The 115,343-nt window shown below is 33.3% G+C and carries 120 protein-coding genes and 15 pseudogenes (2 of these 135 cut by a window edge); 97 read left to right on the top strand and 38 right to left on the bottom strand.

What is annotated here, in order from left to right; genetic code table 11:
- Positions 1–773, bottom strand: a pseudogene (locus ACHZK0_RS13410) (type II CAAX prenyl endopeptidase Rce1 family protein) (it extends 93 nt beyond the left edge of the window).
- Between the two features lie 353 nt (positions 774–1,126).
- Between ACHZK0_RS13410 and ACHZK0_RS13405 the strand changes: the two are divergent.
- From ACHZK0_RS13405 to ACHZK0_RS13365, 9 genes and pseudogenes are all read left to right on the top strand, one after another.
- A complete protein-coding gene (locus ACHZK0_RS13405) occupies positions 1,127–3,202 on the top strand; it encodes a HelD family protein (protein WP_395760474.1) in 2,076 nt (691 codons plus the stop codon).
- A gap of 81 nt (positions 3,203–3,283) precedes the next feature.
- A complete protein-coding gene (locus ACHZK0_RS13400; protein ID WP_270344123.1) occupies positions 3,284–3,616 on the top strand; it encodes a DUF952 domain-containing protein in 333 nt (110 codons plus the stop codon).
- A gap of 169 nt (positions 3,617–3,785) precedes the next feature.
- Entirely contained in the window at positions 3,786–4,133 is a 348-nt protein-coding gene (locus ACHZK0_RS13395; RefSeq protein ID WP_262742561.1) for a PadR family transcriptional regulator, read from the top strand.
- Entirely contained in the window at positions 4,120–5,121 is a 1,002-nt protein-coding gene (locus tag ACHZK0_RS13390) for an HAAS signaling domain-containing protein (protein WP_270344124.1), read from the top strand. The genes ACHZK0_RS13395 and ACHZK0_RS13390 overlap by 14 nt, the downstream gene beginning before the upstream one ends.
- 43 nt (positions 5,122–5,164) lie before the next feature.
- Positions 5,165–5,677 carry a GNAT family N-acetyltransferase gene (locus tag ACHZK0_RS13385; RefSeq protein ID WP_270608027.1) on the top strand — a complete coding sequence of 171 codons (513 nt, stop codon included), beginning with the start codon at positions 5,165–5,167 and terminating at the stop codon, positions 5,675–5,677.
- A gap of 133 nt (positions 5,678–5,810) precedes the next feature.
- Positions 5,811–6,585: pseudogene (locus tag ACHZK0_RS13380) on the top strand (serine hydrolase).
- The gene (locus ACHZK0_RS13375; RefSeq protein WP_262742556.1) at positions 6,586–6,957 is read left to right on the top strand and encodes a hypothetical protein; all 372 of its coding nucleotides are present in this window, start codon (positions 6,586–6,588) and stop codon (positions 6,955–6,957) included.
- 32 nt (positions 6,958–6,989) lie between these two features.
- Positions 6,990–7,406 carry a GNAT family N-acetyltransferase gene (locus ACHZK0_RS13370; protein WP_262742555.1) on the top strand — a complete coding sequence of 139 codons (417 nt, stop codon included), beginning with the start codon at positions 6,990–6,992 and terminating at the stop codon, positions 7,404–7,406.
- Positions 7,407–7,691: 285 nt separating this feature from the next.
- Positions 7,692–8,498, top strand: coding sequence for a GH25 family lysozyme (locus tag ACHZK0_RS13365; RefSeq protein WP_395760473.1), 807 nt, complete (start codon positions 7,692–7,694; stop codon positions 8,496–8,498).
- A 65-nt stretch (positions 8,499–8,563) separates the two neighbouring features.
- Here the strand turns inward: ACHZK0_RS13365 and ACHZK0_RS13360 are convergent, their stop codons facing one another.
- Together ACHZK0_RS13360 and ACHZK0_RS13355 are read right to left on the bottom strand one after the other, a co-directional pair.
- On the bottom strand, positions 8,564–8,776 hold the full coding sequence (locus ACHZK0_RS13360) for a DUF3006 domain-containing protein (protein ID WP_262742552.1): 213 nt from the start codon (positions 8,774–8,776) through the stop codon (positions 8,564–8,566).
- Positions 8,777–8,778: 2 nt separating this feature from the next.
- A complete protein-coding gene (locus ACHZK0_RS13355; RefSeq protein WP_395760472.1) occupies positions 8,779–10,164 on the bottom strand; it encodes an S-layer homology domain-containing protein in 1,386 nt (461 codons plus the stop codon).
- A 298-nt stretch (positions 10,165–10,462) separates the two neighbouring features.
- Here ACHZK0_RS13355 and ACHZK0_RS13350 point away from each other — a divergent pair, with 298 nt between their 5' ends.
- From ACHZK0_RS13350 to ACHZK0_RS13315, 8 genes are all read left to right on the top strand, one after another.
- Positions 10,463–10,867 (top strand): GNAT family N-acetyltransferase, encoded by a 405-nt coding sequence (locus ACHZK0_RS13350; protein ID WP_262742549.1) that lies wholly within the window; start codon positions 10,463–10,465, stop codon positions 10,865–10,867.
- Positions 10,868–10,882: 15 nt separating this feature from the next.
- Complete coding sequence (locus ACHZK0_RS13345) at positions 10,883–11,236, top strand: MmcQ/YjbR family DNA-binding protein (RefSeq protein WP_098239057.1); 354 nt, start codon at positions 10,883–10,885, stop codon at positions 11,234–11,236.
- A gap of 21 nt (positions 11,237–11,257) precedes the next feature.
- Positions 11,258–11,965 (top strand): class I SAM-dependent methyltransferase, encoded by a 708-nt coding sequence (locus tag ACHZK0_RS13340; RefSeq protein ID WP_262742547.1) that lies wholly within the window; start codon positions 11,258–11,260, stop codon positions 11,963–11,965.
- Positions 11,966–12,030: 65 nt separating this feature from the next.
- Positions 12,031–12,417, top strand: a complete 387-nt coding sequence (locus tag ACHZK0_RS13335) for a DUF2809 domain-containing protein (RefSeq protein WP_262742545.1) — start codon at positions 12,031–12,033, stop codon at positions 12,415–12,417.
- A gap of 21 nt (positions 12,418–12,438) precedes the next feature.
- Positions 12,439–12,957 carry a DNA topology modulation protein gene (locus ACHZK0_RS13330; RefSeq protein ID WP_395760471.1) on the top strand — a complete coding sequence of 173 codons (519 nt, stop codon included), beginning with the start codon at positions 12,439–12,441 and terminating at the stop codon, positions 12,955–12,957.
- A 32-nt stretch (positions 12,958–12,989) separates the two neighbouring features.
- Positions 12,990–13,694 carry a formylglycine-generating enzyme family protein gene (locus ACHZK0_RS13325; RefSeq protein WP_395760470.1) on the top strand — a complete coding sequence of 235 codons (705 nt, stop codon included), beginning with the start codon at positions 12,990–12,992 and terminating at the stop codon, positions 13,692–13,694.
- A gap of 85 nt (positions 13,695–13,779) precedes the next feature.
- Complete coding sequence (locus ACHZK0_RS13320; RefSeq protein ID WP_395761684.1) at positions 13,780–14,973, top strand: macrolide family glycosyltransferase; 1,194 nt, start codon at positions 13,780–13,782, stop codon at positions 14,971–14,973.
- A gap of 357 nt (positions 14,974–15,330) precedes the next feature.
- Positions 15,331–16,698, top strand: a complete 1,368-nt coding sequence (locus ACHZK0_RS13315; protein WP_270344212.1) for a lytic polysaccharide monooxygenase — start codon at positions 15,331–15,333, stop codon at positions 16,696–16,698.
- Positions 16,699–16,827: 129 nt separating this feature from the next.
- Here ACHZK0_RS13315 and ACHZK0_RS13310 read toward each other — a convergent pair whose 3' ends face one another.
- The 3 genes from ACHZK0_RS13310 to ACHZK0_RS13300 form a co-directional block, all read right to left on the bottom strand.
- The gene (locus ACHZK0_RS13310) at positions 16,828–17,262 is read right to left on the bottom strand and encodes a GNAT family N-acetyltransferase (RefSeq protein WP_098585388.1); all 435 of its coding nucleotides are present in this window, start codon (positions 17,260–17,262) and stop codon (positions 16,828–16,830) included.
- 106 nt (positions 17,263–17,368) lie between these two features.
- The gene (rpiA, locus tag ACHZK0_RS13305; RefSeq protein WP_395761714.1) at positions 17,369–18,031 is read right to left on the bottom strand and encodes a ribose 5-phosphate isomerase A; all 663 of its coding nucleotides are present in this window, start codon (positions 18,029–18,031) and stop codon (positions 17,369–17,371) included.
- A 4-nt stretch (positions 18,032–18,035) separates the two neighbouring features.
- Entirely contained in the window at positions 18,036–18,356 is a 321-nt protein-coding gene (locus ACHZK0_RS13300; protein WP_063263086.1) for a 2Fe-2S iron-sulfur cluster-binding protein, read from the bottom strand.
- A gap of 143 nt (positions 18,357–18,499) precedes the next feature.
- On the opposite strand from ACHZK0_RS13300, the gene ACHZK0_RS13295 reads away from it, so the two are divergent.
- Together ACHZK0_RS13295 and clpP are read left to right on the top strand one after the other, a co-directional pair.
- The gene (locus ACHZK0_RS13295) at positions 18,500–19,186 is read left to right on the top strand and encodes an RNA polymerase subunit sigma-70 (RefSeq protein ID WP_262742539.1); all 687 of its coding nucleotides are present in this window, start codon (positions 18,500–18,502) and stop codon (positions 19,184–19,186) included.
- Between the two features lie 21 nt (positions 19,187–19,207).
- On the top strand, positions 19,208–19,789 hold the full coding sequence (gene clpP, locus ACHZK0_RS13290) for an ATP-dependent Clp endopeptidase proteolytic subunit ClpP (protein ID WP_262742538.1): 582 nt from the start codon (positions 19,208–19,210) through the stop codon (positions 19,787–19,789).
- A gap of 45 nt (positions 19,790–19,834) precedes the next feature.
- Here the strand turns inward: clpP and ACHZK0_RS13285 are convergent, their stop codons facing one another.
- Positions 19,835–20,692 carry a glycine betaine ABC transporter substrate-binding protein gene (locus ACHZK0_RS13285; protein ID WP_262742537.1) on the bottom strand — a complete coding sequence of 286 codons (858 nt, stop codon included), beginning with the start codon at positions 20,690–20,692 and terminating at the stop codon, positions 19,835–19,837.
- A gap of 171 nt (positions 20,693–20,863) precedes the next feature.
- On the opposite strand from ACHZK0_RS13285, the gene ACHZK0_RS13280 reads away from it, so the two are divergent.
- Together ACHZK0_RS13280 and ACHZK0_RS13275 are read left to right on the top strand one after the other, a co-directional pair.
- Positions 20,864–22,069, top strand: coding sequence for a quaternary amine ABC transporter ATP-binding protein (locus ACHZK0_RS13280; RefSeq protein ID WP_073515293.1), 1,206 nt, complete (start codon positions 20,864–20,866; stop codon positions 22,067–22,069).
- On the top strand, positions 22,062–22,898 hold the full coding sequence (locus ACHZK0_RS13275) for an ABC transporter permease (protein WP_073515292.1): 837 nt from the start codon (positions 22,062–22,064) through the stop codon (positions 22,896–22,898). Before ACHZK0_RS13280 ends, ACHZK0_RS13275 begins: the two co-directional genes overlap by 8 nt.
- Positions 22,899–22,946: 48 nt before the next feature.
- Here ACHZK0_RS13275 and ACHZK0_RS13270 read toward each other — a convergent pair.
- A pseudogene (locus ACHZK0_RS13270) lies at positions 22,947–23,182 on the bottom strand (hypothetical protein).
- Positions 23,183–23,397: 215 nt separating this feature from the next.
- Here ACHZK0_RS13270 and ACHZK0_RS13265 point away from each other — a divergent pair.
- The 6 genes and pseudogenes from ACHZK0_RS13265 (at position 23,398) to ACHZK0_RS13240 (ending at position 26,263) form a co-directional block, all read left to right on the top strand.
- Positions 23,398–23,565, top strand: a complete 168-nt coding sequence (locus ACHZK0_RS13265; RefSeq protein WP_270344207.1) for a septum formation initiator — start codon at positions 23,398–23,400, stop codon at positions 23,563–23,565.
- A 113-nt stretch (positions 23,566–23,678) separates the two neighbouring features.
- On the top strand, positions 23,679–24,158 hold the full coding sequence (locus ACHZK0_RS13260; RefSeq protein WP_395761683.1) for an HIT family protein: 480 nt from the start codon (positions 23,679–23,681) through the stop codon (positions 24,156–24,158).
- Entirely contained in the window at positions 24,142–24,978 is an 837-nt protein-coding gene (locus tag ACHZK0_RS13255) for a PP2C family serine/threonine-protein phosphatase (RefSeq protein WP_395761682.1), read from the top strand. The genes ACHZK0_RS13260 and ACHZK0_RS13255 overlap by 17 nt, the downstream gene beginning before the upstream one ends.
- Before the next feature lie 20 nt (positions 24,979–24,998).
- Positions 24,999–25,361 (top strand): DUF4181 domain-containing protein, encoded by a 363-nt coding sequence (locus ACHZK0_RS13250; RefSeq protein ID WP_395761681.1) that lies wholly within the window; start codon positions 24,999–25,001, stop codon positions 25,359–25,361.
- A gap of 61 nt (positions 25,362–25,422) precedes the next feature.
- Positions 25,423–25,862 (top strand): annotated as a pseudogene (locus ACHZK0_RS13245) (NUDIX domain-containing protein).
- 20 nt (positions 25,863–25,882) lie between these two features.
- Positions 25,883–26,263: a DUF4181 domain-containing protein gene (locus tag ACHZK0_RS13240; protein WP_395761680.1), complete on the top strand. Its 381-nt coding sequence runs from the start codon at positions 25,883–25,885 to the stop codon at positions 26,261–26,263.
- A gap of 72 nt (positions 26,264–26,335) precedes the next feature.
- On the opposite strand, the gene ACHZK0_RS13235 is transcribed toward ACHZK0_RS13240, so the two are convergent.
- A complete protein-coding gene (locus ACHZK0_RS13235; protein WP_270344295.1) occupies positions 26,336–26,854 on the bottom strand; it encodes a GrpB family protein in 519 nt (172 codons plus the stop codon).
- 39 nt (positions 26,855–26,893) lie between these two features.
- The gene (locus ACHZK0_RS13230; RefSeq protein WP_270344294.1) at positions 26,894–27,739 is read right to left on the bottom strand and encodes an oxidoreductase; all 846 of its coding nucleotides are present in this window, start codon (positions 27,737–27,739) and stop codon (positions 26,894–26,896) included.
- A gap of 188 nt (positions 27,740–27,927) precedes the next feature.
- On the opposite strand from ACHZK0_RS13230, the gene ACHZK0_RS13225 reads away from it, so the two are divergent.
- The 5 genes from ACHZK0_RS13225 to lpdA all read left to right on the top strand — a co-directional run bounded on the left by ACHZK0_RS13225 (position 27,928) and on the right by lpdA (position 33,249).
- The gene (locus tag ACHZK0_RS13225; RefSeq protein ID WP_270344293.1) at positions 27,928–28,407 is read left to right on the top strand and encodes a DinB family protein; all 480 of its coding nucleotides are present in this window, start codon (positions 27,928–27,930) and stop codon (positions 28,405–28,407) included.
- A gap of 169 nt (positions 28,408–28,576) precedes the next feature.
- Positions 28,577–29,575: an acetoin:2,6-dichlorophenolindophenol oxidoreductase subunit alpha gene (gene acoA / locus ACHZK0_RS13220; RefSeq protein ID WP_270344292.1), complete on the top strand. Its 999-nt coding sequence runs from the start codon at positions 28,577–28,579 to the stop codon at positions 29,573–29,575.
- Positions 29,576–29,592: 17 nt separating this feature from the next.
- Complete coding sequence (acoB, locus tag ACHZK0_RS13215; protein ID WP_098597357.1) at positions 29,593–30,627, top strand: acetoin:2,6-dichlorophenolindophenol oxidoreductase subunit beta; 1,035 nt, start codon at positions 29,593–29,595, stop codon at positions 30,625–30,627.
- Between the two features lie 27 nt (positions 30,628–30,654).
- A complete protein-coding gene (locus ACHZK0_RS13210) occupies positions 30,655–31,854 on the top strand; it encodes a dihydrolipoamide acetyltransferase family protein (protein WP_395761679.1) in 1,200 nt (399 codons plus the stop codon).
- A 15-nt stretch (positions 31,855–31,869) separates the two neighbouring features.
- Positions 31,870–33,249, top strand: coding sequence for a dihydrolipoyl dehydrogenase (gene lpdA / locus ACHZK0_RS13205; RefSeq protein WP_395761678.1), 1,380 nt, complete (start codon positions 31,870–31,872; stop codon positions 33,247–33,249).
- Positions 33,250–33,331: 82 nt separating this feature from the next.
- Here the strand turns inward: lpdA and ACHZK0_RS13200 are convergent, their stop codons facing one another.
- Complete coding sequence (locus ACHZK0_RS13200; protein ID WP_061679771.1) at positions 33,332–33,928, bottom strand: hypothetical protein; 597 nt, start codon at positions 33,926–33,928, stop codon at positions 33,332–33,334.
- A gap of 221 nt (positions 33,929–34,149) precedes the next feature.
- On the opposite strand from ACHZK0_RS13200, the pseudogene ACHZK0_RS13195 reads away from it, so the two are divergent.
- Positions 34,150–34,806 (top strand): annotated as a pseudogene (locus tag ACHZK0_RS13195) (DUF4085 family protein).
- A gap of 49 nt (positions 34,807–34,855) precedes the next feature.
- On the opposite strand, the gene ACHZK0_RS13190 reads toward ACHZK0_RS13195, so the two are convergent.
- Entirely contained in the window at positions 34,856–35,347 is a 492-nt protein-coding gene (locus tag ACHZK0_RS13190; RefSeq protein ID WP_395761677.1) for a hypothetical protein, read from the bottom strand.
- Positions 35,348–35,596: 249 nt separating this feature from the next.
- On the opposite strand from ACHZK0_RS13190, the gene ACHZK0_RS13185 reads away from it, so the two are divergent.
- The 8 genes and pseudogenes from ACHZK0_RS13185 (at position 35,597) to ACHZK0_RS13150 (ending at position 42,432) form a co-directional block, all read left to right on the top strand.
- Complete coding sequence (locus tag ACHZK0_RS13185; protein WP_262743235.1) at positions 35,597–36,367, top strand: DeoR/GlpR family DNA-binding transcription regulator; 771 nt, start codon at positions 35,597–35,599, stop codon at positions 36,365–36,367.
- A 12-nt stretch (positions 36,368–36,379) separates the two neighbouring features.
- The gene (locus ACHZK0_RS13180; protein ID WP_262743236.1) at positions 36,380–36,976 is read left to right on the top strand and encodes a GNAT family N-acetyltransferase; all 597 of its coding nucleotides are present in this window, start codon (positions 36,380–36,382) and stop codon (positions 36,974–36,976) included.
- Positions 36,949–37,287 carry an NIPSNAP family protein gene (locus ACHZK0_RS13175; protein ID WP_262743237.1) on the top strand — a complete coding sequence of 113 codons (339 nt, stop codon included), beginning with the start codon at positions 36,949–36,951 and terminating at the stop codon, positions 37,285–37,287. Before ACHZK0_RS13180 ends, ACHZK0_RS13175 begins: the two co-directional genes overlap by 28 nt.
- Positions 37,288–37,601: 314 nt before the next feature.
- Complete coding sequence (locus ACHZK0_RS13170) at positions 37,602–39,452, top strand: sigma-54-dependent Fis family transcriptional regulator (protein WP_395761676.1); 1,851 nt, start codon at positions 37,602–37,604, stop codon at positions 39,450–39,452.
- A gap of 112 nt (positions 39,453–39,564) precedes the next feature.
- Complete coding sequence (locus ACHZK0_RS13165) at positions 39,565–39,822, top strand: DUF3977 family protein (protein ID WP_262743239.1); 258 nt, start codon at positions 39,565–39,567, stop codon at positions 39,820–39,822.
- Between the two features lie 578 nt (positions 39,823–40,400).
- Positions 40,401–41,498: an L-dopachrome tautomerase-related protein gene (locus ACHZK0_RS13160; RefSeq protein ID WP_395761675.1), complete on the top strand. Its 1,098-nt coding sequence runs from the start codon at positions 40,401–40,403 to the stop codon at positions 41,496–41,498.
- Between the two features lie 236 nt (positions 41,499–41,734).
- Positions 41,735–42,055 carry a hypothetical protein gene (locus ACHZK0_RS13155; protein ID WP_395761674.1) on the top strand — a complete coding sequence of 107 codons (321 nt, stop codon included), beginning with the start codon at positions 41,735–41,737 and terminating at the stop codon, positions 42,053–42,055.
- Positions 42,036–42,432: pseudogene (locus ACHZK0_RS13150) on the top strand (NUDIX domain-containing protein). Before ACHZK0_RS13155 ends, ACHZK0_RS13150 begins: the two are co-directional and overlap by 20 nt.
- A gap of 62 nt (positions 42,433–42,494) precedes the next feature.
- On the opposite strand, the gene ACHZK0_RS13145 reads toward ACHZK0_RS13150, so the two are convergent.
- A complete protein-coding gene (locus ACHZK0_RS13145) occupies positions 42,495–43,106 on the bottom strand; it encodes a TetR/AcrR family transcriptional regulator (RefSeq protein WP_262742736.1) in 612 nt (203 codons plus the stop codon).
- 159 nt (positions 43,107–43,265) lie between these two features.
- Here ACHZK0_RS13145 and kynU point away from each other — a divergent pair, with 159 nt between their 5' ends.
- The 5 genes from kynU to ACHZK0_RS13120 all read left to right on the top strand — a co-directional run bounded on the left by kynU (position 43,266) and on the right by ACHZK0_RS13120 (position 47,731).
- On the top strand, positions 43,266–44,552 hold the full coding sequence (gene kynU, locus ACHZK0_RS13140) for a kynureninase (RefSeq protein ID WP_395761673.1): 1,287 nt from the start codon (positions 43,266–43,268) through the stop codon (positions 44,550–44,552).
- A 2-nt stretch (positions 44,553–44,554) separates the two neighbouring features.
- Positions 44,555–45,184: an arylformamidase gene (gene kynB, locus ACHZK0_RS13135; RefSeq protein ID WP_395761672.1), complete on the top strand. Its 630-nt coding sequence runs from the start codon at positions 44,555–44,557 to the stop codon at positions 45,182–45,184.
- A 32-nt stretch (positions 45,185–45,216) separates the two neighbouring features.
- Entirely contained in the window at positions 45,217–46,056 is an 840-nt protein-coding gene (gene kynA / locus ACHZK0_RS13130; protein WP_270344215.1) for a tryptophan 2,3-dioxygenase, read from the top strand.
- Positions 46,057–46,173: 117 nt separating this feature from the next.
- Positions 46,174–47,091 carry a serine hydrolase domain-containing protein gene (locus tag ACHZK0_RS13125; protein ID WP_262742730.1) on the top strand — a complete coding sequence of 306 codons (918 nt, stop codon included), beginning with the start codon at positions 46,174–46,176 and terminating at the stop codon, positions 47,089–47,091.
- 16 nt (positions 47,092–47,107) lie between these two features.
- Positions 47,108–47,731: a Pr6Pr family membrane protein gene (locus tag ACHZK0_RS13120; protein ID WP_270344097.1), complete on the top strand. Its 624-nt coding sequence runs from the start codon at positions 47,108–47,110 to the stop codon at positions 47,729–47,731.
- A 147-nt stretch (positions 47,732–47,878) separates the two neighbouring features.
- Here the strand turns inward: ACHZK0_RS13120 and ACHZK0_RS13115 are convergent, their stop codons facing one another.
- Positions 47,879–48,208 carry a YqzG/YhdC family protein gene (locus ACHZK0_RS13115; protein ID WP_262742728.1) on the bottom strand — a complete coding sequence of 110 codons (330 nt, stop codon included), beginning with the start codon at positions 48,206–48,208 and terminating at the stop codon, positions 47,879–47,881.
- Positions 48,209–48,352: 144 nt separating this feature from the next.
- Here ACHZK0_RS13115 and sleB point away from each other — a divergent pair, with 144 nt between their 5' ends.
- The 7 genes from sleB (at position 48,353) to ACHZK0_RS13080 (ending at position 53,442) form a co-directional block, all read left to right on the top strand.
- The gene (sleB, locus tag ACHZK0_RS13110) at positions 48,353–49,132 is read left to right on the top strand and encodes a spore cortex-lytic enzyme (protein WP_071723354.1); all 780 of its coding nucleotides are present in this window, start codon (positions 48,353–48,355) and stop codon (positions 49,130–49,132) included.
- Between the two features lie 15 nt (positions 49,133–49,147).
- Complete coding sequence (gene ypeB / locus ACHZK0_RS13105) at positions 49,148–50,488, top strand: germination protein YpeB (protein ID WP_270344095.1); 1,341 nt, start codon at positions 49,148–49,150, stop codon at positions 50,486–50,488.
- Positions 50,489–50,514: 26 nt separating this feature from the next.
- Positions 50,515–51,111 carry a YhcN/YlaJ family sporulation lipoprotein gene (locus ACHZK0_RS13100; RefSeq protein WP_395761671.1) on the top strand — a complete coding sequence of 199 codons (597 nt, stop codon included), beginning with the start codon at positions 50,515–50,517 and terminating at the stop codon, positions 51,109–51,111.
- Positions 51,112–51,218: 107 nt separating this feature from the next.
- The gene (locus ACHZK0_RS13095; RefSeq protein ID WP_262742724.1) at positions 51,219–51,575 is read left to right on the top strand and encodes a hypothetical protein; all 357 of its coding nucleotides are present in this window, start codon (positions 51,219–51,221) and stop codon (positions 51,573–51,575) included.
- A gap of 26 nt (positions 51,576–51,601) precedes the next feature.
- Positions 51,602–52,099, top strand: coding sequence for a GNAT family N-acetyltransferase (locus ACHZK0_RS13090; protein ID WP_270344094.1), 498 nt, complete (start codon positions 51,602–51,604; stop codon positions 52,097–52,099).
- 194 nt (positions 52,100–52,293) lie between these two features.
- The gene (locus tag ACHZK0_RS13085; RefSeq protein ID WP_262742721.1) at positions 52,294–52,752 is read left to right on the top strand and encodes a GNAT family N-acetyltransferase; all 459 of its coding nucleotides are present in this window, start codon (positions 52,294–52,296) and stop codon (positions 52,750–52,752) included.
- A 153-nt stretch (positions 52,753–52,905) separates the two neighbouring features.
- Complete coding sequence (locus ACHZK0_RS13080) at positions 52,906–53,442, top strand: DUF1697 domain-containing protein (protein WP_262742719.1); 537 nt, start codon at positions 52,906–52,908, stop codon at positions 53,440–53,442.
- Between the two features lie 42 nt (positions 53,443–53,484).
- Here ACHZK0_RS13080 and ACHZK0_RS13075 read toward each other — a convergent pair whose 3' ends face one another.
- A complete protein-coding gene (locus ACHZK0_RS13075) occupies positions 53,485–53,886 on the bottom strand; it encodes a hypothetical protein (RefSeq protein WP_262742717.1) in 402 nt (133 codons plus the stop codon).
- 209 nt (positions 53,887–54,095) lie between these two features.
- Here ACHZK0_RS13075 and ACHZK0_RS13070 point away from each other — a divergent pair, with 209 nt between their 5' ends.
- Together ACHZK0_RS13070 and ACHZK0_RS13065 are read left to right on the top strand one after the other, a co-directional pair.
- Positions 54,096–55,265 carry a ParM/StbA family protein gene (locus ACHZK0_RS13070; protein ID WP_061679805.1) on the top strand — a complete coding sequence of 390 codons (1,170 nt, stop codon included), beginning with the start codon at positions 54,096–54,098 and terminating at the stop codon, positions 55,263–55,265.
- An 11-nt stretch (positions 55,266–55,276) separates the two neighbouring features.
- Positions 55,277–55,612 carry a hypothetical protein gene (locus ACHZK0_RS13065; protein WP_262742715.1) on the top strand — a complete coding sequence of 112 codons (336 nt, stop codon included), beginning with the start codon at positions 55,277–55,279 and terminating at the stop codon, positions 55,610–55,612.
- Between the two features lie 462 nt (positions 55,613–56,074).
- Here ACHZK0_RS13065 and ACHZK0_RS13060 read toward each other — a convergent pair whose 3' ends face one another.
- Entirely contained in the window at positions 56,075–56,929 is an 855-nt protein-coding gene (locus tag ACHZK0_RS13060; RefSeq protein WP_395761670.1) for an alpha/beta fold hydrolase, read from the bottom strand.
- A 196-nt stretch (positions 56,930–57,125) separates the two neighbouring features.
- Between ACHZK0_RS13060 and ACHZK0_RS13055 the strand changes: the two genes are divergently transcribed.
- Complete coding sequence (locus tag ACHZK0_RS13055; protein ID WP_270344092.1) at positions 57,126–58,055, top strand: NADP-dependent oxidoreductase; 930 nt, start codon at positions 57,126–57,128, stop codon at positions 58,053–58,055.
- 99 nt (positions 58,056–58,154) lie between these two features.
- On the opposite strand, the gene ACHZK0_RS13050 is transcribed toward ACHZK0_RS13055, so the two are convergent.
- Positions 58,155–59,585, bottom strand: coding sequence for a PLP-dependent aminotransferase family protein (locus tag ACHZK0_RS13050; protein WP_395761669.1), 1,431 nt, complete (start codon positions 59,583–59,585; stop codon positions 58,155–58,157).
- A 146-nt stretch (positions 59,586–59,731) separates the two neighbouring features.
- Between ACHZK0_RS13050 and ACHZK0_RS13045 the strand changes: the two genes are divergently transcribed.
- Both ACHZK0_RS13045 and ACHZK0_RS13040 read left to right on the top strand, forming a co-directional pair.
- Positions 59,732–60,649, top strand: coding sequence for a DMT family transporter (locus ACHZK0_RS13045; protein WP_395761668.1), 918 nt, complete (start codon positions 59,732–59,734; stop codon positions 60,647–60,649).
- A 134-nt stretch (positions 60,650–60,783) separates the two neighbouring features.
- The gene (locus ACHZK0_RS13040; protein ID WP_262742709.1) at positions 60,784–61,821 is read left to right on the top strand and encodes a DnaA N-terminal domain-containing protein; all 1,038 of its coding nucleotides are present in this window, start codon (positions 60,784–60,786) and stop codon (positions 61,819–61,821) included.
- A gap of 17 nt (positions 61,822–61,838) precedes the next feature.
- On the opposite strand, the gene secY is transcribed toward ACHZK0_RS13040, so the two are convergent.
- Complete coding sequence (gene secY, locus ACHZK0_RS13035) at positions 61,839–63,143, bottom strand: preprotein translocase subunit SecY (protein WP_000490104.1); 1,305 nt, start codon at positions 63,141–63,143, stop codon at positions 61,839–61,841.
- A gap of 491 nt (positions 63,144–63,634) precedes the next feature.
- On the opposite strand from secY, the gene ACHZK0_RS13030 reads away from it, so the two are divergent.
- Positions 63,635–64,657 carry a phosphotransferase enzyme family protein gene (locus ACHZK0_RS13030; protein WP_262742708.1) on the top strand — a complete coding sequence of 341 codons (1,023 nt, stop codon included), beginning with the start codon at positions 63,635–63,637 and terminating at the stop codon, positions 64,655–64,657.
- A 116-nt stretch (positions 64,658–64,773) separates the two neighbouring features.
- On the opposite strand, the pseudogene ACHZK0_RS13025 reads toward ACHZK0_RS13030, so the two are convergent.
- A pseudogene (locus tag ACHZK0_RS13025) lies at positions 64,774–64,985 on the bottom strand (fosfomycin resistance protein); the annotation flags it as partial.
- On the opposite strand from ACHZK0_RS13025, the pseudogene ACHZK0_RS13020 reads away from it, so the two are divergent.
- From ACHZK0_RS13020 to ACHZK0_RS12995, 6 genes and pseudogenes are all read left to right on the top strand, one after another.
- Positions 64,985–65,330 (top strand): annotated as a pseudogene (locus ACHZK0_RS13020) (GyrI-like domain-containing protein); the annotation flags it as partial. The pseudogenes ACHZK0_RS13025 and ACHZK0_RS13020 overlap by 1 nt on opposite strands.
- Positions 65,331–65,667: 337 nt before the next feature.
- Positions 65,668–67,371, top strand: coding sequence for a M4 family metallopeptidase (locus ACHZK0_RS13015; protein ID WP_262742706.1), 1,704 nt, complete (start codon positions 65,668–65,670; stop codon positions 67,369–67,371).
- A 494-nt stretch (positions 67,372–67,865) separates the two neighbouring features.
- Positions 67,866–70,436: a type I pullulanase gene (pulA, locus tag ACHZK0_RS13010; protein ID WP_395761667.1), complete on the top strand. Its 2,571-nt coding sequence runs from the start codon at positions 67,866–67,868 to the stop codon at positions 70,434–70,436.
- A 101-nt stretch (positions 70,437–70,537) separates the two neighbouring features.
- Positions 70,538–70,951, top strand: a pseudogene (locus ACHZK0_RS13005) (undecaprenyl-diphosphatase); the annotation flags it as partial.
- A 482-nt stretch (positions 70,952–71,433) separates the two neighbouring features.
- On the top strand, positions 71,434–72,861 hold the full coding sequence (locus tag ACHZK0_RS13000) for an ABC transporter permease (protein ID WP_270344306.1): 1,428 nt from the start codon (positions 71,434–71,436) through the stop codon (positions 72,859–72,861).
- Positions 72,862–72,872: 11 nt separating this feature from the next.
- Positions 72,873–73,550 carry an ABC transporter ATP-binding protein gene (locus tag ACHZK0_RS12995; RefSeq protein ID WP_270344305.1) on the top strand — a complete coding sequence of 226 codons (678 nt, stop codon included), beginning with the start codon at positions 72,873–72,875 and terminating at the stop codon, positions 73,548–73,550.
- A gap of 242 nt (positions 73,551–73,792) precedes the next feature.
- On the opposite strand, the gene ACHZK0_RS12990 is transcribed toward ACHZK0_RS12995, so the two are convergent.
- Positions 73,793–73,975, bottom strand: a complete 183-nt coding sequence (locus ACHZK0_RS12990; RefSeq protein WP_002172101.1) for a hypothetical protein — start codon at positions 73,973–73,975, stop codon at positions 73,793–73,795.
- A 217-nt stretch (positions 73,976–74,192) separates the two neighbouring features.
- Here ACHZK0_RS12990 and ACHZK0_RS12985 point away from each other — a divergent pair, with 217 nt between their 5' ends.
- From ACHZK0_RS12985 to ACHZK0_RS12975, 3 genes are read left to right on the top strand one after another with little or no spacing between them, the layout of a single operon-like run.
- On the top strand, positions 74,193–75,272 hold the full coding sequence (locus tag ACHZK0_RS12985) for an endospore germination permease (RefSeq protein ID WP_395761666.1): 1,080 nt from the start codon (positions 74,193–74,195) through the stop codon (positions 75,270–75,272).
- A 56-nt stretch (positions 75,273–75,328) separates the two neighbouring features.
- The gene (locus ACHZK0_RS12980; RefSeq protein WP_270343985.1) at positions 75,329–76,807 is read left to right on the top strand and encodes a spore germination protein; all 1,479 of its coding nucleotides are present in this window, start codon (positions 75,329–75,331) and stop codon (positions 76,805–76,807) included.
- Positions 76,794–77,954, top strand: coding sequence for a Ger(x)C family spore germination protein (locus ACHZK0_RS12975; protein WP_270608229.1), 1,161 nt, complete (start codon positions 76,794–76,796; stop codon positions 77,952–77,954). The genes ACHZK0_RS12980 and ACHZK0_RS12975 overlap by 14 nt, the downstream gene beginning before the upstream one ends.
- A gap of 236 nt (positions 77,955–78,190) precedes the next feature.
- On the opposite strand, the gene bla is transcribed toward ACHZK0_RS12975, so the two are convergent.
- From bla to ACHZK0_RS12960, 3 genes are all read right to left on the bottom strand, one after another.
- Positions 78,191–79,129: a class A beta-lactamase gene (bla, locus tag ACHZK0_RS12970; RefSeq protein WP_395761665.1), complete on the bottom strand. Its 939-nt coding sequence runs from the start codon at positions 79,127–79,129 to the stop codon at positions 78,191–78,193.
- A gap of 468 nt (positions 79,130–79,597) precedes the next feature.
- Positions 79,598–81,070, bottom strand: coding sequence for a sensor histidine kinase (locus tag ACHZK0_RS12965; protein ID WP_395761664.1), 1,473 nt, complete (start codon positions 81,068–81,070; stop codon positions 79,598–79,600).
- Positions 81,063–81,728 (bottom strand): response regulator transcription factor, encoded by a 666-nt coding sequence (locus ACHZK0_RS12960; RefSeq protein ID WP_087956180.1) that lies wholly within the window; start codon positions 81,726–81,728, stop codon positions 81,063–81,065. The genes ACHZK0_RS12965 and ACHZK0_RS12960 overlap by 8 nt, the downstream gene beginning before the upstream one ends.
- Positions 81,729–82,176: 448 nt before the next feature.
- On the opposite strand from ACHZK0_RS12960, the gene ACHZK0_RS12955 reads away from it, so the two are divergent.
- From ACHZK0_RS12955 to ACHZK0_RS12925, 7 genes and pseudogenes are all read left to right on the top strand, one after another.
- Positions 82,177–82,869 carry an HAD family hydrolase gene (locus tag ACHZK0_RS12955; protein WP_395761663.1) on the top strand — a complete coding sequence of 231 codons (693 nt, stop codon included), beginning with the start codon at positions 82,177–82,179 and terminating at the stop codon, positions 82,867–82,869.
- Positions 82,870–83,040: 171 nt separating this feature from the next.
- Positions 83,041–83,412, top strand: a complete 372-nt coding sequence (locus ACHZK0_RS12950; protein ID WP_395761662.1) for a DUF4180 domain-containing protein — start codon at positions 83,041–83,043, stop codon at positions 83,410–83,412.
- A 104-nt stretch (positions 83,413–83,516) separates the two neighbouring features.
- A complete protein-coding gene (locus tag ACHZK0_RS12945) occupies positions 83,517–84,020 on the top strand; it encodes a MepB family protein (RefSeq protein WP_270343991.1) in 504 nt (167 codons plus the stop codon).
- Between the two features lie 180 nt (positions 84,021–84,200).
- A complete protein-coding gene (locus tag ACHZK0_RS12940; RefSeq protein ID WP_395761661.1) occupies positions 84,201–84,971 on the top strand; it encodes an arylamine N-acetyltransferase family protein in 771 nt (256 codons plus the stop codon).
- A gap of 156 nt (positions 84,972–85,127) precedes the next feature.
- Positions 85,128–85,781 (top strand): YdeI/OmpD-associated family protein, encoded by a 654-nt coding sequence (locus ACHZK0_RS12935; protein WP_242250613.1) that lies wholly within the window; start codon positions 85,128–85,130, stop codon positions 85,779–85,781.
- Positions 85,782–85,907: 126 nt separating this feature from the next.
- Positions 85,908–87,023, top strand: coding sequence for an NAD(P)/FAD-dependent oxidoreductase (locus ACHZK0_RS12930; RefSeq protein ID WP_395761660.1), 1,116 nt, complete (start codon positions 85,908–85,910; stop codon positions 87,021–87,023).
- Positions 87,024–87,170: 147 nt separating this feature from the next.
- Positions 87,171–87,248 (top strand): annotated as a pseudogene (locus ACHZK0_RS12925) (NUDIX pyrophosphatase); the annotation flags it as partial.
- A 48-nt stretch (positions 87,249–87,296) separates the two neighbouring features.
- On the opposite strand, the pseudogene ACHZK0_RS12920 reads toward ACHZK0_RS12925, so the two are convergent.
- Positions 87,297–87,473 (bottom strand): annotated as a pseudogene (locus tag ACHZK0_RS12920) (recombinase family protein); the annotation flags it as partial.
- A gap of 246 nt (positions 87,474–87,719) precedes the next feature.
- On the opposite strand from ACHZK0_RS12920, the gene ACHZK0_RS12915 reads away from it, so the two are divergent.
- The 6 genes and pseudogenes from ACHZK0_RS12915 (at position 87,720) to ACHZK0_RS12890 (ending at position 92,179) form a co-directional block, all read left to right on the top strand.
- Positions 87,720–88,532 carry an alpha/beta fold hydrolase gene (locus ACHZK0_RS12915; protein ID WP_395761659.1) on the top strand — a complete coding sequence of 271 codons (813 nt, stop codon included), beginning with the start codon at positions 87,720–87,722 and terminating at the stop codon, positions 88,530–88,532.
- 157 nt (positions 88,533–88,689) lie between these two features.
- Positions 88,690–89,124: a YciI family protein gene (locus ACHZK0_RS12910; protein ID WP_395761658.1), complete on the top strand. Its 435-nt coding sequence runs from the start codon at positions 88,690–88,692 to the stop codon at positions 89,122–89,124.
- The gene (locus ACHZK0_RS12905) at positions 89,121–90,386 is read left to right on the top strand and encodes an RNA polymerase sigma factor (RefSeq protein WP_395761657.1); all 1,266 of its coding nucleotides are present in this window, start codon (positions 89,121–89,123) and stop codon (positions 90,384–90,386) included. Before ACHZK0_RS12910 ends, ACHZK0_RS12905 begins: the two co-directional genes overlap by 4 nt.
- Before the next feature lie 117 nt (positions 90,387–90,503).
- Positions 90,504–90,938: a YciI family protein gene (locus ACHZK0_RS12900; protein WP_395761656.1), complete on the top strand. Its 435-nt coding sequence runs from the start codon at positions 90,504–90,506 to the stop codon at positions 90,936–90,938.
- Positions 90,939–91,024: 86 nt separating this feature from the next.
- Positions 91,025–91,420: a VOC family protein gene (locus ACHZK0_RS12895; protein ID WP_395761655.1), complete on the top strand. Its 396-nt coding sequence runs from the start codon at positions 91,025–91,027 to the stop codon at positions 91,418–91,420.
- 199 nt (positions 91,421–91,619) lie between these two features.
- Positions 91,620–92,179: pseudogene (locus tag ACHZK0_RS12890) on the top strand (serine/threonine protein kinase).
- A gap of 121 nt (positions 92,180–92,300) precedes the next feature.
- Here ACHZK0_RS12890 and ACHZK0_RS12885 read toward each other — a convergent pair.
- Both ACHZK0_RS12885 and ACHZK0_RS12880 read right to left on the bottom strand, forming a co-directional pair.
- Positions 92,301–92,480: a hypothetical protein gene (locus ACHZK0_RS12885; RefSeq protein ID WP_395761654.1), complete on the bottom strand. Its 180-nt coding sequence runs from the start codon at positions 92,478–92,480 to the stop codon at positions 92,301–92,303.
- Between the two features lie 90 nt (positions 92,481–92,570).
- Positions 92,571–92,828 (bottom strand): hypothetical protein, encoded by a 258-nt coding sequence (locus ACHZK0_RS12880; RefSeq protein ID WP_395761653.1) that lies wholly within the window; start codon positions 92,826–92,828, stop codon positions 92,571–92,573.
- A 203-nt stretch (positions 92,829–93,031) separates the two neighbouring features.
- On the opposite strand from ACHZK0_RS12880, the gene ACHZK0_RS12875 reads away from it, so the two are divergent.
- The 4 genes from ACHZK0_RS12875 (at position 93,032) to ACHZK0_RS12860 (ending at position 96,170) form a co-directional block, all read left to right on the top strand.
- On the top strand, positions 93,032–94,462 hold the full coding sequence (locus ACHZK0_RS12875) for a PQQ-dependent sugar dehydrogenase (protein WP_395761652.1): 1,431 nt from the start codon (positions 93,032–93,034) through the stop codon (positions 94,460–94,462).
- A gap of 74 nt (positions 94,463–94,536) precedes the next feature.
- Entirely contained in the window at positions 94,537–95,109 is a 573-nt protein-coding gene (locus ACHZK0_RS12870) for a hypothetical protein (RefSeq protein ID WP_395761651.1), read from the top strand.
- A gap of 39 nt (positions 95,110–95,148) precedes the next feature.
- A complete protein-coding gene (locus tag ACHZK0_RS12865; RefSeq protein WP_270608212.1) occupies positions 95,149–95,712 on the top strand; it encodes a GNAT family N-acetyltransferase in 564 nt (187 codons plus the stop codon).
- 77 nt (positions 95,713–95,789) lie between these two features.
- Entirely contained in the window at positions 95,790–96,170 is a 381-nt protein-coding gene (locus tag ACHZK0_RS12860) for a nucleotide excision repair endonuclease (RefSeq protein ID WP_061679041.1), read from the top strand.
- 51 nt (positions 96,171–96,221) lie between these two features.
- Here ACHZK0_RS12860 and ACHZK0_RS12855 read toward each other — a convergent pair.
- A pseudogene (locus ACHZK0_RS12855) lies at positions 96,222–96,428 on the bottom strand (hypothetical protein).
- 132 nt (positions 96,429–96,560) lie between these two features.
- On the opposite strand from ACHZK0_RS12855, the gene ACHZK0_RS12850 reads away from it, so the two are divergent.
- The 5 genes and pseudogenes from ACHZK0_RS12850 to ACHZK0_RS12830 all read left to right on the top strand — a co-directional run.
- Complete coding sequence (locus ACHZK0_RS12850) at positions 96,561–97,340, top strand: undecaprenyl-diphosphate phosphatase (RefSeq protein WP_262743079.1); 780 nt, start codon at positions 96,561–96,563, stop codon at positions 97,338–97,340.
- A 71-nt stretch (positions 97,341–97,411) separates the two neighbouring features.
- A complete protein-coding gene (locus ACHZK0_RS12845) occupies positions 97,412–98,734 on the top strand; it encodes an FAD-dependent oxidoreductase (RefSeq protein WP_395761650.1) in 1,323 nt (440 codons plus the stop codon).
- A gap of 63 nt (positions 98,735–98,797) precedes the next feature.
- Entirely contained in the window at positions 98,798–99,325 is a 528-nt protein-coding gene (locus tag ACHZK0_RS12840) for a GNAT family N-acetyltransferase (protein WP_262743077.1), read from the top strand.
- A gap of 16 nt (positions 99,326–99,341) precedes the next feature.
- A complete protein-coding gene (locus ACHZK0_RS12835; protein ID WP_262743076.1) occupies positions 99,342–99,863 on the top strand; it encodes a YfiT family bacillithiol transferase in 522 nt (173 codons plus the stop codon).
- 1 nt (position 99,864) lies between these two features.
- A pseudogene (locus ACHZK0_RS12830) lies at positions 99,865–100,338 on the top strand (GNAT family N-acetyltransferase); the annotation flags it as partial.
- A 121-nt stretch (positions 100,339–100,459) separates the two neighbouring features.
- On the opposite strand, the gene ACHZK0_RS12825 reads toward ACHZK0_RS12830, so the two are convergent.
- Positions 100,460–100,837: a PH domain-containing protein gene (locus ACHZK0_RS12825; RefSeq protein WP_000522465.1), complete on the bottom strand. Its 378-nt coding sequence runs from the start codon at positions 100,835–100,837 to the stop codon at positions 100,460–100,462.
- A 180-nt stretch (positions 100,838–101,017) separates the two neighbouring features.
- Here ACHZK0_RS12825 and ACHZK0_RS12820 point away from each other — a divergent pair, with 180 nt between their 5' ends.
- The 6 genes from ACHZK0_RS12820 (at position 101,018) to ACHZK0_RS12795 (ending at position 105,479) form a co-directional block, all read left to right on the top strand.
- Positions 101,018–101,869: a patatin-like phospholipase family protein gene (locus tag ACHZK0_RS12820; RefSeq protein WP_262743075.1), complete on the top strand. Its 852-nt coding sequence runs from the start codon at positions 101,018–101,020 to the stop codon at positions 101,867–101,869.
- A 12-nt stretch (positions 101,870–101,881) separates the two neighbouring features.
- Positions 101,882–102,253 (top strand): YxiJ-like family protein, encoded by a 372-nt coding sequence (locus ACHZK0_RS12815; RefSeq protein WP_270344001.1) that lies wholly within the window; start codon positions 101,882–101,884, stop codon positions 102,251–102,253.
- 261 nt (positions 102,254–102,514) lie between these two features.
- Positions 102,515–102,880, top strand: coding sequence for a hypothetical protein (locus tag ACHZK0_RS12810; RefSeq protein ID WP_395761649.1), 366 nt, complete (start codon positions 102,515–102,517; stop codon positions 102,878–102,880).
- A 79-nt stretch (positions 102,881–102,959) separates the two neighbouring features.
- Complete coding sequence (locus tag ACHZK0_RS12805; protein ID WP_395761648.1) at positions 102,960–104,156, top strand: alpha/beta hydrolase; 1,197 nt, start codon at positions 102,960–102,962, stop codon at positions 104,154–104,156.
- 21 nt (positions 104,157–104,177) lie between these two features.
- A complete protein-coding gene (locus tag ACHZK0_RS12800; RefSeq protein WP_262743071.1) occupies positions 104,178–104,585 on the top strand; it encodes a DUF1992 domain-containing protein in 408 nt (135 codons plus the stop codon).
- Positions 104,586–104,663: 78 nt separating this feature from the next.
- A complete protein-coding gene (locus tag ACHZK0_RS12795; protein ID WP_395761647.1) occupies positions 104,664–105,479 on the top strand; it encodes a YwqG family protein in 816 nt (271 codons plus the stop codon).
- 724 nt (positions 105,480–106,203) lie between these two features.
- Here the strand turns inward: ACHZK0_RS12795 and ACHZK0_RS12790 are convergent.
- The 3 genes from ACHZK0_RS12790 to ACHZK0_RS12780 all read right to left on the bottom strand — a co-directional run bounded on the left by ACHZK0_RS12790 (position 106,204) and on the right by ACHZK0_RS12780 (position 108,931).
- Complete coding sequence (locus ACHZK0_RS12790; protein ID WP_395761646.1) at positions 106,204–106,599, bottom strand: RidA family protein; 396 nt, start codon at positions 106,597–106,599, stop codon at positions 106,204–106,206.
- 136 nt (positions 106,600–106,735) lie between these two features.
- Positions 106,736–107,818, bottom strand: a complete 1,083-nt coding sequence (locus ACHZK0_RS12785; protein WP_395761645.1) for a hypothetical protein — start codon at positions 107,816–107,818, stop codon at positions 106,736–106,738.
- A gap of 138 nt (positions 107,819–107,956) precedes the next feature.
- The gene (locus ACHZK0_RS12780; protein ID WP_395761644.1) at positions 107,957–108,931 is read right to left on the bottom strand and encodes an LAGLIDADG family homing endonuclease; all 975 of its coding nucleotides are present in this window, start codon (positions 108,929–108,931) and stop codon (positions 107,957–107,959) included.
- Between the two features lie 296 nt (positions 108,932–109,227).
- Here ACHZK0_RS12780 and ACHZK0_RS12775 point away from each other — a divergent pair, with 296 nt between their 5' ends.
- Positions 109,228–110,190, top strand: a complete 963-nt coding sequence (locus tag ACHZK0_RS12775) for an MBL fold metallo-hydrolase (RefSeq protein WP_262742668.1) — start codon at positions 109,228–109,230, stop codon at positions 110,188–110,190.
- Between the two features lie 88 nt (positions 110,191–110,278).
- Here ACHZK0_RS12775 and ACHZK0_RS12770 read toward each other — a convergent pair.
- From ACHZK0_RS12770 to ACHZK0_RS12740, 7 genes and pseudogenes are all read right to left on the bottom strand, one after another.
- Positions 110,279–110,734, bottom strand: a pseudogene (locus tag ACHZK0_RS12770) (NUDIX hydrolase); the annotation flags it as partial.
- A gap of 3 nt (positions 110,735–110,737) precedes the next feature.
- A complete protein-coding gene (gene dnaN / locus ACHZK0_RS12765) occupies positions 110,738–111,868 on the bottom strand; it encodes a DNA polymerase III subunit beta (RefSeq protein WP_395761643.1) in 1,131 nt (376 codons plus the stop codon).
- A gap of 30 nt (positions 111,869–111,898) precedes the next feature.
- Positions 111,899–112,342, bottom strand: coding sequence for an NUDIX hydrolase (locus ACHZK0_RS12760; protein ID WP_262742671.1), 444 nt, complete (start codon positions 112,340–112,342; stop codon positions 111,899–111,901).
- A gap of 236 nt (positions 112,343–112,578) precedes the next feature.
- Positions 112,579–113,094, bottom strand: coding sequence for a DinB family protein (locus ACHZK0_RS12755; RefSeq protein ID WP_262742672.1), 516 nt, complete (start codon positions 113,092–113,094; stop codon positions 112,579–112,581).
- Positions 113,095–113,264: 170 nt separating this feature from the next.
- Positions 113,265–114,473: an OFA family MFS transporter gene (locus ACHZK0_RS12750; protein ID WP_262742674.1), complete on the bottom strand. Its 1,209-nt coding sequence runs from the start codon at positions 114,471–114,473 to the stop codon at positions 113,265–113,267.
- Between the two features lie 283 nt (positions 114,474–114,756).
- A complete protein-coding gene (locus ACHZK0_RS12745) occupies positions 114,757–114,900 on the bottom strand; it encodes a hypothetical protein (protein WP_000653369.1) in 144 nt (47 codons plus the stop codon).
- 30 nt (positions 114,901–114,930) lie between these two features.
- Positions 114,931–115,343, bottom strand: the end of a protein-coding gene (locus ACHZK0_RS12740) for a serine hydrolase domain-containing protein (RefSeq protein WP_395761642.1). The gene runs 604 nt beyond the window's last position; only the last 413 of its 1,017 coding nucleotides appear in the window; its start codon lies off the right edge, out of view; its stop codon occupies positions 114,931–114,933.

Here is a 115,343-nt window from a genome sequence, read left to right as displayed (position 1 = left end):
ACAGTGGCAACGAAACCATTAATAGGATTTAACCAAAAATCACTACTATTTGTAAGCGTAATAATACCGGTTATAGTTATTAAAACAGTAGGAACGGCATCTTCAATTGCATGCATGATAACACATGGCCATACTGACTTTGTAAGTCTATATATTTCAACATACATAATAGACCAAGAAACCATAAGTATGCATCCTGATAAAAGCATATTTAACCTAGAAATAGATTCAAAATATTCATTTGGTAAAAAAACTAAATAATAAGCGGCATGCCAAAGAGCCCAAATTAAACCAGAAATAATATAAATAAACCAATCGTTTAACTTTAGTTCAATCAGTTTTGGAGTTAAATAACCGCGCCAAGAGAACTCTTCGAAAATATTTTTAATAAAATTACCTATAGTAGACATGAGTATGAGAGAACATAATGAGGACATCTCAAAGTTAGATATGTTAACGACTCCGAAAAATAGAGCTAAGCATATAGTTATTAGTGTAACGAATGGATAAATAAGTATTGCTACGAAATACCATTTAAAGTTTCCTTTTAAATTTGGTTTGATACCAAAATCATTCCAATCTCGACCAATAATTCTAAGTAAGATACTTGCGAGAAAGGGTAATATTAGCCATAATCCCATACCTAAAGAGTTTCCTTCAGGCTGATCTATTAGAAGAGAATCAAGAAATACACCAATCCAGCCACTTGCTAGCACAATTAACACAAAAATAATTAAATGTAACTTTAGAGGGTTTCTTTTAATGGCAGTTATTTTTTATACACTCCTTTACTTTTTTTTTTGAATTTTGTAGTCTTGTTTATTTTATATATGAAATAATAGATAACTAGAAATGAAGTTGGAGAGCATGTAAGAGAAACTTAGTTAGATAGTATATAGTTCTTTAAATGAATAGAAAATGGCAGCTTTTGTATGAATCACTATATTATATGTGTAGTAGAATGATTTAGATGTTGTATATTGTTATCATTTGAATTTTAAAATAAGAAAGCTAAAAAGTGGTTTTTTTCAGAAAAATTAAATTGAAAGTCTTGACTTTATAAATGGATTTTTACTACAATTGTATTTCGACTGAAAAATTAGAACGGACAGGAGGGAATCATCAAATGAACAACATTTTTGAAGAAGAGTTACAAAGGATGAAAGAAATATTACATACGATGGATGATCAATTAGAACAGCTCGAAAACATTCCGGTTTATTATGGAGAAGATTTTAAAGAACAAATTCTAGAAAGTATGAGAGAATCTAATAGGCAAAATTTACGTATCGGTGTACAAGAACCGTACTTCGGAAGATTAGATTTTCAAGAGGACGGCAAGGAAGATGTTATGCCGATCTACATCGGTAAAGTAGGTGTTTCACATAAAGACACAATGAAACCAATTGTAATTGATTGGCGGGCACCTGTTGCAAGTATGTTTTATTCATTTACCGGTGGGGAGGAATTAGCGTTTTATCAATCACCAGACGGATTAGTAGAAGGTGATGTGTATTTAAAGCGAAACATCTCTATTCGAAAAAGAGAACTAGAACGTGTTGTTGATACATATGTAAAAGGAAATGAAGATGTCTCGCATGCCGATGATTTTCTTCTATATCGATTAGGTGAGAATAAAGATAATAAACTAAAGGATATTGTTTCGACGATACAATCGGAGCAAAATGATATTATTCGTGCGGAAAGAAACTTACCACTACTTATTCAAGGGGTTGCAGGGAGCGGAAAAACAACGATCGCTTTACATCGCCTTGCTTTTTTAATTTATGAATACCGTGAGCAATTAGAAGCTGAGAGAATGATTGTATTCGCTCCGAATAGTCTGTTTTTAGACTATATTTCGAGTGTGCTTCCGGAATTAGGTGTAGGAAACATTAGTCAAACAACATTTGCAGATTGGGCATTACGTACGTTAGATGATTCGGTGAAATTAAAGCAAACAGAAGAAAAGTTGAAAGAAGCATTTTCTATTAATCGTGATGAAGAAAACGTTATGCTCGGTAAATTGAAAGGCACGCTGGAATTTAAGTCCTTTATTGAAGAGAGAATGGTCCAATTTGAAAAAGAATTCATACCAACAAACGATTTTGAAGCATGGGACAAAGCAATTATTCCAGTAGAAGACATAAAAAAATGGATGCAAGTTGAATATAAACATTATCCATTAAAGAAAAGAAGAGAAAGATTAGTCGGCCGAATGAAGCGCTGGATTGAAATTGAACTGAAAAAGTATGGAGAAACAAACGAGAAGAAATTACTAAAAAAAGAAGCGACAAAGAGATTGAACACATATATGAAGTTTTGGCCGAAAATGAGCGCACTTTCACTATATAGTTCAATATTGAAAAGTAAAGAAATACTCGAAGTATTACCTGAAGAACTTGTGAAAGAAACTGAAAAGAATTGTCGTAAAAAAGAAGTGTATGTAGAAGATTTACCAGCTTTAATTTACATACATCACCGCATAACAGGTATTGAAATTGGACAGAAATTCCATCACGTTGTTATTGATGAAGCACAAGATTTCTCGCCATTCCAAGTGTATGTATTAAAAGAAATTACACTAGGTAATTCTTTCACTATATTAGGTGACTTATCTCAAGCAATTTATGATTATCAAGGGATTGAAGATTGGAGTGCTTTTAAGGAAGTATTTCAAGAAACAGGTTATTATGAACTAACGAAAAGTTATCGCTCTACAAAAGAAATTATTGAATTTGCGAATGAGATTATTAAAAATGCAGAGATTCCAGTTGGGCTCGCAACACCAGTTTTTCGTAGTGGTGAAGATGTTAAAGTAATCCATGTAGAGGATCAATTTAATGAGATTATGAAGACGTTAAAACATCTACAAAATGAAGATGTGAAAACAATTGCGGTAATAGGAAGAACAGACGATGAATGCCGCGATATTTATGAGAAATTAACAACTGCAGGATTAGCTGTAAACGTCATTGAAGCAGATCAAAGTAAATATGAAGGTGGTATTTCAGTAGTACCTGTATACTTGGCGAAAGGGCTAGAATTTGATGCCGTTCTATTAATCGACGTTGATGAAGAACATTATAAAAATACAAAACACGATGCGAAGTTATTATATGTTGGATGTACAAGGTCGCTTCATGATTTATGGATTTTCCATAGCGGAGAAGCATCGCCTTTAATAAAAGGATTAAAATAAATATAAAAACAAGAGGATTTTCTAGTAACAAAAAGAAGAACCTCTTGTTTTTCTATATAAAGAGATGGAGAGAAACTAACTATGATTACAAAGGTAATAACAAAAAGAAATTGGGAAATTGCAAAGATAAATGGAGAAATTAATGAAATTTCACTAAAAGAAGAGGGATTTATTCATTGTTCATTTTTAAAACAAGCTTTAGAAGTTGCTGAAAAACATTTTAGTCATGAAGAAGATGTTTTAATACTGACAATTGATCCATCCTTAATAAAAGCAGAAATAAAATATGAACTCGCTTCTAACGGTCAAGAATATCCGCATGTATATGGAGTAATTCATATTGAGGCAATTGTAGATGTTATCCCATTTATTAAAGAAAGTGGAGAGTTTATATTACAAGAGGTACAAAATTAAGATTGTTATAAGCATTTAAATAGCCAGAAAAGCACAAATTATATAGTTTGTGCTTTTTTATTATCTATTTTTTGGTAAATTAGTATTGTTTTTATCACCACAATACTGTACGATACATAGTATAAAACACATACTGTATGACATATAGTAATGAAAATGAGGTGAGTGAATGGATGCTTTATTAAATTCGTTAATTACTGAATTAAGAAGAGGTACATTAACATTAGCGGTTTTAAGCCAGTTAAGAACGCCGCAGTATGGGTATTCACTTGTCCAATTATTGGAACAATCAGGGATTACAATCGATCAAAGTACGTTATATCCACTACTTCGCCGATTAGAAAAGCAGGAGCTAGTAACGAGTAGCTGGGATAAAACGGAGAGTAGACCTCGTAAGTATTACGTTTTAAGTGAATACGGATTAGAGATATTTTTGCAGCTGAAAAAGGAATGGATAAAGGATTCGAAAGAACTGTATAACCTATTAAAGGAGGAGGACATAAATGAACTTGATTGATATTTATGTTGAAGAAGTTGCGAAGAGATTACCTGAAAAAAATCGTGAAGATATTATTCTTGAACTACGGTCAACAATCGAAGATATGTTACCTGTTAATTATAGTGAAAACGATGAAAAAAGGGTTCTTGAAAAATTGGGAAGTCCAGTTTCATTGGCGAATGGGTATTTGGATAGACCGATGCATTTAATTGGACCACGTTATTTTGATGTATATACGACGTTATTAAAAATGATTATACCAATTGCAGCTGTTATTGCACTCATTGCAATGGTTGCAGAAAATTTTGTAGGATATAATGGTGAGCAAGCGGTATTAAATGTTATTTTAAATTTGATAGGTAAAGGTATTGGGGAAATTATCGAAGTAGGCCTCCATGTATTCTTCTGGTTGACACTTGTATTTGCAATTTTAGAAAGAACAGATAAAGCCAAAGGTACCCAACCGTTGACGACAAGTTTAAAAAAATGGACGCCTGATGATTTGAAAAGTACTTCGTATGTTCCAAAGAAAAAGTCGATCTCAAAGTTCGAAGTATTTGGCGGGTTAATGTGGACAGCAATATGGGCAACACTTTATTTTTATGCGAATCATCTTGTAGGTGTATATCATGGTACAGAAAACGGACTGAAGTTTGTCGCGCCAACTTTTAATCAAGATGTGTTACTTCAGTATTGGCCAATCGTTGTAATTATGATTGTTTTTGAAATAGGTATATCTCTTTATAAGTTAGTACAGGGACAATGGACGAAAAAGTTGGCAATTGGGAATGCTTTTCTTCAAATAGCCGGAACAATAGTATTCATTGTAATTGTAGTAAATCCACATTTATTTAACGAAGGATTTATTACGTATGTGGCAAATGTGTTTACTACTTCTCCAGAGGAATTTAAAAAGTGGTTAATTGGTGGAGGTATTATCATTTACATTTTATCTGCTGTCTTAAATATATTTGATGGTTTCCGAAAAGCTCGTATTCGTATGTAGGATTGAAACTAAGGAAGATATACTTTATGAAAGGAAGAAAGCAATGATAAGGGAAGCAACGAGACAAGATGTAACATACATGTTAGATATTTATAATGATGCCATACTGTATACAACGGCCGTATATACGTATAAACCTGTAACCCTTGAAAATAGAATAGACTGGTATGAACAAAAAATGGCTGGAGGTTACCCAATTTTAGTATACGAATTAGATAATAAAGTAGTAGGGTTTGCGACATTCGGGCCGTTTAGATCTTGGCCTGCCTATAAATATTCAATTGAGCATTCTGTGTATGTTCATAAGGAATATAGAAAAAATGGGATAGGAACTTCTTTAATGAAAGCATTGATCACAGTTGCAAAGGCGAGGGGATATATGACCTTAATTGCTGGAATTGATGCAGAAAATGAGAAAAGCATTGCCTTACATGAAAACTATGGATTTGTTCATGCGGGGACAATTAAGAAGGCTGGTTATAAGTTTAATAGGTGGTTAGATTTAGCTTTTTATCAATTGGAGCTTAGTGGTCCTAAAAAGCCTACTGAAGAGTAAATGTTTACGTAATATTTATTTTAGAAAGATAGCATGGGGAAATTTCATGCTATCTTTTTTATTGAAAAAGGTTTTTTATATTCCATATCGAATTTTGAGAAGAAGATAAAACAATATAAAAAGAGGTATGAATATGCAGACAGTCATAGAAAAAATGAAAGAAATACAATCTGGTCAACTTAGAGTGGTTGTGTACGCAACAAAATATGATAATATAATTGCCTCCTATAATAATGAACTATATGTTCCTTTAGCATCAGCAGCAAAAGTAGTAATTGGATTTGCTGTAACAAATATGGTAAAAGACAAACAAATTAGTTGGGATGATATACTTCACCAAATTAAATTTAATCCAAAAGAGGATAGCGCACAATTATATCCACATTTACAAGGAAGAGATACATTGTTACTTAGTAAAGCTGTTGAGGTGATGATAGCGTGTCATGATAGTTATATTGCACAGTCAGTTGTAATGCACTGCGGAGGATGGGGGGGTTATTAGAAAGTATGTTTCAACGTATTTTTCCAAGATACACGTCCAAAAAAGCCCTAGAGATGAACAGAATGTTGGAGAGTTAAATCAAGTACATTCACTTTTAGTACATATTTTTAAATGTTATAAAAGTGATCCAGAATTATGGGAACCAATAATAAATGGAATGGTAAGGAAGCAAGGAGAATATGAGGGGATACCGTATTATCATATAGCCCATATGACAGGTGGATTGCCCACAGCAATAATAAATGTTGGTATAATGGGAAAGTTCCATGAATTTCCGTTTCTTTATGTTATTGGAGGGACAGATTTGCCTAATCGATTTGATAATAAAGAAACCGATGAAACTATTGCATTAGCTATGAAGTACATATACGACATATATAGTGAGGGCATACTAGGGGGCAACTAATTGAAACGAAACTTAAAAACTTCAACAATAATCATATTAATCTTAACAATTATTGCTTTGGAAGTTGGAATCGCGATTTACGATCATACTCTGTCATTAGATACGATTTACTTTGCAGCAATCCTTATTTGTATTGTATTGCTTTTTGGCACACGTGTTTCTGAAGAGAAAGAAAGTACATCGAAAGAGAGACGAAGAAAAACAGCTCTTATATTTTGGCCATCTATTTTATTGTCTATCGCTTGTTTTGCCGTTATTAGTTATATAAGAATAGGTTATGTCTCTGTACCAGGGATAATTGGTTTTTCATGCGTTGTTACTTATGGTGGATTCGTGTTTATTAGTATTTTAAAAAGGAAAAGTAAAAATTAAAGGTAGCTTATTAAGTTGGAAGGAAAAAATATATGAAACACATTGAAAATGGTACTCGCGCTGAAGGAGAATACATTAAAAACAAATTAATTCAATATAACATGTCTATTTTAACAGATGAAGCAAAACAGCCGATGGAACAAGTGAGTTTCGTAGTGAAAGATGAGGATGGGAAAATATTTGGTGGGGTAACAGGAACGATGTATTTTTATCATCTTCATATAGATTTTTTATGGGTTGATGAAACAGTTCGTCATGATGGTTATGGTAGTCAACTGTTACATAAAATCGAAGACATTGCGAAGGACAAAGGTTGTAGATTAATATTATTAGATTCATTTAGTTTTCAAGCACCAGACTTTTATAAAAAGCACGGCTACCGAGAATACGGTGTTGTTGAAGATCACCCTAAAGGACATAGTCAACACTTTTTAGAGAAGAGGTTATAGGTATCGTATTCGTGCTCTAGAAGCAAAGTGGATATTAAAAGCATCACCAATAAGGTGATGCTTTTTTCTTTTGTTTATAGCAATTACTCAAGCTGATGCACTGTTGGGAACAAATAGTACGATTCGAATAACTATGATTTTCTTTTTTATTGGAAATGAGTTACTGTCTTTGTAGAAGACACTTGTAGTATAGGTTTTTTTCTAACAAGAGCTGTTGAATTCATAGGAGCAGAAGAGCAATAAGACGAGCTTTGAATACAATAATAAAAAAGGAGGTGTTAAGCAATGGGTTATATTGTAGATGTTTCAAAATGGAACGGTAACATTAACTGGGATGTAGCCGCTCCACAACTAGATTTCGTAATTGCTAGGGTACAAGATGGATCAAATTATGTAGATCCTTTATATAAAAATTATGTCCAAGCAATGAAAACTAGAAATATTCCTTTTGGTAACTATGCATTCTGTCGCTTTATTTCAATTGCTGATGCGAAGAAGGAAGCACAAGATTTTTGGAATCGCGGTGATAAGAGCGCTACAGTTTGGGTGGCTGACGTAGAAGTGAAAACAATGGATGACATGAGAGCTGGTACGCAAGCCTTTATCGATGAGTTACGCCGACTAGGTGCTAAGAAAATTGGCATATATGTTGGGCATCATGTATATGAGCCTTTCGGTATGGCGAACGTAAAAAGTGATTTTGTATGGATTCCTAGGTATGGTGGTAACAAGCCAGCATATCCTTGTGACATTTGGCAATACACTGAGACTGGTAATGTACCTGGTATCGGTAAATGTGATTTAAATCAATTGATAGGAAATAAGCCGCTTTCCTGGTTTACTGGATCAGTGTCTATACAAGAAAATGTCCAAGCACAAGTTTCTAAACAAAACATCATTCAATCAGGTGCTTTTTCACCATATGAGGCTCCTGAAGCTATGAAGGCTTTAACATCGGTAAAAATGACTGCGACCTTCATTTTACAATCAGATGGCTTAACGTATTTTATTTCCGATCCAACTAGCGATGCGCAATTAAACGGTATGAAAGGTTGGCTTGATAGGAAGGGTTGGTGGTATGAAGTTAAATAATAAAAAATAACAAGCTATTATTTGAATAGAAAAAAAGAGCCATCCTTTTGGAGGGCTCTTTTTTTCTATTCAAATAGCTTATTCATTAAATCTTGGATTTCACATCTTCTTTTATCTGTTTCGTTCTTATCAATTGTATACTTATCATTCTCGATTATAAGTACATCACCTTCTTTTGCAGTGGAAGGGAGTTTGGATTTAGGTACATCAATTGTTACGTTATTCACTTCAATAACTGCTAGTTCACCTTCAAAACGGTCAATAATACCTTTTTTCATAATTATCTCTCCGTTCTTACAGAAATATTTGAACCATCACTATTAATAACTACAGTACCATTTAAATCTGTTCTATATACCTTAACAGACATTGAATTTAACTTTGCTAAAGTTTCCTGCGTAGGATGGCCATAGCGGTTACCTGCACCTGCACTAATCACAGCGATACTTGGTTTCACTGCATCTAAAAACGGCTGAGAAGAAGAAGTCTTACTTCCGTGATGACCTGGTTTTAATACATCTGATTTTAGGTTAGAACCATGTGTTGCAACCATATCTTTCTCACTTTTAGATTCAGCATCACCTGTGAATAAGAAGGATTTGCTACCGTATGTTACTTTTAATACAGCACTCCACTCATTTAGATCGTTACCGTATTCTTTAACGGGAGCTAAAAATTGTGAGTTTAAACCGTTAATTGGTAAAGTTACACCAGATTTCGCTTCTTTAATTGTTAATCCTTTGTTTGCTACTGCAGTTAGGAAGTCTTTAAACGTTTGTGTCGTATGACTTACTTTAGGAGCGTAAACGTTTTTTACATTCATAGAATACAGGACTTCATCTAATCCACCTACATGATCAGCATCAGGATGCGTAGCAATCATGTAATCAATAGTTTGGAATCCTAATCCTTTTAAATAATTTGCTACTACTTTACCTTTTCCGTTGTTACCAGCGTCAATAAGGATAGTTTCTCCACTTGGGGATTTAATAAAAGTAGCATCACCTTGTCCGACATCAATATAATGAACCTCTAAATTACCTTTAGGCTTAGGAAGAGTTGGACGGAAATTTGGTTCTAATACACGAGCCAAGAATGCAGCGAATTGCTCACGAGTTACTTTTACATCTGGACCAAATGTACCATCAGGAAATCCAGCGGTGATATTATTTTGAGCTAAAATTTTGACATAATTGTAACCCCAGTGATTAGATGGAACATCAGGGAAATTGACGTCGGCACCTGTAGGTTTCAAATCAAAGGTTTTAACAAGAACTACAGCCATTTCTGCACGAGATAATGAGCGATCTGGGAAATAGTTTTTTTCACGTTGTACAATGTTATTGTGTGCTAGCTTATGTACAGAATCGTAATAATAGATACCTTTAGTTACATCTGAAAAAATATGATTATAACTAGATGGCTTTTCTAATTTTAAGGATAAATCTAGCATTAAGGCCATTTGTCCACGCGTTACATGATCGCTAGGCTTAAAATATCCTTCTGGAGTACCATTAATAATACCTTTATCCGATAAATAGTTAATTTCTTTAATTGCCCAATGATTAGATTGGACATCTGGGAAAGCTTTAGCACTTGTAAAACTAGGGATGCATAACGATAAGATTATGACAAATGCTGTTAGTAATAAACTAAACTTTTTCAAGAAATCGCCTCACTTTATGTATTTTTTACCTAATTAACTTTACCAGTTCTTGAAAGAAATTCAAGGTTTAATAGTTAAATATAATATGAGAAATGCTTTTGGGACTATATTCACTGGTTTTTCTTATTCTGTATATTCAATATAAGGAATGTTAAAAGGAGGGTAACGATTGCAATTGTAAAATCAATATTATAAATTAATCTTATGTAGGTGTTCATAACAAGCTGGATTCTATAGTTTTTTATTGAAGAAAGTAAGACAAAATAAATATAATGAGCAGTTTGATGGGAGAAAGAAAATGTACACGTATAAATTGCAACATGAACAGCCAATCTGCGTAGGCAAAATAAAAAAACTTTATGACTCTGTCGGTTGGTGGCCAGAAAGAAAAGAAATCGATATTCAAAATATGTTAAAGAATAGTATAGCGATTGGAGTATGGGACGAAAAGGAATTAATCGGATTTGCTAGAGTTGTTTCTGATGGTGTTTTTCGAGCATACATAGAAGATGTTGTTGTGCATGAGAGTGTAAGAAATAAAGGTGTTGGGGAGAAGATGTTAACAATATTACTTCAGGAGATTTCTCATGTTCATATTGTTAGTCTATTTTGCGGAGAGAAATTAATTAAGTTTTATGGTGAACAGCAATTTCAAGCGACGAAACAAATTGTAATGCATCGTAATCAAATTGTTAAAGAATAAGAGGTGCAAATGAGAATGAATGCAACTAGAACATATTGTTTATCAAAAAGAAAAGCGACAGAAGATTCTCCAGATGGTTGGAATGCAACATGTATGAGGCTTAATAATAAAATATTTGCGATAATAAACCATGAAGAAGGAGAAAAAGCTGCGATTACATTAAAATGTGATCCAGAACTTGCACTAAGATTAAGAGAAGAGTATCCAGAAGCAATCATTCCGGGGTATCATATGAATAAAAAACATTGGAATACAGTGTATATACATAAAGATGTAGAGCAGGAGCAAATTAATAAGATGATTGATTGGTCATATAATTTAGTTCTACAATCATTTTCAAAGAAAAAGCAGCAAGAGTTATTAGATTAGTATGTATAAGGGGTGGGCGTATTGAAAGACACGATCAAAGGTACATATGATAAATTAGCGAGTACATATAAAGAAAATCTAGACTCGGCAAATCCATATAACAGTTATTATGAAAGGCCAGCGATGATAGAGATGATTCCAAAGAATTTAGAAGGGAAGAGCATACTAGATGCTGGATGTGCAGCTGGATGGTATACTTCCCAATTTATAGAAAGAGGAGCAAACGTTACTGCAATTGACGTAAGTTCTGAAATGGTAAAAGCTGCAAAGGAAAGTATGGGTGATAATGCAACGTTTCTTTGTCATGACTTGCAAGAAGTATTACCATTTGCAGATAATACATTTGATATTATTGTAAGTTCGTTAACGCTTCATTACTTAGAAAATTGGAATAAAGTATTTAAGGAGTTTCGCCGAGTATTGAAGCCTGGTGGAGAATTTATATACTCCATTCATCATCCTTTTATGGATTTTACAAAGTTTACTAGTGAAAATTATTTCGAAAAACAATTATTAGTAGATACTTGGGTTAAACCAAATATTACAATAGAAGTTAGCTTTTTTAGAAGGGCACTTCAAGACATAATTAATGAAACAACAAATTATTTCGTGTTAGAAAAAATGGTGGAACCGAGGCCGGTTGAAAAGATGAGAGAAGTAAATGAAAAATCATATCATTATCTAAATACAAATCCACATTTTCTTATTATGAAAGCCATTAAAAAATAGGTAGTAAAATAATTATATTTTACTACCTATTTACAATTTTAAATTACATATTAGGAGATCTTGAAATGAAAACGAAGCGAAATAGACTATTGTATGCACTGTTTACTATCGTTGTAATTATTTTAGGTCTTAGCTCAAGAAAGTTAGCTTTTGCGTTACCTCATCTATTAAACGAGTACTTAGGCGATGCTTTATGGGCATTGATGATTTTTACTGGATTCGGATTTTTATTTCCTAAAATAGAAACGAAGAAATTGGCTTTTATTAGTTTGCTATTTTGCTACGGGATTGAAGTGAGCCAATTGTATCATGCTGAATGGATAGATAACATTCGTGCAACGACTTTAGGTGGACTTGTATTAGGTTACGGATTTTTGTGGAGTGATTTAGTTGCTTATACAATTGGTGTTGGAGTAGGATTTATTTTTGAGTTTATATTACGGGAGAAATAAGAGATGTAAAAAGGGGTATTTATGAAAAAAATAATATTAATAGGTTCTGGTGGTTCAGGAAAATCTACATTAGCTAGGCAGTTAGGTAATAAATTAAATATTAAAGTGCATCATCTTGATGCGTTATTTTGGAAACCGAATTGGGAAGGTGTACCGAAAGAGGAGCAAAGAAAGGTTCAAAATGAATTAGTTAAAGAGGATGAGTGGATTATTGATGGGAATTATGGCGGGACAATGGACATAAGAATGCACGCAGCTGATACAATTATCTTTCTTGATATTCATAGAACTATATGTGTTTATCGTGCTTTTAAAAGAGTTATACAATATAGGAATAAAACAAGACCGGATATGGGTGCTGGATGTGAAGAAAGGTTTGACTTACAATTTTTCAAATGGATATGGGAATATCCTAAAACGAAACGACCTTCAATTTTAAAGCGGCTAAATCAATTGAGTAAAGATAAAGAAGTTATTATTTTAAAATCTTCAAATGAAGTAAGACTATTTTTAGAGAAGTACGATACTATAAATAGTTAGATTATAAAAAGAAATAACATGGGGGGATAGGATTGAATAGATTCATTGGCCCAGTGGATTCAAATATGGTGAAAATTCCAGAAGGAAAAGTAGTATTAAGAGATGATCGAATTAAAAAAGAATGGCAAGTCCAAGTTAAACCATTTCTTCTAGCAAAGTATGTTGTAACGATGGAATTATATGATGCGATTGCGAATAATAAACCAAATTTATTCAATGATAAAAATAAACCAAATTTATTCAATGATAAAAATAAACCAGTTGTAAATATTTCTTGGAATGATGCCATTTTATTTTGTAATTTACTTTCAAAAAAAGCAGGATTAAAAGAATATTATTCTATTAGTGATGATGGTCTAATTGTTAGTTGTAATTTAGATTCAATTGGCTACCGATTACCTTTTGAAGCAGAGTGGCAATATGCATGTAAAGCGGGAACTACTGGATACATATATGGAGATCTGAAAGGAATTGCTTGGTATAATGAAAATTCAGATGGACGTATTCATGAGGTTGGAAAAAAAGAGCCGAATGCATGGGGCTTGTATGATATGTTAGGAAACGTTTGGGAATGGTGCTATGATTTGTATGATGAAAATGTATATGGATCGTACCGAATTTTCCGAGGCGGTAGCTGGGCTGAAGCAGCTAGGGGTTGCGGTGCAACTTGTCGTCGCCGTAGTCATCCTACATTTCATATAGATGACCTTGGATTTAGGCTTGCAAGGTCAATTTAATAAAATTATGGTATATAACAAAGTGTTTGGAGAGTATTTATATTCTTAACATAATTGACAAGATTTGACGTAAGGGGTGTTCATAATGGCACGTGTTTTATTCATTAATAGTGGATCAGAAGGACATATTAATCCAACATTGCAAGTTGTAGAAGAATTAGTCTCACGTGGGGAAGAGGTAGTTTATTTTTCAATAGAATCTTTTAGAGAACGTATTGAAAAGACAGGTGCTACTGTACGAACAATTGACGAGCAAAAGTTTATAAAAGCTTTTCTTTCCGGTGGTCGAAATTATTTATTAGAGAGAATAAATGGTCTTTTACATACGGCAGATGTTGTAATACCAAGTGTTCTTGAACAAATTGAAGGCGAACATTTTGATTACATCATTCATGATTCGATGTTTGGTTGTGGACGTATAATTGCTCAAATTTTAAAGCTTCCAGCAATAAATTCTTGTACATCTTTTGCACAGGATGAAAAAGCATTTGAACAAATGTTAGCTCACTTGTCTAAAAATATCCCAGTGGAAGTTCAAGATAGGATACATAATGATTTTGAAAGCTTAACTAAAGGAATTGTGGAAAAATACGGTATTAAAATAAACTCGCCGTATGAAGTTTTCTGTAATCCAGCGCCACTTACTATTGTGTATACAATAAAGGAGTTCCAACCTTTTGGAGATAGGTTTGATGAAACATTTAAGTTTGTAGGTCCATCTATCTCTACACAAGTAAAAAATGAAGAGTTTGATTTTCCTGTAATTGAAGAAAAAAGCCTGATTTACATTTCACTAGGTACTGTTTTTAATGAAGCGCTTGATTTTTATAAACTATGTTTGAAGGCGTTCGAGAATAGTAATCATTCTATTGTGATGTCTATTGGTAATAAAACGAAAATAAGTGATTTAGGTGAAATTCCTAAAAACTTCATGGTGAAAAATTATGTACCACAAACGAAACTACTTACATATACAAAGCTATTTATTACACATGGCGGGATGAACAGTACACATGAAGGATTATATAAAGGGATTCCACTCATTGTAATTCCGCAAAGCGCAGATCAGCCAATTATCGCAAAGCAAGTGGAGAATCTCGGAGCTGGGGTTCAGTTGTCGATGAAAGAATTAACTGAGGAACAACTACGTGAAAATGTAGAACTCGTATTAAATAATCCTTCATTTAAAGAAGCTGCTTTGAATTTAAAGGAGTCTCTTCGGAAATCTGGTGGGTATAAGGAAGCTGTTGATGAGATTTTTACATTTATAGGTCAGTAATAAATACAAAATTTCACATGAGAAGAGTGTTTATATGAAATGATATAGACACTCTTCTTTTATATGAAGCGGAGAATGCGTTGTTTTGAAATGTTAAATATTCTGTTTTGTAAATTCGGACCATAGTTTTACGTGTTACTAATGCTTTCATCATTTCTGCACAACTTCTGCACATACTTTGATGATTTTTATGTCATGATATATTCATCAAGTGAAATATTTCACAAGAAATGAAATGTATTTTCACTGCGTTGTATGCGTAATTAACACATACAACGATACAAGATTGCCTCTCGTTATTCTTTTACATCGAAGCCCACATTACACTACGAAGTATAACAAGAAGGGGACAGGAACATGAATAATCGATTTTTAAAACAACTACAAAATATGAAAATGAACAAAAAAAGTCTAGGAGTTGTTGCATTAACAGCCGGAATTATTGGCTCGACACTTATTCCTCAAAATGCATACGCGCACGGTTTTGTTGAAAAGCCTGGCAGCCGATCTGCTTTATGTAGTCCAACTTATGGCGCACTAAATGTAAACTGCGGAAGTGTTATGTATGAACCGCAAAGCTTAGAAGCACCAAAAGGATTCCCGCAAGGTGGCCCAGTTGATGGACAAATCGCTTCTGCAGGCGGAAAATTTGGCGGTATTTTAGATCAGCAAACTGAAAATCGTTGGTTTAAAAATACAATCACAGGCGGAGAAAATAGTTTTACTTGGAAATATACAGCGCCGCACTTAACGAGTAAATGGCATTACTATATTACCAAAAAAGGATGGAACCCAAATAAATCGCTTACAAGAGCAGATTTTGAACCGATTGGAACTGTACAACATGATGGTTCTGCAGCCTCAAATCATTTAACTCACAAAGTTAATGTACCTACTGATAGAAGTGGATACCATGTGATTTTAGCAGTATGGGATGTAGCTGATACAGCAAATGCATTCTATAATGTAATTGATGTTAATCTTATCAATGATGTGAAACCAGATATAGAAGCTCCAAGTAGTCCAAATGGAATTCAGGCACAAAAAGTAACAGCGAATAGTATAGAACTAACATGGAACCCTTCTACGGATAATGTAGGGGTAAAAGGGTATCAAATCTTCCGTAACGGAGAGATGATTGACACAGTACCAGGAACTCATTTTATTGATAAAAAATTAAAACCAAGTACAGAATATTCGTATACTGTAAAAGCAATTGACGCAGCTGGAAATGTTTCGAAAGAAAGTACAGCACTTACAGTGAAAACAACAGTTGAGGCTCCTGATACAGAAGCACCAACACAACCAAAAGGATTACATAGTATGGGAACGACAGTGTCAAGTGTAGACTTAATGTGGAGTCCATCTGACGATAATATTGGTGTAGACCATTACGATATTTATAGAGAAATAGAAGGATCAATGAAAAAGATTGCAACATCCAATACTACTTCTTATATGGATAAAAATTTACTCTCCAATACTACTTATAAATATGTAGTGAAAGCAGTTGATGTAGCTGGAAATGAATCTGTACAGAGTGATATTTTCACAATCACTACTAAAAATGAAAGCGTTTCATATGAAGAGTGGGATGCGAAGAAAGCATACGAAAAGGGAGATAGAGTACTACACGAAGGAAAAGTATATGAAGCAGTCCAGGGTTATCAAGGAAATGGGGATCCAAACTGGATTTATGCCTTATCATTATGGAAAACAGTGTAAGCTTTATCTAGGTATAAACTAAGAGATGTTGGGCTTTGATGCAAAAGGAAATCTTGAGAATTCACTTTTCTATAATTAAAAAGGGTAATATATGAATTCGTAAAATAGTTTCATATACTACCCTTTTTATTATGATAATACTTTCGTCATGAGAACGTGCGGAATACCATCTTCCATAAATACATCAGAAGAAGTTTGATAACCTAATTTTTTATAAAATCCTTCAGCATGTGTTTGACCGTGTAGTTTTACTTTTGTAGCTTCTTTGTCACGAGCAATTTCTTCTAAAGCCTTAATTATTACTTTTCCTAATCCGTATTTACGATAGTCTTTTAATATACAAATACGTTCTAATTTTCCTGCGCCGTCAACAAATCGTATACGACCTGTACCTACAGGAAGCTCGTTATAATAAACTAAAATATGTTTACATTCCTCACCGATTTCATCGAATGTATCGAATTCATCCTCCAGAGGGACATTTTGTTCTTTTACAAATACTTCTTTTCGAATATGAAAGGCAGTTTCTAAATCTGTGAGTTCTGTTATGAGTTTGGAGTGCAATTTGTTCAGCCCTTTCTAATGTGATGTGCGTTTGTTTTCATAGTATATCATAATGCTACGCTATAAAGAGAAAATATAAAAAGCTGACTGTAAGAGTCAGCCTTCATTATAATTGCTTTATTCCATTTTTTGTTCCAATAATCGCCTTACTAGTCATATTAACAAATAACCCTGTTTCAACTACGCCTGTAATCATTTTTAATTGAGTATGTAAGTTGGCAGGATTAGATATGTCATGAGGGAATACACAATCAATAATCAAGTTATTGTTATCGGTAATAAACGTTTCATTATTTTTTAAACGTAACGTTGTTTGACAACCTAAAACTTGAATTTTACTTTCCGTTTGTTTCCATGAAAAAGGTGTAATTTCAACAGGTAATGGGAAAGTACCTAAATGCGTTACAAGTTTTGATTCATCAGCAATGATAATTAGTTCTTTAGAGGAGGAGGCAACGATTTTTTCGCGAAGTAATGCGCCGCCACCACCTTTTATTAATTGTAAATTTGAATCAATTTCATCTGCACCATCGATTGTGAGATCGAGTATACCCATTTCATTTAAGGGGATTAATGGAATAGATAACTGTTTAGCTAATACTTCCGTTTCTTTTGAAGTTGGTACAGCTTGAATTGATAATCCTTCCTTTACACGCTCACCTAATTTTTGTATCAACCAATATACAGTAGAACCTGTACCAAGTCCAACTTTCATCCCATCTTTTACAAAGTTAGCAGCATATTCACCAGCAAGCTGTTTTAAATTCATCATATTATTCTGCTGGACGCGGGCCTGCATCAAGACCTGAATTTTCTACTGTAAGTATAGGGCGAACGACTATATCTTTATGTACGTGCATTTGGCATGATAAACGTAAGTGATCTTCAATTCCTTTTTCCGTAATCGCATTTTTTTCATTAGAATTCGCTTCACAAAACTCACCTGCTATAATTTCTACTCTACAAGTTGTGCAGCGGGCTTTCCCGCCGCAGCGATGGAGAATGTGTACACCGTTATCTTCAATCGCTAATACTAACTTTGTGCCTTCTTTTACATCAAAAGTTCCCGCACCTTCAATTGTTAATTTTGGCAAATTTGTTCCTCCTCACGTAATATTGTACATAACATATTTATGACCGCGAATTATTAAACATAAACATAATTTTTTTATATGCCCCGTAACTTTTTTATTTGTTGAATCGTTAATTAAGTAAGCGCTGAAAAGGAGTGGTTATTTTGTGCACAAAAGTAACTCATATTTTTAAAAATCATATCGATATGAATCATTCAAATATAAATTTTTTAATTGAGCAATACGGAGAATTAAAAAGGTACTGTACATTTTTAACGAAAAACAAATGGGACGGCGAAGACCTTGCCCAAGAAACTGTTTGTAAAGTTCTTCAAAAATATAGTAATAAAGATATTTGTATGACACTTGTATATAAAATAGCTCGCAATCGCTGGATAGATCAGATGAAATCAAAATCAGTTCATGAAAAAATAAAGGGACAAATTACTTTTGAAGAACCACAAGAGAACATTGCAGATTTGCATGAAATGGTAGGAAAAGTATTATCGTCACTCAATGTACAACAATCCGCAATTTTATTATTAAAGGATGTTTTTCAATATAGTATCGCTGATATTGCTAAAGTATGTTCCATATCGGAAGGTGCAGTAAAAGCTTCTTTATTTCGGAGTAGAAATAGGCTGAAAACTGTAAGTGAAGAAGGGATTGAGATAGTCGAATTTACAGATGATATTGAAGTTGTAGTAACGTCTATTCGTGAGGAAAAGCCGGAATTGTTAACAAAGCTTCTTCCGACAATAGATTTTACTAAATTACCATATAAACAGCCAGTCTTATTATTTAATGCAAAAAAACCTTCTTCCTACAGTTGTATGCTTTGCGCGGCATAACAATTATTGGAGGGATTAAAAATGAATGCAATTCCATATGTAGTAGAACAAACGAAATTAGGAGAACGTTCCTATGATATATATTCAAGGTTATTAAAAGACCGCATTATTATTATCGGTTCAGAAATAAATGATCAAGTAGCAAGTAGTGTCGTAGCTCAATTATTATTTTTAGAAGCGGAAGATGCCGAGAAAGATATATTTTTATACATTAACAGCCCAGGCGGCTCAACGACAGCAGGTTTTGCCATATTAGATACGATGAATCTCATTAAACCAGATGTACAAACGCTATGCATGGGATTTGCAGCATCATTTGGTGCATTGTTATTATTATCAGGTGCAAAAGGGAAACGGTTTGCACTCCCTAATAGTGAAATTATGATTCATCAGCCACTAGGTGGAGCGCAAGGGCAAGCAACGGAAATTGAAATCACAGCAAAAAGGATATTGAAGTTAAAGCATGATATTAATAAAATGATTGCAGAAAAAACGGGGCAACCGATTGAAAGAGTAGCACATGATACAGAAAGAGATTATTTTATGACTGCAGAAGAAGCGAAGTCATATGGGATAGTAGATAATGTTGTTACGAAAAAATAAGACGAAAACAGGCTAGAGGATATGTTAATCCTCTAGCCTGTTTTATTAATCTTTTACCCATTCATCAACTAGCGCTTGATTCTTTTTTATCCATTTTCGCGCTGCTTCTTCAGGGTCTTTCGTTTTATTTAACTCGACCATTAATGTACCAAGCTGTTCATCGTTCATTTTCCATTTGTCAAAGTATTTTATGATATCCGGATGATCTTTTTCGAAACCTTTACGAACAGAGTAATAAATGTCATCTTTTTCACCATATACTTTCTTAGGGTCTTTTAAATATTTTAAGTCAAATTCCGAAAAGCCCCAATGCGGATTCCAAAGCGTAACAGCGATTGGTTTCTTTTTCGTATATGCTTTCTTTAGTTCACTCATCATCGCAGCTTCAGAAGATTGGACAAGTTTTAATTTAATATCATATTCCTTCATTGCTTTGTTCGTTAAATTCATAAGACTACTACCGGGTTCGATGCCGACAATTTTGTTATCTAGCTCATCTTTATGTGCATTTAAATCCTCAATATTGTTAATGTTTTTCATATAAGAAGGGACGACGAGGCCAAGTCCAGTACCTTCATACCATTTGGATTTTAAGACAATATCATCTTTATAACGAGCATTTAACGGTTTATCCGTAACGGGTAGCCACACTTCTAAATTAGCATCAACATCACCACGAGCGACACCAGTCCAAATTGCCGCTTTTTCTAAATACATGAGTTCAACCTTGTAGCCCTTTTGTTCTAATAAAACTTTCCACATGTTTGCCGTGGCGATGTTTTCTTTCCAACTTGTTACACCAAGTTTAATTTTTCCTTTCGAATTTGCATTTGTTGCATTACATGAAGAGAAAATCATAGTAATAAATAACGAAAGGCACATAAGCCATATTTTCTTTCTCATTGAAAACCTCCTAAGAAACGTTTGCCTTTTTAAATAAATGTATAAGTAAGCATTCTTATTATGAACGGAAACAAGAATTTTAAAGAAATCTTATGAATGTCATTTTTATGTAATATTTCTTTGTAAAATCGCAACACTATGTGAATAGATGGGTAGAAAAGGAGTAGTGACATGGATAATACAAAGGTGCGTGTTGAAAACGTAACAAAAGTATTTGGGAAACACCCGCAAAGAGCGCTTACCTTATTAAAAGAAGGAAAAAGCAAATCGGAAATTTTGAAAGAGACAGGAATGAACGTTGGTGTGAAAAAGGCAACGTTTGAAGTTTATACGGGAGAAATTTTCGTAATTATGGGGCTGTCTGGTAGCGGGAAATCTACGTTAGTTCGTATGTTAAACCAATTAATTAAGCCAACTGCAGGACATATATACATAGATGGGGAAGATATCGCAACGATGGGAAAAGAAGAGTTGCGAAGAGTGAGAAGAACGAAGATGAGCATGGTTTTTCAAAAGTTTGCTTTATTTCCGCATCGTACAGTGATACAAAATGTTGCGTACGGATTAGAAATTCAAGGCGTTCCAGTAGAGGAACGAGAGCATAAAGCATTAGAATCGCTACAGTTAGTAGGACTTGATCATCATAAAGATAATTATCCAAGTCAACTTAGTGGCGGTATGCAACAGCGCGTTGGAATCGCAAGGGCATTAACAAATAATCCCGATGTATTGTTAATGGATGAGTCATTTAGTGCATTAGATCCACTTATTCGAAAAGAAATGCAAGATGAGCTGTTAGAATTACAAGATAAAATGGAAAAAACAATTATATTTATTACACATGATTTAGACGAAGCGCTTCGAATTGGAGATCGGATTGCATTAATGAAAGATGGGGAGATTGTTCAAATTGGAACGCCAGAAGAAATTATGATGAGCCCTGCCAATGAATTTGTCGAGAAGTTCGTGGCGGACGTGAATTTAGGAAAAGTCATTACGGCGGAATCTATTTTAAAACGACCAGAGACATTATTGATTGATCGTGGACCACGTGTAGCACTTCAAATTATGAGGAACGCTGGTGTATCAACTGTATATGTTGTTAACAAAAAATATGAATTTTTAGGTATATTAACTGCGGACGATGCGAGTAAAGCCGTTCAAAAACAGTGGCCAATTGCGGATTTATTACTTAACGATATCCCGCACGTGTATGTAGATACTTTGCTTGAGGAAACATATGCAAAAATGGCGGAGATGAAATATCCGTTGCCAGTAATTGATGAGAAGAAAAGGCTAAGAGGAATTATTAAACGTGAAAGTGTCATTCAAGCTCTTGCGGGTAATATTGAGGAAGAGGTGAAAGACGATGAGTAGTATACCACGTATTCCATTAGGCGAATGGGTCGATTCATTTGTGGCAAGTTTATATGAGCACTTTGAAGGCTTATTCCGAGGGTTCTCTTATATTATCGGCGGATTCGTTGATTTACTCACTAATTTTTTAACAATAATACCAGCCATATTGATGATTATTATCCTTTGTTTCCTCATTTGGTACACAACGCGAAAAGTATCTTTAGTTATTTTCACACTGATCGGTTTATTATTTATTTTAAATATTAACTACTGGGCACAAACGATGCAAACATTAGCACTCGTACTTACATCTGTTATTATTTCAATCATTGTAGGAATCCCAATCGGAATTTTAGCTTCTCAAAATGAACGCTTCTCAAAATTTTTAAAACCGACATTAGATTTTATGCAAACAATGCCGGCTTTCGTATATCTTATTCCTGCGATTACATTTTTCGGAGTAGGAGTAGTACCTGGGATTATTGCATCCGTAATCTTTGCAATGCCCCCGACAATTCGGTTTACTGACTTAGGAATTAGACAAGTTCCAGAAGATTTAATAGAAGCAGCGAATGCGTTTGGCTCTACCGCATCACAAAAATTATTTAAAGTACAATTACCACTAGCAACTGGGACAATCATGGCTGGTGTGAACCAAAGCATTATGCTTTCTTTATCGATGGTAGTAACAGCATCTCTTGTAGGAGCACCAGGTCTTGGGGTTGATGTATACCGCTCTGTAACACAAGTAAATATCGGAATGGGATTTGAAGCCGGACTAGCTATTGTTGTCATTGCGATTATATTAGACCGTATTACACAAGGTTTTCATCAAAAAAGAAGATAAACAAAAAACACACTTTATTATACAAAGTGTGTTTTTTGTTCGAAAAAATTACATACGAACGATAACAGAACCACCAGCTGGTGCACAAACTTGGTTTTGTTGCTGTTCCATTGATTTAATTAAATGATTATTTTCTTCGATTAATGAGATTAATTTCGCTAATTGGCTTTCAAGACTTGCGATACGCTGCATCATATATTGCGAATCATGATGCAAGGTATTCCTTACGGGATGGGGGAATACACATATTGTTGATTTATATTTGGATTCCAATGAGGATGCATTTGAATCGTTCCTCCTTAAATAAATTACTGGTCTTTCTTATAGTAAATGCCTATATATATTCAATGGTTACTTGAATTTTTTCATTATAAAAGGAGTATGTACAGAAAATGGAAAATATTAAATGTGAAGTTAAAGTACATTTTTTAGAAATATTCAAGTGAAACAGTGAATATTTAATACATTCAAGTAAATGTATGTTATTTAGGGAGAAATGATGAGAGGAGATGCAATTGTGGCTAAAAATAATAAAAGGAATGATGCATTGGCAATCGGTGTCAGTATAGGGGTTGTAATCGGTGTATTTCAAGGATTCTTTACTAATAATTTAGTAATCGGAATTGTGATTGGAATAGTAATAGGAATTGCGTTTTTGAAGAAATAGTAAGTTTTAAATTTATTTCAAAAAATGCCTAATTAAAAGAATGAATTTTCGGAATATAAATCCTGTTTTTCCTTTTTTTATGATATTATTAATAAAAAAGGATGGTGAAGGATATGTCAACAAACAATCAAGTAGAACAAAAATGCTTTATTTGCGAAAAACATAGAGGAAACATTACAGTTCCAGGTGGAGCTATTTACGAAGATGAACTCGTTTACGTGGGACATGTCCACTGGGATAGGGAAGAAACATACCTTGGTTATGTAATGATAGATATAAAAAGACACGTACCTGGCCTTGCCGAACTAACAGATGAAGAAGCAAAAACGTTCGGACTTATAACAAGTAGAGTAAGTAAAGCGCTAAAAGAAAGTGAAGGTGCAGAACATATTTACACTTTTGTTTCAGGGAATGGTGTACCACATATGCATATGCACATCATACCGCGTTATCCAAATACACCTAAAGAGTTTTGGTCACCAACTGAAGTAGCGAAATGGACTGGTGCGCCATATGGTGACGCAAAGAAAATCAAAAAGCTATGCGAAAGAATACGAAAGTATATGGTGAGTGAATATGCATACAACAAATAATAGACAATATTCATGGGTTGGAAATAAGAAGATGTGTTTAGACGAAGTTTCAGTAAAACAATATGGTGATATCGTACTTGGTACATATGGCGGTAATATAAACGCTGGAGCAAAAAAGAATGAAGATGGTGCGTTAGTTTGGTCGAATAGTGATTGGGAATTTACAGCTATTTTAGATGGACATAATAGTGCGGAAAGTGTTGATTTAGTAGTAAATACAATCCAAAAGGAATATGAAAATATAAAAGTAATGATGAATGAATCGATTGATACAGTATTTCGATCTGTTGAAAATCATCTACTTACAATCTTTAAATCCTCTTCATTTAAGGAAAAGTGCCAAAAAATTAAAGGTGAAACAGCTTGCTTATTATGTGTAAGAAAAGAAAATTATATATGGTGGTTGTCTATTGGTGATTGTTTAGTGTATGTATTTCATGAAGAGCTACATAAGTTAGGACAATATGCATTAAATCAACGTCAGTTTTACGAATGGATAGGAAATGTAAACACATTTAATTTACCAGTCCCTTGCTACTCAACAGGCATTCGTGAATTACGTACTGGAAAGAATCGAATTGTCATGGTTACAGATGGGGTATTAGAATGCGGGGAAAGACACTATGAAACACCATTAAATCTGTATAACGATATGAACAGAAATACAATAGACCTTGAAGAAAGTGTTCATCATGTATTAGAGCACGTTCATCATCAATTCGGACGAGATAGTGCGACAATTATTAGTTGGGACGTAGAGAACAAAATGAGTAGTACGTATCCGAGTGATCAGCCGGATAAAATCCAGACGATAAGATAAAGGAGGTGATCTCTCTAATAATGCATGTGAAAGTAATTGTATTAGTTTTATGGATCATATTATTATTTGTTTTAGAAAATATAGTGAGAAAAAGGCTACATATACCGAAACAAAAAGGATGGAATCATAAATATGTAAATAAGCTGCATAAATGGGGAAACAGGACCATTATTTTTTCGTATATAGTGGTTATAATTATATGCTCTTCTCTTTCGAACTCTCTATACATGGGCTTCCTACCCTTTCTGCTTTTAATTACGTTGTATAGTTTCGAATCGTATATGGAATGGAAATATGATAGAGAATCAAGGGAGTTTTTGATGTCCTTAGGCGGAGTTGTATCACTATTGATAACGGGGATAATTCTATATTTCTTTATTTAATACGTATTGATTAAGACACTCTGGGAATATCATAAAATGAGCAATTATAGGGAGAGAAGAAATGAAAAGTCCTCAATTACGTGCTGAAGTAATGATTTTAAATGAAGATCATTCTAAAGTACTTGTACAATGTGATTTAAATGAAACATTTTATCGTTTCCAGGCGGTTCTATTGAATTTGGTGAAACAGCAAAAGAAGCAATAGTAAGAGAATTAATGGAAGAATCCGATTTGAAGATTGATGTTCAAGAATTAGCCGTTGTAAATGAGCATATTTTCGAGTAGAACAACGAAAAAGGACATCATTGCACATTGATACATTGGGGAACTGTTCAAGAGAGAATTACAAATGAAATAAGGCATAAAGAATATGATGATATTATATTAATTTGGAAAAGTCTAGACGAATTAAAGGAGAAATCAACGTATCCTGAAGGAATTGTAAGTTATTTAGAAGAGAATAACCAAAATATAGTCTACTTTATTTCTAAAAATAAATAAAGTAATAGGCGGGGATTACAATGGGTACCTCTACAATCTTGATTATTATTATTGGACTGGGGATAGGTGGTTACTTTTTAGAACAGTTTTTAAGAAGGAAATTAAATATGGAGAAAAGAGGCTTCTTTGGATATAAGCATGTGAATAGTTTACATGTAAAATTAGAAGTAGGACTTATTATTATTTATGTAATAGGTAGTTGTTATTATATGTTTAAATTTGAAAACGCTAAAATGGTTTATGTCATGTTCACTTATTTAGGGATATCATGTACTTTAAGAGCATGGATGGAATGGAAATATGATAGAGAATCAAAAGAATATATACTTTCGATAACGGGAATGGTTGCATTTATATTGATGATCTCAATACTAGTGTATTTCGTTCCACCTGCTGCATAATAAGGTGATTATTGATGGTACAAATAGTGAAATAACTAATAAATAAGAAACCATTTACTATTAAATGGTTTCTTATTTAAATTCATCATTTATTTTGGCTAATATGGATGTAACGAAATTTGTTTTATCTTCTGCATATTGATGTTTATCATTTGGATTAGCTTGTGAAAGTAGAATCTTTAACTGCTCATACTGTATACGAGAAGTTTTGTTGTTTATTAAGTAATCTCTGAATTGCAATTGTTCTATTAAATATGTATTGCCTTGTTCATACATATGAATTTGATGAGTTCGTGGTTCTCCTTTATTAAAATAATATCGTTCAGGCAGTACATCTTTTCTGTATTTATAGTTTAGCAGTTCTAATTTATTAATACATTTTAAACCGTCCTTATAATCATTTAGTTCGATTGCAATATCAATAACTGGCTTTGCACTTAGATGTGGAATAGAGGTACTACCAATATGGTGTATCGCTAAAATATGTTCGCCAATTTGTTCCTCAATGAATTGTTTCTCTTTTATAAACTCAATTTCCCATTCTTCAGTCCACGGAACTAAAAATACTTTCCCATACGGTAAACCTAACATTTGATTAGCACCTCTTTCAAAATGGTTTTCAAAAGTCTATTACATTTTCTTAAAAGTTCTCAAAACAAGGTATTCCCACAATCTCCATGGAAGAATCTTCTTCGCAAAGATCATAAATTTTACACCTTTGCCAATCGGATATCGTAAATTCGCACGCTTAGATTCAGCGATTTCTACGATTTTATTAGCAACATCTATCGGATTACCAAATGTATCACTACCGCTATTAATATGTTTTTGTATTTTATCCATATATTCTTTGTAAGGAGAAGATGTATCAGATTGGTTTGTAGCTAGTTGTTTACCAACTTCCCAAATATTTGTGTTATAAGAACCTGGTTCCACTAAAGCAACATCTATTCCGAACGGTTTTACTTCTAAACGAAGAGATTCACTCCAGCCTTCTAATGCATATTTTGAAGAAACGTAAGGAGATAGACCAGGGAATCCAACTTGACCACTAATGCTACTTATATTAATGATTTTCCCACTTTTTTGTACTCTCATAAATGGTAAAACAAGCTGAGTGATTGAAATAGCGCCAAAAAGGTTCGTATCAAATTGTTTACGGTATTCTTCTACTGGAATTTCTTCTACAAAGCCCCCATTTGCATATCCTGCATTATTAATAAGGAGGTCTACTCTGTTTATTTCTTTTAAAAATAATTGAAAGTTATGTAAAGAGCTTTGATTGGTTACATCTAATTGTTGAATTTTAATGTTTTGCTGCAAGTTGAGTTGAGTAGCTTGGGATATTAAGTTCACTTGTTTTTTTAGGTTCCTCATTGTAGCGATAACTAAATAATCTTTTTTTGCGAGTTCGAGTGTAGTTAATAGCCCAAATCCACTTGAAGCCCCGGTTATAACTGCGATTTTTTTATTCATTTCCCGCCAGCTTTCTTTTTCTTTTATCATAACGAGTTATGATAAGAAAATCTATTATTGTTATATTCTCTTTGAGAGCAATTCCCTTTAATTCTATATTCTATGAGATTTTTAAAAGAGGGAATCATACGGACTTAGCGTATATAGAGAAGTGAGTGTGAATACGTTAATGAAATGAGGGAAGAAAAATGACCCATGTGAAAGATGTATTAGCAGATCAATTATTAGCGAATGCGAATGATCCTAGTTGGTATATGCCATTTTCAGATGCAGTGAAAGATCTATCTGAGAGAGAAGCTTTCTGGAAACCGAATGAAGAGAGTAATAGTATAGCTGAGATTGTACAACATTTATTGTATTGGAACTCAACGTGGCAAACTAGGTATAAAGAATCGAATGTAAATGCCGTACCCGCGATTGGTGATAATAACAAAAGTTTTATGCTTTCAGATAATCAATCATTCGATGAGTTAAGAGAAAAACTACTAGAGAAACTGTTACAATGGCAAAAGCTTATAAATGAAGAGAAGGTTGAAAGCGATGTAGTTGGATTTCCCGTAAATGCGAAGTGGTGGGAAGTGCTTAGTAATGTAACGACTCATAATGCTTATCATATTGGTCAAATTATTTACATCAGAAAATTACAGAAAAGTTTTGATAATGAATAAGATCGTAATTCTCAAATTAGGTGAACAAAAGTGGACAAAACGAGACATAAGTCTCATTTTGTCCACTTTTTTATTTTGAAAGGAAAGAGAAAAGCCATGAAATCAATGATTAGAATTTGGCACAGTACTTGCAATATAAAAGATGAACAAGAAAATAGGAGGGCTGGACATGTTAAAAACAACTGAAAGTAAAGGGAATGAAATTACGAAAGAACAAGCTCGTTGGATGTATGAAAAAATGTTAGAAATTCGTAAGTTTGAAGATAAGGTACATGAATTATTCGCGCAAGGCGTTCTGCCAGGTTTCGTTCATTTATACGCAGGTGAAGAAGCGGTAGCAGTTGGTGTATGTGCCCACTTAACAGATAGTGACAGTATTACAAGTACGCATAGAGGGCATGGACATTGTATCGCAAAAGGCTGTGATTTAAACGGGATGATGGCTGAACTTTTTGGGAAAGCGACAGGGTTGTGTAAAGGTAAAGGCGGTTCCATGCATATTGCCGATTTAAATAAAGGAATGCTTGGTGCGAACGGGATTGTAGGCGGAGGTTTTCCACTTGCTTGTGGCTCAGCATTAACAGCTAAATATAAAGGAACGAAAGATGTAAGTGTTTGTTTCTTCGGTGACGGAGCAAATAATGAAGGGACATTCCATGAAGGGGTTAACTTAGCAGCAATTTGGAAGTTACCAGTTATTTTTATCGCAGAGAATAACGGTTACGGTGAGGCGACAACATTTGAATATGCTTCAAGCTGTAATTCAATTGCAGATCGCGCGAAAGCTTACAATATTCCAGGTGTCCAAGTAGATGGAAAAGATTTACTTGCAGTGTATAAAGCAGCGGAAGAAGCGGTGGAGCGCGCACGTAATGGCGATGGTCCAACAATAATTGAATGTATGACATATCGGAATTACGGTCATTTCGAAGGTGAAGCGCAAACATATAAAACTTCAGAGGAAAAAGAAGAACATTTAAATGAAAAAGATGCGATTGTGAATTTCCGTAAGCATTTAATTCATGAAGCTTTATTAACTGAATCTGAACTTGTGGATATGGAAAAGGCAGTAGATGAAGCAGTACAAAGATCAATTGAATTTAGTGAAAATAGTCCATATCCAGAGGATGAAGAATTATTAAAAGATGTATACGTTTCTTATAAATAAGAGGAGGGTGAAAAATAATGACTAGAACAGTAAGTATGTCAACTGCAATCAATGAAGCGATGAAAATATCAATGCGTCGTGATGAGAACGTAATTTTAATAGGAGAAGATGTTGCAGGCGGTGCACAAGTGGATCACTTACAAGATGATGAAGCATGGGGCGGTGTACTCGGCGTTACGAAAGGGCTTGTACAGGAATTTGGCCGGAATCGTATTTTAGATACTCCAATTTCTGAAGCTGGTTATATGGGAGCAGCAATGGCAGCTGCGGCAACGGGATTACGTCCGATTGCTGAATTAATGTTTAATGATTTCATCGGAAGTTGTCTTGATCAAGTATTAAACCAAGGTGCAAAATTCCGCTATATGTTCGGTGGTAAAGCGAAAGTACCAGTTACAGTACGTACGATGCACGGCGCTGGTTTTAGCGCAGCAGCGCAGCACTCACAAAGTTTATACGCATTATTTACGAGCATTCCAGGTATTAAAGTTGTCGTTCCTTCCACTCCATATGACGCAAAAGGCTTATTATTAGCGGCAATTGAAGATGATGATCCAGTAATCTTCTTTGAAGATAAAACACTCTACAATATGAAAGGTGAAGTGCCGGAAGGGTACTATACAATTCCTTTAGGGAAAGCAGATATTAAACGCGAAGGTTCTGATGTAACAATCGTCGCAATTGGAAAACAAGTTCATACAGCACTTGCAGCTGCTGAGCAATTATCGAAAAAAGGACTTGAAGTAGAAGTAATCGATCCACGTTCTTTATCACCGCTTGATGAAGATACAATTTTAGCATCTGTTGAAAAAACGAATCGCTTAATTGTTATTGACGAAGCAAATCCAAGATGTAGTATTGCAACAGATATTGCGGCAATTGTAGCAGATAAAGGATTCGATTTGTTAGATGCACCTATTAAACGAATTACAGCACCACATACACCAGTTCCGTTCTCACCACCACTTGAAAAGTTATATTTACCAACGCCGGAGAAAGTAATTGAAATTGTATCTGAAATGATCGGAGACCAATCTTTATTACATGTGTAATGAAACGATGAGAAGGGAGAGAGAAACATGGCTGTAGAAGTTGTAATGCCGAAGTTAGGTATGGCGATGAAAGAAGGTATTATTACGAGCTGGAATATTAAAGCGGGTGATCATGTAGCAAAAGGTGAACTAATTGCTAGTATTAACTCGGAAAAAATCGAAACTGAAATAGAGGCACCAGCAGATGGAACTGTTCTTGATATAGCTGTAAGTGAAGATGAGGGAGTTCCACCTGGCACTGTAATTTGCTACATCGGTAAGCAGAATGAAAAAGTAGAAGTTCATGAAAGTACACATGTTGTAGAAGAAAAAATACCTAATTTAGAATCTGAAAATGTACAACATCCAGAACCATATGCGAAAGAAGTAGCAAAGCAAAGAATTAAAATTTCACCTGTAGCGAAGAAAATTGCAAAGTCTGAAAATCTGGATATAAAGGTAATGGTTGGTACAGGTCCTGGCGGAAGAATTACAAAGGTAGATGTATTAAAGGCGCTTGAAGAAAGAGTGCTGATTCCAGAAGTATTTGAACAAGAAGAAAGTAAAGTCATTCCTGTTACTGGTATGCGGAAAGCAATCGCAAACCGTATGCATGCAAGTATACAAAATAGTGCGCAATTAACATTAACGATGAAAGTAGATGTGACAGATTTAGTGGCTTTACATAAAGACATAGCGGAAGCTGTACAAAAACGATACGATAACAAATTAACCATTACGGATTTTGTTTCTCGTGCTGTAGTATTAGCGCTTGGAGAGCACAAAGAAATGAACAGCGCGTATATAGATGACGCAATTCATCAATTTGAACATGTTCATTTAGGCATGGCAGTCGCGTTAGAAAAAGGATTAGTTGTCCCAGCTATTCGCTTTGCTAATAATCTATCTGTAGTAGAGTTATCTAAAGAGATTAAGAATGTGGCACAAAAAGCACGAGCAGGCAGTTTAAGTAGTGATGATATGCAAGGAACAACATTTACAATTAGTAATTTAGGTAGCTTCGGTATTGAATATTTTACGCCGGTATTAAATACACCTGAAACTGGTATTTTAGGTGTAGGTGCAATTGAACATGTTCCTGTATATAAAGGGAAAAAATTAAGAAAAGGCAGTATGTTACCTTTAAGTTTAACATTCGATCATCGTGTATTAGATGGTGCACCAGCAGCTGCATTTTTACGCACAATTAAACGTTATTTAGAAGAACCTGTAACAATTCTTTTATAAAGAGAAGGTGAGAGAATGAGTAAATTAGTTGTTATTGGGGGCGGTCCTGCTGGCTATGTAGCAGCAATTACCGCCGCTCAAAACGGAAAAGACGTCACTCTTATTGATGAAGCTGACCTTGGCGGGACTTGTTTAAATGTTGGTTGTATGCCTACAAAATCATTGCTAGAAAGTGCAGAAGTGCATGACATTGTGAGAAAAGCGAACTATTATGGAATTGCTCTTAATGAAGGAAGTATTTCAGTAGATTGGAAGCAAATACAGGTGCGGAAATCACAAATCGTAACGCAACTCGTGCAAGGAATTCAATATTTAATGAAGAAAAATAAAATACAAGTTATACAAGGTAAAGCGAGATTTGAAACAGATCATCGAGTGAGAGTTACACATGGTGATAAAGAAACTGTAGTAGTTGGAGAACAATTCATTATAGCCGCAGGTTCAGAATCAACTGAATTACCTTTTGCTCCATTTGATGGGAAGTGGATTTTAAATAGTAGCCATGCAATGTCCCTAGAAAAAATACCAAAATCATTATTAATCGTTGGCGGTGGTGTAATAGGTTGTGAGTTTGCAAGTATTTATAGTCGTCTTGGAACAAAAGTTACGATTGTTGAAATGGCACCGCAATTATTACCTGGTGAAGATGGAGATATCGCACAAATATTAAAAGCGAAACTAGAAAATGATGGCGTAGAAATATTTACTGGAGCAGCTTTAAAAGGATTAAACAATTATAAGAAACAAGCTTCATTTGAATATGAAGGAAATATCCAAGAAGCCAATCCGGAATATGTACTTGTTTCTGTCGGCCGAAAACCACGTGTACAAAACTTAGATTTAGAAAAAGCAGGCATTCAATTTTCAAATAAAGGGATTGCTGTGAATGAACATATGCAAACAAATGTATCACATATTTACGCAGCAGGTGATGTGATTGGTGGAATCCAGCTTGCTCACGTTGCTTTCCATGAAGGAACGACAGCAGCATTACATGCGAGTGGAGAAGATGTGAAAGTAAACTATCATGCTGTACCTCGATGTATATACACATCCCCAGAAATCGCAAGTGTCGGTTTAAATGAAAAAGATACAAGAGAGCAGTACGGTGACATACAAATTGGAGAATTTCCTTTTACAGCAAACGGAAAAGCGCTTATTATTGGTGAACAAACGGGGAAAGTAAAAGTTATTGTGGAACCTAAATATCAAGAAATTATAGGGATTTCAATTATCGGTCCTCGTGCAACCGAACTGATCGGACAAGGAACTGTAATGATTCATACAGAAGTTACCGCTGATATAATGAGAGATTATATTGCAGCGCATCCAACTTTATCTGAAGCGATTCATGAAGCATTATTGCAAGCGATAGGACATGCTGTACATGCTTAAATGAAAATATAATAAACCACTATTCTCTAAATGAATAAGAGAATAGTGGTTTGGATTTTCACAGAAAAAATTGAATATCCTATTATTTTTTTACGTCAATCGCTGAAGTAATATCGTTCCAATCAGCAGCTAAATTAGCAGTTTTACCGTACCAATCAGCATGTTTAAATACAACACCTTTTCCATATCCTTGTGTAGAAGTATGCTCCCAAAGTGTCGTTGAATAACTTGCTGAAGGCGATGCTGTACTTACAGAAGAAATTCTATCATTCCAGCTAGAAGGTAGGTTTTTAAAACCGCTGCTCCAGTAAATATATTGGCCACCTTTATCTTTATGTTCATAAAAATCAGTACTACCAGCACCGCTACCTAAAGGATTAATTTTATTTTTAAGTGCTTTTTTATCCTTTTCAATATAAGCATCTAATGTTTCACGGCTAGTAAAACCATAAGCTAGCCAATCTCCATTTTCATTTTGCTCTGGTAATACCATTGTAATTTGGATGTTTTTCTTATCCTGATCACTTAATTTTGCAAATGAATTAACATTCTGTTCATCCACTTTTAAATAGTCAAATGACTTAATTGTGTTACTTTTTTCTTCAGCACTTACTGCACCTAATCCTCCAGTTAATGCAAATCCCGCTACTAATGTCCCTGCTACTAATTTCTTCAACATATAACCATCCCTTTTTGTTTAGATTTTTGTACAGGTGAATCTTTGTACTAGTAAAATGTATTCCAATCGAGAACTATTGTAAATATTCTGAAGTTTTAGAAATAAAAGGCGGAATATTTACATTTTTGCATTTTTTCTTTAGAAAAAATAGTTATTGGAATGATATAATAAATAGATATATCGCTTTTGTTGGATGTTAAAATGTTTTAGGAGGGAAGCTATTGAAGTATTTCAATAAAGATTGGTATAAAGAAATGCAAGTATTTAGATTTTTAATTTTCCCAGAAACAGTAGAAGAATGGGAAGAGATTTTGCGAGAGAGCGAAAAAGTAGGAATGGATTATAAGCAAAGTTTAAGAGAAGACGTGGAAGAAAAGAAAGAAGATCTATTAAAGTTTCTCCCTAAGTCATTACATCCATACATTCATGACAATACCATTAATTCAGAATACCCATCGAAACAATTAAAGAAACTTATGCTTGAGTGGACAGTAGATTATGAGAAAAGAATGAATGATTTAGAACAAGCTTGTATAGATAATTATAATAGTATAAAAGAAAAGCTCTCGCAGAATGTCGTTCAACTACATGATTACTCACTACATGATAGTGTAGTCAAATCAGTAGAGAGAAGATCAAAAGATACGCTAATTATTACTTTAGATTGCATTGGTACTTTCAGTGAATTTGATATACTGCAAGTAACTTTTACAGGCGTAACGAAGTGTTCAATTCCGGAAAATTTTGAAGGTGCTTGATGGTTAAGTCATGAAATAGATCTTACTAATGAAGGGTTCGAATTAGGTGTTTTATTTGATTGCCCATTTGAAGAAGTGACGATTTGTGCAAAAGACGTATTGCTTGAGATAGGTAACTAGTAAACTTTATAAATTTACAAACAAAAAAACAGTCTTATAAGACTGTTTTTTACTTAGATGCTAAATTATCAAGTTTCCAAAATGTATCTGTTAACGGTGCAGCTTTACTATCTATGTATAAATACATAGAATTTAAATCTTTTGGTGAAGTTTTCATATTAAATACAATGTTGCTAGTTAAAGAAAACTCAGAAGGAACCTTTTTAGCATTTTCATTTTGTATAACTTCACCTTCGTATTTTTTACCCGTTTTTTCATCTTTTATGAAATATTTTATTTCTGAAAGATCTATCGTTTGTCCGTCAGTACGAGCATTATTTAAAGTAACGCGAGCTGTGAGACGCCACACTTTGTCTATTTTCTCGAATTTAGCATTTTCAACAGTTGCTCTATAGTATTCGTTTTTAAATATTTCCCCATAGTGCATTGCATTCTTTTCAAAAGCGCTCTTTTCTTGTTTTGGTGCAGTATTACCATTGCATCCTGCCATTAGACCTGTAAATAATAATGCTGTACAAGTTACTTTAATTATAGATTTCATAGTAATTCCTTTCTGTGTTAAAAAGTAAAACATAGGAATAATTTTACATCAATAGGAAGATAAATGGAAGTGTATTTGTGAAATATGCAAATATGCATTTATTTCGTTGTTCAGTTAACGGAATAGAAAGAGGGAAAAAGCTGAATAAAACGGAGTGAATAAGAATTGAAAATATTGTAAAACGGAAGAGACATGCATATAATTAAAATAAGGATGAGATTTCAGAATCTTCAATAACGGCGGTGGGACATGTTTACTGAAGAGCGTAGAGAGAAAATTTTAGAGTTACTTAAGAAAGATGGAAGGGTAATCGCAAAGAATCTTGCGGAAAGTTTCGATATGTCTATCGATTCTATAAGAAGAGATTTGTCTATTATGGAGAAGGATGGCTTGTTAAAAAGAACACATGGAGGTGCAATTGAACTTGCTAGAGTAAGGAATTTAGCCGCCGAGCCATTTGAGCGTTATCATAATGGTTCTATATATGAAGACGCAATTGCAAAAAGCGCAGCTTCTTATATACAAGAAGGAGATTCCGTTTTTGTTGGCGGAGCATCTATTCATTATGCGATGTTAAAGTATTTACCTGAAACATCATTTACAGTGGTTACGAATGCTTTAAAAATTGCTAGTACGTTATGTGAATATAAGAACATTGATACGTACTTAATTGGTGGAATGGTGAAACTATCAGGAAATATGACAGATACACTAGCATCAGAGTTGATAAGTAGATTTTCTATTGATCTTAATTTCTCCACAGGTGGTGGCATTTCATTGAATGGTATAAGTACTGCAACGCCAGAAGTTGCTCATTTTAGTAAAACAGTAAGTAAGATTGCTAGAAGAAATATTTGTTTAGCTCCTCATAATAAACTTGGAATAGACTGCTTTATAAAAGGAGAGGAACTGATTGAAATTGACCTTATCATAACAGATGAAGAGGCTAGTAAAGAAACGATTCAACAATTTGAGAAACAAGGTAAAGAAATTGTAATAGCGTCAATAGACCTCATTTAAAAGGAGTTTAAAATGATTATAAAAGAACAAGAGTTTCATATAAATGGATTAACTTATACAATTCGTTCTGCAGCTGAAACGGATGCTGAGCAATTATCGGAAATTAGAGTTCAGATCGATGGCGAAACTGAAAATATGGATAGAGAAGCTGGAGAGGGATTTATAGATAAGAGAGGATTTCAAAACATAATAAAAACAGATAATGAAGAGACGAAAAATCTCTTTTTAGTTGCAGAAGTGCACAATCGAATCGTTGGATTTTCAAGATGCGAAGGATCAAATTTGAAGAAATTATCTCATAAAGTAGAATTTGGCGTTTGTATTTTAAAAGAGTTTTGGGGATATGGAATGGGTAAGAGTTTACTGCAACAATCTATTCAGTGGGCTGATGAAAATGAAGTAAAAAAGATATCATTACAAGTGTTAGAGACAAATGAAAAAGCCATTCATATTTATAAAAAATTAGGCTTTGAAGTGGAAGGTATTTTGAGAAATGATAAAAGACTGTCGGATGGGAAGTATTATAATACAGTTGTAATGGGAAGGTTTATTCATACATTTCATAAAAAGGGTGTAGTGGAATGTTTTACAGAAGAAAGTACTATATAGTAAAGAATGAATTTATAGAAATATTTAATGAGCATTTTACTAACTCGAACTTACCTAATCAATTGAAGCATGGTTCTAGACTAATAGGACGCTGGATGAAAGATAATAAGAATGGTACGACTGAAGTGTTTGCCATATGGGAATATGATAGTTATGAACAGTATAAAGAAATTGAATTGAAAATTAGAAGTGACGAGAAGCATACTAGAAGAATACATGAATGGTATGAAAAACATGGCGGAAGAGAATATGTTTTACAGAAGTACATATTAGAGTTAAAAAATGAAGAGTTAGTATGTACTGTAAAGTGATAGAGGAGTGAGGAATGATGAAAATTAAAACAAAATTATATTTTAGTTTAGCATCTACCATATTATTTTCAATAGCGGTCATAATTTTCTTTATAAATGATACTCCACAAAAGTGGTTTTGGTTATGTATTTTCTTTGCGTCCATTATACAAAATATAGTTTTACTAAAAAAGAATAAAGAAGTTAATTAATATATGCTAATTGTTAACATTTTTGTGTCGTCTTTCTAGTTTTATTGAAAACGCTTTTATTCAGTTTTATAATATAACTATGTTTTTACAGATCTCCAAAACAATGAATAGGGAGATGATACAATGTTAGCTTCACCGTTTTACTTACATACATGGAAAAAGTTTGTTGATGAAGGTGTCCTTGATTCGAACCGTATGAACGAAAGAATTTCAGAGTCATGGCATCGATGTAAACAAGCAAATGTGAATCCTCATATGAATAAAGGTCAGAAAATTTTGTCTTCTCATATTTTTCGAGAACAAAAGAAAAAGAGTGAAATTTTCCTTGATATAGCACTACCTCAAATACAAAATATGAGAAAAACCATTGATGAACTACAAATGATGGCATTATTAATCGATCCAGATGGCTATGTTCTATCCTTAAGTGGAAATCAACAAACGTTAAAGCGAGCGAAACATATTAATTTTATTGAAGGTGTAAAATGGACGGAAGCAGCTGTTGGCACAAATGCGATAGGAACCGCGTTACAGATTGAAGAGGCTATTATGATAAGTGGTACAGAGCATTATTCTGTCGCTTCTCATAGCTGGAGTTGTGCGGCCGCTCCCATTCATAATGATGATGGGAAATTAATTGGAGTTCTAGATTTCTCGTGTCCAATTGAATTTTCACATCCATATATGCTCGGTATGGTAACTTCGCTTGCACATGCGATTGAACGTGAATGTAGTATTCGAGTACATCAAAATGAGTTACACTTAATCCATCGTTTTTTAGATGTAATTGACAGTGATGAACAAGTTGTAATTTGTAATCATCGTGATGTTATCGTTTCTGCGAGCAAGAGTGTTCGGGAACGAGTATGCAATTGGTCACGAATGAAACTTGAAGATTTAATGCAAAATGGATTGAAACCTAAATTAGAAGTACCGGTATATGGTAATGGTGGAATGATCGGGAAATGTATTTATGTAAAGGAAAATAAACAAGGGAATGTATTTTCAACGTCCACATTTATAAGCGGAATCACTTTCCATGGCGTTATTGGGACAAGCAATGCATTTCAACATACTTTAGAAGAAATTAAGCTTGTATCTCCAACTGACGCTAGTGTATATGTTTGTGGTGAAACAGGTGTAGGGAAAGAATATGTAGCGAGAGCAATTCATGAAAATAGTCCAAGAAAAAATGGTCCTTTTATAGCTGTTAATTGCGGTTCATTGCCGAAAGAATTAATGGAAAGTGAATTATTCGGTTATGCTGAAGGAGCGTTTACAGGTGCGCGGCGCCAAGGATATAAAGGGAAATTCGAACAAGCAGACGGAGGAACAATATTTTTAGATGAGATTGGTGAAGTACCGCCAGAGATGCAAGTAGCATTGTTGCGTGTTTTACAAGAACGAACAGTAACCCCAATTGGCAGTTCAAAAGAGGTACCGGTAAATATTCGTATTATTACTGCGACACATAAAGACTTACTGAGATTAGTAGAAGAAAGGAAATTCCGTCAAGATTTATATTATCGTTTACATGTGTATCCGCTATATGTTCCATCGTTAATGGAAAGAAAAGAGGATATTCCGTACTTCATAAAACATTTTTGTGAACGAAAAGATTGGAATGTGGAATTTCCAACGAGTATTTGTAATCAATTTTCACAACATGTATGGCCCGGAAATATTCGAGAGTTATTAAATGTATTAGAACGTATTTACATTTTGTCGCAAGGTCGGGAAATATGCGAAAAACAACTCGCTTTTTTATTACAAACAATAATGGGAAATCAACATCAACGGGCATTGCAAGTTGAAAATAAAACGGAGCATACATTAAATTTCCGTGAAAAAATACAGCGTGATAGCATGATTGAAGCGCTAGAAAAGACGAACGGAAATGTATCATTAGCTGCAAAACTGTTAGATGTACCTCGAAGTACATTTTATAAACGAATGCAAAAATATAAGTTATAAAGTAGATTTTTGTAATTTACTTTTTCTTTGTGGGCTCATGTTCTGTCGGAATGTGCGCTTACCGGGGAAATAATAGAATAGTTAGAAATTAATTTCCGAAAGGGGGACTTTTGTGAAGTATATTGAAATTGGCATCGGAAATAGATGGTTCGTTCGAACGGAAACTGAAAATATAGATGGAACTGAATTTGAGGAACGAGGAATGATCAAACCTATTTATTTTGAGTCTTTATATGTACGAATTTGGTTTCGGAAAACGTGTTTTATTTTTGATACAAAAGAAGGGTTTAAAAAAACTAAGAAGAGGAGGATTGAATATAAATTTATAGTTGGAATTGTAAGTAGAATAAATAAAGAAAAAGTGTGCTGATATACGTTATTATATTGACCAGGAAATTCTTTGGACTTATATCAAATTCATAAAAAGCAATTTTACTAAATATAAATTGTTAATAAAACCACTATAAATTATTATCAAGACCTAAAAGCTAAAAATCCTAAAAAAATAAAGGTGAGCGCATATTAGTCATGTATAATATGTACTCACCTTTATTTTCTTGTTCAAAGCACCCGTTAGTCACTCATGGAACATGGAATAAAGTGTGGTATTGATTTAAAATAAAGTTTGATAATTTATAAAAAAGATTGATAAAACCCTGTATTAATAGTACATTTTTTCACAAATTTAAATGGGGAAATTTCCCCATTTTTTATACCAGCTTAACGTTGATTCGGGAATATTGAACTTCGTTACCTGCTAATTGAATTCTACTTCATCTGGAGACCTTTAAATTAAAAGGTTTCCTTTCTTCTGACAGACTTATTAAATTTCGAAAACAATCAATTCAATCATCTTTTCGTATAGAAAAACTTATTAAGAAACATGCACTAGAAAAAATATAAATCATATATAGGAGATATCCCGTTTGAATGCTTGAGGAGGATATTATGAAACCTATGTTACCTAGTGAAAAATATTTCGGTAATTTAGAACTAGTTTATGCATTTTATGGGGCTATGCCTACAGGTGTTACTGTTTCAGAAACCGGTCGTATTTTCATTTGCTTTCCGAAATGGGGAGACGATGTTAAATTTACGGTGGCGGAAATTTTTGAGGATAAATTGCAGCCTTATCCTAATTTACAAACCAATTTGGTTAACCCCGAGAATATCCCAATGTCTTTCATCAGTGTCCAAAGTGTAGTTGCTGATGGAAGGGGAACGCTTTGGATATTAGATACAGCGGCACCCCATTTTTCTGAACCTATTAAAGGGGGGGCAAAATTAGTCGCTGTTGATTTAGAAACTAATACAATAAGAAAAGTATATACCTTTACAGAAGATGTTGTCCTGCCTACAACTTATCTGAATGATGTCCGTTTTGATTTTCGTGTTGGAAAAGCAGGTTATGCCTATATAACGGATTCTTCTTCAAGAGGACCAGGAGCTATTATCGTCGTAGATTTATCAAATGGAAACGCGTTTAGACGGTTAAATGGAGCAAATTCAACTTCACCCGATCCCTATTTTTTACCGAAAGTAGAAGGTCAAATTTTAATGAATCGAAACAAAGACGGTTCAACTTCTCCATTTAGGTTGGCGTCTGATAGTCTTGCGATTTCTCCCGATGGAAAGATATTATTTTTTGCTCCACTAACCAGTCGGCATTTGTTTTCGATCTCAACAGAAGCCCTGAGAGACAGAACGATACCGGACATGAATTTACCTTATCATGTGGAGTATTGGGGAGAAAAAGGTGCGTCTGATGGAATGATCACCGATGCAAAGGGAACTGTTTATGCTGGAGATTATGAAAACAACAGTATCCGTAAGATATTGCCAAATGGCATAATGGAAACTATCGCACATGATCCGAGAATTTTGTGGCCGGATACTTTTTCAATTGGTCCGGATCAATATTTGTATGTCATTGTGAACCAATTACATCGACAGCCTAGATTTCATTATGGAAAAGACTTACGACAGAAACCTTATAGTTTACTTCGTATCAAAATTGATGAATTTCCTGCTCCGACCTTTTCATAATAAAAATAGTCAATTAATTGTTTTCATTGATAGAAAATGATCAAACTTTTTTATAAAACCAAAACATAAACCTGCTGGATAAGAATCCATTTTGATCAATCTTTTTCAAAATGGATTCTTTTTATTTACCATAGAATACGGGTTAACACGATATTTTTAATCAAACTTTATTTTAAAATTACGAAGAAACTCATGAATGTTTTAAAAAATATGGTGAAGTAGTAATACCCAAACTTATGAGTGAAATTAATGAAAAGTTAAAATGGGATGTTGTTAGTTATGTAGATCATAAGGAGTATGCTTTATGGCCACTACTAAAATATTTTAAAAAGATAATTAAACAAGATTCACAAGAATGGAAAAAGCGAGGTTTAGAACTGTATAAATTATCTAGTGTAGCAGATATAAAGGGGAGTAATAAAGCCTCGTTCGATATACAAAAAGAAATTGCAACTGCTGTAGTAAAAAGTGGGAGTAATGATATATGGCAAGTTAGACAACATGATGAAGAATTTCGTTTCTCGTTAAATTTAATATATAATCAATTTAGGCCATGAACTAATTCTAATACCGAGTGTAGCTGCAGTTATTAAAAATGAGCAGGGAGAAATCTTATTTCAATATCCTGGAGGAGAATACTGGAGCTTGCCAGCTGGAGCAATTGAACCTGGAGAAACTCCAGAAAACTCGGTAGTTCGGGAAGTGTGGGAAGAAACGGGTTTGAAAGTGCAAGTGAAAAAAACAAAAAGGAGTATTTGGAGGAAAAGAGTACCGCCATACATATCCTAATGGTGATGAAGTAGAATATATTGTTGTTGTTGTTGTTGTTGTTGTATTTGAGTGTGAAGTTACTAGTGGCGAGCTAAGATCAATAGATGGTGAATCCTTAAAACTACAATATTTCTCTTTATCTGAAAAGCCACCATTATCGTGACCATACCCAGATAAAATATTTTTATAGAGGTAAAATAGCACACATTACTTATTGAAGGTGTGCTATTTATATAACCCAGTCGTATACATTTCCGTCAATGTATGTACTATCTCTTCTAACTCTAATTTTCTATCATTTTTCACAATCGTCCAAAGAAACATCTCATTCATCGCGAACCAAGCACGTGCTACAATTTCTTTATTTAATTCAGGCTGTGCTAATCCACTTTCTTGAGAGTACTTAATATCCTGCGTAATATTGTTTATAAAGCGTTCCCGTATCTCGTCCCATTTTTGACGTATCTCTTTTGATAATCCAATCGCTTCTTCTACAATTTGTAAAATAGGTCGTTCTTTCTCTGCTAATTGTAGGAATGCTCTAACTTGATTTTGAATCATTATACGTGCTTCTTCTTTTGTTTGGGGCGAAAAGGAGCGTTCAGCAATATCATAAAATTGAATCATGACATCTTCCATTAAAACAATGAGGAGATCATCTTTGTTTTTAAAGTATACATATGCCGTTCCATAACCGGTTTCTGCATGTTTAATAATTTGTGTAATTGTTGTTTTTTGAAATCCGTTATGTATAAAAATAGTGTAACCAGCGTGTAATAGTTTCTTCTTTGTCTCTATGGAGCGGTGTTTTCTTGATGAAAGAGTATTGTTTTTCAAAGAACCACCTCTTTATACTGAAATATCTGAAAATATAACTGTATTGTAAAAGAAATGCATATATAAAGTCAACTGACATAATATCATTGACGTTATATCAACTAAGGTGATATATTTCAATTAGTTAGAATAAAAAGAAAATTAAAAGAAGGTGACACCATGTATAAAGAACCATTTCAACCAACTTATGAATATGCGCTTGAATGTGATAAACATGATGAACTGAAAGATTTTCAAACTGAATTCTATAAAAAAGAAGGAACAATATATCTAGATGGAAACTCATTAGGACTACTTTCAAAAAGAGCAGAAAAATCGTTACTTACGTTACTAGATTCATGGAAGGAGTATGGTATTGACGGTTGGACAGAGGGTGAGCATCCATGGTTTTTCCTTTCGGAGAAATTAGGTGAATTGACAGCACCGCTTATTGGGGCTTTACCAGAAGAAACTATTGTAACCGGTTCCACGACAACGAATATTCATCAAGTAATCGCAACTTTCTATGAGCCGAAAGGAATACGCACAAAAATTCTTGCAGATGAGTTAACATTCCCGTCAGATATATATGCACTTCAAAGTCAAATTCGTTTAAAAGGATTAGATCCAGATGAGCATTTAATACGAGTGAAGAGCCGAGATGGTAGAACACTTTCTGAAGATGATATTATTCACGCAATGACAGATGATATCGCGTTAATTTTATTGCCTTCTGTACTATATAGAAGTGGCCAAATACTTGATATGAAACGTTTAACAGCGGAAGCACATAAGCGTGATATTCATATCGGATTCGATTTATGTCACTCAATCGGTTCTATTCCGCATCATTTCAAAGAATGGGATGTTGATTTCGCTATTTGGTGTAATTATAAATACTTAAACGCAGGACCTGGTGGCGTTGCCGGTCTTTATGTAAATAAAAAGCATTTTAATAGACTTCCAGGATTATCAGGTTGGTTTAGTTCTAGAAAAGATAAGCAATTTGATATGGAACATACATTAACAGCTGCTGATCATGCAGGTGCTTATCAAATTGGTACACCGCACGTATTAAGTACTGCACCGTTAATCGGCTCTCTTGAAATCTTTAAAGATGCTGGTATAGAACGTTTACGTGAAAAATCGCTACATATTACAAGATACATGCTTAATTTAATTGATCATGAATTAAAAGACTTTGGATTTACAATTGGAAATCCATTAGAGGATGAAATACGAGGCGGACACATTTATTTAGAGCATGCTGAAGCAGCGCGCATTTGTAAAGCGCTAAAAGCAAATGGAGTTATCCCTGATTTCCGTGCACCTAATGGCGTAAGACTTGCACCGGTCGCTTTATATAACACATACGAAGAAGTGTGGAAATCTGTACAAATATTAAAGAAAATCATGAAAGATGAAGAGTATAAACAGTTTGAAAATAAGCGAGAGGTTGTGGCATAAACATGAAATCATCAGAGTGGATTGATATTTCACAACCGCTAAATAATGATATTGCCACTTGGCCAGGGGATACACCGTTCTCATATGAAGTTTCATGGTCAAAAGAAGAGAGTGGATCAGTAAATGTCGGAAAGTTAACGATGAGTATTCATACAGGTACTCATATTGATGCACCTTTTCATTTTGATAATGATGGAAAAAAAGTAATAGATTTAGACGTTCAAGTTTATGTCGGCCCAGCGCGCATCATAGATGTTTCTAATCTAGAAAGCATTGGGAAAAAGGAATTAGAAAGCTTTCATTTAGAAGGCGTAGAACGATTGTTGTTACGCACATCTTCACATGGTAAAGCGAATGAATTCCCAGAGGTAATCCCGCATTTACGTGCGGATATAGCACCGTTTCTTTCAGAGAAAGGTATACGTTTAATCGGGGTAGATGTACCGTCAGTTGATCCATTAGATGATAAAGAATTAGAAGCGCATCATCAATTGTTTAAACATGGCATACACATTTTAGAAAATGTCGCACTAGATCATGTAGCAGACGGCGATTATGAATTGATCGCATTACCACTTGCCTTAACAGATGCAGATGGAAGTCCAGTTCGAGCAGTTATTAGACCAATATAAGTAGAAATATATAAAAGGGGCGTTTGGCTAATATGAAAGAAAATGAAAAGGTAATTATGGAAAAAGGAATTCATACAGACTTTAAAGAGAATATGACGTACGGGGAGTATTTACAATTAGATAGTTTACTATCTTCTCAAAAGAGATTATCAGACCATCATGATGAAATGTTATTCATCGTGATTCACCAAGCAAGTGAACTTTGGATGAAGCTTATTTTACATGAGTTAAACGCAGCAATCGAATCAATTAAAAATGATAAATTACAACCAGCTTTTAAAATGTTAGCACGTGTATCAAAAATTCAGTCGCAAATTATTCAATCTTGGGATATTCTTGCGACATTAACGCCATCAGAGTACATTGAGTTTCGTGATTCACTCGGTCAAGCTTCAGGCTTTCAATCGTATCAATATCGTATGATTGAGTATGCGCTTGGCTATAAAACGCCGCATGCATTAAAAATTTATGAAAAAGATCCGGAATTACACGCTCGACTTCATACAGCGCTACATACACCCAGTTTGTATGATGTCGCAATTCAAGCTCTTGTAAAAGAAGGATTCCCGATCCATCAAGATGTGTTAAACCGTGATATTACGCAGCCTTATGAAGAAGATGCAACAGTAGAAGCAGCTTGGATTGAAGTGTATGCGGATGTGAAAAAATATTGGGATTTATATCAACTTGCTGAAAAATTAATCGATATTGAAGATTGGTTACAACAATGGCGTTTCCGTCATATGAAAACGGTAGAACGTATTATTGGACATAAAATGGGAACAGGCGGCTCTTCTGGTGTATCTTATTTAAAACGAGTACTTGATCAACAATTCTTCCCAGAACTTTGGAATGTTCGTACAAAATTATAAAAAACAAACCTGTCAGTTCATAACTGGCAGGTTTGTTTTTTATTTGAACGCAACTATGTTTTAATGAAAGCTACAAGTTATAATAAATCAAGTAACAATCTAATTGGAGGTAAAGTTTTGGATTTTAAGCAACTAGAAAATAAATTTGAAAAGAAAAAAGTAAATACATTTCTTGTTTATCAAAAAGGTGAGTTAACAACTGAGTATTATAAAACGTTAGAATGTGAAAATAATCTATTTAAAATAAATTCGATTACAAAAAGCATCGTATCTATATTAATTGGTATTGCAATAGATAAAGACTATATAAATGATATACATACACCGATTACAGCGTGGATTGAAAATGTATCTGTTGAAAAGCAGAAATTGACTCTGTATCATTTATTAACGATGACTACAGGTGAGGATTGGAAAGAGTTTGGAAATGGAGTAGTGTTCCCAAATGATTTTGTAGAATCGGAAAACTGGGTCCAGTATGTATTAGAAAAACCAATTATTGAAAAACCAGCTACAAAAATGAATTATAACTCAGGTTCTTCGCATTTGCTTAGCTACATTATCCAAAAAGCTACTGGAATGTCGACAGAACAGTTTGCGCAAAGGTACTTATTTGAACCGTTAGAAATTACTGAATATGAGTGGCAACAAGATCCCAAAGGTATACACGTCGGCGGGTTCGGCATGAAAATGAAATCTAAAGATTTATTAAAACTCGGAATATTATGTTTGCAGAATGGATATTGGCAGGGAAATGAAATTGTATCATCGAAATGGTTAGAAGAATCAAGTACAGCTCTATTTGAAACGTATGAACATGTCGGGGCGTATGGATATCACTGGTGGGTTTTGAATAACGAAAGATTTCACATACCGTATTGTATATATTTTGCTATGGGATACGGCGGACAATACATCGTTATCATTCCGCAGTTAGAGCTTGTTGCTGTCATAAGTAGTCATATGCCAAAACGAGGACTCGTTCCATTGAAGTTATTTATGGAGCATGTACAGGAGAATAATAAGTTTATATAAGAAGAGGAGAGAATGTATGAAAGGTGTAAAAACATTATCTTTATTTAGACTATGTTTAAGTCTTTTAGCATGTAGCGCGATTATTACGCAATTTATAATAAGAGCACAAGTGAAACCATTCAATCCAGTTAATTTTTTTAGTTTTTTCACGATTGAAAGTAACATCTTAGTAGCAGTTATTCTCCTTCTTAGTAGTATTGGAACAACTACATTTGGTCGATCAGAGCAGTTTGGTATACTTCGTGGTGCGGCAACGGCATATATACTTACTACAGGACTCATTTATTTTTTACTATTAAGAGGATTAGAAGAATCACTTCAAACTGCAATACCATGGGTAAATACGGTGCTGCATTATATCATGCCAATTGCCATGCTTTTAGATTGGATTTTAAATCCACCAAGTAAGAAGATTACTTGGAAACAAGCTGCAAGTTGGCTCTTATTCCCGTCTTTTTACGTTGTATATAGCTTAATTCGTGGTTCAATCGTAAATTGGTATCCATATCCTTTTTTAGATCCGAGAATAGGAGGATATGGTAGAGTGCTTTTATACAGTATAGGGATAGCAGTTGTAATTGGCGCTATTTGTATATTGGTAAGGTTTTTAGGGAATCGAAACTTTAGGAAAGAATTTTAGAAATGAAAGAAACCGACTGTTTAAAATATAAACAGTCGGTTTCTTTCATTTTATCCCGCATTAACGGGCAGTAAGACCCCATCTCAAAATTCAGCGAAAGCAAAGAAGTTAGGTGGGGGATCAACTGCCCGTAAAAGCCCGATTGGTTCAACTCGTCTTCTGAAACGACATTTTTATAAATTTATCTGTCTTCGTTTCAAATTCTACATCAACAAAAACACCATATTCTTTTCCCTCTTCACGTAGCCACAATTTAAATTTTTCGACTGTTATTTGAACGGTTTTTGGTTTTCTACCTATATGAAGGTAATCAATAATCTCAGCTTTTGGGTATTGTTCTTTCGTCTTTTCTACAGCAAGTTTACCCCATTTGGCATAAGGAGGCTGTGCATGAACAATTGATGGAACGGTATATATGTTTGAACATGTTGTTATGAACAGGATGACGAGTGCGATTCGTTTTAACAATTTCTTCATAATAAACTCCTTTTATCTTTTTCTTTATTGTTTACATATTTTTTTAACGATATGAGTTTGGATTTTTTTGTCTTCTTTACATAAAAGCGAGTCTTTTACAAAACATAACCAAGAAATCATTTCTGTAATCAAGGAGGGAAAATTATGCGTCAAAAAGCTATTTTTAAAATAGCAATTTTACTTGCGTTCATCGGACTATCTTTGATGGTAAGTAGTATACAACTAAAAAATGTAGAAGCTTTTTCTAATCAAGTCATTCAAAGAGGAGCATCTGGTGAAGATGTAATTGAACTGCAATCTCGTTTGAAATATAACGGATTTTATACGGGAAAAGTGGATGGGGTTTTCGGATGGGGTACATACTGGGCACTTCGAAATTTTCAAGAGAAATTCGGATTACCCGTTGATGGTTTAGCTGGAGCTAAAACGAAGCAGATGCTTGTGAAGGCAACGAAGTATGACAAGTCGACTGCTAATAAAGGAACAACAACGAATAAAGGAAATAGTGGTGGTACTGCACAAGAAAATAAACCATCTCAAAATAAAGGGACAAATGTTCCGAATGGTTATTCTCAAAATGACATTCAGCTCATGGCAAACGCAGTATATGGAGAATCTCGTGGTGAGCCGTACTTAGGGCAAGTTGCAGTAGCTGCGGTTATTATAAACCGAGTTACAAGTGCATCATTTCCAAATACTGTTTCAGGAGTAATATTTGAACCGAGAGCCTTTACGGCGGTTGCGGATGGACAAATATATTTAACACCAAATGAAACAGCGAAAAAAGCTGTATTAGATGCACTAAATGGATGGGATCCAACAGGAAACGCATTGTATTATTTCAATCCAGATACAGCGACAAGCAAATGGATTTGGACTCGTCCACAAATTAAAAAGATCGGAAAACATATTTTCTGTAAATAGAGCGGAGGTGGAACTATGTTACGAGGTATTATGATCGTATTATTAACAGTCGGTGTAGTTGGAACGGGTTACTGGGGTTATAAAGAGCACCAAGAGAAGAATGCAGTATTAATTCGAGCAGAAAATAGCTATCAACGGGCATTTCATGATTTAGCGTACGAGGTAGATTTATTGCACGATAAAATTGGAACAACGCTTGCAATGAATTCACGTGCATCTTTATCACCTGCATTAGCAGACGTATGGAGATTAACATCTGAAGCACGTTCGGATGTAGGGCAATTACCATTAACGTTAATGCCATTTAATAAAACGGAAGAATTTTTAGCGAATATCGGTGATTTTAGTTATCGTGCAGCCATTCGTGATTTAGAAAAAGAGCCGTTAAATGATCAAGAATACAAAACGTTGGAAACTTTATATTCAAATGCAGGAAATATACAAGATGAGTTACGAAAAGTACAACACCTAGTTTTGAAAAATAATTTACGCTGGATGGATGTTGAGATGGCACTCGCATCAAATCGTGACCCTGCAGACAATACAATTATTGACGGTTTAAAAACAGTAGAGAAAAACGTAACATCCTATTCATCTACAAACTTCGGACCTACCTTTACTAGTGCACAAAAAAATAAAAAAGGCGGATTTGAAGCAGAAGGGAAAGCAATTTCTAAAGATGAAGCAGCGAAAATTGCAAAATCGTTTTTGAACTTAAAAGGAAATGAAAAAGTAGATGTTGAGAAAAGTGGAAAAGGTGCGAAAGAATCTTTCTATAGTGTGAAAATAAAAGATCCAGTAGCGAATAATGAGTTTTATATGGATATTACCGGAAAAGGCGGATATCCAATTTGGGTTATGAATAATCGGGAAATTAAAGAACAAAAAATTAGTTTAAATGATGCAGGAAGTAAAGGTTTAACATTTTTAAAAGACCATAAATTTAACAATATGGAGCTTTATGATAGCTCGCAATATGATAATGTTGGTGTATTTACGTATGTAGTAAATGAGAATGGCATACGAATTTATCCAGAAGCAATCCAAATGAAAATTGCATTAGATGACGGTTCGATCGTTGGATTCTCCGCAAAAGAATATTTGGCATCACATCAAAAACGAACAGTTCCATCAGCAAAGCTAACTGCAGCAGAAGCAAGAAAGAAAATCAATCCAGATGTTAAAGTTATGGAAGAACGAAAAGCTGTCGTAGTAAATGATTTGCATAATGAAGTACTCTGCTATGAGTTTATAGGCACTTTAGGAAAAGATACGTACCAAATTTTCATTAATGCAAATAGCGGTGCAGAGGAAAAAGTGAAGAAAATGCAAGCTGTTGAAAAAATTTATGATTAAATTTTAATAGTAAAGTGGTGAGAATAATGAAGAGCCTAATATATATGTTGATGCTTTGCTTTTTAATAACTGGATGTAGTATTGGAAAAAAGGACAATCCAAACGAAAAACCAGAGCAAAAAAATGTTTCGACGAAAAATGTTAATTACACGAACAAACCAAATAAGCCAAATGAAAAAGCAGCGGACCATTTAGCTTCTTTAGCCGCTAGTGTGCCAGGTGTGAATGATGCAACTGCCGTAGTAGTCGGCAAATATGCAATTGTAGGTATTGATGTAAAAGCAAAACTTGATCGAACTCGCGTTGAGTCTATTAAATACTCTGTTGCAGAAAGTTTAAAAAACGATCCTGATGGTGCTAATGCAGTCGTTGTAGCAGATGTTGATACGTATGAACGACTGAAACAAATTGGAAAGCAAATTAAAAAAGGAAAAACAGGTGAAGGTATACTTGATGAGTTAGCTGGAATCGTTGGCCGCGTAATGCCGCAAGTTCCAAATGACATGATTGAAAATCGAGAAACGAATCCAATTAAAGATAATGATAAACAATTACCAAAAGAGGAAGAACAAGAACTAAGAAAAGAACAGAATGACCAATCAAATAATCATTTGAATAAATAAAATTAACCCCGTACTTAATTGTACGGGGATTTTTCAATATAATATTTAATATTCAGTTTATTTTTAAGGGAATATATGGTTTAATGATGATGGGAGGGACAACTGTTATGATGAAAAAAAGCGCATTAATAGTATGTAGTTTATGCTTAGGTTTCAGTATGACAGCGTGTGAACAGAAGAAAGAAGTGAAAAAACGAACAGCGACTTCTTCTACTGTGTTGGAAAGTGCGAAGAAAGAATCTATCAATATAAATCATTTCTCGAACATAAATGAAGGAATGACTTATACAGAAGTGAAAGATTTAATTGGCTTTGATGGTAATTTACTTATAGAAGAAGGTGTAGAAGATTCTACACAAATTAAACAAATTTTTTCTTGGAAGGGAAGCGACCCAACTTCATTAGTTGAAATTACTTTTTTAGATGGAAAAGTGCATTCAAAAGCACAGCAAGGTTTAAGTTAATATGTTGAAAAGTGGGAGAGTTTAGCATGAACATACATACAGGGGAAATTCAATTAGTTCCGTATAAGGAGAAATATAAAGAAGTTATACAAACTTTTACTTTACCAAGTGAACAAGTTCAATTCACATCTGATCCAGGTAAATTATTGGAGAAAGCAAAAAGTGATCGAACAAAAAATGTGATTGTTATTTTAGATTACAATGGGATACCTGTTGGTCTTTTCGCATTGCAAACAGGAGATAGAGTACAGGAGTTCACAGACAATCAAGATGCTTTACTTTTAACATCGTTTTCTATAAATCACAATAGACAAAGAAAAGGATATGCTAAAAAGTCATTGGCACTATTACAAGAGTTTGTAAAACGTTATTTCCCGATAAAAAATGAGGTTGTACTTGCTGTAAATGAAAAAAATATTCCTGCACAAAATTTATATGAAAAAGTCGGCTTCCAAGATAAAGGCTTTAGGAGAATGGGACCAATCGGTCAACAAATTATAATGCATTTACCTATCATGAAATAATGAGAAGAAAAACTTACTCTTGCATAATAAAGTAGTAAGTTTTTTTATGTAGACAATAAGAGAGTACATATTAATAGGCTATATTTAAGAGTAATGAAATCATAGATAGTTCCACAAAAAATAAAGTTACTTGAAATACATTTATTGTTATAGTGCGACAATCAATAATTAATACTTTTGGGAGGCGTAGCTTTATGGAAATCATTCAATTACTAAAGAACGATGACTTATTTAATAAGGCAATAGATGTTTTTTGGAAAGAATGGGGTGAGGAAGGTGGGCGTGCATTCTATAAAGATTGCATGACTAATGCTTTAACCAATCCAAATAACATACCAAGTTTTTATATTGTAAAAATAGATAATGAGATCATCGGAACGTATGCATTAATTCTCAATGATTTAAATAGTCGTCAGGATTTGAGCCCATGGCTAGCATGTTTGTTTGTAGATGAAAAATTTAGGGGTAACTCTATTGGTGAAAAATTGTTGAATCATGGACTGCTAGAAGCTGCAAAAAGAGGATACCATTTTCTTTATCTTACTTCAGATCTTAACGGCTATTATGAAAAATATGGATGGGATAAAATTGGAGTTGCTTATGGGCCTAGTGGAGGGTGCATACCTTTGTTTAAAAAGTCAACGGCTCTATAACGAAAGCACTTTTTATTCAACAAACAGATGCTTTCGTTGAATAAAATTTAACCACTACAAGAACCTTACTATAATAAAATGTAGTAAGGTTCTTATAGCGTATTAAATATCTTTACATCAACTTTGAAACACATTTAAATGAGGAGAAATGATATGACAATTTATATTGCATTACTAAGAGGAATCAATGTAGGCGGGCATAAGGTAATTAAAATGGCTGATTTAAAACAAATGTTTGAATCCATAGGGTTAAAACAAGTAAAAACATATATTCAAAGCGGTAATATCGTGTTCGAATCTGAAAAAGATATTGATTTTCTAAATAAACGAATACAATCGGAAATTAAAAACGTTTTTGATTTTGATGTTCCAGTCATGTTAAGAACACGTGATGAATTTATAAATACGATAAAAAGGTGTCCTTATGAAGTCGATTCATTGCTTGAGGGGGAAAGTATACATGTTGCCTTCTTAGCAAATGAACTTTCTGAAAAAGAAAAGGATCAGCTATTTATGCAAAAAAATGAGACAGAAGATTGTTTTATACATGAAAAAGTTGTGTATTTATTTTTCAAAAATAGTATTCGAAATTCTAAATTAATGAGTCAATTTCAGAAGCTACATACAGCAGCTACAGTAAGAAATTGGCGGACAGTGAATAAATTAAAAGCGATAGTTGAGGGTATATAAATAAAAAGGTGAGATTTTCTGTATATAGAAAATCTCACCTTTTTATTTATATTGTTTTGCGACTATAAGTTCGACAATAGGATAAATAAAGAAAGAAGAACAAAGAGCGATAAAAAGAGGAAGATTCTTTATTTCATCGAGTAATAGGAATGCAAATCCTTCTGATGCTATTAAAATAAAAAACATAAGGCATATTAGTACAAAATAAGAAATTTTAAAGCTTTTATATTTAATTTGTTGTCCCATTTCATCTTGGCTTTCTTTCGATACTCCGTTTGGATCTCCCCAAGTAATTTGATTAATTAAATTACCAAGTATTAACGAAAAAGCGAATATTGTCCCTCCAAAAATCGAACCTTCTGTTACATATTTATATGCGCCATATATAAGGACTCCGATTAAAGATAAAACGATAATGATGAAAATAAACTTTTTATGATTCAATTTAGAAATGACACCTCCTATCATGTAAAAAACTCTTTACATCTATAGTATAAAATTGGAAAAGTTTTATGTCAAATACTTTTTACATGAAGGGACAAGAATATGATATTTTGTTTTTACGATAAACAAAAAATTACATTACATTTGAATGTAAAAGAATGAGCTCGCATATATTTGGAAGGGATGTCAGATTAATTTAGGGGGTAGTTATGTCTATTCTATTAAAAGCTGGTGCTGATGCAGGAAATAACGGTTTGAAGTTAATGGTGAAAGGGCAAGACCCTATTTTTATTCCGAGTATATATTCTTTATATATAGGAGAGCCTACAGGATTGTTAGATGAGGGGGATGTTTCATTATCTGAATTAGAAAATCACATTGACGTGACCATTAGTTCTCCATCACTAATGTTAAATAACGTGCGGTATATTGTTGGAGAAAAAGTCATTCAAGATCAATTAAAAGGTACTGAGGTTGAGAAGAAATCGAATAAGTCAACTGATGAGTTAATGGTTATTACAATTCTATCTGGTTTAGCGGTAAGTGCTATGCGTCAAAGTCCAACTTCTAGTCATATTAATATTCGTTACGATTTATCTGTTGCTCTTCCTATGCAGCTTATTACACAAGAAATAGCTGCGGAAAATGCGAAACGCTATATGGGTAATCATAAAGTTGTGTTCCATTATCCAAACGGACGTGATGTTACGATTAATGTATCTATCGAGTTTTGTAAATGCCTACCTGAAGGTGCTTCTGGGACGTGGGGCATTGTATATGATGAAGAAGGAAATGTTGTAAAACATAAAATAGAATGTGAACAAAATCAAGTTTCAGAAATTGATTTTGTTGATAAAACACTATTATCTTTTGATATTGGTGCAGGGACGACAGAAGAAGTAGTTTCACTTGGCGTCAACTTTAGGCCACAACTAAGTAAGGGCTTATCATATGGTGTGAAAGAAACGTTGCTACAGATTATTACGAGATGGAACCGGAAGTATCCAACAAAAACGATTGATAGCATTACAGAATTTAACCAAATTTATTTACATGAAAAGCACCCGCGAAATGCGTTATTAGTTGAAGAATCACAGCCGGCATTATTAGGTTTAGCAGCGCGTGTCGCAACGGATATCATAAATAAAATTGATGATATGAAAGATGATCCATACGTATTTATTTATGGCGGGGGCGCAGTAATTATTAAAAACAGTTTGAAAATGATTTTAAAGCAAAAAGGACGATTAACAAATGTAATTTTTGTAGATAATCCGTTATTTACAAATGCACGTGGATTATTAGTATACACTTGTTCACCAAAATATAGAGAGCATAAGCAAAAAGAGTTAGGGTTTACAAACTTAACGATAAGTTAGTTGGTGGAAGTATGCGATCTAGGCGATATAAACGTGGTGATCGGGTAAAAATCAATATTCATAAGTCGGTATCACCTGAAATGCTTGCATGGCTAAATAAACAATCGAACCCAACGAATTTCTTTTTCTTTGCAGCGCAGCAACTTTTTAAACAAGTAGGAGATATTGATGTGTCAAAAGCTATACCTAGTAGCCATGTTTTCTCATTATACGTAGAGCCATCTTCCATATTAAAAGTTGAAGTAAACCCTTTTAAAAACGTACCACTAGAAGCTAATAAATCCACCGAAAATATAAAAAAAAAATCATGGGAAGCTGTTGATCAATTAGATTGTCCGTTTTTTTAACGAATTTCCCGAAAGAATTCTCCTTCCTGGGGCGTGTGAAGGGCGTAGCCCAACGATAGGTGGGAGATGAATTTCGGTTTGTCGGTAGTCAAAAAATTCTGATAAAGCATCTATATGAGGTTCTTTGATAACTTGATATAGAAGGTTGCAGGAAGAAAATAGCGTGCGAAAACCAAGCCATTCGGTTCCTGCGTAAAATATCAACCGTATAAAGGGAACTTCCAAGCGTTGGTCATCTAGGGATGGAACGCCCCGAAGTAACGCTCAGGGAGACGAAAGGTTGCTTTCGTCGTGGAACTGAGAAGCTCCCACTTCAAGCTTTGCTAAGTGGTGAGTAGTTCACACATAGAAAAATATAAGTATTGCCTATCACTATACATACAGATACAGTGATGGTTTTTTTTACATGTAACGAATAAAAGGGGCGCACCATAATTTGTGCCCCTTTTATTCGTTATTTATTCATATTTTAGCTGTATGTTCAGTAACAGCATGAATTATGTCTTTCCAGTCATCAGGATGATTCTCATGTCCTGCGCCTTCGAGGGTTAATAGGACTGAGTTAGGAATTTCATCAATAAGTGCGAGAGCATGTTCAAAAGGGAGTGCGGTATCGTCTGTTCCGTGAATGACTAATGTAGGTGCTTGTAGGGAGTGAAGCACACCTTCATATGTATCATCTCCTCGTAGTAGAGCGTGGTTAAACATACTTAATAAATTGTTAGCTCGTTCTATTTCTTGTTTTACCTGTTTATAGACTCTTTTTTCATCTAATGTTCGTTTTGATCCACATAAAAGCCGAGATCCTGAAATTAAATATTCTGCTATAACTTTATCATTTGTCCAATCTAAATGCGTGCCATTTGCGTGATGTGTTAAAATCCTTTCATCCATCGGAGGTAAATCGCGCGTGTTATCGTCAGAGCCTATTACACTTGTAGCTAGTAATGTTAACGACAATATTCTTTCAGGATGTATTACAGCAGCAATTTGAGCTATCATACCACCTAATGACATGCCAAATAGATGTGCTTGATCAATATGATAAGCATCAAGTACTCCAATTGCATCTTCTGCCATATTTGTAACTGTATAATTGGAAGTACCGGGTTCATATGCAACAGAGCGCCCTACATCACGGTTATCAAAACGAATAACAAATTTCCCGGTGTTAGCCAACTGTTCACAAAATTCTTCATCCCAATAAACCATTGAACACGTAGCGCCCATAATTAATAAAATAGCTGGATTTTTAGGGTTCCCAAAGCTTTCTGTACATATATCAATCCCGTTTATTTTAAATATCTTTTCAGTCATAAAGTTTTCCCCATTTCTTTTTTAATGTAATTAAAAATGCAGTTTCGAATGATTCTAATGTGTGTGTAAGATTCATTTTGGAATTCATAATGTTTCTTACGTAATTACCTCCAAAAATAAGTTTATGATAATTCAAGGCAAAAAATTTTGAGAAATATTTGTATGTTATTAAAATAAACAGCAAGGAGGAATGGAAATGAAAGCAATTGTAATAGATCAATTTGGGAGTGTTGAAGAATTAAAAGAAAGACAAGTTTTAAAACCGGTTGTTAAAGATAATGAGGTATTAATACGTATTCTCGCAACATCTGTTAATCCTGTTGATTGGAAAATAAGAAAAGGAGACTTGCAACAACAGTTACGATTTTCATTTCCAATTATTTTAGGGTTAGATGTAGCTGGAATTATTGAAGAAGTTGGGGAAGAGGTAGAGTGTTTCAAAATAGGAGATAAGGTGTATACGAAACCTGAAAATATAGGACAGGGCTCTTATGCTGAATTCATTACAGTAAAATCAGATTTAGTTTCCTATATGCCTACAAATCTAAGTTTCGAAGAGGCAGCTTCAATTCCTCTTGCAGGACTTACAGCGTGGCAAAGTCTTGTAGATTACGCAAAAATAAAAGAACATGACCGAGTACTTATTCATGCTGGAGCTGGTGGAGTTGGAAGTTTAGCAATCCAAATCGCAAAATCATTTGGGGCTTTTGTTGCGACAACTGCAAGTAGTAAGAATGAAGAGTTTTTAAAGTCATTAGGAGCGGATCTTGTTATTGATTATAAAAAAGATAAATTTGAAGAACTACTATCAGATTTTGATATTGTGTTAGATACAATTGGTGGCGAAGTACAGGAAAAAAGTTTTCAAATTATAAAACCTGGTGGTGTGTTAGTTTCAATTGTTCATGAGCCAATTCAAAAAGTAAAAGGGATAAAATCAGGTTTTTTATGGCTAAAACCAAATGGAAAGCAACTAGAAGAATTATCAGATTTAATTGTACATGGAAAAATAAAACCAATCATAAGTAAAGTTGTTCCGTTTAATGAAGCAGGGGTTAGAGAAGCTCATATTTTGAGTGAAGGTCAACATGTTAGAGGTAAGATTGTAATGAAAGTCGGAAGATAATATTTGAACCACGAAAAAACTCAGAAACAAATACTATCCCAAAAGTCACATTTTCATTTTGGGATAGTATTTCTTATTGGATATGTAATGTTATCTCTATCATATACAGTTTCGTATTGTATCATATAATCTCTCTAAACCAATTAACATATCTTTTTCATTTAACAGAGAATAGCTAATCCTTAATTGGTGATTATTGATTTCGGGATTTAATAGACAAGCTGTTCCTGGTAAAAAAGAGACATCTACTTCATTTGCTTTTTGTAATAAGGTAAAGGGATCTATCGGATCAGGAAGTGTAATCCATAAATTAAAGCCACCATTTGGTATTTCAAATCTTATTTCTTTAAGTGGTGATAACAAATCAATCGTTATATCACGTCTAATTTGTAAAGCCGTACGCAATTTTTCTAAATGGTTTTTCATACGTTCTGCACGCAGGAAAGGTAGAAGTGCTTTTTGTGTTAATAAAGGGCTACCAATATCCATTGAACCTTTTACAGCATATAACCATTCGAAAATAGGTCCATCTGCAATAAGTGCTGCGATACGCAGTCCGGGTGCTAACGTTTTACTAAATCCTTTTATATATATTACGTGGCCATTCCTATCAAATTTTTTGATAGGAGGGGGAACAGTCGCACCCTCAAAATATATTTCTCCGAACGAATCATCTTCAATTATAAAAAATTTATATAGCTCTGCTAGTTCTATTAGTTCCATTCTTCGTTCTTTACTCATTACTGCACCTGTTGGGTTCTGAAAAGTCGGATTCGTATACAATAATACGGGATTTTTACTTTGACAAATATCATCGACTAAGTCAGATCGAATTCCATGATTATCAAGAGAAACTGGAATGATTTGAGCGCCTTTATTGATAAAAATATCAAGTGCGGCACTGTAACACGGACTTTCCACTAATACAATATCACCAGGTTTTAATAATGTTTGAGCAATTAAATCAATTCCTTGTTGAGCGCCGCTTGTAATTAATAATTGAGAGGGGTCTGTCACTAATTGCTGGTGTTCTTTTAAGTAACTTGCTATTTCAACTCGCAGTTCATAATCGCCTTGAACTGGACCATACGTTGCTAGGAGCATTTGGTCTTTATTCAGTATTTTATGCATTTCATCAGCTAAGAATGGATTTGGTAATAAGCGAGGATATAAAATCGCTTGTGAAAAATCGTAATATTTCCGGTGCTGATTCATTGTATATTGAGATCGCATAACATTAATCGTTTTCGTTTGTTGCCATTTATACGGAATTGGTTTGAAATCTTTCTTTCCATGTTTATGTATATAAGCACCTTTTCCTTGCTCAATGCGTATATATTCTTTCTTTTCTAACTGCTTATATGCTTTACGAACTGTTAATAGGCTAATCTGTAAATCTTCGGCCATAGTGCGTAAAGATGGAAGTACGTCACCATGTGAAAGCATGCCACTTTGTACTCTTTCAACGATTTGCATATATATTTGCTTGTAATACGGTATGTTGGATTCTTTACGAAGAACAATCTTCATGGTTTCACCTTCTTCGTTTTTATTTAATTAAAGCGAAAAATATATAGAGAATCAACTACAATTTTAGGCAACTGTTATATACATAGTTACACTGTTATACACTATCCCTTCTATACTCATGTTAAGAGTAAAAAGGAGGAAGAAAAATGGTCATTTTCAATTATATTTTAGTATGTATTATTTTCGGAACAACATTTTTAACGATAAAAATCGGAATTGAAGCAGGAGCACCTCCATTGTTTTCAGCAGGCATTCGTTTCTTTTTAGCAGGAGTAATTCTAATGATTATATTTAAGTTAAAAAGGAAAGAAATTATGCCACATGTATTTTCGAAACGTATTATGTATGCTGGTTTTTGTTTAACATTTATGACATTCGCATCACTGTACTGGGCAGAACAATTTATTTCTTCGGGATTAGCTGCTGTGCTTTCTGCAACGGGACCGATGATGATTTTGTTATTACAGGCAAGGAGAAATAAGACAAAATTACAAAAGGAGCAATTTTTCGCATTAATTATAGCACTAATAGGCGTTGTTTTTGTTTCTTTACCAGGCATGCACCAAGAAGTAAGTTTCATATGGAGTATTGCTTGTGTTGTTTTAATAATAGGAGAGTTATTTTACGGAATAGGCTCTATTCGATCAAAAGAAATACTTTCGGATTTACAAAGTGTATCACCATTTCTCATTAATGGTATTCAAATGTTTTATGGAGGAGTTTTACTATTAATCGTGTCTGCCGTAGTAGAACAACCGAATGTATCTGTATTAGCCTCTTGGAGTGTACAGTGGCCTATTTTATATCTAATCTTTATCGGATCAATTGGTGGGCACGGATTATATTATTGGCTCTTATCAAAAACAAATCCTGTATTCCCGTCAACGTGGTTATATGTCTCACCGTTAATTGCTATTATAGTAGGCTATATCATATTAGGAGAACCTTTAAACCCCACAATGGGAATAGGTGCATGTTTCATTTTGGTTGGTGTATTTTTAGCTAATCAATCCACACTCCGTACTTATTTCAAACAAGGGAGATTATTTGAGAAGGAAATGTAGTTGTATAAAGAAGCAGCCCTGTATAAAATAGGGCTGCTTTAATTTTATTAAAGATACGGATTGACTTTATTTATTGGAAAGTCGTAATATTATTAAGCTATATGAAAGAGAACTATAAAAGAGGGGGAGTTATTATGAAAATAAATTGGACTGAAGTAAAGCAAAAAATTCGACCGCAAATTTCAAAACCATCATATGAAACTTGGTTTACTAATACAACTGCTTATTTAGAGGATGATATATTAACGATTTATGCTCCAAATGAATTTGCACGTGACTGGTTAGAATCTCATTACAAAGAGTTAGTATTTCATACATTAAGAGAAATGTTTAATACGACGTTTGAAATTCAGTTTGATCTATGTAATGGCGAACCATCTAAGTTGAAAGATATTCAAAAAGTAAGGCTTAGTAGCTGGGATGAAGTAAAGAAAGCATTAAGGCCAAAATTAGCAGAGAAAACATTTATGAAATGGATTAGAAATACAAATGCTACGATAAAAGATAATACATTAATAATCTTTTGTGAAGATGCGTTTCATCGTGATTTGCTTGAAGGAGAGTATAAAAATATAATTTCAAGTACCGTACAGAATCTTACAAATGAAGAATATCAAATTTGGTTCGAAATAGAATCAAAAACCACTTCTATAGCACAGATTCTTAACATGCAAAATCATCCACTCACTTCTGGACAAGAGGAATCCAACACGATTTGGGATGAAATAAAAGATAAAATCCAATTAACAATTTCAAGACCTTCATATGAAACGTGGGTTAAAGAAACGACAGCCAGAATAAATGAAGATTCATTGATCATTTATTTTGAAAACGAATTCCAACAAGGTTGGGTTGAAAAGTCTTATAAAGATTTAATTTCAAAAATAGCTAAAAAGTTAACTGGAATTACATATGAACTTCAATTTGAATTAGAATCAAATAAAGAAGCAGACATTAATGATGAAAAATCAAAATTACCTACTGAAAATACTATTTTCGAATTATGGGAGCAGTTCAAATCGTCCAATGATGAGTTAAAATATAATAATGTAGTGGATAGCGAAAAACGCATCCAAGCATTAGAAGAAAAAATAGTGAACTTAGAAAAAGTGATTGATACATTAGTGGGGAAATTAGAGGTAGCAGAATCAAAAACACAGTTGAAAAAATAACCAACTGTGTTTTTTACTTAATTTACTTTTTTTATAAACCCTTTATAATGACGTTTCACAAGCTGACTTTCTAACGTCTTCATTGTTTCAAGTGCAACACCGACGATAATAAGTAAACTTGTACCACCAATTTGTGCAGAAGGTGGTAACGTAGCAATTTTTGTGAATACGAGCGGCAAAATGGAAATTGCACCTAAGAAAATTGCGCCAATAAATGTTAATCGATATAAAATTTTCGTTACATATTGTTCTGTTGATTTACCAGGGCGAATACCAGGCACATATCCATTTTGCTTTTTCAAATTCTCAGCCATTTGTTCAGGATTTACTTGAATAAATGCGTAGAAGTATGTGAAAGCAACGATTAGACCGACATAAAGTGTCATTCCAAATGGATGTGCAAAATCAAGATTTGCAACGATCCATTTTGACACGCTTGAATCAGGGAAGAGCTGCGCAATCGTACGCGGCGTCATTAAAAATGCAGAAGCAAAGATTACTGGAATTACACCAGCACTATTTACTTTAAGAGGTAAATGAGTGTTTTTTGCTCCTTGATATTGATTGTTTCCTGAAACAGCTTTTGCATATTGAATCGGTATTTTACGCACGGCTTGTTGTATGTAAATAACGCCAACAACTATCGCTAAAATTACGAGACCAATTAAAACCATCTTTATGATGTGCATGAATAATTGATCGCCTGCATTTTGGAATTGCTGCAAATAAATTTGGTTCGCAACATTTGGAATTGCTGCTACAAGTCCTGCGAAGATAATCATCGAAATACCATTACCAACTCCGTTAGCGGTAATTTGTTCACCTAACCAAAGTAAAAATGCAGTACCTGCAGTTAAAACTGTCGCAATAAATAAGTATGTAGTCCAGCTTTGATCTGTTATTAATTGTCCACCTGCTATATTATTAAAGCCATAAGACATTCCAATGGCTTGTATGAATGCGAGAATGATTGTAAAGTATCGAGTGAATTGAGCTGATTTCTTACGGCCCATTTCTCCTTGCTTTGCCCATTCCGAAAATTTAGGTATAACGTCCATTTGTAGTAATTGTACTATGATGGAAGCTGTAATATAAGGTGTAATACCTACAGCAAAGATTGAGAAGTGTTGTAGTGCCCCTCCGCCAAATACGTTTAGCATACCTAAAACGTTAGCTTGATCTTGTACTTTTAATACCTCTGCGTTAGTATGAGGAACTGGAATAAACGTGCCAATTCGAAAAACGATTAGCATTGCTAGTGTAAAAAGAATTTTGTTTCTTATCTCAGCTACTCTCATGAAATTTGAAATCGTACGAAACATTATGTCGCCTCCTATATTTTTATCAGTTCAAAACTGATGATTATATCCCGATGAAGTAACCACAAACCTCCTTCCGCATTAAATTCATTTGACAAATGGAATTTTATACATTTTGTAGTTTTCTCGGATATAAAATATAAGGTGTTTTTTAGCGACCAATAAGCTTTTCGTAATCATTCAATACACATAATATATCGAATAAATTAACAAATGTACATACATACGCATGAAAAATGAATGAAGAATGTTATTTTTCACATTAATTTAATGTTTAATTGATAGGATACGTTTTAATTGTTATAATTTTCTTAATAATTAAAAGGAGGTGAGTAGATCGGATGGAGACTTTAAAAAAGAAACATGTGGAAATACATCTAGATCTTTCTCACGTAATTGATGGTGTATATATTAATAGGTAATAAATAACATTTTATACATCATACATAAAGTACATTTCCACATTGTTTTAAAAACAAGATGAGGTGGATTGTATGATGAAATTAAGTAGAATGCTAAAAGTCGTCGCAACTGTTGACGGAAATTGGAGAAGTTCGTTTGCCGAACAAATTTTAATGAACTGGGAACATGATGAAGACTCTCTTTATTACATTCGTGCTAGTGCAAATTTTGTGTTTGTTTTTCAAAACAATGGTGAGCGTTATTACCTTAGATTTGTAGAAAGAGAGGAAAAAAATATAGAAACTATTCAAGCTGAAATTCATATTTTGCAGTATTTATCGAGCTGTTCATTACAATTAAATGCTCCGGTAATATCGAAAAATCAGCGTTATATTGAGGAGATTCATACAGAATTAGGAATTTTTTATGCGGTTGTATTGAAAGGCTTAAAAGGAAAACATTATGCAATAGAAGACTTAACTAAAGATCAATTCTATTTATGGGGTAAACAATTAGGGCGTCTACATGCAGCTTTTAAAACAATGCCAGAAGAATTGACAAAAGATAGAATAACATGGCGGGAACATTTAGCGTATATTGAAAACTCAATACCTCAAGAAGAATTCGTTTTACGAAAAGAGCTTGAGAGAATTGAAGAATGGATCCATACATTGCCGATTACAGATGAGAATTTCGGATTCATTCACTATGATTTTGAATTAGATAATTTATGTATAGATGGAGACATCATTGGAATTATAGATTTTGACGATTGCGCTCATTATTGGTATATAGCTGATATTGCATATGCTTTACGGGATATTTGTAATGAAAAACTAGAACTAAACCCTCTTTATTTTGAAGCGTTTTTACAAGGGTATAGACAGGAAACAACTATTGATCATGCGATGTTAAAAGATATACAGTGGTTTTTACGAATGCATCGTTTAATGATGTATGCGAGATTGACTCGGACTGTTGATATTCCGGATTCAGAAGATTATCCATTATGGATAAGGGATTTAAGAGGTAAACTATTTTATTATATAGAAGATATTAAGCAGCAAGTCAAAAACGTTACACTGTATGAGGGTAGCACAATAAATAATAATTAAATAATAAAAAATGCAGTTCAATTGTTAGACAAAAATAACAGTTGAACTGCATTTCGTTTTTATTCGATTTTATAAATAACTATTATTTATTCAAACGTGCTAGTTAATAGTTCCTCCTAATCTTTGAAAGATACATTATCAGTTATATGCTTTAATGCATTAGTTCTAAGCTATTACCATCCGAATCGATAAAATAAACAGATGCATTACCTTAATGTGGGCGGACAAAGGGTTCAATGGATGAATTATTTCCAAATGGAACTGCATTAATTTTGAGTGATTGTAACCAATTTAACGATTCCTTTAAATCTTCATATGACACCCGAAAGTCATAAGTGTCGGCACGATGCGTGTGTTACGATTCCTGAAAGCTTTGATAAAGAAAGACATCATGAGGTGCAATTTTAAAAGTTTTGATGTAGGTCTATACGCTCTATACCAGTTCTATGATGGGCCTCATAAATTAAGTGTAGCGTATCAAAACATGTACGCAGATTGGCTACCAAATAGTGAGTATGATGCAGATTACGATAGAGAGAATTTAGAGTTTTGCTTAAATAATGTAGCGGAAAATCTAGAAGGTAAGCTAAAGGTTGATTTATTTGTACCAATAAAAAAAGAACCAATAAACAGAAATTTAAATAAGTATGTATGTATCTTGAATTATATATAACTATATCTTATATTTACTAATCAAATAGTAACGGAGGATGCCAATCTATTAGATGATGCATTTTTAAAAGGGTATTGTGCAGAGAAATTACCAAATAAACAAATGGATGAGACAATGCATATATGTTTATAATCGCATTTAAAGAGCGCCTTAGGGAGCTCTTTTTTCATTGAAATTAATGCACTTTTATGAGTTGTTCTTTATTTATATTTTCGACCTTACATTATGTAATTTTGCATAATGTTACATAAATTGTGTATTTTCCCTTTTTTTCGATAGAAACAAAAAGTATACTTTGTACAAGCTTTCTATTTTAAAAATTATACGAGGTGAAAAAATGAAAAACAAAAAGACATTAACTAAGGTAGCATTAACAACAGGATTAGCTTTAACAGCTGTAGCACCATACGGAGTAGGTCATGCAGAGGAAACAGACCAATTACAAGTTCAAATTCAGGAAGAATCGTTCCGTTCGGGTGAACTTACACAACCGTCACAAAAGGCACCAGAGAATGTAGTAAAAGATGCTCTTAAGGAGAAAACAGAACAAGCTCTTTCTCCAAAGCAAGTCAATGGGGAAACAGGAGTAGATTATAAAGTTCTTCAAAAACGTGGTTCATATGATGGGACTACACTTGTACGTATACAGCAAACATACGAAGGAAAAGAAATATATGGTCATCAATTAACTGCACACGTAGATAATAACGGTGTTATTAAAAGTATTTCAGGTGATAGCGCGCAAAATTTAAAACAAGAAGAATTGAAAAAACCTATCAAACTATCAAAAGATGAAGCAACACAATATATTTATACGAAGTACGGGAACGATATCAATTTTATTACTGAGCCAGAAGTTAAAGAAGTTATTTTTGTTGATGAAAATAATGGACAAGCTAGCAATGCATACCAGGTTACATTTGAAGCTGCAACACCAAACTATGTTTCTGGAACTTATTTAGTAAATGCACAAAATGGTGATATGTTAAAAAATATGGTACAAGAATCTAACTTAAAAGCAAGTGAAAAACTAGTTGGAGCATTAAAGAAAAGTAAAAAAAGCAATCTTACATCATTAACTGGAACAGGAAAAGATGATTTAGGTATATCACGTACATTTGGTATCTCTAAACAAAGTAATGGCAAATATGCTCTTGCTGATTATACAAGAGGGCAAGGAATTGAAACATACGATGTGAATTATAGAGATATTACTAAAGAAGAAAGCTATTATCCTGGTACATTAGCAACTAGTACTTCGGCAACATTTAACGATCCAAAAGCAGTAAGTGCTCATTACTTAGCAACAAAAGTATTTGATTTTTACAAAGATAAATACAAGCGTAATAGCTTTGATAACAAGGGACAAAAGGTAGTTTCAGTTGTACATGCTTGGGATTCCGGAGATACGAATGATCCGAAAAATTGGCAGAATGCTTTAAGTGCGAATAATGGAAGTATGCTTGTATATGGAGATCCTATCGTCAAAGCTTATGACGTAGCTGGCCATGAATTTACACATGCTGTTACTTCTAGCGAATCTAATCTTGAATACTACGGTGAATCTGGTGCGATTAATGAGGCGCTATCTGATATTATGGGAACATCTATTGAGAAATACGTAAATAATGGAAGCTTTAACTGGACGATGGGAGAACAAACTGGATCTGTTTTCCGTGATATGGAAAACCCGGCTTCTGTTCCATCTTCACTTGGTGTACCTTATCCAGATGATTACAGTGAATTTAATGATTTTAACGGATGGGATCAAGGTGGCGTTCATTTTAATTCAAGTATTATTAATAAAGTTGCGTATCTCATTGCAAAAGGTGGAACTCATAACGGTGTAACTGTTAAAGGGATTGGTGAAGATAAAATGTTTGATATCTTCTATTATGCAAATACAGATGAGTTAAATATGACTTCTAATTTCAAAGAATTGAGATCAGCATGTATTCGAGTGGCAACGAATAAATATGGAGCGAATACAGCTGAAGTTCAAGCAGTTCAAAAGGCATTTGATGCAGCAAAAATTAAGTAAGATTAAGTAAGTTAGAAATATAGTTTTCATTCATATATTATTACATTATGAAAAACAGCTACTGTCATTTTAAAGATAGTAGCTGTTTTTTTATGCAGCAATGTATGAGTAAAATAAACTTACTAAGTGATAATGAGGCTGTCTATTTTCAATAAGTTGTGACAAATATATAAGGATTAAAATTAAAAAACTGAAAATTAATAATATATTGACCTATTGCTAGGGAGTACTATAGAATGAAAGCGATAACAAACGATTGCTTTAAAATAATTTCCCTGATCTTTTAGTAATTACGAATATATGTAGACGTAATCAAATCTATTTTTTTAACAATTAATGCAAACGTTTTCGTAATGAAAAAGATCATTGAAATACATATGTGAAAATAGCCAATATGGGGGTGAAGTAAAAGAGATTTCTAGATTAATTTAACTAGTGTAATTTAGTACGAGCATAATAAATTGTGCCTACTATTTAAAGAAAGGGTGTATGTGGTGCAAATGGTAAAAAGATTAGTTAACAAATCAGTTTTATTACTTACTATAATCGTAATGTTATCATCTGTTTTCTCTTTTCAAAGTGTAAAGGCAGTTTCAAATTCGAAAACAACTGAAGTTATCATTCATTACAAAGAGCAATCTGGAAATATAAAGAACTGGAACCTTTGGACATGGGGAGAAAACGCAAATGGTAAATCATATGAATTTACCGGTGAAGATGAATTTGGAAAGTACGCTAAGATTAATATAGATGGTGAATATAATCGTGTAGGATTTATCATTCGTACAAATGAATGGGAAAAAGATGGTGGCGATCGTTGGATTGAAAATATAAAGGACGGTCGTGCTGAAGTGTGGATTCTTTCTGGTGATGATAAAGTATATAACTCTAAGCCTTCTTCGGATCTATCAATTCAAAAAGCAACTATTGATAGTTTCAATGAGATTACTGTAACGACTAATGTCCCGTTTCATGTTAAGGAACGGAAAATTGAAATTGAAGGCATTAAAATAAAGAATATTAGTCCTTATGATAGAAAAAGTGGAAATGTTACAAATAAGTTTAAAATAATTACGGAGCAGAAAATTGATTTAAAACAATCATACAAAGTGAAAATCGAAAACGTAGCTGATGCGTATACGGAAATCGGTAAAGTAATTCGTAGTGCGGAATTTGATCATTCATTTTATTATGGTGGTAACGATTTAGGTAATATATATACGCCGCAACATACGAAGTTCCGTGTATGGGCTCCTACTGCGAGTGAGGCGAAGTTAGTTACATATAAAAAATGGAACGATAAAATAGGTACTGAAATAAACATGCAACAAGGTGAAAAAGGCACTTGGAAAGTAGAACTTAAAGGGAACCAAAAAGGTATCTTTTATACGTATAAAGTGAAAATTGGTGATAAGTGGACTGAAGCAGTTGATCCGTATGCACGCGCTGCTTCTGTAAATGGAGATAAAGGGGCAGTTGTTGATTTAAAAGAAACAAACCCTAAAAAATGGAAAGTGGACAAAAAGCCAAAATTTAAAAACCCGGAAGACGCAATTATTTATGAATTGCATGTACGTGATCTTTCAATTCAGCCCGAAAGTGGCATTAAGCAGAAAGGGAAATATTTAGGCGTAACAGAAAAAGGAACAAAAGGGCCTGAAGGTGTGAAAACAGGACTTGATCATATAAAGGATCTTGGTGTTACGCACGTACAGCTTTTACCGATATTTGATTATGCATCAGTAAATGAAGAGAATTTAAACGAACCACAATATAACTGGGGATATGACCCGAAAAACTTCAACGTTCCAGAGGGATCCTATTCTACAAATCCATATGAGCCTACTGTACGAATAACTGAATTAAAGCAAGTAATTCAAACACTACATGATAATAATCTTCGTGTTGTGATGGATGTAGTATATAACCATATGTATAATGCTACTGAATCTAATTTTCATAAGTTAGTTCCAGGTTATTATTATCGTTACAATGAAGACGGAACATTTGCAAATGGAACTGGAGTAGGAAATGATACAGCTTCAGAACGAAAAATGATGAGAAAATTTATGGTGGATTCGGTCACATACTGGGCAAAAGAATATAATTTAGACGGATTCCGTTTTGATTTAATGGGTATTCATGATTATGAAACAATGAATGAAATACGTAAAGCTATTAATCAAATTGACCCTACTATTATATTGCATGGAGAAGGTTGGGATTTAAATACACCTCTTGCAGCTGAGTTGAAAGCAAATCAAAAAAATGCAGAGAAAATGAAAGGGATCGCTCATTTTAACGATAATATACGTGATGGATTGAAAGGTAGTGTATTTGAAGAGAAAGAAAATGGCTTTGTAAATGGGAAGGAAAACATGGAAGACCGTATTAAAAAAGGGATTACAGCAGGCATTGACTACGATATCAATTCGTCTACTTATCAAGATCCGGAGCAGGTGCTAACGTATGTGGAAGCACATGATAATCATACATTATGGGACAAACTTGAGTTGACTAATCCAGGTGACAGTGAAGAAGTGCGAAAACAAATGCACAAATTATCTTCTTCGATTTTATTAACATCACAAGGTATTCCATTCTTACATGCAGGACAAGAGTTTATGCGCACGAAATATGGTGATCATAACAGTTACAAATCCCCTGATACAATTAACCAAATGGACTGGTTGCGCCGTGCAGCATTTAATAATGAAGTAGATTATATGAAGGGCTTAATAGAATTACGCAAAAAGTACCCAGCTTTTCGAATGACATCTGCAGAGCAGATTAAAAAGCATATAACTTTTATCCATGTTCCAAAAAATGTTGTAGCTTATACAATAGATGGAAAGGGAAGTGGGAATAAAAGCGAATACTTTATGGTGGCTCACAATGCAAATAAGGAAGACATTGACATAACGCTTCCATCGAAAGGTCCTTGGAAAGTACTTGTGGACGGTAAAAAAGCAGGTAGTAAAACACTTTACGTTGTTCATGATAATAAAATTAAAATTCCTGCGTTAAGTTCATTAGTTTTAAAAACAGAGAAAACGATTAAATAATTACAAAAAGCGGAGTGAAGATTGTTTTCACTTCGCTTTTAAAGTTAAAGTAATATAATTTCACGTACTGTAATTTTATTACAATTCAATGAAAAACATAAGTAAATTTTGTAATTGCTGAGGTGATTGGAAAAATAGCAGGGAAATTCCATCTAAATTATCAACCGTTTGCAATATTGCCTGATGTGAATAAACTTGTCGACCATACTGTAGATAATTCATTTCCTAGTGACCATACGATTCTCTTTTTTTCAATTTGTTTTTCGTTTTGGCTTGTTCGTAAGAAAGTTGGTTGGTTATGGCTTATACTTGCATTTTGTGTAGGAATCTCTCGTATTTGGGTAGGAGTTCATTATCCTTTTGATGTTGCAATAGGGGCTTTAATAGGATGTGTTTCAGCATTGTTTTCTTATTTGTTAGTACCGAAATTTTCTTTTATCAAGAAATTGCTTACGATATATGAAAGAGTAGAGAAACATGTTTTACCATCCAAAAATAATTCAAAGGGATTTTGAGTATAGAAGTATAAAAAAGACTTTATCGATATTGCAAAATATTAGATTGATAGTGATGTATCGGGACTCTATAGTTAAATATAAGTTTCTTCAACTCTATCCAACCATTCAAAATAGCTTATTTTTTATTAAAGGATGCACCTTTTAAAATGACGTGATTTCTATATAGAAACATTAAAAGATATCTATATATCTTCCTCTATATTTATTGCATAGAAATTACACAATAAATATATTTTTCATCTTACATACATTAAATTAAGCCCAACTTTCTTCTTTTTCTATAAGTCCTTTAAATGGACAAACTTCTTACCAATATTCAAAACCGCTTACGCTTTTAGACTGTTTTTTCGGTTTTTCTTGATTAGGTCAATGAATAACTACACATAAACTCCTTATATCTATAGATAAACTACCGATTAGCTCCATATAGACTCTAGATAACATATATAGAATACAAGTTATCAAGGAGGTAAGAAAAAATGAATTTTATGAAACGCGCAATTCTCAGTATGAAAAAAAGGATAGGAACATCATTAATTTTGATGGCAGTATTTCTAATTGTTACAAATTTGGTTCTTTCAGGATTCACAATCCAAAATGCATCAAAAAAGGCAGCTGATGCTGCAAGAAAAAAACTAGGTGCAGATGTTACTTTAGGTCTTGATTTTGACAAATTAGTTCAAAAATCTAGAGAAACTGGAGAAATGCCAAAACCGCCGCAGCTCAATGTAAAAGAAACAGATCAATTAGCGAAGTCAAAATATGTAAAAGACTATAATTACATAACTAACACTTTCGGAATTTCTGATGGACTTAAACTAGTAGGAGCCTCAGATGAAGAAGAAGGGAAAGGTAAAGTGGGAATGGCGGCTGTACGAGGCGGTTCAAGCTCAGGAACAGAAATAGATATGAATGCATCTTTTACGATTGAGGGAGTTCGCAAGACAGCATTACAAGAAAGTTTTAAAAACGGAAAAAGTAAAATCATTGAGGGAAAACCAATTACAGAACAGATGAAAGATCAGAATGTAGCTTTAATGGAAAAACGATTAGCAGAATTAAATAATTTGAAAGTAGGAGACAAAGTAAAAGTGCAATCAGGGGATAAGAAGGAAACCCTCGAGATTGAAATTATCGGTATTTACGAAACGAATGAACAAGCAATGGGTCAACAGGCCCCTCCTATAATGGATCCAGCTAATAAACTATATATGCCGCATTCAACTATGAAAAAATTAGAAGTAGATCAAGGTATAAATAATGTTCAAGTCGTGTATTTCTTGAATGATCCACAATACATTGATGCATTTAAAAAAGAAGCAAAAAAATCTGATATTGATTTTAATTATTTTAAATTAGATGCACATGATTCATTGTACAAACAAATGATTGGTCCTATCGAAAATATCTCTTCTACTTCTCAAATGATTATTTATATTGTATCGATTGCAGGTGCGATTATATTAGGGTTAATCATTATGCTATCAATTAAAGGCCGCCGTAAGGAAATGGGGATTCTGTTATCTATTGGAGAGAAAAAGTGGAAACTGATGGCGCAGTTCGTAATAGAAGTAGTATGTATCGCTATTTTGGCATTTGGATTATCCCTAACAACAGGAGCCAAAGTTTCTCAATATATAGGGGATAATTTACTTTCGAGTGAAATCGCTATAGCAAGCGAAGAAACAGCCCCCACGCAAAATGGAACTGTAATGGTGTCTGGACCTGGTGGCACGCTACAAAATCAAAAAGAAGATCCGATTGATAAAATTGATGTAAGTGTAACAGGAGAAGATGTAGGGAAAATGGGAGGGATTGGACTAACTATTGCTATAATAGCAACGCTTCTTCCGGCATTATCTATTCTACGTTTAAACCCAAAACAAATTCTTTTAAAAGATGAATAAGGAGGCTTAACATGGAAACGATTTTACAATTTAAAAATTTGGATTATTATTATGAAAGTAATGGGAAAAATGTAGCGATACTAGACAATGTTAACTTTTCTTTTCAAAAAGGGCATTTCTACACGATTTTAGGACCATCTGGGTCTGGTAAAACTACAACTCTAAGCTTAGGTTGTGGACTGGATGTCCCTAAAAATGGTTATGTACTGTATAATGGCAAAGATATTCGAAAAATTGGTTTGGATCGATATCGTAATAAAAATGTATCTGTAATTTTCCAATCTTATAATTTGATTACTTATATGACTGCTCTTCAAAATGTCCTAACAGCGATGGAAATTACAGGTGTCAAAGTGAAAAATAAGACGGTAAGGGCATTAGAATTATTAGAGAAAGTAGGACTCACAGAAGTAGAAGCGAAACGAAACGTCTTGCAACTAAGTGGCGGGCAACAACAACGTGTAGCAATCGCTCGAGCATTATCTTGCAATGTTGATTTACTTATTGCAGATGAGCCGACGGGAAACCTCGACGAAGAAACGGCAATGGATATTATAGAACTGTTTCAAGAACTTGCACATAAAGAGAATAAATGTATTATTGTTGTAACGCATTCACAGGAAGTTGCAAAAAAATCCGATCGTGCAGTGTATTTAAGTAAGAAGAAGTTGGTCGTAAACCAAATCTAATACAAATATCTTAGTTTTTTAATTCACATAATTTTCAAAAACTAACTATTTCAAAAGCTTATATTTGATATATAGTAAAATTAAACCATAATCAAAATGGTCTCCCTGTATTGAATGTGAAGATAGTTTTTTGTTTCCTTTTTAACAATATTTGAAAAAGAACTTGTAGGATATTCTACAGGTTCTTTTTGTTATGATTAGTTACCTATATTATTGTCCCGTTTAACTGTTTATCAACATAGTTATTGAAGAATTAAACCTACTATCATAATTAAACTAAATACAATCATCCAGCCAAATGCACAATAGCCGAAGATTCTAATCCATTTAGGTAATTGATTCATGTTAACTTTATTTGTGGGAACTCCTTGCATAGAAAACATCATTTTTTGGTCTCTATCCCTATTATTTTGTTGTTCATACATAACATCATCACCTTTCTAGAACTATTGTGTTTATTGTATATCTGCCTGAAGAAATTATGTACAGAATAGAAGGTGCTAGCTTATATCTAATGTGAAAAATTTTATAAATAAAGAAGTTTAATTATCCATGTCTCTATGCGCTAACCATTTGGAATAAAGAAGTGATGTATCAGTTATACTATGTAATATTTCTTCATTACTAAATATGGTGGTAAATATGACTAAGCAAACAATTACTTTATTTCAAGTTTCTATGATACTCATTGGTAGTATTGGGATAATTAATCATGTCATTATGATTCCTATGTTATTAGATACATCAGGTAGAGATTCATGGATTTCTATCATATTAGTAAGCATCCTATACTTGCTTTGGATTTCAATAATATTCATCATATATAAAAACATAAAAAATGAACATTTGTTTTTGTGGCTAAAAAATAATTTCGGGAAATTCAGTGTATATCCAATCATATTCATAGTTGCACTTTATTTAATAACGATTGGTGTCGTTGCACTAAAAGAAACCTTAACCTTTTTCTCTTTTTATTTACCAGAAACACCTCACTTTGTATTAGGAATACTTTTTTCGTTGATTTGTCTCTATAATGCTACAAAAGGAATTCAATCTATTGCACTTACAACAGGTGTTTTGTTACCAATTGTATTTTTACTTGGTTTTTTTGTAATGTTTGCAAATGTTCCACATAAAGATTATTCTTTACTTCAGCCAATGATGGAAAATGGAATGAATCCAATATTTAGGGGAATGGTTTATCCTGCAGCAGGATTTCTAGAATTAATTTTTATTCTTTTTTTACAACATCATATTTGTTCAAAAATAAAATTATATCAATTGATTGCTTTAGGTATTGTTATTATTGGTATCACAATAGGCCCAGTTATGGCAGCTATTATAGAATTTGGTCCTTTCGCAGCAGCAAACCAACGATATCCAGCATTTGAAGAATGGAGACTTGTGTCAATAGGTAGGTACATTGAAAATTTAGACTTTCTCTCCGTGTATCAGTGGCTTGTAGGAATCTTTATTCGTCTATCGCTTGTTGTTTTTCTCATTCCAGATTTGTTATCAATTACAAATCGGAAAACAAGAAATGGGGTTATGTTTGTAATACTTTCATGTATTTTAGTAATAAGTATATTACCCATCAGTGACTCTAGTTTCTATTGGTTTGTATCTCAAATTGTTTTGCCAGTTTCAGCATTAGGACTATTTTTGTTTTCTATATTACTAATGGTGTTTGTGTGGGTTGTTAAATTTAAGAAAAGCTCTTGAAAGAGTATGAGAATGTATTTTATATAAGGTTGCTGAGTTTGAAGGAGACAATGTAGATGAACAAACGAGTAGAATTAAACAAGAAGATAATACTAGAGTGGTTTGAAGGGTGCAACGATGTAAAAGTAATAAAGCGTGAATTGGATGAAAAAGAAAAAATAAGGTCAGTATTGTTTATTTATTGTCAAAACTTAATTGATAATACAAAATTAAAACAAGCCACATCATCTCAAGTTTGCAAAAAGCTTTTAAGTAATTCTATAGAAGAATTAAACCTTTCAACATTAATTCCTCAGTTATCAGTAAAGAAATTAGATATAGTAAATTCGAATGAAACTATATCTAAGATTATATTTGAAGGTAACCTCCTCATAATTTTTGAAGAATCTAAACAAGGGTATATAGTTGATATTGCCCAAATACCTACAAGATCAGTTGAGCAAACAAATACAGAAATGACCATTCGTGGTGGACGTGATGGATTTGTTGAAGAGTTAAACACAAATATAGGATTAATTAGAAAAAGGTTAAAAACAAGTTCTCTTAGTTATGAAGAATTTATTATTGGAGAAAGAACACAAACTAAAGTAGCCCTCTTGTATTTAAAAGATATTGCATCCCGAGATATCATTAATCAAGTTCGATTAAAATTAAGAAAAATTAAAATAGATGGGATTGTTTCAAGTGCACAGATTGAAGAATTAATTACAAACAATCAATTTAGTGTATTTCCTTTAGTTGAATATACAGGACGTCCTGATTATGCTGTGAATTGTTTGTTGTATGGGCGTTTTATTTTATTAGTCGAAGGGTCACCGACAGCCACTATTGCTCCAGTTACATTTCCTTTTTTTGTGAATACATCTGAAGATCAAGATTTTTTCTATATATTCGGTAGCTTTGTACGGCTTGTAAGTCTTTTTGGGATAGCAATTTCTATATTTCTTCCAGGAATTTGGATAGCATTAATTACATATCATCCAGATCAGATTCCCTATACGTTGTTAGCTACATTAAGCTTATCAAGAGAAGGGATTCCTTTTCCTGCTCCTTTAGAAGGCCTAATAATGATGACCCTATTTGAAGTTTTGAGGCAAGCAGGATTGCGTGTTCCTGCGGTATTTGGTCAAACATTATCTGTGGTAGGGGGATTGATTATTGGACAAGCCGCCATTAGTGCTGGAATTGTTTCAGCATCTATGGTCATTATAATAGCAATCTCGGTTGTTTCGACATTTGCTTTAACTAATCAGTCGGTAACAGGGATAATAAGTATATTGCGATATATAGTATTTGTAGTGTCTTCTTTATTAGGTATAGTAGGATTTATCTTCTGTGTTCTTGTGATGGCGATACATGTAGTGAATTTACGATCTTTTGGAGTCCCATTCTTTACACCATATTCACCCCCTGTATTTAAAAGTATGCTAGCAGCCACATTTAGAATTCCTTTCACGTATATGAAAAAAAGACCAAAAGAATTGCATACTCAAGATAATACAAGGAAAAGAGAGAGTACCGATGAAGAAAAATAAAAGAATAGTTATATTTCTTTTTATGATGTGTACATTTCTAACAGGGTGTTGGGATCAAAGAGAGTTGCATCACGTTTTGTATATAAATAGTCTAGGTATCGATTTTAAAGATAATAATTATATCATTCGTCCGCAATTTATTAATTTTTCTAACATAGCTAAACAAGAAGGGAGCACTACTCGTAATTATAGCCAGGCCTATATTGGAAAGGGAAAAGGACCCATTTTAGATGAGGCAGCATTTGATTTTTATAAGGGGGCTCAACAAGAAATCTCATGGGAGCATCTCAAAACAATTGTTGTAACAGAGCGATTTTTAAAACATGGTGACATAAATCAATTTAATGATTTTTTCTCTCGTTTTTTTCAATTTCGAGACACTATGTGGATATTTGGAACTAAGGAACCTCTAGAAAATATATTAGCGAACAATAATATTTTAAATATTTCTCAATTATATACAATCATTAATTTACCAAAAGAGATAACCAAGCAATATACAATAATAGATCCTTTACCTTTATATAAATTCCAAAGAAATTATTATGAACCCGGGATGACAACTCGTATTCCTTTCTTAGCTACGACTAAAGCATATTGGAAAAAAGGGCATACATCATTTCCAATGTTAAAATTTAGTGGTTATGGTTTTATAAGTGATAAATCCTATATAAATCATTTAAACAGCCATGATATTGCTGGGATTCGCTGGACGGATGAAAATACGAAACGAGCTCCATTACTTTTAAAATTTAATCAGAAAATTATTGGACATATAGTATTGAAAAACCCGAAGATAGATACAAAATATTTTGTGAAAAATGGAAAGTTACACATGCTTATGAACATCCATTTCGACGCTGATATTTTTCAATTAATACACTCTATGACTGTAAATGATATTAAAAAAATTGCAGAGGCCCAAGTTGAAAAAGAAATTAAAAAAACGTACCGAAAAGGAATCGAAAGAGGGATTGACACGTATCAGTTATCCCATTCTTTATATCGGCAGAATAATAAATTATGGAAAAAACACAAAAAAGAGGGGGGGATATCCCTTCAAAATAAAGAATTAGATTTAAATGTCTCGATTAATATAGCTACAAATGGAAAATCTAAAAATAAGCGTAATATGATTGAGCATTAGAATGGTTGAAGGTGAGAGGAAGCATAAAATATTAACTCTAAATAGGAGATTCGAACGTGAATGACCATTCCGGTGTGGTGGCATCTTCAATAGGATTAAGATGAGAATTTGATTAGATCAGAAGGAGGATATTGCCTCCTTCGTTGCCTAAAAACACGCTTACATTTCTTGGTGTTTAGATAAAGTAGAAGTCTTTCAAACTATATGTGCTGCAAAATAGGAACGGCTTAAACTCATTACTTTGATTTATTCTTTACTTTTAAAGAATCTAACACTATTTTAGTTGCGTCCGCAATAAGTTTATCCTCATATTTCGCATCCTCTTTAGCATGATTAGAAAGTACCGCAAGAACAATTGGCTTTTTATTTGGTGGCCAAATAATTGCGATATCATTCCTTGTTCCATAAGACCCAGAGCCAGTCTTATCGGCTACTTCCCATTCTTCTGGAACTCCAGCACGGATTAAGTTGTCCCCCGTAGTATTTTTTTTCATCAAATCTATTAAAAAGTTCCGTTTCTCAATTGGAAAGATATCACTTAGCGCGTAAGTTTGAAGACTAGTAGCTAAAGCCATTGGGGTACTGGTATCACGAGTGTCACCTGGCTGCACTTCATTTAATTCTGGTTCAAAACGTTCGGGATTTGTAATGGAATCTCCTATTTCTCTTAGTGATTTTTTGAATTCACTTGGCCCACCTAATTGTTTAAGAATAAGATTTTGTGCAGTATTATCACTATATCGAATGGAAGCATCTGCAAGCTCCTTCAGAGTCATACCTGTATCTACATATTTTTCTGTAATTGGATTGTAATTCACAAGATCTTTGCTGGTATACTTAATTTTTTGATCTAAATCTTCTATTGATTTCTTTTGTAACAGTGCTCCAACAGCAAGGGCTTTGTGGGTAGATGCGTATGCAAAGCGTTCATCTGAACGATAAGTAACAGTTTGATTCGTACCTGTGTCCAATGCATAAATACCGAGTTTAGCATCATATTTTTTTTCAAGCTTTACAAAAGAATGCCTACTTGTATTTTCTTGTTTGGCTTGTTTCGGTGGTTCAGATTGAATATTACTATTGGAACAACCTATAAGCGTTACACATGAAAGTAATACTACAGGTAGCACCTTTTTATAATGTGCAATGTGAAAAAACTTCTTTGAAACTATCATACATTTTCAACCTCTTTCAAGAATATATGGATTTTGTATACCTATACAATTAACAAATGCACTGGATAGCACTCCTCTTGTATTTCTTATATTACAAAATGAGAGGACTATCAAGAACACCTTTTTTATACGTAATAGACAATCTAAGTAACACATTTGTTCCATTTATAATCAAATTTTTTAACATATCTATATCTATTAACTTTGTTTTTAAGCATCGCAAACTCCATTTTTTGAACTTCACTTTACTTAATTTAATATGGATTTAGATTGAGTTTTTCTTGTAACGGGAATTTCAATTGGATAGCCCATATATAACAAACTCGTTTCGGATAGAATAAGTAATAACAACTACTGATTTTATTTTAAGATTGGATGGTAGAAATAAAAATCTTAAAAAAACGAAAAGTCCACTTATTGATTCCTAATAAGATTATACTTGCTACAAAAACAAACAAACTCGTCCTACTAAGAGGGGAGTTTGTTTGTTTTTTGTTTAGATAAAGGAATGTTCATGCAAAATTGCACACTTTGTTCCATATTTTTTATGGAATACTTTATATTTAGCGTTTCAAGAATTTGTTTAACAATATATAGCCCCAAACCACTTCCTCCAGTATTTCGATTCCTAGATTTTTCAATTCGATAAAATGGTTTGAAAATTTGTTGTATATCTTCATCTTTAATATTGATACCTGTATTTATAATTTGCATTTTGATTTGACCATGTTTAGAATCCTTATTTAACTTTATATAGACTTTTTCATTATGTGGTGAATACATAACTGCATTATGGATAATATTTTTACATGCTTTTTCAAAAAGAACACGATCTGTATAAACAGAAAAGTCAGAGTCAATTTCTTTTATTATTTGGATGCTTTTTTGAGAAGCGAAAAATTCGAGATCTTTTGTGATTGTACCTATTAACTTTGAAAGATTAACCTCTTCTATTTTTAGTTTAAAAGTGTGTTGTTCTAACTTTGACATACTTAAAATTTCACGAACTAATTGTTCCATACTTTCAATAATTTGATGATTTTTCTTTAAATATTGATCACGATTTTGATAAGGCCCAATATTGTATATCATCCCTTCTAAGTATCCTTTCATTACAGTAAGAGGGGACTTTAATTCATGTGCTACAATCGCAAAAAACTCTCTGCGTTTAGTTTCTATTTCTCTTTCTTTTTCAATATCATTTTTTAATTGTTCATTTGCTTTTTTTAAATCAAACATAGCTTGTTGTAAGTTAATAGACATGTCATTCAAACTATTAGATAATTCTCCTAACTCATCTGTAGAGCGAACCTCAATTTTTTCGGAGAAATCTAAATTTGCCATCTTTTGTGCACCCTCATTAATATAAATAAGTGGCTTTGTAATAAACCTGGAATAGAAATAAGCACTCCCTATACCAATTACGAGTACAATGATACTAATATAGGGGAGAAAACGTACTAATACTTGCGAAGCTTCATCTATCGGTTGAAATGTTGCGAACACTACAAGCGTTAAACTACCATCTTGGAATTGGATTGGTTCCGTAGCATTATATGAATTGCTAATGGTACCTACATTCTCAAATCGTGTGGCTTTAGTAACTACTGTTGTTTGTGTACCACTTTGAATAAAAGAAAATGAAGGCGAGTAAATAATAACTCCTTCTTTATTTTGAAGCGAAAGCATCGCGTTATTTTTTTTTGCGTATTCATCAAAAAGTGGTATCGCATCTTGAAACGTAAGATCTTTGGACTTAGCAATTATTTCTTTTATCCCTGTTTGAAGTTGATCTGTTTTGTATTGCTCATAAAACGTAGGGAGAAAGAAATATAAAGTTAAATAAATCAACACTGCAAAGGATAACAAAATGAGAGATGTAGTCATAAAGAGTTTATAAGTAATTTGCTTCATCTTCATGACTTTTAAAATTCTATTCATCAACTTTATAACCAATGCCCTTTATTGTTTTAATGTAGGGGATAGCTAGTTTTTTACGTAGGTTTTTAATATGTGTATCTATTATTCGTGTTTCCCCAAAATAATCGTATCCCCAAACTTTTTCTACGATATTTTCTCTTGTCAGTACTTTTCTCTCATTTTGAAATAGTAGTTGTAGAATTTCGAACTCTTTTGTCGTTAACAAAATTTCAACATCATTTACATATACTCGATATGCATCAACATCAATGCACACTTCTTTAAATACCAAATGATTATTTACATTTTTATCATAACTTCTTCTAAGTACAGCTTCGACTCGTCTAATCAAAACATGAAACGAAAAGGGTTTTGTTATATAATCATCAATCCCAAGATCGAACCCTTTCATTTGATCTTCCTCTTCTTCTAACGCAGTTAGCATAATAATTGGTATGTTTGACTGACTTCGAATCATTTTAGCAACTTCAAATCCATTAAGATTGGGCATCATTACATCTAGAAGAACTAAATCAAAGTATTGCTTATTAAATTGTGTCATACCCTCTAGTCCATCTGAAGCAACTACCACTGTATACTGTTGTGTCATTAAAAATTGTTTAATTAATTCCTGAATTTCTTGATCGTCCTCAACCACGAGGATATGATAGTTTTTCATAATATCACCTCTGGTAGTCATTATAGCCGTACTATCTGTAGTTTATGTGGAGATACAGTAGGAAACTTCATAAGACGTTTAACATATTAACTCCATTTTTCAAGATTGTGTATTCTCCGTAAAAAAGTATTATTACCCATATTCCCTTTTTATGGAGAAATATTTGTGCGCATAAAAAAACTTATTATATAAAAAACTGACCGATTAATATTTACGAAAACTAATGTATAATAATGTAAAATGTATGTAGTTTTTTAAACTTTTCGAAAATATACTTTCGGAACTTTAATAGAAGGGAGAAAGGGAAATAAATTTAAATATAAAAGAAGCTAGCGAAATTCTAGAGCGTACGCCACAAACTTTGGAGTTTTTTTGCTAATTTAGTAAAGGCCTAAGGTGCGAACTAAGGATTATTTAAATTATGTGAGAAAGGTTGTGAAATTATTTAATGAGTTATAAAGCGATGCTATTTGATTTAGATGATACGTTACTTGATAGAGATAAAGCAGTAGATACCTTGTTTTTATTAGTTTTAGAAAAGTGTTATGAGGATGTTAGTGATACGGTCAAAAACAATATGCTACAGAAATTCAAAGAGTACGATAAAAGGGAATATGGCATTAGTAATAAAACTATAGTTATAGAATCTTTATTTGATGAATTCGCGCCGAAATATAGATTGCCACGCAATTATATCCAAGATTTTTGGAATGAACATTTCCCTAAATGTTTTTCAATTGACCAAAATACTATTCATTTCTTAAATCATATAAAGAGGCACTTTAAAATGGGAATAATAACAAATGGCTCAACTCAGAGGCAAAAGGCTAAAATAATTAATACGAATTTAAACAATTACTTTGATACAATCATTATTTCTGAAGAAGTAGGATTGAGTAAACCTGATAAACGTATATTCGAACTAGCATTAAATAAGCTAAATGCACAGCCGGAAAATACCTTATTTGTTGGGGATGACTTAGAAAAGGATATTGCTGGTCCTCAAAATGCAAATATAAAAGGTGTGTGGTTTAACCCTCAGAAAATCAAGAACACAACAGAAATACAACCGTATGCCGAGATTTATACTTTGGATAGTTTGTTAAGTTATGTTACATCACAATATTTTTATAACAAGTAAAACCAATCTCGACATTTAATAATTTCATTGACCGTACTAGTATTATAAATAATCTATATTTAAAATAAAAAGAGCCTACTTTATTCGCTGTCTCTAATTTGAATTATGATTAATATGAAGAGCTGCAATACAAATTTATTCATACTGTGTAAGTAATAAAGGGGTGGGATTATGGAAATAAAGAAATTAGTTATCGATGGAATAAATATTGCTGTCATAAAAAACGATAAGGTAGTAATTTCCGATGTTCAAACTGCATTGGATCTTATGGCAACAGTTCAATATGAGGTGGATGCGAAACATATTATCATTGACAAATCATTAATAAGCGAAAGTTTCTTTGACTTAAAAACACGCCTTGCTGGTGATATTCTTCAAAAGTTTATAAACTACAGAGTAAAGATTGCTATCATTGGAGATTTTTCTATGTATACTAGTAAAAGCTTAAAGGATTTTATTTATGAATGTAATAAAGGACAAGACATTTTTTACTTTGCAACTGAACAGCAAGCAATTGAAAAAATAAGTACATTGAAGCTTTAATAATTCCCAGTAAAATTTCTTTCTTTTTCACGTCGCTTATTATTTACATCATATAAGAACTGATGTTTGTGATAAACTAAGAGGTGAATAAAGGGGGAATTTTCTTGAATAAATTTAATGATGTAATCCGAAATTTAGACAATATAATTTACAAACCTAACGAATTAATAATCACGAATCTAAAAGAAGAACAGCAAAACGCAGAATATGCGGGTTGTTTATTTCACTTAAATAACAAGACTATTCGTTTTAGAGTATCAAAAATTACGCCTAATAAAATTGGGCAATTTGTTTCTTTTTGGGAGAAAGATGACAATATGCAAAATCAAGCGTTTTCTTATGACGCTGCTCCTGACCTATTAGTTATTACTTGTATTGATGATAATAAACTAGGACAATTTATTTTCCCTAAAGAAATTCTACTTAAAGAAAAAATATTGAAAACGCAAAGTCAAAAAGGAAAGATGGCTATGAGAATTTATCCGCTTTGGGATACTCCTGTTAGCAATCAAGCGAAAAAGAGCCAAATGTGGCAACTGCAATATTTTGTTGATTTAAGTGATCCAAATAATTTAGCTATTGACAAACTATTACATTTGTATTCGTAGCTTCTTGTTTTAGTTTTGAATGTCAATTCGTTGCCGAATGCCAGAGTATGATAATAATTTTTCTCGTAGAATATTTTTTGTACCGGTACAGTTAAATGAAATGTACATTGTTTCAGTACCCCATCAAATTTACAATCAGCATATACTATTTTAACTTATACATGTTAAGGGGTGCTTACTATGACAAATCTACAACATAAGCTTTTTACAAGATTGAATCTTGCAAACCGTACTGAAGTGAAGTTTGAAGAATTAAATACAATTCTCTTTGCATTTGCACACACTATACCATTTGAGAATTTAGATGTTATAGCACGTAATGCGAATACAATTACTATGGAAAATTTACAGAATAAAATTTTAAATACGTCCCGCGGCGGACTTTGTTATGAATTAAATACTCTTTTTTACTACTTTTTACAAGATTGTGGTTATGATGTACAGCTTGCACTTGGTACTGTATATAAAAATGATATAAACGCATGGGCACTTGAGGATGGACATATTACGATTATTTTAAATTATGATAACGTACGATACTTAATTGATGTAGGTATTGCTTCTTTAGTACCTCTAGTCCCTGTACCTTTTGCAGGTGGAGCTGTTTCCTCTAAAAATGGTACGTATCGAGTGAGACGAAAAGATACCAGTAAAGGAAATTACATTCTAGAAAGAAAAGATACAAACGGTGAGTGGAAAGTTTGTCATGCATTTTATAATCGTATCATTGATGAGGCGGTAGTGAATGATGTTCAAAAAAGAGTAATAGAAGATGAGAAATCTATTTTCAATAAAAGACCAATTGCAGTTAAATTGACGGTCTCTGGCCATGTCTCTTTAACGAATACGAGTTTAACTGAAATGATTCATGGGGAAAAAACAAAATGTGAAATTACAGAAGATCAATATAGAGAGCTATTAAATACTTTATTTGCTATTGAGTTGTGGTGAAACAAATAGCTAGCCGGTTCTTACGCAGAATCGGCTATTTTTATTAACTTTAATTTGAAACTAACTATTAAAGTTTGATTTTCTAATTAGATATAATACACTAGAACAGTATGGAAAATTATAAACAATGAATTTTGAATGTAAAGGAAGATTTTTATGTCAATTATTGATAAATTGAAACTGAATAAGTATACAAATATGGTCGTAATTAATGAACCTAGTGATTATGATATTTTTACAGGGAAAGAAACTGCATTTTCAAAAGAACACGATGCCATTTTTGTTTTTGTAGAAACACTTGATGAAATGGTGAAACAAACGAATTATATTATTAGTAATGAAGAATTACTAATTGAAAAAGGCTACATATTCTTCGCGTATCCGAAAAAAGGGAATTCTCGTTACAGTACGTTTATTCACCGTGATGAGATGTTTCCTGCATTAAGCGTTGGCGAAGATGGGTATGTAGGACAGAGTGATATTAAATTTGCACGAATGGTGAGTATGGACGACGTCTTTACTGTTGTAGGTTTAAAGCGTGAAAAGAAAAAAGAGAAGAAAACGCCTGCTATGAGTCAATGTGTTGCCGATTATGCAGATCGTATTAAAGACGTTGAAGCACTATTGGCTAATCATCCAAATGAACTTAAGTTTTATCAAAGTTTAACACCTGGGTATCAAAAAGATTGGGCACGTAATTTATTTTCTGTAAAACAAGAAAAAACACGCGATAAACGTCTTGAGAAAATGATTGAAATCCTTTCACAAGGCTATAAAACAATTGAATTATTCCGTAAGAAGAAAAAATAATGGTTAGGAACGTCACAATGATGCAACAATTAATGTCACTTTGCACATTGAAAATAGAATTCCTTTCAGTATACTAAAGTATGTTCTTATATTTAAATAATTAGTAAAAGAGAAAAGGTGTTTGAAATGAAATCGTATATTGTAGTTGGAGCTGGAATTTTAGGAGCGTCTACAGCTTATCACCTTGCTAAGGCAGGTGCGAATGTTACTATCGTAGATCGCCAACAATTAGGTCAAGCAACTGATGCAGCAGCAGGTATTGTATGTCCTTGGCTTTCACAGCGTCGTAATAAAGAGTGGTATAAAATCGTTAAAGGCGGTGCACGTTACTATTCTTCGTTAATCCAACAATTAGAAGAAGACGGTGAAACGGATACAGGTTACAACCGTGTAGGTGCAATTAGTTTACATACTGACGAGAAAAAACTAGATCAAATGGAAGAGCGAGCTTATAAACGACGTGAAGATGCGCCAGAGATTGGTGAAATCACTCGCTTATCAGCTGAAGAAACAAAAAAATTATTCCCAGCATTATCAGAAGAATACAGTTCTGTTCACATAAGTGGCGCTGCACGAGTAAATGGAAGATTATTACGTAATGCTTTAATAAGTGCTGCGAAAAAACATGGTGCTACTTTTATAAAAGGAGATGCTGTATTAGTTCGTGAAGGTAATGTTATTACTGGAGTTACAGTAAACGATGAAACAATTGTAGCAGAAAAGGTAATTGTAACTGCAGGCGCATGGGCGAATGAAATCTTGAATCCGTTAGGAATTAATTTCTTAGTTACATTCCAAAAAGGACAAATTGTTCATTTACAAATTGAAAATACAGCAACAGAAAATATGCCAGTTGTTATGCCGCCAAACGATCAATACATTTTAACATTTGACAATGGTCACGTCGTAATTGGTGCAACACATGAGAATGACACTGGTTTCGATCACCGTGTAACAGCAGGTGGTTTACATGAAGTATTCCATAAAGCATTAACAGTTGCGCCTGGTTTAGAAAATAGTACTATGCTTGAAACGAGAGTTGGATTTAGACCATTTACTCCAGGATTCTTACCTGTTATCGGACCATTACCTAGCTTTAAAGGCATTCTCGTTGCAAACGGATTAGGTGCTTCTGGTTTAACTGCCGGTCCATATTTAGGATCAGAACTTGCTAAATTAGCACTTGGCCAAACAATAGAATTAGATTTAAACGATTATGACGTTGCTGGTGCAATTGAATAACATGGAGTACTTAAGCAAATTCGACAGGAATACATTTCTTTAAAAATAGAGGGTCGACACAATAAATCTGCATTATTAATGTAGATTTTTGATGTCGGCTCTTTATTCATTTTTATTTAAAGCTTGATTTCGAGATAAGGTTAAGTAATGAGAGCACCATATCAAGTATTGGTATTTCCTTATATAAAAACTGATGATTCTATTCAATATGATATTTTCAACCAATGTCTTTAACATTTCTAATTCCTTCTTATCCAATTTCTCCGGTATTCACTTTAGTCGCCCTCTGGCCCTTGGTGTAGCACGACCAGCTGCTGAGCACCCATGAATAAGATTACACTCAAATTCGGAAAAGGCTGCAAAAAGTTGAAAAATAAGTTTTCCCGTTGTACTAGCCTTCTCCATCATGATGTTTTCCTGCAGACTATGGATACTAATCCCACGATCACTGAACTAAAAAGATAAAATGCCCTCATTTTTTAAAGGGAATAATTATAAACTTGGAGTATATAAGATGAAATGGAATTCTTAAGCGTCTAATTAATTTAATATTTTGATAAAAAATATAAATTTTTTTGCGGATGTGTCGATTTTGTTTATAGTGATTCGTCATCTTATTAGAACCGGATATAATCCGTAAAATATTGGAGGTTAAATATCTAAAAATCAGTTGCAACGATAAAGGAGGAAAAATTTATGTATTCAGTTGCTTCAAAAGATGGAACGAAAATCGCTTATGATAAAGTTGGTCAAGGACCAGCTCTCATCATGGTAGCAGGTGCCTTCAGCTACCGAAAATTTCCCCAGCAGGTGGAGTTGGCTAATCTGTTGTCAGAGTACTTCACGGTTTACAACTACGACCGCCGTGGCCGAGGAGATAGCGGTGATACACAGCCATATGACGTTGGGCGTGAAATTGAAGATCTTCAAGCTTTGATTAATGAAGCTGGTGGAGCAGCATATGTTTGGGGATTATCTTCGGGAGCTGTTCTAGCCCTGCTAGCGGCAAAAAAAGGAGTAAATATTACTAAATTGGCTCTACACGAACCTCCTTTCGTGGTAAAAGCGGAGGATCATAAGCCGCCGAAAGATTTTACAAGACATACTGCTGAACTTATTGCCAAGGATAACAGAGCTGAAGCCATTAAGTACTTTATGACCAAGGGTATGGGGGCACCATCATTTATTGTCAGCATGATGCGCATCATGCCGGGTGTGTGGTCGAAGCTTATAACGGTTGCACATACGCTTCCATATGATGCTGCTTTGCTGGATGGTTATATGGAAGGAAAAGAATTGTCTGCTGAATGGTGGAGCAGTGTTACGATGCCAACGTTAGTATTAGAAGGGACAGAGAGCCCTGCATCTCTACGTCATAGTGCTCAAGCATTGGCAAACGTACTCCCCAATGCGCAATTACTGAGTAAAAAAGGTCTCGGCCATACTAAGAAGCTTGATACAAAAAAGATATCGCCGGAGCTTACAGTATTTTTTTTGGCTAATCACTAATTAGGTAAAAAATATCACAAAAAAAGTATGAAAAAAATAATTTCAATTGTCGATTTAGCAGGCAGGTATTCGTTGTATAAATAGAAACGGATTTGTTGATGCGATTTTACACCAATTAGAATGAAGCTTTACCATAAAATATAGGAGGTTATTACTTATGAGATTTATGATGATTGTAAAAGCGACTACAGACTCAGAGAAAGGAAAAATGCCCGGACCGGAGCTTATTGAGGCGATGCAGAAGTATAACGAAGAATTGGTGAAAGCGGGTGTTTTATTAGCAGGAGATGGACTACATCCTAGTTCAAACGGAATAAGGATTTCTTATCCGGAACCAGGTGGGAAACCAAAGATTATGGACGGTCCGTTTACGGAGGCAAAAGAATTAATTGCGGGATATACCTTGATTGAAGTTAAATCAAGAGAAGAGGCTATTGAATGGGCATTACGGATGCCAGATCCACATGGATTTGGACAGGGTGAAATTGAGCTTAGACAGGTATTTGATGCGGTAGATTTGACAGATAATCCAGAATTTCTGGAAAAAGAAGCAGCACTTCGCAAGCATGTAGAGGAGCGAAAAAAGGCGTGAGTTTGTCCAAAACACAACGAACGATTGAAGCGATATGGCGAATAGAGTCACCAAAACTCATTGCAAAGTTAACTGGTATGGTACGGGATGTTGGGCTTGCAGAAGATCTAGCTCAAGATGCCTTGGTGGTTGCTCTTGAAAAATGGCCTCATGCTGGGATACCAGACAATCCCGGCGCATGGCTGATGACGACGGCGAAAAGGCGTGCGATTGATTTTTTGCGAAGAACGAAGATTCGTGATCAAAAGTATGTAGAGATTGCTAAAAATACGGATTTATATACTGAAGAAGACCTAGATCATGTACTGGATGGGGAGATTAGTGATGATCTCCTTCGTTTGATTTTTATGACTTGTCATCCAGTATTATCACAGGATGCCAGAGTTGCCTTGACACTGCGCCTGTTATGCGGACTTACCACGGAAGAAATTGCACGTTCATTTCTCGTCGCGGAATCAACCATTGCTCAGAGAATTGTCCGTGCTAAGAGGATCCTTAACGAAAAAAAGATTCCTTTTGAGGTACCACTTGGAGAGGAACTTATTGATCGCCTGTCGACCGTACTTGAAGTGATTTACCTTATGTTTAATGAAGGGTATTCAGCAACTTCCGGAGAAAGCTGGATCCGTCCTTTACTATGCCAAGAGGCACTAAGACTCGGACGTGTCCTTGCCGAGATCGCACCTAATGAACCGGAAGCTCATGGACTAGTTGCTTTAATGGAAATTCAATTTTCTCGGTTCAAAACTCGAGTTAATTCGAAAGGAGAACCTGTTCTTCTAATGGATCAAAACCGGGCACAGTGGGATCAATTATTGATTCGCCGTGGTTTGGCAGCACTGGAGCGCAGTCGGAATTTAGGACGTTCACTTGGGCCATATTCTTTGCAGGCAGCCATCTCTGCTTGCCATACTCAGGCACCGACCCCAGAGGAGACGGATTGGCCCCGAATTGCTGCACTTTACGAAGCGCTTTCGATTGTAATGCCCTCGCCAATCGTAGAATTAAACCGGGCAGTTGCTATATCCATGGCATTCGGTCCGGACATTGGCATTCAAATTGTAGACGAGTTGAATGCTGCCCCATCCTTAAAGAAATATCATCTATTGCCGAGTGTTCGCGGGGATCTCTTGGTGAAGCTAGGGCGTTACGATGAGGCTCGGACAGAATTTGAACGTGCTGCATCATTAACTCAGAATGAAAGTGAACGAACCCTTCTACTTAATCGTGCAATGGAATGTGGAAAAGGAACATCTACATAATATTATTTTCCAGCCTTGTCGATTATCTTGTTCCTTATTCGTAGTGTTGGTAAAGGAATAGTTGAGCAGTCTATTCTGCTCTTCATTTCTTCCAACTAAAACGAGGAGGGGAAAACAATGAGATTTTTATTGATTGTCAAAGCCGCAGAGTACACGGAGGCAGGACTGGCCGACAGAATGGATTACTGCGAGGCAATGATTTCGTATAAGAAGTCACTGGCTAAAAAAGGTGCACTTCTTGCCGAAGAAGAGCTTCAGCCAAGTTCAACCGGTTTAAAAATAACGTATCCAAATAAAGGTGGGAAACCACAAGTATTAGCTGGTCCGTTTCCGGTAAATCAAGACCTTATCATGGAATATATGTTGATTAATGTGAGTACTGAGAACGAGGCGCTAAATTTGGCGCTAAGAATGCCGGTTCCAAAGTTGAGAGGCAAGTACGAGATAGAATTGCGAAGAGTAAAAGAGAAACTAGAGTCCATAGAAGCCCCCGGAATAAAGGCGATGGAAGCCTCTTTACAAGATCACCTTAATATGTTGAAAAAATTTTAAAAAAGTTTTTTCCTTTGTCGATTTCACCAATGTATATTCGTCGTACTTATAGAAAGACAAATTAAAATGGAAAGGTTGTTGAAAAAATGGGAGCACAATTAAACTCTTATCTAATGTCGGAGGATGCAAGAAGCCAGGCGGATTTTTACGTGGAGTCACTTGGTGGGGAAATTCTATCACTTAAAACATTCGGTGAGGTACCAGGAACTCCAGACGCTATAAAGGATAAAGTTATGCATCTGTCTTTGATGGTAGCTGGAACGAATACGCTAATGATCTCCGATTCCTTTGAACAGGTATCCAGTAGCCGTAGCATCAGTCTTGCCTTAACCTATGACGATGAGTCTGAAGCTAAAGAGGCATATGCCAAGCTTTGTGAAGGTGGAGAAAACAAGTATCCCTTTTCTTTGCAGCCATGGGGTGCATTCTATGGAGAAGTTATAGATAAATTCGGTGTTACGTGGATGATCACCAAACCGTAAACCATCCCAAATTCAAACAATTCACTATGTACAAAATTGCTTAGCGTATGTTTTCCTCGTTTTGTTAGTGGGCCCCAATATAAAACGAGTCATCTTTTTATTTGAATAAGAAAGATGACTCGTTTTATGCTAAAATTCGCTTAGTGTATATTTTCGTTAAAATGTGGGTAGGCCCAATTTTAGCAAAACCGGAGTGGAAATGATGAGAATAAATTGTTTTGTGGGATTGATAAAGGATGAATTATTAAAAGAGGTAAGCGTAAGAAGTGAAAATGAATTCGAACCTGTAGTAGTTAAAGATATTCCTAGAATTTGGAAATGTTTAGGGAAAGGTAATTATGCCGCAGTATTCATGCATAGCAAATATAAAGATTGGGTAGTGAAAGTTTACGCGCGAGAAGGAGAAAATTTCATCGTATTGAAACGTTTAAAAGAAATTACCTTATACGATGCTATTCATAAAGGGATTAAAATTCCTAAGCAGGTGATCCTTGATATCAATAAAGCTTTAGAGTATGTAAGGAAACAAGGATTAACTCCTTGTGATGTTCACGGGAAAAATGTGATGTTGATGTATCTGATTTCTTAAAAACAAATGAAGATAGTAAGTGGAGAGACCTAGAAAAGGCATATTTTACATTTTATTTGCCTTTCATTTATAAATTGCCTTTCCTTGTTAAAATACCGTATTTTATGTTAAACATTGTTAGACGTTCGTATAGAAAATATAAGAAGCTTAAAAAGAAATTCAAGTTGTAAAAGGATAACATACTTATAAGTGAACCACTAGTAAACAAAAGGACCATACATTTTAGATATGTTTAAAATGTATGGTCCTACTCTTTTTTATGTATACATATTTTTGATAGTTATTTCACTATCAATTCCAAAACGGGATATTTTGAATAAATGAAACCGTCAAAATAAGTGTTGATGTGGAACCAGCAGTTAATAACATTACTATTTTTTGTCCATTCTGTTCTTTTGAAGGTTTTATCAGTTCTGTAATCAACACAATCCATATTATTATAGAAACTATAGAAATAATATTTATAGACATATGTAACACATCCCTCCGTTTTTTACATAAACATTTCTTTTTTTATAAATGAAAAGCAGTTTAACTATAAAATATGTACAGCATTACAAATCAGTATTCGCCTGTTAAACCACCTTTTTTAAATAGAAATACCACTGATACAACGATAACAACGGACTTCAAACTGCCCCAATATGGATAAACAGCATGACTTGTTAAATTAGCATATTGGAAGATATTCTCTAAACCGAAAATCCCAATAACGACTGCTAAGAGAAAAGCGGCTTTTCCAATCGTACTATTACGATAGAGGGTAAATAAGTATATTACACATATAAGTGGTACGATGATTTGTAGTAAGATTGCCATGGATTGTCCCCCTAATTTATATTTTATACTTACATTATATTAAAAAAATTCAATAAAAAGTAATATAAGTTAATTGATGCTAAGTAGAAAACAGACTTGTACGAACAGGGATATCACACTTTCACGTCTATAGTTTTGATACTAATTGAACTACTCTAATCATATTCTTCTATTAAAAAGAATAAAAAGAGGTGTACAGTTAATTGACAAAAGTTAAGGTTCGTTTACAGCCCATCGTTCATAACTTAAATTTACCAACTGTAATAAAAACAGCTATACTTCCAGGTGAATCAACTGAAAGGCTATTTATCGGAACTCAATTAGGAGAGGTTTTTTACATAGGAGACCGAACTATAAAGACATTTTTAAATATTCGTCACCGAATTATTAAATTAGGAACATTTGAAGAGGGTGTTGCTAGTAGCGGTTATGATGAACGCGGATTGCTGGGATTAGCGTTTCATCCGCAATTTAATCATAATGGCTTATTTTATCTTCATTATTCAATGGCTGGGACTCAAGGACCAGGTGCGCTTTCAGAACAATTTAAACCAAATCCGTGTGACCCAAAAACTTTAAACTTAAAGTGGATAAAAAGAGATACTCAATATGATCATATTGATACAATTGAAGAATGGATAGTACAATCAAACGGTCAACCTCAAAAGCGACGAACATTACTGAATATAAAACGGCCATTTTTTAATCATAATGGAGTAAATAGCTTAAACTTTTCACCTGAGACTGGAAAACTGATTTTTACAAATGGAGATGGCGGTTCAGGCTATGATCCATTTAATTTAAGTCAGGATGATTTAGAAATAGCGGGTAAAATAATTGAAATCGAAGTAAGTAAAAATATGTCCATAAACAATCCTCCAGTAGTTACACGCTTTAATGAACTTCCTTTATCTATACAAGAAACACTTACAGTAATTGCAAAAGGCGTTCGAAATATAACAGGTATTTCATTTCAAAGGTTTTATAATCAATATATCAAATATGCCGGAAATGTCGGACAGGATATTGTAGAGTCTATTTTTTCTTTTGTTCAATATAAACCAATACCAGTTACCGAACTTGTTCAAAGCCATTTAATAAGAGATACTCCCGATCAATATGGATTTATCAATTTTGGTTGGAGAGGGTGGGAAGGAGAATTACCTACTTCTTTTTTAAGGCACTGTTCTGAGAACCCTACTTTAGATGAGAGAACAATGGCTTATTATAATGAAACAATAGAAACATCCGCAAAGCGTATCCAGCCTCTAATCAGTTATTTTCATAAAGACTCCAGAATAGATAAATTTGGAGGAACTTCACTTACAGGAGTCCAGCCATATATGGGAACTGCAATACCTAATTTAACAGGTAGTATCGTGTTTACTGATCTTGCTAAGAAAGAAAAATCTCAGTCTCCAGTAAAGGGTGCGTTAGCTTATTCTAGAGCTGGTATAGACGGAACACGTAATAATTTTCAAGTTATTGAAACTAATTATGATTTTGGTGAGCAAGCAGCTTATTTTATGAGTTTAGGAACAAACTTAGATCAAACTAGATTATATTTAGGAGTTTATGGTTCTATGAAAGTAACTGATTTTAACAAAGGTACTATTTTTGAAGTCGTTCTTTGATAGGATAAAAACTCTCATGAAGTGCATGAATAAAAATAGAAAGTGATAAATTATATATCTTTAGGGGGATTTTGATGAATCACTTTAGAAACTATTGGTATCAACCGATGATCGCGCATGATACGAATTTTGTTCACAAAAGAAAGGTGACACCAGCCATGAGGTTAGTCATTACAGCGTTACTTGGTTCACTTGCCGCTATTTTTCAATCGGCGGGGAACTTAATTCCTGGTATTGGTTTATTTATTAGCCCTTTTGCTACGTTACCGATTTTTTTAGCTATTTGTTATTCTATTCGCGAGGGAATACTCTCGTATATCATTACTATTCTCCTATTATTTATTATTGAGCCAAGTGAATTAATTGTCTTTCCTTTTACTACAGGCTTATTAAGTATAGCGTTAGGAGTATCCTTTATAAAATTCAAGAAAAGGATTTTGGTTGTTTCCTTTTCGGCGATATGTTTACTTATAGGAATTATGGTCGTTCTTGATGTCTTTCGATTTCCTGTATTAGGTCCTACTATTCATACAACTATGGACATAAAAATTATTTTATCGATATTTATAATGAGCTTTCTATATTGTTGGTTATATGCAGGCCTTTGTAGAATAATGTTGAATAGAGTATATAAAGTATGGTCTTAATAATTTCATATATATTTTCAAAGATTGGAGATTTAAGTCGTGTATAACGTTAAAATAAGAAGGCCAAATTTGGATGATTTAGATGAACTTAATTTGTTTTTTCGTCTTGTTATTACTCATACATTTAAAAATGAAGGGTTATCACAATTATTGGATGACATAGAAAATGAAATACATACGAAAAAGCAGTATTTGAAAAATGATTTGGAGAGTAACGGAGAAAGCCGTTACTTTTTATTAGCAATTGATACAAGTAACGATAAAATCATTGGAACAATTGAAATCGGTCCAGCAAGTACATTGATTCATAGTTGTACAGGCGGTGTTCTTAAAGATTTATATGAAATAGGAACAGTATTTGTACTACCTGAATATCAACGAAAGGGCATAGGCAATGTATTACTAAATGCAATGTGTATTACATTACTTAGCAGAGGAATAACAGAATACTGTTTAGATAGTGGATACAAAAAAGCGCAAAGTATATGGACAAAGAAATTTGGAGAGCCTAGTTATGTACTGAAGGATTATTGGGGAGAATCAAGTGATCATATGATTTGGAAGAAGAGTTTACATGATACTCCTATAATATTTGAATTATAAAATGAAATATGCCTCTGAACGTAGCTTTTCTTACATATGTATGCTATTATTTATCTTTATAATAAAAGAGGACGTGAATGAACTTGATTAAAATTAATATTCCTGAAGCTAATGTTTCAATTACTGAACGTAAACAAGTTTTTAAAGGAGACGAGCCAATAATCACTCCAATTAATGGTTTTATCGATTTCCACTTGTTCCCTAGAGATAAAGGCGGCATTTTTATGTTTTACAATATTAATGACGAACTTCTTTTCGTAGGTAAAGCTCGTAAAATTAGACAACGTATTAAGAAGCATTTTGAAGACAATGTTTCACCAATTAAAAATCACCGTGATGAAGTATACCGCATTGATGCATGTATCGTAGAAGATCCAACAGAAAGAGAAATTTACGAAACATACATTATTAATGAATATAAAGCAAAATATAACGTTGATAAAGTGTTCTATAAATAAGTAACAAAAAAACAATCCTAGCACATATACTAGGATTGTTTTTTTATTGTTTCATTCTTCATTTCTTTCTCCTTTTTTAAAATGATTAGCAGCAATTAAACAGAAAAGCCCTATAAATTAAATTATGATTCCAAGTGTTTTATGTTTCCCTTCAAAAAAAGGAATATCTGAAATAACATTTGTCATACATAACCCCACAAACACAAGGATTGGTCCTATCCAAAGTAATACATTGCCGAATTTCGTATGTTGCCACATAGTAACCCTCCTGACCTCTTTTTACATATATATCCATAAAATAAAAGTAAATTCATAGAGAAATATAGTTTTTTTCATATCGAAAATTTAACCTTCATATATTGGTACAAGCAAACGAGAAAGGGGACTATCATGAATTGGTTAGAAGCTTTTATATTAGGGATCATACAAGGTTTAACAGAGTTTTTACCGATAAGTAGTACAGGTCATCTTTATTTAGGAAGACATTTGTTTCAATTAGATGAAGCAGGATTGTTTTTAGATACGATGCTGCATATCGGGACTTTGCTTGCGGTGTTTATTTATTACAAAAAAGAATTTATATATTTAATTAAAAATCCATTTTCAAAACTAATGCTACTACTTATTGTCGGGACGATACCCGCAGTTGTAATTGGATTGTTATTTAAAGACTTTTTTGAGGATATTTCAAAAACAGGTATTACGATTGGTTGGGAGTTTTTAGTGACAGGGGTATTTCTATATATGGCCGATAAACAAAAAAATGGTCGTAAAAAAATGGATGACATTACATATAAAGATGCATTAATTATCGGTTCTTTTCAAGCAGCTGCTATTTTTCCGGCAATTTCTCGTTCTGGAATGACAATCGTCGCTGCATTATGGAGGAAGTTAGACCGCGAAACTGCTGCTTACTTTTCTTTCTTGTTATCAACTCCAGCCATTGTCGGAGCTATCATTTTGCAATTAGCAGATGTTTATCAAGGGAAAGCAGAATCTATTTCCAGTACATCTTTAATTGTCGGAACGTTATCAGCAGCATTTTTCGGTTACATAGCTGTTTCATGGATGATTCAATACTTAAAACGTCACTCCTTAAAAGTATTCGCGTATTACGTATGGGGGTTAGGCATTTTAATTTTAACGTTGCAATATACTCAAGTGTTTTAATGTAGTAACTATTCGTTTAGATCCTGTTTCATTCATACAAGGCAGGGTCTTTTTTCATTAAGGAGGAAAATATGTTTAATAAGGCTATTGTGATTGGCGGAAGTATCGCAGGAAAGCTCGCCGCAAAAGCATTATCAACTACTTTTAAAGAAGTAATCATTATAGAAGCTGGTGAAAGATGGGATGGAAAGGCTTCGAGAAAAAGAGTTCCCCAAAGTAGTCATCCCCATGTGTTATTAAAGGGTGGAGAAAAAACAATTGAGGAATTGTTTCCTGCTATTACTAATGAACTAATTGAAGCAGGTAGTATCGTAAATAACTTTACTCGTGATATAAAATGGCACCAATTTGGTTTATGGAAACAGCAATTCATAGGAAAAGTACATATGGTTCAACAAAGTAGGTTTTTGCTTGAATGGCATATCCAAAAACGAATTGATGATATTTCAAATGTTACCACTAAATATCGAACATTGGTTGAAGGGTTATTAGTAGATAGAAAACTTAACAGAGTATGTGGAGTGAAAGCTAAATGTTTAGAGACTGGCACGCAAGAAGAAATTCAGGCAGATATTGTCGTTGATGCGAGTGGATTTGGTTCAAAAAGTATAGCGTGGTTAAGCGAACACAATATCGAAGTGCAAGAAGAGAAAGTGCGTATTGATTTATTTTACGCAACTAGAATGTTTAAACTCAAAGAAAATGAGAAATTTGACTGTTGTAATATGCTAATGTCTCCAAGTTTCCCTGACAATCCGTATGGTGTTCTAATTCAAACGATTGAGGATCATCGTTATTTTGTTACTTTCAGCGGATACGCAAATGAGAAAGCACCACAAACTGATGAAGAATTTTATAATTTTGCTGAAAACCTATCAATCTCTAATGTTACAGATTTTCTCAATAAAGCAGAAGCCATTTCAGATATCCAAACGTACAAAATTCCTTATCAAGTCCGTCGGCGATTTGATTTAATGAATGATCTACCCGAAAGATTGTTAGTAGTTGGGGATGCACATTGTCGTTTTGATCCTGTTTTCGGGCAAGGTGTTTCAGTTGCTGCAATGGAGGCTCACCAATTACAGTTACTTTTGCAAAGAAGACAAATACTTGATAAAGCATTTACAAAGCAGTTTTATAAAAGGACCGCTCATATCATACAAACTCCTTGGGAAATGACTACAACGGAAATATCACGTCATCCTCAGCTAAAAAGAGAATTATCGATAAAGCAAAAATTTCAGCAATGGTATACGAAACAAATATATCAACTATCTGCAACTGATTCTGACGTTTATATTCGATTGGTAAGAGTAATGAATTTAATTCGTAGTCCATTGCACCTATTTCATCCAAAAGTGCTACTTGCTGTGTTACTGAAGCGAAAGAAATAGAAGGAAAATAGTTGATTAAAAAAGAATATATAACAGTTAGTAGATATAGAAGGGATAAGCGAGATGAAAATATATATAGAACAATTAAAGAAACATGATGCGAAAGATTTATTTACGTTTGAACTTACGAATAAATCTTTTTTTGAAACAATGGTACCAAATCGTGGCTCGCAATATTTTGATTTTGAATATTTTCAAAAACTACTAGTTGATTTATTAATAGAACAAGCGGATGGAGATTCTTATTTCTATTTAATTCGTAATGAAGAAAAAGAAATTGTAGGACGAATAAATTTAGTAAATATAGATACGGAAAATCGAAGCAGTTCGTTAGGTTATCGAGTCGGAGAAAAGTTTACTAAAAAAGGAGTTGCAACAGCAGCTGTAAAATTAGTGTTAGACGTAGCGAAAAATAATGAAATTAATGAAGTTCTTGCTAAAACAACTACTAATAATCTCGCATCACAAATTGTACTAGAAAAAAGTGGATTTTCTTCTTATCAAAACGAAGCAGATACAAATTCTGTAGAATTAAACGGGGAACATGTGAAGTTTGTACATTATATATGGAGAAATACTTTACGCTTATAATAAGGGGGACTTATTCATGAATGATTTACGTTATCCAATTGGCCAATTTACATACAAACGTCCTATAACTGAAGAAATGATTGATACATGGATTCAAGAAATTGAAGATTTACCTAATGAACTAACAAAGGCAATCAAAGATTTAGATCAGAAGCAGTTAGACACACCGTATCGAGTTGGTGGATGGACAGTTCGTCAAGTTGTACATCATGTTGTTGATAGCCATATGAACAGCTACATACGTTTTAAATTAGCACTAACAGAAAAGAATCCAACGATTAAACCATATAAAGAAGAGAAGTGGGCAGAACTACCTGATTCTAAATTACCAGTAGATGTTTCACTAGTAATGTTAGATTCATTACATAAAAGATGGGTTAACCTTTTATATTCTCTAGAACTGGAAGATCTTGAAAAGACATTTAACCATCCAGATACCGGTGAAACAAAACTTGCTGCTGCAATTGGACTATATGCATGGCACGGACGTCATCATACAGCTCATATAACTTCATTAAGAAATCGACTAAATTGGTAACATGGAGATTACTTTAAAGAAGGCGACAGAAAATGATGCAGCAGTTTTATTTCAAATGCAAAAAGAATCATTTAACCCTTTATTAAATAAATATAAAGACTTTAATACAAATCCAGCAAATGAATCCATTGAAAAAACTATTTTAAGGATAAATAATCCTAGCAGTAACTATTATAAGTTGATAATAGATTCTAACCTTGTTGGAGCGATATGTATATCTCAAAAAGAAATACCATATAAATTTTGGATTAGTCCAATGTTCATTCATCCAAACTATCAAGGGAAAGGAATTGCTCAGAAGGCACTTATTTTAATTGAAGAAATGTTTCCGGAAGCACGGAGTTTTGAACTTGCTACGATTTTAGAAGAAAAAAGAAATTGTTTTCTATATGAAAAGATGGGATATAAAAGAACGGAAGTAATAAAGAAATTAAATGATAAAACTACACTAATTTATTATAAAAAAGAAAGGTAAAGCATTTGAAATACGCTTTACCTTTTTATGTTATTTAAGATTAAATATACAAATCCAATGCATATTCTTCCAAAATAATCGGGTTAGTAATTTATAAAATGAATAAACATACGAAAAGACGTTATTTTGTCGTATATGTTACTAACGCTTTTTGAATGCTTAAAACACTATCATCACCTTTAAATTCTTTCGTAATTGGCGTACTCAAACTAGATACCCAAATCTTAAGCTCAGCATCTAAATCAAAATGCCCAGCTGTTTCAATGCTAAATTGTGTAATGCTTTTATAAGGAATAGAATGATACTCTGTTTTTTTACCAGATATCCCTTGTTTATCTACTAAAATAAGACGACGGTTTGTAAATACGATTAAATCACGAATTAATTTATAAGCATGCTCAACTTTTTCATCGTCTAGCATAATCTTTTCTAAATCACGTTCTACACTTTCTGTACTCGCATTTGATGCATTTCCTAAAATACCGCTAAATAAACCCATATGAAATTCCTCCTCCATTATTTATGGATAGTGTTACTTATATTGTACCATGATATTTACTAAGAAATTATGACATTGCTTTAGTAGTTTCTGGTTATAGTTGCAAGCAATTTTTATAACCTCATCTTAAAATCTTGTGCTAACATGTAAGTAAGAAAAAAAGAAGCAGAGGGATATAGCATGAAAAATATCGGTTTAGTATTAGAGGGCGGAGGAATGAAAGGGTTATATACTGCGGGAGTACTCGAATATTTTATGGAAAAGAACTTATATTTTCCTTATGTAGTTGGCGTATCCGCTGGAGCATGTATGGGAGCCACTTATTTATCACGCCAAAAAGGAAGAAATAAAAAAGTAAATACAGAGCTAGTATCAGATCACCGATATATATCTTATCGAAATTTGATTCGAAAACGTGAATTATTTGGAATGGATTTTTTATTTGATGAAGTGCCTAATAAAATTGTGCCATTTGATTTTCAAACATTCTTAAACTCAAATGAACAGTTTGTCATAGGAACGACGGATTGTAATTCAGGAAAAGCAGTGTATTACAATAAAATGGAACACGGAAATGATATTTTAAAAATCATTCGTGCGTCAAGCTCTGTCCCGTTTATAGCACCTGCTGTAGATTATGATAATCGAAAATTACTAGATGGAGGGATTATAGATCCTATACCGGTTCTAAAAGCGCAAACTGATGGTTATCAAAAGAACGTTGTAATTATGACAAAGCCAGAAGGATATGAGAAGCAGCGTAACAAATTTTCAGGTCTGGCTAAAATGTTATATAGAAAATACCCGAATATCGCAGAATCTTTAGTAGAACATTATCGTTTTTATAATGGGACGATATCTTATATGAATCATAAAGAACAAAAAGACAACTTTTATGTCATTCAGCCTAGCGTACAGCTTCCTATAAGCGGAATAGAAAGAAATAAAGAAAAGCTCGTCAATCTATATAATCTTGGCTATACAGATGCTCAATATCATTATGAAAAATTATTAACTTGGATAGAGAAATAAAGGGGTGGAAAGTTGCTATTAGGTAAAAAGATTATTTTTAATGAATTACAGAAAATGCATAGTCCACTGCATAAACCATTTCCGTATCGTGCTATAGGAAAATTGCAGCGAGATTTAAAAAGTAGATTTACTGAAGAAGACTGTATAAACGCTGATTTTAATCATTATTGGATGCATACAGCAGGTACTTTAAGTTCTGTAATAAATGGAAACGAACAGAACATTACGTATCACCAAATACAATGGCTAAGGAAATCATTTTATGAATGGTTTCCGCAATATCGTTTTCTAGAAACAGAAATTGTGAAGTATCCCGTTTTGTATAAAGATTTCATGGAATTTGAGAAGACCCGAAGACTATTACTATATTATCTTACTGAATAAAAATCAAAACGTACAAGTTATGCTGCTTGTGCGTTTTTTGTTCATAAAAAAGACAATATTTATACCTTGTTTATATAGGGATTTTAATGTGCAGAAAGAAGTACTTATAGAATGATGTAAGGGAGGAGAGAGACATTTAATGATTGTTTTCCGTTAATGCATTGTCCAACTCGAATAAAGTTTGTTATTTATGTTAAAATATTTCGAGTAAAATCAAGTGCTTATTTTATCAATAACAAAACGAGAAGGGACAACATTAAAATGGATAACGTATCAAATATAGATAAATTGGAATCAATAAAATCTTTACAATCGACAATTCGTAAACTTGAAAATGCACGATCACAGATGACTGAAAAAGGTACAAATACTACATTAGTAAAAAAACGACTTAAAGCAGTTTGCGTAGGTTTAGCAGTGCTAGAAAACGTTTGGAATCAAGAAAGTCACCAGTTTAGTCAAGAAGAGTTAGCAGAAGCTCGTAATGTCCTTGCTGGCTTACTTCCATCAATAGAGAGGGCCTATGATAAGTCTAAAGTTGGAAGTCCTCAAAGAACACTTTTAACAAGGCGGATAAAAGCTTTAGAACTTTCTACTCAGGCAATTGATAAACTTTCTAATAAATAACTCATCTACATACATAACATCCTAATCCTAAATTTTATAAAAATAACCTAGTGAAAAGAAATACAAAGGAGGAAGATGAGTGACTTCAATAATTAGTCCTAAGTTAGAGGAGCTTAATAATCAATTAAAGAATGGAAACGAGCAAGCTTTTTATACTTTTTTACATGAAATAAAGTCGAATCATACGCCACTAATAGAACAATGTCCTCTAGATAGTCAGTATAGGCTTATAACGTATATTTGGTTAGGGGATCAAAAAACTGAAAACGTTTATGTATTCGGCAGTTTTCCTGGTTGGGATCTGTCTGTAAATCAATTAAAACGATTGTTACAGACAGATATTTGGTATGCGACGTTTAGGACGGATAAGAGTTTTATTTCAACGTACTATTTTTCAGTAAACGATGTTTTCGAAAATGATTGGATAAAGCGTAGTGAACAGTACGAACTAGACCAATTTAATAGAAATACATTTGGAGAAGGTACCAATAAAGCGTCTGTGTTAAACATAGGCATGGAAGTGCAGTATAGTAGTCGTTTTCCTTCAAACCATTATCCATCTGACAGAATTGAAACATATTCTTTTCATAGTTCGATTTTAAATAACACAAGCAAAATTCATATTTATACGCCTCATGATTATTCTCACACTTCACATCTTCAAGAACTTCTCATTGTATTTGATGGGAATTCATTCATTAATGACCTTTCAATCACAAAAACACTTAATTATTTAATTTACGAAAAAGAAATCCCATCGTGTATTGCTGTTGCTATAGATCCTGTCGATCGATTAGAAGAGCTAACTTATAACGATAAAATGAATGCGTTTTTAACGAAGGAATTACTTCCGTGGATTCAGGCTAAGTATCGTGTGCATCAAAAAGCGAAACATACAACAATTGCAGGTTTCAGTCTTGGTGGCTTAGCAGCTTTTTATGCAGCACTTCAAAATCCGCATATTTTCGGGAATGTGTTGTCAATGTCTGGATCCGTACATTGGAAAAAGGATGATTATGAAAATACAATTCCTTGGATTGAAAATCAAATTTTATCAATAGACTCTAATACGACTCATCTACATTCTTATATAGCAGTAGGTGAACTCGAAAACGAACCTCTTTTAACGACTAATAGACGGCTATATAAAGCTTTAGAAGAAAATAGATACCAAATTACTTATGAAGAGTTTCAAGGCGGTCATGACGATGTTTGGTGGCGAGAAAAGCTATTTGATGGGTTGAAAGCATTAAAACTTACAAAAACAACACTATAAAATAAAAAGGAGAGAGTATCTATGAATCAAGAAGAACTAGATAAAAAACTAAAAAAACAAGAGATATTAGTAAAAGATGAGAAAGTTTGGTCCTATACGTATGAGGATCATATTAGTTCTATCGTTAAAGAAGCAGAAAAGAAAGGGTCTTTTGATAATTTACCTGGTAAAGGGAAACCTCTTAATCTAGATAACGACCTTTCGTACAATCCTGAAAAGCAACTGTATAGAACGTTAAAGAATAATCATGTTTTACCTAGGTGGATTGAGCTTTCAAAGGAAATTGATGATTTAAAAGAAAGGCTAAAAGAAAATACAAATACTGCAGAAGTAGCGGATTTAATTCGAACTATTAATAAAAAGGTTTTAGAACATAATCTACTTTGTCCACCAAGTGCGCAAAAAACAAGGGTGAAAACGGACTTTTAACAATTTTCAATGAAGCCATCTCATGCTATATAATTAAGCGAGGCATTTTTAATTCATTATTAAAGGGAGGCAAATGTGATGAAGAATACGTATCAACTTCAAATTCCGAAAGAACTAGAGCAGTATCGTAGTATTTTAGAAGAAAGTGTGAAACCGTATATTAAAGTGTCTGGAACATTAGCAGAGACAACGCTTTTTGAGAGTAAGTTTGGTGGTTATCCGTATTTACCTATAGATCAAGAGCATCCTAAAGATTCAAATGGACAACCTATGATGTTACTTGCACAGCTAAACTTTGAAAAAATGCCGCATGTTGAATATATGCCTCAAAAGGGAATGTTACAATTTTTCGTAAGTGCTGATGATGAGCTTTACGGAGCAGATTTTGACCATCCAACAACCCAAAAAGACTTTCGAATTATGTATCATTCTACAATTATAGAAGATTTTAATAATGTTATTACTGATTTTAGTTATTTAAACACATTAGAATTAGAGAACTTTATCATACCTGAAGCAGCAAAATTAAAGTTTGAATTAGGTTATCAACCAGTAACACCAAGGGATTATCGATTTGAAAAGATGTTTAGTGAGGAAATTGATTGGGAAGAAATTGTTGATGAAGAAAATAATACAGAATTAGGCGAACTGTATGATGATTTATGTAAAGATCAAGGGCATAAAATTGGTGGTTATCCATTTTTCACACAGACAGATCCAAGAGAATGGGAAGAAAAATACCAACAACATGATATATTATTACTGCAAATCGATACAGACGATTCATTAAATATTATGTGGGGAGATTCTGGTGTTGCTAATTTCTTTATAAAGAAAGACGATCTGTTAAATCTAGATTTTTCCAATGTAATTTATAATTGGGATTGTTATTAAAAATATACAAATGAAATACTAGCAAGCTAAAAAAATCTTCCTGAAGGTGAGGGAGATTTTTTTAGCTTAAAAATGAATGTTATGTTAACTAGAATATAGAACAATGAATGTAATGAAAGTCAAGCGTAAAAAACATAAATAGCTATAAATAAAGTAAAGTTATCAAATGTGTGTAAATAGCAATAAATTCATTAAGTAAAACATAAAATAAAATTATGAATTTATATTTTGTATAGAAATAATTTTTCTGTATAAAAATTTCTTACCGCTCAAAATTTTTTTGATTCATTAAATCTAAAGCGATTATTAATTAAAATTTGCTGTGATGAATTTATAACAAAAAAACGATAAAAACTGTAGAAATTCGTTTAGATAAGATTTTATGTGAATCTCACTAAAAATCTCTGTTTCGTCTCATTAAGTATAGTTTACTTGGTTTATGATACCTGATATCGCTTTGTTTCTTTAACTGCCTATAATATATATTATGTTAACTGGACAAAAGTAATAAACTTATTATATGTTAGTGTAGATTATTACGCTTCCCTTTTCATCGGATTCATTCTGTGTAATCGATTGTGTGCTTATTTGTTGTTGTTTTATGAGTTGTTGATGATAATGTCTACAGATATAAATTATATTTAAGACAATAAAAAATGCAATTCGTTTTAAATGAACGCATTAAACGAATTGCATGGATATGATTCATAATAAGTTTTTAAAATTAGTTTGCTACAGCAATTGCTTCAATTTCAATTAATAAGTTATCGTTAATTAACTTTCTAACTTCGACAGCTGAACTTGCTGGTGGATTTTTAGTGTCAACGTATTGATCTCGTATATCTCTAACAATGGCCATTTGAGAAATGTCTGTTAGGAAAAATGTTAATTTTACTACATCATTGAAGTTTAAGTCTGATGTTTCTAATGCGATTTTAATATTTTCAAATACTTGTCGTGTTTGTGTAGCTAAATCATTAATTCCAACAATTTGGCCGTCTGTATTAATTGCTACTTGTCCAGATATGTAATTTGTTCGTTTAGCGTTACTAACTTCCACTACATGTGAGTATCCAAAAGTTGGGGGCATCGTTTCTGGATTGATAAATTTCTTTTGCATGGTTCTTCTCCTCTTTGAATATCTTATTTTCTTTATATTAGATTTTAATTTCAGATTATCCATTATTCACTAATAATTATTTATCCCTTCAGTTGCTACATTTGTAAAAGTATATTAGCACTTTAATTTACAGTTATTAATGGATTATGTACGTTTGATTTTTTTGTGTGCTTGTTATAATTACACCTTGTTTTATTAATTCTTCAGTTACTTTTGTATAGAAAAAGTGATACCACCAGATAAAAAACTCTTCATAATTAATTTCTTTTGAGTATCTGCTGCTGGCAAAGTATTGTTTTAAAGGTTTATCGTTTTCTTTAAACAATAAGACTAAATCTTTACTGATTATGTTTGCAATTTCGTTAAGTATAAATAAGTCTGTTGATTTAAATACAGGGATAACAGGTTGTGAATTTTGATATAAGCCTAATTTTTCGTAAACTACGTTTAAATGTAAGTCTTTTTGTCTATCTGCTGCTACGAAACCTTTTACTAATTGCTTTTTCTTATAATTAATATCAGTATTAGTGTTTTGAAAATATTCTTCAAATATTTCGTTGTTTGCCGTTATTAAATTTAATGTTGAATATCGAGAATTTCCATAAAGACCAATTTGAACTTCTCCTAAATCTAAATACGTGTTACCATACATCCCGAAAGCCTCTATATCTGTTAGTTCTTGTTCTTGAATAGCATAATAATATCGTTTCTTATTTCTTAAAGGTCGTTTCTTTTTTAAATAGTTTTCTTCAATGTGATTTATTTGTCCAAAATCTAATAACACACCACTATACAATAAAAGACTATAAGATTCTTTAGATAAATGATTAAACGTGTCGATTCTTTTTGAAATATCTTCAATATGACTTGAATAATTTTCAAAGATCTTAAGTGTTGGTTTAATTAGAGGTTCACAAAGGTTATAAAGCTTTCTTCCTTCACAAGCTGTTATAACCATACACGTTGGATAGTACCTCCCTCCTATTTGTTTCAATAGCCCCTCTACTTCTAATGAATTAACGCACTTTTCAAATTCATCATTTGTCCAATTTAACATCATTTTTATAGCATTTGACTCAAAACCAAAATGAACCAATACAAGTAAATATTGAATTTTCGTTCCTTTTATTTTTATAGATGGCGAATTATCTCCAGATGAAATCATTTTAGCTTCATAAGATGTTTGTAATATATTCTCTGGACTATTATTAGTGGGCATTTCATATTCCCTCCCTTACTAGTAATTTCATTGTAAAATCTATGTATTTACTAAGTTCTATAGACGAAAATAAGTATCCTCTAATAACCTCAAATTAAAAACCTTAGCATAGATATACTAAGGTTTCTTGCATTTTTATTATGAATGAATTCTTTCATAGTCTTTTTTAAATTGATTATCATTTTTTAACCAACTTTTAAAAGTTGGTTCCTTTATTTCTAAAATGGAACAAGTTTTAGCGATACATTTATTTTTCATATATTCCTTAAGGAAATTTTGTTTTCTCTGCTTAACAGCAGCTTGAGTTCTTTTTAGCTTTCGATCTTTTAATTGATCTAGACTTAGACTTTCTTTCTGAAATTCTTCATATTTTCTATGCACATAAATATCTTTGTCTTTATAAATCCACTTTGAAAATAGTTGTATTGGTTTTCTTCCGGTTAAAATGACGCGATAATGTTTATTTTGATTTAGTAAATCGGCTGGTAAATTATGATTTTGTAGTACCTGATTTAAAGAATGCATAAAGCTATATGATCCTCCTACAAAGCTTACTGTATAAGTTTCATACTTGACGTAACCATCCCCATCAAAATACCCATGAACAAAGTGATGTAAATATTCTTCTGGTATAAATGGAAATTCAATGTTAAAAGATTTACACGGCTTAATTCCGTGAATGTACATAAGGTCGTCTTTTATTGTTTTGCTATTAATGTTTAGCATATATACGCCTGTTTTTTTATTTTGATATAGTGGCTGGTTGGTGTTTAGTTCTTGTTTTATATCTTCTAAAATGTAATTTTCTTTTTGAGATATACTGACACATTGATTTTCTTTCTGTATGACACCATCTGCTGCTATAAACCCTAAAATATAAGCCATATTGTTTGACCACGTTTTAAAATAATCTTCTGTTATGTCATACTTTCTCTTCCAACTCCCTATAGCGCGCCTTGGAACGTTATTGTCTGTTAAAACCATACGAATATACCTAGCAGACACATTAGCAAGTATAGCGATTTCTGAGGTGCTCTTTCCTTCTGCATATAGCTGCGTTATTTCAGATTTTGATAGTTTACATTTTGATTTCTTTTTTCGCTCTATTTGCACTTACATCCTCTCCTCCCTATTCTTAATTAGAGATATACTTTCTTCTATAACATATAACAAAACATATGTTCTTTGTTGCGTATAAGAATGAATTTACTAAATTAAAATAATTTAAATTTACTTCATATTAGTTGCATCTGCTGCTATATGATTTTCGTTTCATATATGAGAATAATGAATTTGACGAATTTATGAAATGTACTGCATTTAAGATGAAAGGTAAGATAATTTCGTTTACACTACAATTAGCTACAATAACAACATACGTATATTGTTAAACGTAAAAAGGAGAACGAATGAAAAAGAAATATATGAATCAAATTCATACTGATGTAAGTTTTAACCCGAAAGATATAATCGGTTTAATGACTGATTACTTTAAAATGAAATCAAAGCTGCGTCCTTTAAAGAATTTACCTATTGTTTTATCGAATAAAAATAATGAGTCTTTAGAGAGTGTGACATGGTTTGGGCATTCTGCTTCCCTTTTGAAAATAGAAGGTAAAAATTTGTTATTAGACCCGATGTTTGGAGATGCCTCTTCCCCATTTCCTGTGTTTACTAGTAAACGTTATAGTGGTGCTTTTTCTTTAGAACGTGAAGATCTTCAAGAAATTGATGCGATTATCATTTCTCATAATCACTATGACCATTTGAATTACAAGAGTATTATGCTGTTAAAAGATCGTGCAAAACACTTTTACGTTCCAACTGGAGTTGCGCAATATTTAATTAAATGGGGTGTTTCACCTAGCAAAATTAGTGAACATAATTGGTGGGATGAAATTATGTTTGATAATATTAAGTTAGTATGTGCTCCTGCAAGGCATTTCTCTGGACGGAGTATGAAAGATAGAGATTGTTCGTTATGGTGTTCATGGCTTATTCTTGGACAAGAGACTAGAGTTTTCTTTAGTGGTGATAGCGGTTATGCTCCTCACTTTAAGGAAATTGGTGATAAGTACGGTCCATTCGATCTTACATTGATGGAATGCGGACAATATGATCCGAGGTGGTCTGCTATTCATATGTTACCTGAAGAGACAGTTCAAGCTCATATAGACGTGAAAGGAGATCTACTGCTTCCGATTCATTGGGGTGCTTTTACATTGGCATTACATGAATGGAGTGATCCAATTGAACGAGTAACCAAAGAAGCTAAGCGTTTAGGAGTTAAAATCACAACGCCGCAAATTGGTGAATCGATTACGTTAAAATCTACGGAATATCCATCATCAGCTTGGTGGAAAGAAATTTAATTATAAATAAAAAAGAGCGAACCTTCTTATAAGTGATTCGCTCTTTTTCTGTATTCTACTTGTTTGTACAGAGGTGCATTCCTGCTTTTTATAATCGAATTATATTATCTATAGAACTATCCTGCTTTATCAATTCTGCATTCTTATAATCTATTAATTTATGATTAGATAAAACAAAATTGTGCTCTAATATTAATTCATTGTGGAGTAATTCCGGTAAAAAATTAGGTATCATTTCTCCTACGCCGTAATTATAGTCACTTAGAATCCAAGAAATCTCTTTCCAGTCTAGAATTCCTTCTGAGACCTTTTTTGGAGTGTGATATGTAAATTCATTCAGTAGCTCTATTAGATAAACATACATGCCGCCAGAATATGAAGAGTCCTCCCATTTAATAATACCCTTAAATTGAATTTGGTCATGTGTAACTTTTATATTAGTCTCTTCTTTTATTTCGCGAATTGCATTTTCTAAAGGTGTTTCTCCCTTTTCGACCTTTCCGCCTACCCCATTCCATAATCCTTTTACAGGGTCATACCTACGTTTTTAATATGCTCTTACTGGTGATATAAGATGTACTGCTGCAGATCGCGTCCCTGCTTCAATTAATATTGGTCTCATAGAACCACTGAAGCTTAAAGTAACCGTTTCTTCTTTTATCGCCTTTAAAGCATCCATCATAAATCGTCCATCGAAAGATATATTTAATTGTTTTTCACCTTGAATCGCACCTATTTGTTGTGTCTCGGATATTTTACCAATCTGAGAAGCGTTAGAAGAAATTTTCAATGTGAATGCGTCTATGATTTCTAAGTTGACATTGTTATTTGCCCATTCACTTGCTAATAAGCTGGATCGATCTACACCTTGTAAAATTCTTTGTCTATCTACGTTAATGACTGTCTGAAATTCATTTGGAATTAAACTAGATATATTAGGGTATTTCCCTTCAATTAGTCTTGAATATAATGTAGTTGTGCCGAATGTAAAAATAATGTGACTTTCTGCAAGGTAGATGTATACAGATTCTGAATTACTATTCATTAATTTTAGCAGTTCACTAATAGTTGCACTTGGTACGATACAACTTGCCTTCGCATCTGTAGAAATTATTGTTTCGCGTATAGCAAGTCTATGTGAATCAGTTGCTACGCAAATTAATTTATTATGATCTAACTCTAAATGAACGCCAGTTAGAACCGGTCTAGATTCATTTTTAGCTACTGCAAAGACAGTTTGTTTAAATACTTCAATTAATTGTTCTGTTTCCACTTGTATTTTTGTATGATCGTCTATAAGTGGTACATTCGGAAATTCATATGCTGGAAGTCCATTTAAGTTTAATATAATATCTTCTGACTGTATCGTAATGATTTGCTCATTCGTACTTTTTATTGATACATCGCTTGGCATTTTCTTTATAATTTCAATGAAATATTTTGCAGGTACTACAATAGTTCCTGCTTTTACTATAGTTGTAATTTGGTCGTCTTCGTTGGAACTAGGGATGAACTTTTCAATGAAAATATTTGAATTACTTGCGATTAAAGTAATTCCAGATTGATCTGCAGTTATTTTTATACCAGATAATATAGGTATTATAGCTTTAGTAGATACAGCTTTACTTACTTCAGAAAGTGCTTGAGTGAGATATTTATGATTTACGATAAACTCCATTCTTCCCCCGCCTTACATGAAATGATAATGTTATGAAGATTGATGAATGATTGTTCCGTTAAAAAAGTAAGGTACTGTTTCTTTCCTATGTAATATCTTTAATAAGTGTTCTGGTATACGTAAATGCGGTGCTGCTCTATGTAATTCCATCCAGGTAATCTCTTCAATTTCTTTTGGCCTTGTTATATTTGTTTCTCCTTCAATTATTTCACCTAAAAAATTAAAGAAAATTGCATGGTGTCCTCTCTCTTCGAAAAAAGCTTCGCTAATGGAACAAATACCGTTTACAATTATATGTAGCCCGGTTTCTTCTTTCACTTCCCGAATTACTGCCTCTTCTAACGTTTCTCCAAATTTAACTGCGCCACCTGGTAACGTGTAATAAGAACCATTCTTCCCTTTGTTTTTTACCATTAAGATTTTTTCGTTTGTTTTATCGTATAAAAGTGCATATGTAACATTTACTTTTTTCATACATACCTCCTCTGTTTTTAATAAAAGGAATTTTCTGTCTGTTTATCATTCTATCATTAACTCGGTTTAATAGTAAGTTCCCTAGGTATTAGAATAAAAATTGATAAAAACCCCGCTCTTATTTTGAGACGAGCTTACACTTATATAACAAATCGGATTCCAAATTAATCTTTCTTTAGATTAATTTTAAATGTATACATATGAGAGGCGTATTTTTTATTAATAACCAAAGATTTTTACTTCTCGATTTCACAAAGTAATTTTATCTCTTTGATTTGTTCTATATGACGCTGTTCATGCAAATAGATCAGTTCTATCCACTGATCAAGAAGTAATTCTCCAAGTGCTGGATGCATCACTGATTTATTCGTTAGTATAGATTCATCTTCTATTGTACTAAGGAAACGCATCAATTCTTTTCTTGATTCATTTAGCAAATCAATCATTTTTTGCACTTCAAATGGTTCTAAACTTGGTTCGATCATTTCTGGAGCTTTAAATTTTATTGATCTATCTAGTAATATAGAGTGGATTTCTCTACGATCTTTTAGGGTACTATCAATCTTTTTTAAGCCAGATGAAATGACATTTATAACCCTCTCATCTAATAACACTAAGTGATGACATACTTGTGCTATACTCCATTTATTCTTGTCTGGCTGATTGTTGAATTGCGCATTTTTTAATATCGTAATTTCCTCGAATAGATTTTTTCTTATTTCATAAAACTTGTCATTCACAAATGAATTCATAAGAATTTCCTCCTTTATTTGAATGTCTACATTTACATTCCTATTTTAGATATATTCGCTATAAAAAAATATTTTCCCGTCACTGCTATTCCAATTCTACCTTTTCTTGCATTAGCAGTCCTTCTAATTCATAACAAAAAAGAGCCCTAACACGAGGACTCTTTTTAAAGTTAAGCTACTTTCCGATACAAATGTTGTGTTTCTTTTTTCTTTTCTGCTTTTGGCGGACGAATTAAAATGGAAATAACGAAAGAGATAACAGATAGGACACCGATTATAATAAATGTCGGTTGAAATCCACCAAGTAATGCTCCGATAAAAGCTCCTGCAAGTGCACCAAATCCGAAACCTTGATAAACAATTCCGTAATTTGTACTATGGTTTTTTAAGCCGAAGAAATCTCCAACAATTGCTGGGAAGATTGTAATATTACCACCAAAGCAAAAGGCAACACTTGCTACACAAGCGAAATAAATTCCGTAATTTAGAGGAATGAAACTTAAAGTAAAGACTGACAATCCAATTATTATAAACGTTGCTGAAACAATTTTCATTCGACCAATTTTATCTGATAACGTTCCAAGTACGATTCTACCTACTGTATTAAAAATTGCAATCATTGCGACGGCGTTTGCAGCGGTTGCTGCGCTAAGTCCAACGAGCTGTACCCCAATATCTTTTACCATACCGATTAAATATAGACCGCCCATACACGATGTAAATAACATAAAAAACAAGAGATATACTTGTTTCGTTCGCATCATTTCACGAGGCGTATAGTCATTTTGTACGGATTCAGTTACGGTGTTACTTACGATTGCTTCACGTAAGAAGAGCGATCCGGTTAAAACTAAAAGTAAGACGATGATACCCCAATATAAAAATGCTTGTGATACACCAAGACTATCAATAAGACTTCCGTTTATATATCTAAAGATTAAGCTACCCATTCCATATGCAGAAACAGATATGCCAGAAATAAGTCCTTTCCGATTTGGAAACCATTTAATTAAATTAGATAGTGATGTAATATAAGCAGTTCCATCTGCATAACCAACAACGACACCAGCTAATAAATATAATAATGGTAAGGAAGAAACTTGTGAACTAAGTATTAACCCAAGTCCCAGAACAATCCCTGCCATAGCGATGAGTTTACGAAGTCCTAACTTTTGCTGCAACTTTCCTGCAAATAAGGTTGAAAATGATAAAGAAAAGCTTGTTATGGAGAAAGTTATCGCAACGGCATTGAGGTTCCATCCAAACTTACTGACAAGGGGTTGATTAAATAAACTCCATGTATATATTGTCCCAAGGCCAATTTGAACAATGATTGTACCTAGAACAATTAGTAACGGATTTATAGAAGTTTGTTTCATACTAACTGTCCCCTTCTTTAATCATGACTTGAATTTTCACAGTTAGTATATCCATCATAAATTGCAAAATACTGTACGGAAAATGGTAATTCAGTTCATGTACACAAAAAGACACTCCATAATGAAGTGTCTTTTTGCAGGTTATATTAGATTTACTTAAAGAAAGCTTTGTTAAGATAAGACATTTTCAAATGCTTATGTATATATGATATCAAAATACTTCTGTCATGTGATGGGACTTAAGATGTATTTTTCATTCATCATATAGTCGGATGGATAAAAATTAATATTCGATTTCATCAAAATCCTTCGGCTGCGGTACTGTTTGCATATTAGCTGCGTCTTTTGGATCGCTATAAATTGCATTTTGTTCTGTATTTACATCTTTAATGTTTTGCTTTTTGTTTTTATTCATTTTATCTTTCAATTTTCTCACTCCTTTTCATTATAGGAGTAATTATGCCCTATTACTGTTACGAAATGTATCAGCGACTAAATTGCTAAATTCACGTAAATAATATAAATAATTATCACCGCCGTAGTTATATCTTTTATTATACATTTTCGCAACAACTACATTATATTCAGGTATTACTAATATAGTCGGTCCTGTAATTCCTAATATTTGATACGATCCTTTTGGAACTCGTTCACCAAGTTCACTTGAAAGCGCAGGTTCATTTTGAACGAACCAAAACAATCCGTTTTGTGGTAGTTCTTTGTTTGCAAATGTTGGACTTTGCAAACTCGTAGCAATTTTTATAACTTCTTTTGGAACAATTTGTTTACCGTTTATCATACCTTGATTTAAATGAAGATTGCCCCAATAAGCAAATTCTCTAGCTGAGACAAATAGATTTTTTTCAGTAC

Source organism: Bacillus sp. 3G2 (assembly GCF_044324725.1).
GTDB lineage: Bacteria > Bacillota > Bacilli > Bacillales > Bacillaceae_G > Bacillus_A > Bacillus_A mobilis.
Note: the sequence above shows the minus strand (reverse complement) of the source record. Positions and strands in the feature narration are given on the sequence as shown.

Coding starts and splice junctions, on each gene's coding strand:
- ACHZK0_RS12895 (WP_395761655.1), top strand. CDS start 91,025: ATGGGAGCACAATTAAACTCTTATCTAATGTCGGAGGATGCAAGAAGC.
- ACHZK0_RS13190 (WP_395761677.1), bottom strand. CDS start 35,347: ATGAAATCTATAATTAAAGTAACTTGTACAGCATTATTATTTACAGGT.
- ACHZK0_RS13055 (WP_270344092.1), top strand. CDS start 57,126: ATGAAAGCAATTGTAATAGATCAATTTGGGAGTGTTGAAGAATTAAAA.
- ACHZK0_RS13180 (WP_262743236.1), top strand. CDS start 36,380: ATGATTATAAAAGAACAAGAGTTTCATATAAATGGATTAACTTATACA.
- ACHZK0_RS13115 (WP_262742728.1), bottom strand. CDS start 48,208: ATGAAGAAATTGTTAAAACGAATCGCACTCGTCATCCTGTTCATAACA.
- ACHZK0_RS13050 (WP_395761669.1), bottom strand. CDS start 59,585: ATGAAGATTGTTCTTCGTAAAGAATCCAACATACCGTATTACAAGCAA.
- kynU (WP_395761673.1), top strand. CDS start 43,266: ATGTATAAAGAACCATTTCAACCAACTTATGAATATGCGCTTGAATGT.
- ACHZK0_RS13345 (WP_098239057.1), top strand. CDS start 10,883: ATGAATGCAACTAGAACATATTGTTTATCAAAAAGAAAAGCGACAGAA.
- kynB (WP_395761672.1), top strand. CDS start 44,555: ATGAAATCATCAGAGTGGATTGATATTTCACAACCGCTAAATAATGAT.
- ACHZK0_RS13350 (WP_262742549.1), top strand. CDS start 10,463: ATGTACACGTATAAATTGCAACATGAACAGCCAATCTGCGTAGGCAAA.
- ACHZK0_RS12820 (WP_262743075.1), top strand. CDS start 101,018: ATGAAAAATATCGGTTTAGTATTAGAGGGCGGAGGAATGAAAGGGTTA.
- ACHZK0_RS12790 (WP_395761646.1), bottom strand. CDS start 106,599: ATGCAAAAGAAATTTATCAATCCAGAAACGATGCCCCCAACTTTTGGA.
- ACHZK0_RS13395 (WP_262742561.1), top strand. CDS start 3,786: ATGGATGCTTTATTAAATTCGTTAATTACTGAATTAAGAAGAGGTACA.
- ACHZK0_RS13400 (WP_270344123.1), top strand. CDS start 3,284: ATGATTACAAAGGTAATAACAAAAAGAAATTGGGAAATTGCAAAGATA.
- bla (WP_395761665.1), bottom strand. CDS start 79,129: ATGATAGTTTCAAAGAAGTTTTTTCACATTGCACATTATAAAAAGGTG.
- ACHZK0_RS12980 (WP_270343985.1), top strand. CDS start 75,329: ATGAACAAACGAGTAGAATTAAACAAGAAGATAATACTAGAGTGGTTT.
- ACHZK0_RS13230 (WP_270344294.1), bottom strand. CDS start 27,739: ATGAATAAAAAAATCGCAGTTATAACCGGGGCTTCAAGTGGATTTGGG.
- ACHZK0_RS12900 (WP_395761656.1), top strand. CDS start 90,504: ATGAGATTTTTATTGATTGTCAAAGCCGCAGAGTACACGGAGGCAGGA.
- ACHZK0_RS12775 (WP_262742668.1), top strand. CDS start 109,228: ATGAAAAAGAAATATATGAATCAAATTCATACTGATGTAAGTTTTAAC.
- ACHZK0_RS13170 (WP_395761676.1), top strand. CDS start 37,602: ATGTTAGCTTCACCGTTTTACTTACATACATGGAAAAAGTTTGTTGAT.
- ACHZK0_RS12870 (WP_395761651.1), top strand. CDS start 94,537: ATGAATCACTTTAGAAACTATTGGTATCAACCGATGATCGCGCATGAT.
- ACHZK0_RS13175 (WP_262743237.1), top strand. CDS start 36,949: ATGTTTTACAGAAGAAAGTACTATATAGTAAAGAATGAATTTATAGAA.
- ACHZK0_RS13045 (WP_395761668.1), top strand. CDS start 59,732: ATGGTCATTTTCAATTATATTTTAGTATGTATTATTTTCGGAACAACA.
- ACHZK0_RS13330 (WP_395760471.1), top strand. CDS start 12,439: ATGAAAAAAATAATATTAATAGGTTCTGGTGGTTCAGGAAAATCTACA.
- ACHZK0_RS12850 (WP_262743079.1), top strand. CDS start 96,561: ATGAATTGGTTAGAAGCTTTTATATTAGGGATCATACAAGGTTTAACA.
- ACHZK0_RS13210 (WP_395761679.1), top strand. CDS start 30,655: ATGGCTGTAGAAGTTGTAATGCCGAAGTTAGGTATGGCGATGAAAGAA.
- dnaN (WP_395761643.1), bottom strand. CDS start 111,868: ATGGAGTTTATCGTAAATCATAAATATCTCACTCAAGCACTTTCTGAA.
- ACHZK0_RS13335 (WP_262742545.1), top strand. CDS start 12,031: ATGAAAACGAAGCGAAATAGACTATTGTATGCACTGTTTACTATCGTT.
- ACHZK0_RS12990 (WP_002172101.1), bottom strand. CDS start 73,975: ATGTATGAACAACAAAATAATAGGGATAGAGACCAAAAAATGATGTTT.
- ACHZK0_RS13255 (WP_395761682.1), top strand. CDS start 24,142: ATGCATACAACAAATAATAGACAATATTCATGGGTTGGAAATAAGAAG.
- ACHZK0_RS13250 (WP_395761681.1), top strand. CDS start 24,999: ATGCATGTGAAAGTAATTGTATTAGTTTTATGGATCATATTATTATTT.
- ACHZK0_RS13160 (WP_395761675.1), top strand. CDS start 40,401: ATGAAACCTATGTTACCTAGTGAAAAATATTTCGGTAATTTAGAACTA.
- sleB (WP_071723354.1), top strand. CDS start 48,353: ATGCGTCAAAAAGCTATTTTTAAAATAGCAATTTTACTTGCGTTCATC.
- ACHZK0_RS13265 (WP_270344207.1), top strand. CDS start 23,398: ATGAGAGGAGATGCAATTGTGGCTAAAAATAATAAAAGGAATGATGCA.
- ACHZK0_RS13235 (WP_270344295.1), bottom strand. CDS start 26,854: ATGTTAGGTTTACCGTATGGGAAAGTATTTTTAGTTCCGTGGACTGAA.
- ACHZK0_RS13030 (WP_262742708.1), top strand. CDS start 63,635: ATGATGAAATTAAGTAGAATGCTAAAAGTCGTCGCAACTGTTGACGGA.
- rpiA (WP_395761714.1), bottom strand. CDS start 18,031: ATGAATTTAAAACAGCTTGCTGGTGAATATGCTGCTAACTTTGTAAAA.
- ACHZK0_RS12975 (WP_270608229.1), top strand. CDS start 76,794: ATGAAGAAAAATAAAAGAATAGTTATATTTCTTTTTATGATGTGTACA.
- kynA (WP_270344215.1), top strand. CDS start 45,217: ATGAAAGAAAATGAAAAGGTAATTATGGAAAAAGGAATTCATACAGAC.
- ACHZK0_RS13015 (WP_262742706.1), top strand. CDS start 65,668: ATGAAAAACAAAAAGACATTAACTAAGGTAGCATTAACAACAGGATTA.
- ACHZK0_RS13405 (WP_395760474.1), top strand. CDS start 1,127: ATGAACAACATTTTTGAAGAAGAGTTACAAAGGATGAAAGAAATATTA.
- ACHZK0_RS13240 (WP_395761680.1), top strand. CDS start 25,883: ATGGGTACCTCTACAATCTTGATTATTATTATTGGACTGGGGATAGGT.
- ACHZK0_RS12825 (WP_000522465.1), bottom strand. CDS start 100,837: ATGGGTTTATTTAGCGGTATTTTAGGAAATGCATCAAATGCGAGTACA.
- ACHZK0_RS12885 (WP_395761654.1), bottom strand. CDS start 92,480: ATGTCTATAAATATTATTTCTATAGTTTCTATAATAATATGGATTGTG.
- ACHZK0_RS12755 (WP_262742672.1), bottom strand. CDS start 113,094: ATGAATTCATTTGTGAATGACAAGTTTTATGAAATAAGAAAAAATCTA.
- ACHZK0_RS13370 (WP_262742555.1), top strand. CDS start 6,990: ATGAAACACATTGAAAATGGTACTCGCGCTGAAGGAGAATACATTAAA.
- ACHZK0_RS13000 (WP_270344306.1), top strand. CDS start 71,434: ATGAATTTTATGAAACGCGCAATTCTCAGTATGAAAAAAAGGATAGGA.
- acoA (WP_270344292.1), top strand. CDS start 28,577: ATGTTAAAAACAACTGAAAGTAAAGGGAATGAAATTACGAAAGAACAA.
- ACHZK0_RS12810 (WP_395761649.1), top strand. CDS start 102,515: ATGGATAACGTATCAAATATAGATAAATTGGAATCAATAAAATCTTTA.
- ACHZK0_RS13360 (WP_262742552.1), bottom strand. CDS start 8,776: ATGAAAAAAGGTATTATTGACCGTTTTGAAGGTGAACTAGCAGTTATT.
- ACHZK0_RS13080 (WP_262742719.1), top strand. CDS start 52,906: ATGACAATTTATATTGCATTACTAAGAGGAATCAATGTAGGCGGGCAT.
- ACHZK0_RS13100 (WP_395761671.1), top strand. CDS start 50,515: ATGAAGAGCCTAATATATATGTTGATGCTTTGCTTTTTAATAACTGGA.
- ACHZK0_RS13060 (WP_395761670.1), bottom strand. CDS start 56,929: ATGACTGAAAAGATATTTAAAATAAACGGGATTGATATATGTACAGAA.
- ACHZK0_RS12835 (WP_262743076.1), top strand. CDS start 99,342: ATGAATGATTTACGTTATCCAATTGGCCAATTTACATACAAACGTCCT.
- ACHZK0_RS13095 (WP_262742724.1), top strand. CDS start 51,219: ATGATGAAAAAAAGCGCATTAATAGTATGTAGTTTATGCTTAGGTTTC.
- ACHZK0_RS13320 (WP_395761684.1), top strand. CDS start 13,780: ATGGCACGTGTTTTATTCATTAATAGTGGATCAGAAGGACATATTAAT.
- ACHZK0_RS12750 (WP_262742674.1), bottom strand. CDS start 114,473: ATGAAACAAACTTCTATAAATCCGTTACTAATTGTTCTAGGTACAATC.
- ACHZK0_RS13185 (WP_262743235.1), top strand. CDS start 35,597: ATGTTTACTGAAGAGCGTAGAGAGAAAATTTTAGAGTTACTTAAGAAA.
- ACHZK0_RS13120 (WP_270344097.1), top strand. CDS start 47,108: ATGAAAGGTGTAAAAACATTATCTTTATTTAGACTATGTTTAAGTCTT.
- ACHZK0_RS12965 (WP_395761664.1), bottom strand. CDS start 81,070: ATGAATAGAATTTTAAAAGTCATGAAGATGAAGCAAATTACTTATAAA.
- ACHZK0_RS12930 (WP_395761660.1), top strand. CDS start 85,908: ATGAAATCGTATATTGTAGTTGGAGCTGGAATTTTAGGAGCGTCTACA.
- ACHZK0_RS13090 (WP_270344094.1), top strand. CDS start 51,602: ATGAACATACATACAGGGGAAATTCAATTAGTTCCGTATAAGGAGAAA.
- ACHZK0_RS13280 (WP_073515293.1), top strand. CDS start 20,864: ATGGATAATACAAAGGTGCGTGTTGAAAACGTAACAAAAGTATTTGGG.
- ACHZK0_RS12785 (WP_395761645.1), bottom strand. CDS start 107,818: ATGCCCACTAATAATAGTCCAGAGAATATATTACAAACATCTTATGAA.
- acoB (WP_098597357.1), top strand. CDS start 29,593: ATGACTAGAACAGTAAGTATGTCAACTGCAATCAATGAAGCGATGAAA.
- ACHZK0_RS12795 (WP_395761647.1), top strand. CDS start 104,664: ATGAAGAATACGTATCAACTTCAAATTCCGAAAGAACTAGAGCAGTAT.
- ACHZK0_RS12845 (WP_395761650.1), top strand. CDS start 97,412: ATGTTTAATAAGGCTATTGTGATTGGCGGAAGTATCGCAGGAAAGCTC.
- ACHZK0_RS12995 (WP_270344305.1), top strand. CDS start 72,873: ATGGAAACGATTTTACAATTTAAAAATTTGGATTATTATTATGAAAGT.
- ACHZK0_RS12910 (WP_395761658.1), top strand. CDS start 88,690: ATGAGATTTATGATGATTGTAAAAGCGACTACAGACTCAGAGAAAGGA.
- ACHZK0_RS12840 (WP_262743077.1), top strand. CDS start 98,798: ATGAAAATATATATAGAACAATTAAAGAAACATGATGCGAAAGATTTA.
- ACHZK0_RS12955 (WP_395761663.1), top strand. CDS start 82,177: ATGAGTTATAAAGCGATGCTATTTGATTTAGATGATACGTTACTTGAT.
- ACHZK0_RS13285 (WP_262742537.1), bottom strand. CDS start 20,692: ATGAGAAAGAAAATATGGCTTATGTGCCTTTCGTTATTTATTACTATG.
- ACHZK0_RS13390 (WP_270344124.1), top strand. CDS start 4,120: ATGAACTTGATTGATATTTATGTTGAAGAAGTTGCGAAGAGATTACCT.
- ypeB (WP_270344095.1), top strand. CDS start 49,148: ATGTTACGAGGTATTATGATCGTATTATTAACAGTCGGTGTAGTTGGA.
- ACHZK0_RS13085 (WP_262742721.1), top strand. CDS start 52,294: ATGGAAATCATTCAATTACTAAAGAACGATGACTTATTTAATAAGGCA.
- ACHZK0_RS13040 (WP_262742709.1), top strand. CDS start 60,784: ATGAAAATAAATTGGACTGAAGTAAAGCAAAAAATTCGACCGCAAATT.
- ACHZK0_RS13225 (WP_270344293.1), top strand. CDS start 27,928: ATGACCCATGTGAAAGATGTATTAGCAGATCAATTATTAGCGAATGCG.
- clpP (WP_262742538.1), top strand. CDS start 19,208: ATGAATGCAATTCCATATGTAGTAGAACAAACGAAATTAGGAGAACGT.
- ACHZK0_RS13315 (WP_270344212.1), top strand. CDS start 15,331: ATGAATAATCGATTTTTAAAACAACTACAAAATATGAAAATGAACAAA.
- ACHZK0_RS13200 (WP_061679771.1), bottom strand. CDS start 33,928: ATGTTGAAGAAATTAGTAGCAGGGACATTAGTAGCGGGATTTGCATTA.
- ACHZK0_RS12880 (WP_395761653.1), bottom strand. CDS start 92,828: ATGGCAATCTTACTACAAATCATCGTACCACTTATATGTGTAATATAC.
- secY (WP_000490104.1), bottom strand. CDS start 63,143: ATGTTTCGTACGATTTCAAATTTCATGAGAGTAGCTGAGATAAGAAAC.
- ACHZK0_RS13065 (WP_262742715.1), top strand. CDS start 55,277: ATGCGATCTAGGCGATATAAACGTGGTGATCGGGTAAAAATCAATATT.
- ACHZK0_RS12950 (WP_395761662.1), top strand. CDS start 83,041: ATGGAAATAAAGAAATTAGTTATCGATGGAATAAATATTGCTGTCATA.
- ACHZK0_RS12860 (WP_061679041.1), top strand. CDS start 95,790: ATGAACTTGATTAAAATTAATATTCCTGAAGCTAATGTTTCAATTACT.
- ACHZK0_RS13275 (WP_073515292.1), top strand. CDS start 22,062: ATGAGTAGTATACCACGTATTCCATTAGGCGAATGGGTCGATTCATTT.
- ACHZK0_RS12915 (WP_395761659.1), top strand. CDS start 87,720: ATGTATTCAGTTGCTTCAAAAGATGGAACGAAAATCGCTTATGATAAA.
- lpdA (WP_395761678.1), top strand. CDS start 31,870: ATGAGTAAATTAGTTGTTATTGGGGGCGGTCCTGCTGGCTATGTAGCA.
- ACHZK0_RS12935 (WP_242250613.1), top strand. CDS start 85,128: ATGTCAATTATTGATAAATTGAAACTGAATAAGTATACAAATATGGTC.
- ACHZK0_RS12760 (WP_262742671.1), bottom strand. CDS start 112,342: ATGAAAAAAGTAAATGTTACATATGCACTTTTATACGATAAAACAAAC.
- ACHZK0_RS13260 (WP_395761683.1), top strand. CDS start 23,679: ATGTCAACAAACAATCAAGTAGAACAAAAATGCTTTATTTGCGAAAAA.
- ACHZK0_RS13070 (WP_061679805.1), top strand. CDS start 54,096: ATGTCTATTCTATTAAAAGCTGGTGCTGATGCAGGAAATAACGGTTTG.
- ACHZK0_RS12940 (WP_395761661.1), top strand. CDS start 84,201: ATGACAAATCTACAACATAAGCTTTTTACAAGATTGAATCTTGCAAAC.
- ACHZK0_RS12800 (WP_262743071.1), top strand. CDS start 104,178: ATGAATCAAGAAGAACTAGATAAAAAACTAAAAAAACAAGAGATATTA.
- ACHZK0_RS13385 (WP_270608027.1), top strand. CDS start 5,165: ATGATAAGGGAAGCAACGAGACAAGATGTAACATACATGTTAGATATT.
- ACHZK0_RS12985 (WP_395761666.1), top strand. CDS start 74,193: ATGACTAAGCAAACAATTACTTTATTTCAAGTTTCTATGATACTCATT.
- ACHZK0_RS12960 (WP_087956180.1), bottom strand. CDS start 81,728: ATGAAAAACTATCATATCCTCGTGGTTGAGGACGATCAAGAAATTCAG.
- ACHZK0_RS13365 (WP_395760473.1), top strand. CDS start 7,692: ATGGGTTATATTGTAGATGTTTCAAAATGGAACGGTAACATTAACTGG.
- ACHZK0_RS13155 (WP_395761674.1), top strand. CDS start 41,735: ATGAGTGAAATTAATGAAAAGTTAAAATGGGATGTTGTTAGTTATGTA.